This window comes from Micromonospora sp. NPDC005305 (genome assembly GCF_040607315.1).
GTDB lineage: Bacteria > Actinomycetota > Actinomycetes > Mycobacteriales > Micromonosporaceae > Micromonospora.
Genome location: NZ_JBEXGL010000002.1, coordinates 387,452 through 498,619, shown reverse-complemented (window position 1 = coordinate 498,619; position 111,168 = coordinate 387,452). Strand labels below are relative to the sequence as shown.

General features: G+C 72.9%; 107 protein-coding genes, 2 tRNA genes and 2 pseudogenes (2 of these 111 only partly in view). 61 read left to right on the top strand and 50 right to left on the bottom strand.

Annotated features, from left to right (window positions below; all coding sequences use genetic code 11):
• A protein-coding gene (gene pheA / locus ABZS80_RS05560) for a prephenate dehydratase (protein WP_355054580.1) crosses the window boundary here: on the top strand, window positions 1–266 show its final stretch. It extends 691 nt beyond the left edge of the window; only the last 266 of its 957 coding nucleotides appear in the window; its start codon lies off the left edge, out of view; the stop codon is at window positions 264–266.
• Window positions 267–309: 43 nt separating this feature from the next.
• On the opposite strand, the gene ABZS80_RS05555 is transcribed toward pheA, so the two are convergent.
• The 3 genes from ABZS80_RS05555 to ABZS80_RS05545 all read right to left on the bottom strand — a co-directional run bounded on the left by ABZS80_RS05555 (window position 310) and on the right by ABZS80_RS05545 (window position 1,983).
• On the bottom strand, window positions 310–1,029 hold the full coding sequence (locus ABZS80_RS05555; RefSeq protein ID WP_355054579.1) for an AIM24 family protein: 720 nt from the start codon (window positions 1,027–1,029) through the stop codon (window positions 310–312).
• Between the two features lie 94 nt (window positions 1,030–1,123).
• Window positions 1,124–1,468, bottom strand: coding sequence for a metallopeptidase family protein (locus ABZS80_RS05550; RefSeq protein WP_355054678.1), 345 nt, complete (start codon window positions 1,466–1,468; stop codon window positions 1,124–1,126).
• An 86-nt stretch (window positions 1,469–1,554) separates the two neighbouring features.
• Window positions 1,555–1,983 carry an OsmC family protein gene (locus ABZS80_RS05545; RefSeq protein WP_355054578.1) on the bottom strand — a complete coding sequence of 143 codons (429 nt, stop codon included), beginning with the start codon at window positions 1,981–1,983 and terminating at the stop codon, window positions 1,555–1,557.
• 118 nt (window positions 1,984–2,101) lie between these two features.
• On the opposite strand from ABZS80_RS05545, the gene ABZS80_RS05540 reads away from it, so the two are divergent.
• The 3 genes from ABZS80_RS05540 (at window position 2,102) to ABZS80_RS05530 (ending at window position 4,701) form a co-directional block, all read left to right on the top strand.
• The gene (locus tag ABZS80_RS05540; protein WP_355054577.1) at window positions 2,102–2,845 is read left to right on the top strand and encodes a hypothetical protein; all 744 of its coding nucleotides are present in this window, start codon (window positions 2,102–2,104) and stop codon (window positions 2,843–2,845) included.
• A 222-nt stretch (window positions 2,846–3,067) separates the two neighbouring features.
• The gene (locus ABZS80_RS05535; protein ID WP_151464389.1) at window positions 3,068–3,889 is read left to right on the top strand and encodes an HAD family hydrolase; all 822 of its coding nucleotides are present in this window, start codon (window positions 3,068–3,070) and stop codon (window positions 3,887–3,889) included.
• On the top strand, window positions 3,889–4,701 hold the full coding sequence (locus ABZS80_RS05530) for an HAD family hydrolase (protein ID WP_355054576.1): 813 nt from the start codon (window positions 3,889–3,891) through the stop codon (window positions 4,699–4,701). The genes ABZS80_RS05535 and ABZS80_RS05530 overlap by 1 nt, the downstream gene beginning before the upstream one ends.
• Window positions 4,702–4,731: 30 nt before the next feature.
• Here ABZS80_RS05530 and ABZS80_RS05525 read toward each other — a convergent pair whose 3' ends face one another.
• Window positions 4,732–5,325 (bottom strand): bacterial proteasome activator family protein, encoded by a 594-nt coding sequence (locus ABZS80_RS05525; protein WP_151464391.1) that lies wholly within the window; start codon window positions 5,323–5,325, stop codon window positions 4,732–4,734.
• A gap of 84 nt (window positions 5,326–5,409) precedes the next feature.
• On the opposite strand from ABZS80_RS05525, the gene ABZS80_RS05520 reads away from it, so the two are divergent.
• Window positions 5,410–6,237 (top strand): alpha/beta hydrolase, encoded by an 828-nt coding sequence (locus tag ABZS80_RS05520; RefSeq protein WP_355054575.1) that lies wholly within the window; start codon window positions 5,410–5,412, stop codon window positions 6,235–6,237.
• Window positions 6,238–6,286: 49 nt separating this feature from the next.
• A complete protein-coding gene (locus ABZS80_RS05515; protein WP_355054574.1) occupies window positions 6,287–7,516 on the top strand; it encodes an ABC transporter substrate-binding protein in 1,230 nt (409 codons plus the stop codon).
• Window positions 7,517–7,576: 60 nt separating this feature from the next.
• On the opposite strand, the gene ddaH is transcribed toward ABZS80_RS05515, so the two are convergent.
• Window positions 7,577–8,410 carry a dimethylargininase gene (ddaH, locus tag ABZS80_RS05510; protein ID WP_355054573.1) on the bottom strand — a complete coding sequence of 278 codons (834 nt, stop codon included), beginning with the start codon at window positions 8,408–8,410 and terminating at the stop codon, window positions 7,577–7,579.
• A 59-nt stretch (window positions 8,411–8,469) separates the two neighbouring features.
• Between ddaH and ABZS80_RS05505 the strand changes: the two genes are divergently transcribed.
• Both ABZS80_RS05505 and ABZS80_RS05500 read left to right on the top strand, forming a co-directional pair.
• A complete protein-coding gene (locus ABZS80_RS05505) occupies window positions 8,470–8,928 on the top strand; it encodes an Lrp/AsnC family transcriptional regulator (RefSeq protein WP_355054572.1) in 459 nt (152 codons plus the stop codon).
• 66 nt (window positions 8,929–8,994) lie between these two features.
• A complete protein-coding gene (locus tag ABZS80_RS05500) occupies window positions 8,995–9,951 on the top strand; it encodes a zinc-binding dehydrogenase (RefSeq protein WP_355054571.1) in 957 nt (318 codons plus the stop codon).
• Between the two features lie 30 nt (window positions 9,952–9,981).
• Here the strand turns inward: ABZS80_RS05500 and ABZS80_RS05495 are convergent, their stop codons facing one another.
• The 3 genes from ABZS80_RS05495 to ABZS80_RS05485 form a co-directional block, all read right to left on the bottom strand.
• A complete protein-coding gene (locus ABZS80_RS05495) occupies window positions 9,982–11,082 on the bottom strand; it encodes a hypothetical protein (protein ID WP_355054570.1) in 1,101 nt (366 codons plus the stop codon).
• 88 nt (window positions 11,083–11,170) lie between these two features.
• The gene (locus ABZS80_RS05490) at window positions 11,171–11,428 is read right to left on the bottom strand and encodes a DUF6457 domain-containing protein (protein ID WP_151464396.1); all 258 of its coding nucleotides are present in this window, start codon (window positions 11,426–11,428) and stop codon (window positions 11,171–11,173) included.
• Window positions 11,425–12,024, bottom strand: a complete 600-nt coding sequence (locus tag ABZS80_RS05485) for an NTP transferase domain-containing protein (protein ID WP_355054569.1) — start codon at window positions 12,022–12,024, stop codon at window positions 11,425–11,427. Before ABZS80_RS05485 ends, ABZS80_RS05490 begins: the two co-directional genes overlap by 4 nt.
• Window positions 12,025–12,090: 66 nt before the next feature.
• Between ABZS80_RS05485 and fdhD the strand changes: the two genes are divergently transcribed.
• The gene (gene fdhD / locus ABZS80_RS05480; protein ID WP_355054568.1) at window positions 12,091–12,945 is read left to right on the top strand and encodes a formate dehydrogenase accessory sulfurtransferase FdhD; all 855 of its coding nucleotides are present in this window, start codon (window positions 12,091–12,093) and stop codon (window positions 12,943–12,945) included.
• A gap of 74 nt (window positions 12,946–13,019) precedes the next feature.
• On the opposite strand, the gene ABZS80_RS05475 is transcribed toward fdhD, so the two are convergent.
• Window positions 13,020–14,189: a DUF4192 domain-containing protein gene (locus ABZS80_RS05475; protein WP_355054567.1), complete on the bottom strand. Its 1,170-nt coding sequence runs from the start codon at window positions 14,187–14,189 to the stop codon at window positions 13,020–13,022.
• Between the two features lie 162 nt (window positions 14,190–14,351).
• On the opposite strand from ABZS80_RS05475, the gene ABZS80_RS05470 reads away from it, so the two are divergent.
• The 6 genes and pseudogenes from ABZS80_RS05470 (at window position 14,352) to ABZS80_RS05445 (ending at window position 21,223) form a co-directional block, all read left to right on the top strand.
• Window positions 14,352–15,266, top strand: coding sequence for a fructosamine kinase family protein (locus ABZS80_RS05470; RefSeq protein ID WP_355054566.1), 915 nt, complete (start codon window positions 14,352–14,354; stop codon window positions 15,264–15,266).
• Window positions 15,263–16,279: a GTP 3',8-cyclase MoaA gene (moaA, locus tag ABZS80_RS05465; protein WP_355054565.1), complete on the top strand. Its 1,017-nt coding sequence runs from the start codon at window positions 15,263–15,265 to the stop codon at window positions 16,277–16,279. Before ABZS80_RS05470 ends, moaA begins: the two co-directional genes overlap by 4 nt.
• Window positions 16,280–16,282: 3 nt before the next feature.
• A complete protein-coding gene (locus tag ABZS80_RS05460; RefSeq protein ID WP_355054564.1) occupies window positions 16,283–16,528 on the top strand; it encodes a MoaD/ThiS family protein in 246 nt (81 codons plus the stop codon).
• Between the two features lie 20 nt (window positions 16,529–16,548).
• Window positions 16,549–16,896: pseudogene (locus ABZS80_RS05455) on the top strand (metallophosphoesterase); the annotation flags it as partial.
• A gap of 192 nt (window positions 16,897–17,088) precedes the next feature.
• Window positions 17,089–17,937, top strand: a pseudogene (locus tag ABZS80_RS05450) (metallophosphoesterase); the annotation flags it as partial.
• Window positions 17,938–18,031: 94 nt separating this feature from the next.
• The gene (locus tag ABZS80_RS05445) at window positions 18,032–21,223 is read left to right on the top strand and encodes a UvrD-helicase domain-containing protein (RefSeq protein WP_355054563.1); all 3,192 of its coding nucleotides are present in this window, start codon (window positions 18,032–18,034) and stop codon (window positions 21,221–21,223) included.
• A 95-nt stretch (window positions 21,224–21,318) separates the two neighbouring features.
• Here the strand turns inward: ABZS80_RS05445 and ABZS80_RS05440 are convergent, their stop codons facing one another.
• Both ABZS80_RS05440 and ABZS80_RS05435 read right to left on the bottom strand, forming a co-directional pair.
• Entirely contained in the window at window positions 21,319–21,951 is a 633-nt protein-coding gene (locus ABZS80_RS05440; RefSeq protein ID WP_355054562.1) for a prepilin peptidase, read from the bottom strand.
• Between the two features lie 11 nt (window positions 21,952–21,962).
• Complete coding sequence (locus tag ABZS80_RS05435; protein ID WP_355054561.1) at window positions 21,963–22,970, bottom strand: EamA family transporter; 1,008 nt, start codon at window positions 22,968–22,970, stop codon at window positions 21,963–21,965.
• A gap of 86 nt (window positions 22,971–23,056) precedes the next feature.
• Here ABZS80_RS05435 and ABZS80_RS05430 point away from each other — a divergent pair, with 86 nt between their 5' ends.
• Window positions 23,057–23,836, top strand: a complete 780-nt coding sequence (locus ABZS80_RS05430) for a flagellar basal body protein FliL (protein WP_355054560.1) — start codon at window positions 23,057–23,059, stop codon at window positions 23,834–23,836.
• Between the two features lie 138 nt (window positions 23,837–23,974).
• Window positions 23,975–25,210, top strand: coding sequence for an ATP-binding protein (locus ABZS80_RS05425; protein ID WP_151464463.1), 1,236 nt, complete (start codon window positions 23,975–23,977; stop codon window positions 25,208–25,210).
• 7 nt (window positions 25,211–25,217) lie between these two features.
• Here ABZS80_RS05425 and ABZS80_RS05420 read toward each other — a convergent pair whose 3' ends face one another.
• Window positions 25,218–25,763, bottom strand: coding sequence for an N-acetyltransferase (locus ABZS80_RS05420; protein WP_355054559.1), 546 nt, complete (start codon window positions 25,761–25,763; stop codon window positions 25,218–25,220).
• Window positions 25,764–25,898: 135 nt separating this feature from the next.
• Here ABZS80_RS05420 and ABZS80_RS05415 point away from each other — a divergent pair, with 135 nt between their 5' ends.
• Window positions 25,899–26,444, top strand: coding sequence for a DoxX family protein (locus ABZS80_RS05415; protein WP_355054558.1), 546 nt, complete (start codon window positions 25,899–25,901; stop codon window positions 26,442–26,444).
• Window positions 26,445–26,648: 204 nt separating this feature from the next.
• Entirely contained in the window at window positions 26,649–28,085 is a 1,437-nt protein-coding gene (locus ABZS80_RS05410; RefSeq protein WP_355054557.1) for a glycosyltransferase 87 family protein, read from the top strand.
• Between the two features lie 3 nt (window positions 28,086–28,088).
• Here the strand turns inward: ABZS80_RS05410 and ABZS80_RS05405 are convergent, their stop codons facing one another.
• Genes ABZS80_RS05405 through moaC form a run of 4 tightly spaced genes read right to left on the bottom strand, consistent with a single transcriptional unit; the run spans window position 28,089 to window position 30,769 of the window.
• Window positions 28,089–28,517 carry a molybdenum cofactor biosynthesis protein MoaE gene (locus tag ABZS80_RS05405; protein ID WP_355054677.1) on the bottom strand — a complete coding sequence of 143 codons (429 nt, stop codon included), beginning with the start codon at window positions 28,515–28,517 and terminating at the stop codon, window positions 28,089–28,091.
• Window positions 28,517–29,773 carry a molybdopterin molybdotransferase MoeA gene (locus ABZS80_RS05400; RefSeq protein WP_355054556.1) on the bottom strand — a complete coding sequence of 419 codons (1,257 nt, stop codon included), beginning with the start codon at window positions 29,771–29,773 and terminating at the stop codon, window positions 28,517–28,519. The genes ABZS80_RS05405 and ABZS80_RS05400 overlap by 1 nt, the downstream gene beginning before the upstream one ends.
• A 37-nt stretch (window positions 29,774–29,810) precedes the next feature.
• A complete protein-coding gene (locus ABZS80_RS05395; protein WP_355054555.1) occupies window positions 29,811–30,281 on the bottom strand; it encodes a MogA/MoaB family molybdenum cofactor biosynthesis protein in 471 nt (156 codons plus the stop codon).
• The gene (moaC, locus tag ABZS80_RS05390) at window positions 30,278–30,769 is read right to left on the bottom strand and encodes a cyclic pyranopterin monophosphate synthase MoaC (RefSeq protein ID WP_151464469.1); all 492 of its coding nucleotides are present in this window, start codon (window positions 30,767–30,769) and stop codon (window positions 30,278–30,280) included. Before moaC ends, ABZS80_RS05395 begins: the two co-directional genes overlap by 4 nt.
• A 578-nt stretch (window positions 30,770–31,347) precedes the next feature.
• On the opposite strand from moaC, the gene ABZS80_RS05385 reads away from it, so the two are divergent.
• The 5 genes from ABZS80_RS05385 (at window position 31,348) to ABZS80_RS05365 (ending at window position 37,078) form a co-directional block, all read left to right on the top strand.
• Window positions 31,348–33,864 carry a bifunctional diguanylate cyclase/phosphodiesterase gene (locus tag ABZS80_RS05385; protein ID WP_355054554.1) on the top strand — a complete coding sequence of 839 codons (2,517 nt, stop codon included), beginning with the start codon at window positions 31,348–31,350 and terminating at the stop codon, window positions 33,862–33,864.
• A 62-nt stretch (window positions 33,865–33,926) separates the two neighbouring features.
• Window positions 33,927–35,282, top strand: coding sequence for a glycosyltransferase 87 family protein (locus ABZS80_RS05380; RefSeq protein WP_355054553.1), 1,356 nt, complete (start codon window positions 33,927–33,929; stop codon window positions 35,280–35,282).
• A complete protein-coding gene (locus tag ABZS80_RS05375) occupies window positions 35,279–35,911 on the top strand; it encodes a phosphoribosyltransferase family protein (protein ID WP_355054552.1) in 633 nt (210 codons plus the stop codon). The genes ABZS80_RS05380 and ABZS80_RS05375 overlap by 4 nt, the downstream gene beginning before the upstream one ends.
• Window positions 35,912–35,934: 23 nt before the next feature.
• Window positions 35,935–36,312, top strand: a complete 378-nt coding sequence (locus tag ABZS80_RS05370) for a zf-TFIIB domain-containing protein (protein WP_355054551.1) — start codon at window positions 35,935–35,937, stop codon at window positions 36,310–36,312.
• Between the two features lie 82 nt (window positions 36,313–36,394).
• Window positions 36,395–37,078 (top strand): maleylpyruvate isomerase N-terminal domain-containing protein, encoded by a 684-nt coding sequence (locus tag ABZS80_RS05365; protein WP_355054550.1) that lies wholly within the window; start codon window positions 36,395–36,397, stop codon window positions 37,076–37,078.
• A gap of 18 nt (window positions 37,079–37,096) precedes the next feature.
• Here ABZS80_RS05365 and dnaB read toward each other — a convergent pair whose 3' ends face one another.
• Entirely contained in the window at window positions 37,097–38,500 is a 1,404-nt protein-coding gene (gene dnaB, locus ABZS80_RS05360) for a replicative DNA helicase (protein WP_355054549.1), read from the bottom strand.
• Window positions 38,501–38,895: 395 nt separating this feature from the next.
• On the opposite strand from dnaB, the gene ABZS80_RS05355 reads away from it, so the two are divergent.
• Entirely contained in the window at window positions 38,896–40,440 is a 1,545-nt protein-coding gene (locus ABZS80_RS05355; RefSeq protein WP_355054548.1) for a hypothetical protein, read from the top strand.
• Window positions 40,441–40,548: 108 nt separating this feature from the next.
• Here ABZS80_RS05355 and rplI read toward each other — a convergent pair whose 3' ends face one another.
• The 4 genes from rplI to rpsF form a co-directional block, all read right to left on the bottom strand.
• Window positions 40,549–40,995 (bottom strand): 50S ribosomal protein L9, encoded by a 447-nt coding sequence (gene rplI / locus ABZS80_RS05350; protein WP_151460617.1) that lies wholly within the window; start codon window positions 40,993–40,995, stop codon window positions 40,549–40,551.
• 14 nt (window positions 40,996–41,009) lie between these two features.
• Window positions 41,010–41,249, bottom strand: coding sequence for a 30S ribosomal protein S18 (gene rpsR, locus ABZS80_RS05345; RefSeq protein ID WP_007073789.1), 240 nt, complete (start codon window positions 41,247–41,249; stop codon window positions 41,010–41,012).
• Window positions 41,250–41,290: 41 nt separating this feature from the next.
• Window positions 41,291–41,821, bottom strand: a complete 531-nt coding sequence (locus ABZS80_RS05340; RefSeq protein WP_192579666.1) for a single-stranded DNA-binding protein — start codon at window positions 41,819–41,821, stop codon at window positions 41,291–41,293.
• 80 nt (window positions 41,822–41,901) lie between these two features.
• Complete coding sequence (gene rpsF, locus ABZS80_RS05335; RefSeq protein WP_046563719.1) at window positions 41,902–42,192, bottom strand: 30S ribosomal protein S6; 291 nt, start codon at window positions 42,190–42,192, stop codon at window positions 41,902–41,904.
• A 647-nt stretch (window positions 42,193–42,839) separates the two neighbouring features.
• Between rpsF and ABZS80_RS05330 the strand changes: the two genes are divergently transcribed.
• Complete coding sequence (locus ABZS80_RS05330; protein ID WP_355054547.1) at window positions 42,840–43,622, top strand: deoxyribonuclease IV; 783 nt, start codon at window positions 42,840–42,842, stop codon at window positions 43,620–43,622.
• Window positions 43,619–45,937: a hypothetical protein gene (locus ABZS80_RS05325; protein ID WP_355054546.1), complete on the top strand. Its 2,319-nt coding sequence runs from the start codon at window positions 43,619–43,621 to the stop codon at window positions 45,935–45,937. Before ABZS80_RS05330 ends, ABZS80_RS05325 begins: the two co-directional genes overlap by 4 nt.
• A 13-nt stretch (window positions 45,938–45,950) precedes the next feature.
• On the opposite strand, the gene ABZS80_RS05320 is transcribed toward ABZS80_RS05325, so the two are convergent.
• From ABZS80_RS05320 to ABZS80_RS05310, 3 genes are all read right to left on the bottom strand, one after another.
• Complete coding sequence (locus tag ABZS80_RS05320) at window positions 45,951–47,513, bottom strand: glycosyltransferase 87 family protein (protein WP_355054545.1); 1,563 nt, start codon at window positions 47,511–47,513, stop codon at window positions 45,951–45,953.
• 121 nt (window positions 47,514–47,634) lie between these two features.
• On the bottom strand, window positions 47,635–50,469 hold the full coding sequence (locus ABZS80_RS05315; protein ID WP_355054544.1) for a transglycosylase domain-containing protein: 2,835 nt from the start codon (window positions 50,467–50,469) through the stop codon (window positions 47,635–47,637).
• Window positions 50,470–50,663: 194 nt separating this feature from the next.
• A complete protein-coding gene (locus tag ABZS80_RS05310) occupies window positions 50,664–51,110 on the bottom strand; it encodes a DUF5318 domain-containing protein (RefSeq protein ID WP_355054543.1) in 447 nt (148 codons plus the stop codon).
• 174 nt (window positions 51,111–51,284) lie between these two features.
• Here ABZS80_RS05310 and ABZS80_RS05305 point away from each other — a divergent pair, with 174 nt between their 5' ends.
• Together ABZS80_RS05305 and ABZS80_RS05300 are read left to right on the top strand one after the other, a co-directional pair.
• Window positions 51,285–51,923: a PadR family transcriptional regulator gene (locus ABZS80_RS05305; RefSeq protein ID WP_355054542.1), complete on the top strand. Its 639-nt coding sequence runs from the start codon at window positions 51,285–51,287 to the stop codon at window positions 51,921–51,923.
• 23 nt (window positions 51,924–51,946) lie between these two features.
• Window positions 51,947–53,026, top strand: a complete 1,080-nt coding sequence (locus tag ABZS80_RS05300; RefSeq protein ID WP_355054541.1) for an inositol-3-phosphate synthase — start codon at window positions 51,947–51,949, stop codon at window positions 53,024–53,026.
• A 63-nt stretch (window positions 53,027–53,089) separates the two neighbouring features.
• Here the strand turns inward: ABZS80_RS05300 and ABZS80_RS05295 are convergent, their stop codons facing one another.
• The gene (locus tag ABZS80_RS05295; protein WP_355054540.1) at window positions 53,090–53,569 is read right to left on the bottom strand and encodes a methylated-DNA--[protein]-cysteine S-methyltransferase; all 480 of its coding nucleotides are present in this window, start codon (window positions 53,567–53,569) and stop codon (window positions 53,090–53,092) included.
• A gap of 70 nt (window positions 53,570–53,639) precedes the next feature.
• On the opposite strand from ABZS80_RS05295, the gene ABZS80_RS05290 reads away from it, so the two are divergent.
• From ABZS80_RS05290 to ABZS80_RS05275, 4 genes are read left to right on the top strand one after another with little or no spacing between them, the layout of a single operon-like run.
• Window positions 53,640–54,149: a SigE family RNA polymerase sigma factor gene (locus ABZS80_RS05290; RefSeq protein ID WP_355054539.1), complete on the top strand. Its 510-nt coding sequence runs from the start codon at window positions 53,640–53,642 to the stop codon at window positions 54,147–54,149.
• Window positions 54,146–55,231: a hypothetical protein gene (locus tag ABZS80_RS05285; protein WP_355054538.1), complete on the top strand. Its 1,086-nt coding sequence runs from the start codon at window positions 54,146–54,148 to the stop codon at window positions 55,229–55,231. The genes ABZS80_RS05290 and ABZS80_RS05285 overlap by 4 nt, the downstream gene beginning before the upstream one ends.
• 17 nt (window positions 55,232–55,248) lie before the next feature.
• Complete coding sequence (locus ABZS80_RS05280; protein ID WP_355054537.1) at window positions 55,249–55,791, top strand: hypothetical protein; 543 nt, start codon at window positions 55,249–55,251, stop codon at window positions 55,789–55,791.
• A 27-nt stretch (window positions 55,792–55,818) separates the two neighbouring features.
• Complete coding sequence (locus tag ABZS80_RS05275; protein WP_355054536.1) at window positions 55,819–57,324, top strand: SPFH domain-containing protein; 1,506 nt, start codon at window positions 55,819–55,821, stop codon at window positions 57,322–57,324.
• Between the two features lie 61 nt (window positions 57,325–57,385).
• Here the strand turns inward: ABZS80_RS05275 and ABZS80_RS05270 are convergent, their stop codons facing one another.
• Entirely contained in the window at window positions 57,386–59,431 is a 2,046-nt protein-coding gene (locus ABZS80_RS05270) for a S8 family serine peptidase (RefSeq protein WP_355054535.1), read from the bottom strand.
• Window positions 59,432–59,608: 177 nt separating this feature from the next.
• Window positions 59,609–61,069 (bottom strand): CCA tRNA nucleotidyltransferase, encoded by a 1,461-nt coding sequence (locus ABZS80_RS05265; RefSeq protein WP_355054534.1) that lies wholly within the window; start codon window positions 61,067–61,069, stop codon window positions 59,609–59,611.
• Between the two features lie 130 nt (window positions 61,070–61,199).
• On the opposite strand from ABZS80_RS05265, the gene murJ reads away from it, so the two are divergent.
• The 7 genes from murJ (at window position 61,200) to ABZS80_RS05230 (ending at window position 69,564) form a co-directional block, all read left to right on the top strand.
• On the top strand, window positions 61,200–62,939 hold the full coding sequence (gene murJ, locus ABZS80_RS05260) for a murein biosynthesis integral membrane protein MurJ (RefSeq protein WP_355054533.1): 1,740 nt from the start codon (window positions 61,200–61,202) through the stop codon (window positions 62,937–62,939).
• A gap of 430 nt (window positions 62,940–63,369) precedes the next feature.
• Window positions 63,370–64,980 (top strand): protein kinase family protein, encoded by a 1,611-nt coding sequence (locus ABZS80_RS05255; protein ID WP_355054532.1) that lies wholly within the window; start codon window positions 63,370–63,372, stop codon window positions 64,978–64,980.
• A gap of 103 nt (window positions 64,981–65,083) precedes the next feature.
• Window positions 65,084–65,755, top strand: a complete 672-nt coding sequence (gene sigM, locus ABZS80_RS05250; RefSeq protein WP_355054676.1) for an RNA polymerase sigma factor SigM — start codon at window positions 65,084–65,086, stop codon at window positions 65,753–65,755.
• The gene (locus tag ABZS80_RS05245) at window positions 65,752–66,720 is read left to right on the top strand and encodes a hypothetical protein (protein WP_355054531.1); all 969 of its coding nucleotides are present in this window, start codon (window positions 65,752–65,754) and stop codon (window positions 66,718–66,720) included. The genes sigM and ABZS80_RS05245 overlap by 4 nt, the downstream gene beginning before the upstream one ends.
• Before the next feature lie 179 nt (window positions 66,721–66,899).
• Window positions 66,900–67,853 (top strand): thioredoxin-disulfide reductase, encoded by a 954-nt coding sequence (gene trxB, locus ABZS80_RS05240; protein WP_355054530.1) that lies wholly within the window; start codon window positions 66,900–66,902, stop codon window positions 67,851–67,853.
• 38 nt (window positions 67,854–67,891) lie between these two features.
• A complete protein-coding gene (trxA, locus tag ABZS80_RS05235) occupies window positions 67,892–68,215 on the top strand; it encodes a thioredoxin (RefSeq protein ID WP_073836974.1) in 324 nt (107 codons plus the stop codon).
• Window positions 68,216–68,403: 188 nt separating this feature from the next.
• On the top strand, window positions 68,404–69,564 hold the full coding sequence (locus tag ABZS80_RS05230; protein ID WP_355054529.1) for an N-acetylmuramoyl-L-alanine amidase: 1,161 nt from the start codon (window positions 68,404–68,406) through the stop codon (window positions 69,562–69,564).
• 12 nt (window positions 69,565–69,576) lie between these two features.
• Here ABZS80_RS05230 and ABZS80_RS05225 read toward each other — a convergent pair whose 3' ends face one another.
• A complete protein-coding gene (locus ABZS80_RS05225; RefSeq protein WP_355054528.1) occupies window positions 69,577–70,242 on the bottom strand; it encodes a GNAT family N-acetyltransferase in 666 nt (221 codons plus the stop codon).
• A 297-nt stretch (window positions 70,243–70,539) separates the two neighbouring features.
• On the opposite strand from ABZS80_RS05225, the gene ABZS80_RS05220 reads away from it, so the two are divergent.
• On the top strand, window positions 70,540–71,853 hold the full coding sequence (locus ABZS80_RS05220; protein ID WP_355054527.1) for a PLP-dependent aminotransferase family protein: 1,314 nt from the start codon (window positions 70,540–70,542) through the stop codon (window positions 71,851–71,853).
• A gap of 7 nt (window positions 71,854–71,860) precedes the next feature.
• Window positions 71,861–72,859, top strand: coding sequence for a D-alanine--D-alanine ligase (locus ABZS80_RS05215; protein WP_355054526.1), 999 nt, complete (start codon window positions 71,861–71,863; stop codon window positions 72,857–72,859).
• A gap of 98 nt (window positions 72,860–72,957) precedes the next feature.
• Here the strand turns inward: ABZS80_RS05215 and ABZS80_RS05210 are convergent, their stop codons facing one another.
• The 10 genes from ABZS80_RS05210 to rpmH form a co-directional block, all read right to left on the bottom strand.
• Window positions 72,958–73,803, bottom strand: coding sequence for a hypothetical protein (locus tag ABZS80_RS05210; protein ID WP_355054525.1), 846 nt, complete (start codon window positions 73,801–73,803; stop codon window positions 72,958–72,960).
• 1,824 nt (window positions 73,804–75,627) lie between these two features.
• Complete coding sequence (locus ABZS80_RS05205; protein WP_355054524.1) at window positions 75,628–75,831, bottom strand: hypothetical protein; 204 nt, start codon at window positions 75,829–75,831, stop codon at window positions 75,628–75,630.
• A gap of 540 nt (window positions 75,832–76,371) precedes the next feature.
• A complete protein-coding gene (locus ABZS80_RS05200) occupies window positions 76,372–77,430 on the bottom strand; it encodes a ParB/RepB/Spo0J family partition protein (RefSeq protein ID WP_355054523.1) in 1,059 nt (352 codons plus the stop codon).
• A gap of 27 nt (window positions 77,431–77,457) precedes the next feature.
• Window positions 77,458–78,822, bottom strand: a complete 1,365-nt coding sequence (locus ABZS80_RS05195) for an AAA family ATPase (RefSeq protein ID WP_355054522.1) — start codon at window positions 78,820–78,822, stop codon at window positions 77,458–77,460.
• A gap of 248 nt (window positions 78,823–79,070) precedes the next feature.
• The gene (gene rsmG, locus ABZS80_RS05190) at window positions 79,071–79,850 is read right to left on the bottom strand and encodes a 16S rRNA (guanine(527)-N(7))-methyltransferase RsmG (protein ID WP_355054675.1); all 780 of its coding nucleotides are present in this window, start codon (window positions 79,848–79,850) and stop codon (window positions 79,071–79,073) included.
• 425 nt (window positions 79,851–80,275) lie between these two features.
• The gene (locus ABZS80_RS05185; RefSeq protein ID WP_355054521.1) at window positions 80,276–80,860 is read right to left on the bottom strand and encodes a R3H domain-containing nucleic acid-binding protein; all 585 of its coding nucleotides are present in this window, start codon (window positions 80,858–80,860) and stop codon (window positions 80,276–80,278) included.
• A 215-nt stretch (window positions 80,861–81,075) separates the two neighbouring features.
• Window positions 81,076–82,077, bottom strand: coding sequence for a membrane protein insertase YidC (gene yidC, locus ABZS80_RS05180; protein WP_355054520.1), 1,002 nt, complete (start codon window positions 82,075–82,077; stop codon window positions 81,076–81,078).
• On the bottom strand, window positions 82,078–82,317 hold the full coding sequence (gene yidD / locus ABZS80_RS05175; protein WP_151460588.1) for a membrane protein insertion efficiency factor YidD: 240 nt from the start codon (window positions 82,315–82,317) through the stop codon (window positions 82,078–82,080). It abuts the gene before it with no gap.
• A 41-nt stretch (window positions 82,318–82,358) separates the two neighbouring features.
• Window positions 82,359–82,772: a ribonuclease P protein component gene (gene rnpA / locus ABZS80_RS05170; protein ID WP_151460587.1), complete on the bottom strand. Its 414-nt coding sequence runs from the start codon at window positions 82,770–82,772 to the stop codon at window positions 82,359–82,361.
• A gap of 34 nt (window positions 82,773–82,806) precedes the next feature.
• A complete protein-coding gene (rpmH, locus tag ABZS80_RS05165; protein ID WP_132264196.1) occupies window positions 82,807–82,944 on the bottom strand; it encodes a 50S ribosomal protein L34 in 138 nt (45 codons plus the stop codon).
• 576 nt (window positions 82,945–83,520) lie between these two features.
• On the opposite strand from rpmH, the gene dnaA reads away from it, so the two are divergent.
• The 5 genes from dnaA (at window position 83,521) to ABZS80_RS05140 (ending at window position 89,914) form a co-directional block, all read left to right on the top strand.
• Window positions 83,521–85,353, top strand: a complete 1,833-nt coding sequence (gene dnaA, locus ABZS80_RS05160; RefSeq protein ID WP_355054519.1) for a chromosomal replication initiator protein DnaA — start codon at window positions 83,521–83,523, stop codon at window positions 85,351–85,353.
• Between the two features lie 760 nt (window positions 85,354–86,113).
• Window positions 86,114–87,247, top strand: a complete 1,134-nt coding sequence (gene dnaN / locus ABZS80_RS05155; RefSeq protein WP_355054518.1) for a DNA polymerase III subunit beta — start codon at window positions 86,114–86,116, stop codon at window positions 87,245–87,247.
• Window positions 87,248–87,287: 40 nt separating this feature from the next.
• Entirely contained in the window at window positions 87,288–88,160 is an 873-nt protein-coding gene (gnd, locus tag ABZS80_RS05150; protein WP_151460584.1) for a phosphogluconate dehydrogenase (NAD(+)-dependent, decarboxylating), read from the top strand.
• A gap of 16 nt (window positions 88,161–88,176) precedes the next feature.
• Window positions 88,177–89,310 (top strand): DNA replication/repair protein RecF, encoded by a 1,134-nt coding sequence (recF, locus tag ABZS80_RS05145; protein ID WP_355054517.1) that lies wholly within the window; start codon window positions 88,177–88,179, stop codon window positions 89,308–89,310.
• Complete coding sequence (locus tag ABZS80_RS05140; protein WP_355054516.1) at window positions 89,300–89,914, top strand: DciA family protein; 615 nt, start codon at window positions 89,300–89,302, stop codon at window positions 89,912–89,914. Before recF ends, ABZS80_RS05140 begins: the two co-directional genes overlap by 11 nt.
• Window positions 89,915–89,917: 3 nt before the next feature.
• Here ABZS80_RS05140 and ABZS80_RS05135 read toward each other — a convergent pair whose 3' ends face one another.
• On the bottom strand, window positions 89,918–90,148 hold the full coding sequence (locus ABZS80_RS05135; protein WP_355054515.1) for a hypothetical protein: 231 nt from the start codon (window positions 90,146–90,148) through the stop codon (window positions 89,918–89,920).
• A 99-nt stretch (window positions 90,149–90,247) separates the two neighbouring features.
• Here ABZS80_RS05135 and ABZS80_RS05130 point away from each other — a divergent pair, with 99 nt between their 5' ends.
• Window positions 90,248–90,742, top strand: coding sequence for a MarR family transcriptional regulator (locus tag ABZS80_RS05130; RefSeq protein ID WP_355054514.1), 495 nt, complete (start codon window positions 90,248–90,250; stop codon window positions 90,740–90,742).
• On the opposite strand, the gene ABZS80_RS05125 is transcribed toward ABZS80_RS05130, so the two are convergent.
• Window positions 90,727–91,281 (bottom strand): hypothetical protein, encoded by a 555-nt coding sequence (locus ABZS80_RS05125; RefSeq protein ID WP_355054513.1) that lies wholly within the window; start codon window positions 91,279–91,281, stop codon window positions 90,727–90,729. The two genes, ABZS80_RS05130 and ABZS80_RS05125, sit on opposite strands and share 16 nt — an antisense overlap.
• Before the next feature lie 528 nt (window positions 91,282–91,809).
• On the opposite strand from ABZS80_RS05125, the gene gyrB reads away from it, so the two are divergent.
• The 6 genes from gyrB to ABZS80_RS05095 all read left to right on the top strand — a co-directional run bounded on the left by gyrB (window position 91,810) and on the right by ABZS80_RS05095 (window position 97,838).
• Window positions 91,810–93,756: a DNA topoisomerase (ATP-hydrolyzing) subunit B gene (gene gyrB, locus ABZS80_RS05120; RefSeq protein WP_355054512.1), complete on the top strand. Its 1,947-nt coding sequence runs from the start codon at window positions 91,810–91,812 to the stop codon at window positions 93,754–93,756.
• A gap of 130 nt (window positions 93,757–93,886) precedes the next feature.
• Window positions 93,887–96,412 carry a DNA gyrase subunit A gene (gene gyrA, locus ABZS80_RS05115; RefSeq protein WP_355054511.1) on the top strand — a complete coding sequence of 842 codons (2,526 nt, stop codon included), beginning with the start codon at window positions 93,887–93,889 and terminating at the stop codon, window positions 96,410–96,412.
• A 3-nt stretch (window positions 96,413–96,415) separates the two neighbouring features.
• Complete coding sequence (locus ABZS80_RS05110) at window positions 96,416–97,327, top strand: DUF3566 domain-containing protein (protein WP_355054510.1); 912 nt, start codon at window positions 96,416–96,418, stop codon at window positions 97,325–97,327.
• Window positions 97,328–97,476: 149 nt separating this feature from the next.
• Window positions 97,477–97,550, top strand: a tRNA-Ile gene (locus tag ABZS80_RS05105).
• 43 nt (window positions 97,551–97,593) lie between these two features.
• Window positions 97,594–97,722 carry a DLW-39 family protein gene (locus ABZS80_RS05100; RefSeq protein ID WP_208818042.1) on the top strand — a complete coding sequence of 43 codons (129 nt, stop codon included), beginning with the start codon at window positions 97,594–97,596 and terminating at the stop codon, window positions 97,720–97,722.
• A gap of 40 nt (window positions 97,723–97,762) precedes the next feature.
• Window positions 97,763–97,838: transfer RNA gene (locus ABZS80_RS05095), tRNA-Ala, on the top strand.
• A 55-nt stretch (window positions 97,839–97,893) separates the two neighbouring features.
• Here ABZS80_RS05095 and ABZS80_RS05090 read toward each other — a convergent pair.
• Complete coding sequence (locus ABZS80_RS05090) at window positions 97,894–98,022, bottom strand: hypothetical protein (protein ID WP_355054509.1); 129 nt, start codon at window positions 98,020–98,022, stop codon at window positions 97,894–97,896.
• A gap of 922 nt (window positions 98,023–98,944) precedes the next feature.
• On the opposite strand from ABZS80_RS05090, the gene ABZS80_RS05085 reads away from it, so the two are divergent.
• Window positions 98,945–99,490 carry a GNAT family N-acetyltransferase gene (locus ABZS80_RS05085; protein WP_355054508.1) on the top strand — a complete coding sequence of 182 codons (546 nt, stop codon included), beginning with the start codon at window positions 98,945–98,947 and terminating at the stop codon, window positions 99,488–99,490.
• Window positions 99,491–99,721: 231 nt separating this feature from the next.
• Window positions 99,722–100,081 (top strand): hypothetical protein, encoded by a 360-nt coding sequence (locus tag ABZS80_RS05080; RefSeq protein ID WP_355054507.1) that lies wholly within the window; start codon window positions 99,722–99,724, stop codon window positions 100,079–100,081.
• A gap of 405 nt (window positions 100,082–100,486) precedes the next feature.
• Here the strand turns inward: ABZS80_RS05080 and ABZS80_RS05075 are convergent, their stop codons facing one another.
• The gene (locus tag ABZS80_RS05075; RefSeq protein WP_355054506.1) at window positions 100,487–101,638 is read right to left on the bottom strand and encodes an epoxide hydrolase family protein; all 1,152 of its coding nucleotides are present in this window, start codon (window positions 101,636–101,638) and stop codon (window positions 100,487–100,489) included.
• A gap of 279 nt (window positions 101,639–101,917) precedes the next feature.
• Window positions 101,918–102,214, bottom strand: a complete 297-nt coding sequence (locus ABZS80_RS05070; protein WP_355054505.1) for a hypothetical protein — start codon at window positions 102,212–102,214, stop codon at window positions 101,918–101,920.
• 46 nt (window positions 102,215–102,260) lie between these two features.
• On the opposite strand from ABZS80_RS05070, the gene ABZS80_RS05065 reads away from it, so the two are divergent.
• Window positions 102,261–102,566: a hypothetical protein gene (locus ABZS80_RS05065; protein WP_355054504.1), complete on the top strand. Its 306-nt coding sequence runs from the start codon at window positions 102,261–102,263 to the stop codon at window positions 102,564–102,566.
• Window positions 102,567–102,639: 73 nt separating this feature from the next.
• Here the strand turns inward: ABZS80_RS05065 and ABZS80_RS05060 are convergent, their stop codons facing one another.
• Window positions 102,640–103,344: a VOC family protein gene (locus ABZS80_RS05060; protein WP_355054674.1), complete on the bottom strand. Its 705-nt coding sequence runs from the start codon at window positions 103,342–103,344 to the stop codon at window positions 102,640–102,642.
• A 313-nt stretch (window positions 103,345–103,657) separates the two neighbouring features.
• On the opposite strand from ABZS80_RS05060, the gene ABZS80_RS05055 reads away from it, so the two are divergent.
• Window positions 103,658–104,011, top strand: coding sequence for a hypothetical protein (locus ABZS80_RS05055; protein ID WP_355054503.1), 354 nt, complete (start codon window positions 103,658–103,660; stop codon window positions 104,009–104,011).
• Window positions 104,012–104,015: 4 nt separating this feature from the next.
• Here ABZS80_RS05055 and ABZS80_RS05050 read toward each other — a convergent pair whose 3' ends face one another.
• Window positions 104,016–104,606, bottom strand: a complete 591-nt coding sequence (locus ABZS80_RS05050) for a dienelactone hydrolase family protein (protein WP_355054502.1) — start codon at window positions 104,604–104,606, stop codon at window positions 104,016–104,018.
• Window positions 104,607–104,669: 63 nt separating this feature from the next.
• Here ABZS80_RS05050 and ABZS80_RS05045 point away from each other — a divergent pair, with 63 nt between their 5' ends.
• Window positions 104,670–105,278: a helix-turn-helix domain-containing protein gene (locus tag ABZS80_RS05045; protein ID WP_355054501.1), complete on the top strand. Its 609-nt coding sequence runs from the start codon at window positions 104,670–104,672 to the stop codon at window positions 105,276–105,278.
• A gap of 34 nt (window positions 105,279–105,312) precedes the next feature.
• Here ABZS80_RS05045 and ABZS80_RS05040 read toward each other — a convergent pair whose 3' ends face one another.
• Together ABZS80_RS05040 and ABZS80_RS05035 are read right to left on the bottom strand one after the other, a co-directional pair.
• Window positions 105,313–106,203, bottom strand: a complete 891-nt coding sequence (locus ABZS80_RS05040; RefSeq protein ID WP_355054673.1) for an aminoglycoside phosphotransferase family protein — start codon at window positions 106,201–106,203, stop codon at window positions 105,313–105,315.
• A 51-nt stretch (window positions 106,204–106,254) separates the two neighbouring features.
• Entirely contained in the window at window positions 106,255–106,806 is a 552-nt protein-coding gene (locus ABZS80_RS05035; protein WP_355054500.1) for a hypothetical protein, read from the bottom strand.
• Window positions 106,807–106,881: 75 nt separating this feature from the next.
• Between ABZS80_RS05035 and ABZS80_RS05030 the strand changes: the two genes are divergently transcribed.
• Complete coding sequence (locus tag ABZS80_RS05030) at window positions 106,882–107,829, top strand: L-threonylcarbamoyladenylate synthase (protein WP_355054672.1); 948 nt, start codon at window positions 106,882–106,884, stop codon at window positions 107,827–107,829.
• A gap of 4 nt (window positions 107,830–107,833) precedes the next feature.
• On the opposite strand, the gene ABZS80_RS05025 is transcribed toward ABZS80_RS05030, so the two are convergent.
• On the bottom strand, window positions 107,834–108,295 hold the full coding sequence (locus ABZS80_RS05025; protein WP_355054499.1) for a GNAT family N-acetyltransferase: 462 nt from the start codon (window positions 108,293–108,295) through the stop codon (window positions 107,834–107,836).
• Window positions 108,296–108,413: 118 nt separating this feature from the next.
• Between ABZS80_RS05025 and ABZS80_RS05020 the strand changes: the two genes are divergently transcribed.
• Window positions 108,414–108,833 carry a CBS domain-containing protein gene (locus ABZS80_RS05020; protein ID WP_151460567.1) on the top strand — a complete coding sequence of 140 codons (420 nt, stop codon included), beginning with the start codon at window positions 108,414–108,416 and terminating at the stop codon, window positions 108,831–108,833.
• Window positions 108,834–108,888: 55 nt separating this feature from the next.
• Here ABZS80_RS05020 and ABZS80_RS05015 read toward each other — a convergent pair whose 3' ends face one another.
• Both ABZS80_RS05015 and ABZS80_RS05010 read right to left on the bottom strand, forming a co-directional pair.
• On the bottom strand, window positions 108,889–109,677 hold the full coding sequence (locus ABZS80_RS05015; protein ID WP_355054498.1) for an MBL fold metallo-hydrolase: 789 nt from the start codon (window positions 109,675–109,677) through the stop codon (window positions 108,889–108,891).
• Window positions 109,667–111,168, bottom strand: the 3' portion of a protein-coding gene (locus ABZS80_RS05010; protein WP_355054497.1) for an HAD-IC family P-type ATPase. It continues 3,061 nt past the right edge of the window; the window shows 1,502 of its 4,563 coding nt (coding positions 3,062–4,563); its start codon lies beyond the right edge, outside the window; it ends in the stop codon at window positions 109,667–109,669. The genes ABZS80_RS05015 and ABZS80_RS05010 overlap by 11 nt, the downstream gene beginning before the upstream one ends.

The following is a 111,168-nucleotide window of genomic DNA, read 5'->3' as shown; positions in this document are numbered from 1 at the left end:
AGTCCCGCCCCACCGGCGAGGCGCTCGGCCGGTACGTCTTCTTCCTCGACTGCACCGGCCACGTCGCCGACGTGCGCCTCGGCGAGGCGTTGCAGGGGCTGCGCCGGGTCTGCGCGGACGTGCGCTTCCTCGGGTCGTACCCCCGGCACCGCTGGAGCCCGGCGGCGGGCGACCGGCCGGTCCCCGCGCCGGCCGGCCTCTCCGACCGGGACTACGCGGACGCGGCGGCCTGGCTGGCCCGGCTGCGGGCCGGCGAGCTGAACTGACGGTGCCGGGGGGCCCGGAGCGGGCGCCCCGCACACCGGGCGGTCACTGGAGCAGGCCGCCGAGCAGGCCCTGCTGCTGCTGGGCGCCGCTGCCCTGCACCGGAGGCTCCTCCGAGGGCTGGACCACGACGAACCCCTGACCGGCGAAGCTCATCGTGAACGCCTCGCCGGTGCTCCGGCCGAGCAGCGTGCCCAGGCCGAGCTGCTCGGCCCGGTGGTAGCCGGTCTGGAGGTTGGCCGACCAGCAGACCGCGGCCTGCGGGTCGACGTAGGTGGGCTGGTCGACGTTGAGCACGACGGGGGTGCCCTTGGTGGTGATCGCGATCCGGCCGTGACCGCTGAAGACGCAGTTGAACAGGCCGGACGAGGACGCCATCCCGGCGCCGCCGACCATCTTGATGTCGTACTGGAGCGTGGAGTCGAAGGCCAGCACGCTGGAGCCGTTGATCGACAGCGCGTCCCCGGGCTCCAGGTCGATGATGTGCACGTCCTTGGCGAGCTCGGCGAGGAAGACGTCGCCGCGCCCGGAGAGCTTCATCAGCGGCACGCCCTCACCGGTGAGCCGCTGCTTGATGAACTTGCCGATGCCGCCGGAGCCGAGCGCCTGGAACTGCACCTGACCCTGGTACGCGACCATGGACCCGACGCGGGCCATCGCCTCGCCGTTCAGCTCGATCTTCAGCATCTTGGAGTTCTGCAGCCGCATGCCCGGCTGCTGGGACTCCTTCTCAAGGTTCTCCGCGGAGAACAGCGCGCTGCGCATGGGTTTCCTCCTGCATCGGGTTGTGCCTGCTCCGGAGGTTAGGGGACCCGCGCAACAGCGGGGATCGGCCGAGCGGGGCGCGACGCGGGCCCGGTCAGCCCCACCCGAGGGCGTGCAGGCGCTCGTCGTCGATGCCGAAGTGGTGGGCGATCTCGTGCACCACCGTCACGGCGACCTCCTCCACGACGTCGTCCTCGGTGTCGCAGATCGCCAGGATGGGGTTGCGGAAGATGAGGATGCGGTCCGGCAGCACGCCGGCGTAGTCCCAGCCCCGCTCGGTGAGCGCGTGTCCCTCGTAGAGCCCGAGCAGGTCCTCGCCCGGCGGCGGGTCGTCCTCGACCAGGATGACCACGTTGCTCATCAGCCCGAGCAGCTCCTCGGGCACCTCGTCGAGCGCCTCGCCGACAAGGTCCTCGAACCGCTCCCGGCTCATCTCCACGGCCACGCGGCCCGGTCACCCCTTCCGATCGGCACGCGGCACGGCAAGGGCACCCCGCCGGGGCACCCGTGCCGTGTCGGGCGTGGTCAGGCCAGGCGGGCGTTCAGCGTGATCTGCGCGCCCGGCGAAAGCAGCCGCGAGATCGGGCAGTTCTCCTTGGCCGCCTCGGCCAGCTTGGAGAACTCGGCCTCGTCGAGGCCCGGGACCTGGCCGACCGTCTCCAGGTCGATCCGGGTCACGGTCATGCCCGCGTCGGTCTTGTCGAAGTGCACCTTGGCGGTGGTCTCCACCGAGGTGTCGGTGGCGCCCGCGTCGGCGAGCTGCTTGGAGAGGGCCATCGAGAAGCAGCTGGCGTGCGCGGCGCCGATCAGCTCCTCGGGGTTGGTGCCCTCGCCCTCCTCGAAGCGGGACTTGAAGGAGTAGTTGCCGGTCAGGCCGCCCTTGCCGGTGCGGACGGTGCCGGAGCCCTCGGTGAGGTTGCCCTGCCAGCGAGCGGAAGCGGTACGGATAGGCATGGCACCGACGCTAACGGAAAGCGGCGGCCCCCGCACCGGCCTGTGCGCTTGCGCTCCCCGTCATCGCGTGCCGGCCGTGTCATGATGCGGGGCAGGCCGGCGTACGGGAAGGTGGCCGATGTCCCAGGATCTCCCCATCCCCAGGCAGGACAACCGGTCCGACGGCACGACCGTCGTGGAGTGGGGCGAGGCCGAACCAGCTCGGCCCGGCCGGGTCGGGCGCTCGCTCGCCGGCCTCGGCCGGGACCACCGCCTCCCGCCGGTGCTCGCCGGTCTCGGCGCGGTGGCCGCGGTCGCCTCGCTGATCGGCGAGTGGCTGGTCGTGACCGTGCCGAACGAGGGTCCGGAGGGGAACAGCACGGTTCGGCTCCCGAGCGGGGTCGGTCAGGTGAGCGGCTTCGGGGTGGCGTACCTGGTGGGTCTGCTCGGCCTGGCGGTCGCCGTGGCCCTGGCGCTGCGCGGCGCGCCGGCGGTCCGGCAGCACGCCCGGATCGCCGGCCTCGGCCTCGCGGCGGCTCTGCTGGCCGTGCTGGCCGCGACCGCCGCCTCCCTGGAGGAGCTGAGCCGCCGCGCCCTCTTCTTCCCCACCGACCAGCGGTTGCAGGTGGAGCACGGGCGCGGCCTGGTCACCGCCTTTCTCGCCGTCGTGCTGCTGGCCGCCGCGCTGCACCTGTCCGGCCGGGCCGGCGCGGAGCCCGGTGGCCGGGCGGACGAGCCGGCGGCGGAGCCGGCCGGCGGGGCGCCGGACGGCTGGTCCGGCCGGGGCCGGCGGCGGGCGGCCGAGGACGAGTTGCCCCCGGCCCCGGCCGACCTGAGCGTGCAGCCCACCACGCCCTTCGCCCGGCCCGAACCGCCGCGCTGACGGGGCGCGGCGGGGCCGTTCCGCCACCCCGAACCGCCCGCCCGCACCCTGCGGAGCGGGCCGCCGAGGGACACCGGACGGCCGCCGCGGGTTGGTGTCCGATTCGCCGAAAAGCCATGGTTGCGACCCGTTCGGCGAGATACGGTTGCTGCCCGCCGTCCGGTGGCCGCGGCACCGAGGACCTGGACGGCCGACGCGACGGCGGCGGGCGAAGGAGGAACCATGACCCGCCCGGGCCTGCCCAAGCTGATCGCCACGGACCTCGACGGCACGCTCGTCCGCAGCGACGAGACCGTCTCCGCCTACACCCACGAGGTGCTCGACCGGGTGCGGGCCGCGGGGATCCCGGTGGTCGGCGCCACCGGCCGGGGGCCCCGCCTGACCGAGCTGACCCGCAATGACATCCGCGCCGCCGACTTCCTCGTGATGGCCGGCGGTGGTCGCGTGGTCGACCAGAGCGACCCGGCGGGCCCGCTCGTGCTGCGCGACGAGCGCCTGTCGGGCGCCGTGCTGGCCCGGATCGTGGCCGACCTGGAGGCCGCCGTCGGCCCGCTCACCGTCATGGTGGAGGCGTCGGACGAGCCCGACGCGCCGCTCTGGGGTGACTACCACCCGAGCTGGCCCTACCCGGACCGGTTCGAGGCGCGCAGCCGCGCGGAGTGCCTCTCCTGCGACGTGCTCAAGGCGTTCGCCCGCACGGCCGACCACCACGTGGACGAGCTGCTGGCGGTGGCCCGCCGGATCGTCCCGGCCGAGCTGGCCACGCTCACCCAGGCCGGGCTCGGCTACGTCGAGATCTGCCCACCCGGGGTGGACAAGTCCACCGGGCTCAGCGTGGTCGCCGAGCGGCTCGGCGTCGACCCGGCCGAGGTGCTGGTCTTCGGCGACCAGCCGAACGACCTGCCGATGTTCGAGTGGGCCGGCTGGGGCCGCGTGGCGGTGGCCAACGCGCACCCGGAGGTGCGGGCCGCGGCCGACGAGATCACCCTGCGCAACGACGACGACGGCGTCGCGGTCTACCTGGACCGACTACTCTCCCGGTGATGGGAGAGGCACCTCGGCTCGTCGCGACCGACATCGACGGCACACTGCTCCGGGACGACCGGACGCTCAGCCCGCGCACCGCGGACGTGCTGGCCCGGATCTCCGCGGCGGGCACGCCGGTCGTGCTGGTCACCGGCCGTCCCATCCGCTGGCTCCAGCTGGTGTACGACCAGCTCGCCGAGCCGCTGCCGGCGATCTGCGCGAACGGCGCCGTGGTGTACGACCCGGCCACCGACGAGGTGCTCCGCGCCGACCCGCTCGCCCCCGAGCTGCTGGCCGAGGTGGCCCGGCGGCTCCGGGCCGAGGTGCCCGACGTGAGCTTCGCGGTCGAGATCGTGGACAGCCGGCAGATGCGGCACGAGGCGCACTACCCGCTGCGCTGGGACGCCGACGCCGACGCGATCCGGGCCATCGAGTCGCCCGAGGAGCTGCTCGCCGTCCCGGCGGTGAAGCTGCTGGCCCGGGCCGGTGAGCAGGACCCGGACGTGTTCGTGCGGGTGGTGGCCGGCGCCCTCCAGGGGCTGGCCGAGGCGACCCACTCGTCGTACAGCGGGCTGGTGGAGATCTCCGCCGCCGGGGTGACCAAGGCGGCCGGCCTCGCCTGGTACGCGGCGCGCCTCGGCATCGACGAGCGGGACGTGCTGGCCTTCGGCGACATGCCGAACGACCTGCCGATGCTGACCTGGGCCGGGCGGGCCGTGGCGGTCGCCAACGCCCACCCGGCCGTCCTGGCGGTCGCCGACGAGGTGACCGGGGCGAACACCGTCGACGGTGTGGCCGCGTATCTCGAACAGGTCTTCGGGGTGGCCTGAGCGGCCGGGGCGCCGGAGCGCCCCGGCCGGTCAGAGGTACTGGCCGGGCGCGTGGCCCTCGTTGCCCTGCGGCATGCCGGGCATGCCCGGCACCATCCCGCCGCCCGGGCCGCTGGGCAGCGCCTGCCGGCCGGAGCGCATCTGCTCCAGCTGGACGCGGGCGGCCATCTGCTGGGCGACCAGCGCGGCCTGGATGCCGTGGAACAGCCCCTCCAGCCAGCCGACCAGCTGGGCATGGGCGATCCGCAGCTCGCCCTCGCTGGGCGCCTGGTCCTCGGTGAAGGGCAGCGAGATCCGCTCCAGCTCCTCGCGCAGCTCGGGCGCGAGGCCCTCCTTCAGCTCGACGATCGAGCGCTCGTGGATCTCCCGCATCCGGTGCCGGCTGGCGTCGTCCAGGGGCGCCGCCTTGACCTCCTCCAGCAGCTGCTTGATCATGCTGCCGATCCGCATCACCTTGGCGGGCTGCTCGACCAGGCGGGTGGGATCCTCGCCCTGGCCCTCCTCGGTCTGCACCGTGCCGACCGGCCGGCCGTCCGGCCCGACCACCACCACGGTGCCGGGGATGCCATCGTTGCCCTGTTCGTCGTCCTGTCCGGCGAAGCGCGCTTCGGTCATGGGACCCATCTTTACCCACCTCCACCACGGGCACGCGCCCGGACCGGCTGCCGGCCCGGAACCACCCGGCCGGGGCGCGCTACCGTCGCCGTCATGCCCGCAGACCCGCGCGCCGTGCTGACCCGGCCGGCCCCGCCGCCGGACACCACCGTCGCCTACGGCGACCACCCGGACCAGTGCGCCGACCTGCGTCGGCCGGCTGGCGACGGGCCGCCCCGCCGGCTGGTGGTCGTGGTGCACGGCGGCTTCTGGCGGGCCGAGTACGACCGCACCCACACCGGCCCGATGGCGGCGGCCCTGGCCGCGCTCGGCCACCCGGTGGCCCAGGTCGAGTACCGGCGCACCGGCCAGCCGGGCGGGGGCTGGCCGCACACCCTCACCGACGTGCTGGCCGGGGTGGCGGCGCTGCCCGCGCTGGCCGCCGCCGCGCTGCCCGGCCTGGTGGCCTCCGCCCCACCGATCGTCGTCGGGCACTCGGCCGGCGGACACCTGGCGCTGTACGTCGCCGCGCACGCCCCGGCCACGGTCGGCGGCGTGCTGGCGCTGGCGCCGGTGGCGGACCTCGCCGAGGCGTACCGGCTGGACCTGGACTCCGGCGCGGTGGCCGCGCTGCTCGGCGGCGGCCCGGCCGACTTTCCGGATCGGTACGCGGTCGCGGATCCATCCTCGTTGGTGCCGATACAGACACGCACAGTAGTCATGCACGGGGCTCTGGACCAGCAGGTCCCGATCGCCATCAGCCGGTCCTGGGTGGCGGCCGCCCGGGCCGCCGGCGCTCCCGCCACGCTGATCGAGCTGCCCGAATGTGAGCATTTCGGGCTGATCGCACCCGACTCGGCGGCCTGGCCGCAGGTGGTCGGCACGTTGCGGTCGCTTCACGATGATCTTCCGGGCATTGACGCAGGGTCGCGGAGCAGGTAGAACGCCGAGGGGGCGTTGCACCCTGGCCGCTCCATCGGAAAGGAAATCGGTGTCGCAGATGAACCGCAGGCGGGCGCTACAACTGCTGGCCGCACTGGGTACCACCGGGCTGGCGGCGGGCTGTGGCTCCGGAACCGACACCGCCGACGAGGCGCAGCCCGGCAGCCCAATCAAGATCGGTCTGATCGTCCCGGGCAGCGGCCCGAACAAGGTCATCGGGGACGAGATCACCAACGGGTTCCAGATGTTCCTCACCCTCAACGACGGGCAGCTCGGGGGCCACCCCGTGACACTGGTGCCGGCCGAGGAGGGCGACACCGCCAAGACCGGCCAGGCCGCCGTCGACCGGCTGGTCAAGGAGGGCGTCCTGGCGCTCACCGGCGTTGTCAGCTCCGCCGTGATGCTGGGCATCCGGGACGCCGTCGAGCAGGCACGGATGCCCCTGATCGGCTCCAACGCCTCCCCCATCAGCCTGCAGAGCGTCGTCTACATCTGGCGGACCTCCTACGTGCTGAACGAGCCGGGCGAGGCGCTCGGGCAGTACCTGCGGCAGACGCTGGACGCGTCCAGCCGGATCGCCATCTTCGGCACCCAGGGCCAGAGCAGCCGGGACGTCATCGACGGCCTCCGGCGCGGCTACGAGCAGAACGGCCGCCGGCTGACCGACGAGCCGATCCTCACCGACGACTACGCCAACCCCGGCAAGGGCGTCTACACGGGCGCGATCCGCAAGGCCCTGGACCGGCGGCCCGGGCCCGACGCGGTCTTCTGCCACTACGCCGGGGCGCAGGCGGTGCAGTTCGTCAAGCAGCTCTACGCCGCGGGATACCGGGGCCCCATCTACGCGCCCGGCTTCCTCACCGAGGGCACCGTGCTCGGCCAGCTCGACGACGGCGAGAAGGGCGAGGAGCGGGGCCTGATCGAGAAGCACGGCATCGAGACCGCGCTGAACTACTCGGCCGACCTCAACAACACCGCCAACCGGGTGTTCGCCTCGGCGTACCGCAAGACGTACAACGTCTCGCCCAGCACCTACGCCATGGCCTCGTACGACGCCGCGCAGGTGCTGGACAAGGCGATCCGGCTGGTCGGTGGCAACCCGACCCCGCAGCAGGTCAACCTGGCGCTCGGCAAGATCGGCCAGGTCGACAGCCCCCGCGGCGCCTGGCAGTTCAACCAGTCACGCACCCCGCAGCAGAAGTGGTACCTGCGCCGGGTCCAGCTCGACGGCCGGATGCTCGCCAACGTCGTGATCAACGAGCTGGCCACGCTCGGCTGATCCACCCCGCATACGCGAAACGGGCGGCCTCCCCTCGGGGAGACCGCCCGTTTCCTGCGTTCAGTGGCGCAGCTCGGCGATGCAGCACTTCACGCTGCCGCCGCCCTTCTTCAGCTCGGCCAGCTCGACCGGGACCGGGTGGTAACCGGCCGTCTTGAGCTTGCCGGCCAGCCGGCTCGCCTCGCTGTTCAGCACCACGTTGAGCCCGTCGCTGACCAGGTTGAGGCCGAAGGCCAGGGCGTCCTCGTCGTCCGCGACCACCGCGTCGGGGAAGAGCTGGGTGAGCACCTTCTGGCTGGCCGCCGAGAAGGCGCCCGGGTAGTAGACGATGTTCTCGTCGTCGATCGAGGCGAGCGCCACGTCCAGGTGGTAGAAGCGCGGGTCGACCAGCCGCAGCGAGACCACCGGCCGGTGCAGCGCCTCCTGCGCCTCGGCGTGCGCGGCCAGCTCGGTGCGGAAGCCGTGGCCGGCGAGGATCAGCCCACCGTGCGCCTCCGGCAGGTAGGCGAAGTCACCCTCGCCCTCGTTGGTCTCGCTCGGCGCGATGAAATGCCAGCCGTTGTCCTCGTAGAACGCCCGGTGCACGGCGGCCTCGGCGGCGCGCTGCTCGTGCTTGAACTGGGCGCCGTAGACCGTGCCGTCCACCACGAACGCGCCGTTGGCGGCGAAGACCATGTCCGGCAGCCCGCGCCCGGGGGTGAGCAGGTGCACCTCATGGCCGAGCCCCACCAGGGTCTCGCGCAGGCGGTCCCACTGCTTGACCGCCAGCTCCGCGTCGACCGGGGCGGTCACGTCCATCCACGGGTTGATCGCGTACTCGACGGCGAAGTGCTCGGGCGAGCACATGAGATATGTCCGCTTTCGCGGGACTCGCTGCTGGTTCACGGTCACCAAGAGTAGGTACGGTACAACTTTGGTAACAGCCACAACCATTGCTTCCCAGAGGCGGAACGTTGCAGATAGACGCGGTCGACCAGCGAATCATTGCGTTGCTCGTGGCGGATGCCCGCGCCTCGTACGCGGACATCGGCACGCGGGTGTCACTCTCCGCCCCCGCCGTCAAGCGCCGGGTCGACCGGCTCCGATCGGCAGGCGTCATCCGGGGCTTCACCGCGGTCGTCGACCCGGCCGCCGTCGGGTGGACCACCGAGGCGTTCGTCGAGCTGTTCTGCGCCGGCCGGACCACCCCGGCGCAGATCGGCGCCGCCGCCCGGCGGCATCCCGAGGTGGTCGGCGCATACACCGTCTCCGGCGAGGCGGACGCCCTCGTGCACCTGCGGGCCGCCGACATTTCGCACCTGGAGGAGGCGCTGGAGAGGCTAAGGGCCGAGTCCTTCGTCACCTCGTCCCGCAGCACCATCGTCCTCTCCCGGCTGGTCGAGTCGCCCGGCGTCGGGCCCTCCTCGGCTTGACCTCAACCGCACTTCAGGTCGTCAACTGGACCCGGACGTGTGCGGGGGCGACAGCGGGGAGGCGACGTGCGGGCGGTGTGGCTACGGGAGTTCGGCGGGCCGGAGGTGCTGGTCCCCGGACCGGCGCCGGATCCGGTGCCCGGCCCCGGACAGGTGCTCGTCGAGGTGGCGCACGCGAACATCACCTTCGTCGAGACGATGTTCCGCGCGACCGGGTTCGGCCCGTTCACCGCGACCCTGCCGGTGATCCCCGGCAACGGCGTCGGCGGGACGGTCACCGGGGTCGGCCCCGGGGCGGACCCCGCGCTGCTCGGCCGGCGGGTGGTCAGCACCACCGGCGGCACCGGCGGGTACGCCGAGCGCGTGGCGGTGGACCAGGGCACGCCGATCCCCGTACCGGACGGGCTGCCGCTGGACGCGGCCGTGGCGCTGCTCGCCGACGGCCGGACGGCGCTCATGCTGGCCCGCGCGGCCGGGCTGCGGCCCGGCGAGCGGGTGCTCGTCGAGGCGGCGGCCGGCGGGGTGGGCGGCCTGCTCACCCAGCTCGCCACGGCGGCCGGCGCCCGGGTCGTCGCCGCGGCCGGCGGCCCCCGCAAGGTCGCCCTGCTCCGTGAGCGCGGCCTCGACATCGTGGTCGACTACCGGGAGCCGGACTGGACCGACCGGGTCCGGGCGGCCACCGGCGGGGTGGACGTGGTCTTCGACGGGGTGGGCGGACCGCTCGCCCGGGCGGCCTTCGACCTGCTCGACCGGGGCGGGCGGATGGTCAGCTTCGGGCTGGCCGGCGGCGCCTGGGCCGACGTGCCCGAGGCGGAGGCCGCCGCCCGAGGGGTGGCCCTGCTCCGCCCCGGCGGCACACCCGCCGAGCTGCGCGCGCTCACCGAACAGGCGCTCGCCGAGGGGGCCGCCGGCCGGCTCCGGCCGCTGATCGGTCAGCGTTTCCCGCTGGAACGGGCCGCCGATGCGCACGCCGCCATCGGGTCCCGGGCCACGGTCGGCAAGACCCTCCTCGACGTCCGCTGAACCCGCCGGGCCGTGCCCCCGCCGCCGGCGTCAGAGGTACATGCCGGTGCGGTGCTCCTGCGGGCGGGCCGGCTTGTCCCCCTCGCCGAAGAAGCGCTTGCCGCCGAACTCCCCGTGCAGCCGGTCGTCCAGCTCGTCGGCCAGCCCGGTCATCACCTGCACGGCGAGCATCAGGTGGGTGGCCTGGAAGTTGCGGCCGAAGACCGGGATCGAGGCCCACACCGTGTCGTCGGCGCAGTAGAGCCGGCCGATCGGCATGCGGTTGGTCAGCTCGGAGAGCTTCACATAGAGACGCTCCGTCGGCTCGACCTCGGTGAGCACCGGGGAGAAGACGTCGACCAGGGGCGGATTGTCGCGGACCCGCACGAAGACCATCGCCGAGCCGGCGCGGATGTTGATGTCGCCGTCCGAGTCGACCTGCACCTGGTCGGCCTTGGACTTCAGCATCGTGGAGACGACCGTGCGCACCCGCTCCTCCAGGGCCAGCACGTCGTTCTCGCCGGACTGGGCCGCGCCGGCGGCCGCCAGCGCCTCGTCGAGGTCGGCCTCCACGTCGCGGTCCGGGCCGAACTCGCTGCGCGCGGTGCCGAGCGGCTCCTCCGGCAGCGGCTCCCCCTCGGCGTCGTGCACCAGGTAGACCAGGAAGGCCGGGTGCGGGGCGCCGTAGACGTCGCGCAGGGTCCGGGACAGCACGGCCGACAACCGGGTGGCCTCGTCGGCGACACAGTCCAGGCCGAACTGCTCACCGGAGCCCGCCACCACACCCGGCGGGGACCAGCCGAGCGCGATCATGTCGGCCACCGCGGCCCGGTCCAGCCGGTAGCCCTGCGGCAGCGTCGCGTTGCCGACCGCCCGCGCCGAGAGGCGGCCCTCCTCGCCCGCGTCCACGCTCACCGAGTAGACGGCGTCCCCGGTGCCGGAGGCGGTCGGGTCGAGGGTGACCTCCAGGTGCGCGCCGGCGGGCAGCCTGCGCAGCCGGTCGGCCAGCGCGCGGGCGAACTCCCGCCAGGCCTCGGTCACCTTGGCCCGCAGGTCGGCCGTGGTCGGCTCGTCCAGCAGGATCGACTCGTGCTGCTCCGGCGTCGCGCCGGCGGGCTCACCAGCCGGCGCCGAGGGGTGGTCTGCCGTCATGATCGCCTCCGTCCGTCCTCGCCACCCTACCCACGGACGATGGGGGCCCAATCACCCCGACCGGCATCGGACAGCGGGCCGGCGGCGCTCAGTCGGCGGGGGCGGTCCCGTCCAGCTCGACGGGCCACGTGCCGGCCAGCGCGGCGAGCCGGGCGGCCGCCGCGGCCGGGTCCGCGCCGCGCCCGACGGCCACCCCCAGCAGGTACGCGGTGACCGGCGCCCCCGGCCGCAGCACCTGGTGGGCCACGTCCTTCGCCAGGTCGAGCACGGTCGGCACCGGCACCTCGGCCGGGTCCAGCCCCAGCTCGGCGCAGGCCGCCGTGACCCAGTCGTCCATCACCGTCATCGCGTCCACTCCTCGGCCCGGCGTACGTCCTCATCAGTGTCGCAGTCGAACCAGGGCGGCGGCCCGGACCCGGACCAGGACACCTCCCGCACGGTCGTGCCGGCCAGCAGCGCGCGCACCGGCGCCCCGTCGACCGTGCCGCCGCGCTCGGCGGCGAGCCGGTCCAGGGCCCCCCGGAGCGCGCCCACCCGCCACACCGCGCAGAGGTGCTGCCGGCGGCCGGCGCCGTCGACGTAGCAGGCCATCCCGGCGGCCGAGCCGTCGAGGGCGCCCCGCAGCGCGGCCACCGCAGCGGGTGTGAGCAGCGGCAGGTCGGCCGCGAGCAGGGCGACGGTGGTGGTGCCGGCGTCGAGCAGCGCCAGCCCCGCGGCGGTCCCGGCCACCGGGCCACCGCCGGGCGGCTCCTCGCGGGTCATCCGGACCCCCTCGGGCACCGGGCCGGCCGGGCCCACCACGATCCGCTCGCCCGCGTCGGCCACCGCCGCCAGCACCCGGTGCAGCATGGGCCGGCCGCCGACCGGCCGGGCCGGCTTGTCGACCCCGCCCATCCGGCGGGCCGCGCCGCCCGAGAGCACCACCGCCGCGTACGCCGTCACCGGCCCACGGTAACCGCGGCGGCGTCGCCGTGCGGGTGGCCCGGGGCGCGGGGCAGGATGGGCGGCATGGGACGGGCGACTGACCGGCGGGGCGTGCTCCGGATCGACCTCGACGCGGCGGCCGACGGCCGGTCGCGGATCCGCCGACAGGACAGCCTGGCGGTGGAGGAGCCACTGGAGATCCGGGTCGGCCCGGCGGGCCCCGGCCGGCGCAGGCCGCTCGCCGTGACCATGCGCACCCCCGGCGACGACCTGGACCTGGCGATCGGCTTCCTCCTCACCGAGGGGCTGATCCGGTCGACCGACGACGTGCGCACCGCGCAGCTCTGCGCCGGAGCGGAAACCCCGAACACCTACAACGTGGTCGACGTGGTGCTGGCCCCCGGCGTGCCGGAGCCCGCCACCGATGTGGCCCGGAACTTCTACACCACCAGCTCGTGCGGCGTCTGCGGCAAGGCGAGCATCGACTCCGTCCGGACCCGCTCGCAGTTCGTCGTGCGCGAGGATCCGCTGGCCGTGACCGCCGAGCTGCTCGCCGGGCTGCCCGACCGGCTGCGCGCCGCCCAGCGTGCCTTCGACCGCACCGGCGGCCTGCACGCGGCCGGGCTCTTCACCGCCGACGGTGAGCTGGTGGTGCTGCGCGAGGACGTCGGCCGCCACAACGCGGTGGACAAGGTCGTCGGCTGGGCCGTCCGGGAGCGCCGGCTGCCGCTGGCCGGGCACGTGCTGCTGGTCTCCGGCCGGGCAAGCTTCGAGCTGACGCAGAAGGCGTGGATGGCCGGGGTTCCGCTGCTCGCCGCGGTCTCCGCGCCCAGCACGCTCGCCGCCGACCTGGCCGAGGAGGCCGGGATGACGCTGGTCGGCTTCCTGCGCGGCGCGACCATGAACGTCTACACCGGGGCCCACCGCGTGCCCGGCTGACCCGGTCACCGCCGGGCCGCCCCGCGGGTTTCCCTGTGCAGCGGGTGGCCGCGCGGACGCAGCGCGAACCCCGGTCACCGGCGGGGCCGGCGCTTGCGGCGGCGCAGCACCGTGCCGGCGGTCGCCGGCCAGCCGTCGAGCTCGGACGGGGACAGCCCGCGGCGGAGCGCGTCGTCGAGCAGCAGGGCGAGCGAGTAGCCGGGGTGTGCGGCGAGCACCCGTTCCAGGGCGACGGCTGCCAGCGCGCCGTGCCCCGCGCGCCAGGCGGCGAAGGCCAGCAGGCAGCCCGGAGCGGCGATCAGCTCCGGCTCCGCCCGGCGCAGCACATCGGTCCAGAGACCGATGTCGGCGTCCCGGCCGTCGGTCCGGGACCAGGCGTGGTCGCGGACCGGAAGGTGGGTGAGGAGCACCGTCAACCAGGCCACCTCGTCGTCACCCAACCGCTCACCGCGTCGGTGCCGCCGGAACACCGTGCGCACCGCCGCCGCCCCCGCGGAACGCACCGCGCGACCGCCCACCGGCCCGACCGCTTCCCTGGCCGGCGCCGCCGACACCTCGGTCGGACCGGCCGGCTCCCCGGCACGCTCGCCCGGCTCCGCACGCTCGGCCGGCTCCGCACGCCCGGCCTTCTCGGCGACACCGGCCGTCTCCTCGATCGGGCCGACGGCCTCTCCGGTGAGCTCGGCGAGGCGGCGACGGGCCCGGGTCGTGGCCCGGCGCATGGCCAGCCGGACCGGCCCGTCGATCGGGCCCACCTGCGCGGCCAGCGCGGCCCGGTCGGGCAGGGCGACCTGACCGGCGAAGACGGCCGCCGCGCTGACCTGGCTGGCCGCCGGGTCGTAGGGGGTGCCCTCGGGCGGGCAGCAGGCCGGCTCGGCGCAGAGGTAGGACCACCAGCGCCCGCCGGTCACGCGGAGCGCGTCGAGGACGACCAGCCCCGCCCGGTCCAGGGCCTCGCCGGCCGCGTCGACCGCGCCGGTGACGAGGGCCGCTGGACCGTAGCCGATCACGGTGGCCGCGTCGGTGTCCTGCCGGGCCACCACCTCGGCCAGGTGCCGGGCGGCCCGGCGCGGGTCGCCGCCCGGCTCGGGCAGGTCAGCCCGCGCGGCGAAGACGACCCGCCGGCCGCGCATGGCCACCACCACGACGCTGTCGGCGGGATGGAAGCCGAGCAGGTACGGCACGGCGGCCACGAGGTCGGCGGGCGAGCGGACGGCGAGGCGGAGACGCTCCGTGGAGTTCATGCCGGGAGCGTGCGGCGCACGGGTGCCGCCGCGACAGGCCCTGTGGACGACACGCGGGTTGTCCACAGATACGGAGAGTATCGGGCCAGGTCGGCGACGAGCGGCACACCGGAGAGCCGGTCACGGCCCGCGCCGGCCCCGCGGACGGGCTAGGTTGCGCTCATGGACCTGGCGTACCTGCGGGCACACCCGGAGCACCTGCCGACCTTCCTGACCCACCAGCGGATCCGGGAGACGCCGGTCTCCGGCGGGGACATCTGCGCCGCGTCCCGGCTCACCCTGGACGACGGGCACTCGGTCTTCGCCAAGGCCTGGCCCGAGCACGCGGAACGCGCCGCACCCGAGGGCTTCTTCACTGCCGAGGCGGCCGGGCTGCGCTGGCTGCGCGAGGCCGGCACGGTAGCCGTACCGGAGGTGGTGGTGGCGCTGCCGGAGCTGCTGGCGCTCGACTGGGTCGAGCCCGGCGAGCCGACGCCGGAGGCGGCCGAGCAGTTCGGCCGCGAGCTGGCCGGGCTGCACCGGGCCGGGGCTCCCACCTTCGGCGCCGAGTGGCCCGGGTTCATCGGCGCGCTGCCGCAGGACAACACGCCCGACCCGGGCCCCTGGTCGGAGTGGTTCGCGCAGCGGCGGCTGCTGCCCTACCTGCGGATGTCCGTCGACAACGGCGCGCTCACCACCGCGGAGGCCGGCCCGGTCGAGGAGCTGATCGACCGGATGGCCGAGTTCGGCGGCGACGAGCCGCCGGCCCGGATCCACGGCGACCTCTGGCCCGGCAACCTGCTCTGGGGCCTCGACGACCGGGTCTGGCTGGTGGACCCCGCCGCGCACGGCGGCCACCGGGAGACCGACCTGGCCCAGCTCGCCCTCTTCGGCGGCCCGCCGCACCTCGACCGGATCACGGCCGCCTACCGGGAGGCGTGGCCGCTGGCCGACGGTTGGCGGGAGCGGGTGCCGCTGCACCAGCTCCACCTGCTGCTGGTGCACACCGCGCTGTTCGGGGCCGCGTACCGGGCGGCGGTGGACGCCGTCGCCCGCGCCGCGCTGCGTGGCACCGGACGCGCTACGGTCGACGGGTGACCGCCGCCCCGACGACGACCGACGGGGTCCTCGTCGACCGCTACGGCCGGGTCGCCCGGGACCTCCGGGTCTCGCTGACCGACAAGTGCAACCTGCGCTGCACCTACTGCATGCCCGCCGAAGGGCTGCCCTGGCTGGCCGGGCCGCAGCTGCTCGACGACGACGAGATCGTCCGGCTCATCCGGGTGGCCGTGCACCGGCTCGGCGTCACCGAGGTCCGCTTCACCGGCGGCGAGCCGCTGATCCGGCCCGGCCTGGCCCGCATCGTGTCGGCGGCGGCCGCGCTGGAGCCCCGCCCGCGCATCTCGCTGACCACCAACGGCATCGGCCTGGACCGCCTCGCGCCCACCCTGCGCGCCGCCGGGCTGGACCGGGTCAACGTCTCGCTGGACACCCTGGACCGCGCGCGGTTCGCCGGGCTGACCCGTCGGGACCGGCACGCCGACGTGCTGGCCGGGCTGGCCGGCGCGGCGGCGGCCGGGCTGACCCCCGTGAAGATCAACGCCGTGCTGATGCGCGGCGTCAACGACGACGAGGCCCCCGCGCTGCTCCGCTTCGCCCTGGCCCACGGCTACGAGCTGCGGTTCATCGAGCAGATGCCGCTGGACGCCCAGCACGGCTGGGACCGGTCGACCATGGTCGTCGCCGACGAGATCCTCGCCGCCCTGCGCGCCGAGTTCGCGTTGACCGCCGACCCGGGCGCGCGGGGCGCGGCCCCGGCCGAGACCTGGCTGGTGGACGGCGGCCCGGCCCGGGTCGGCGTGATCGCGAGCGTGACCCGGCCGTTCTGCGGCGACTGCGACCGGACCCGGCTCACCGCCGACGGTCAGGTCCGCAACTGTCTCTTCGCCACCGAGGAGTCCGACCTGCGCGCCGCGCTGCGCGCCGGGGCGGACGACGAGGAGCTGGCCCGGCGCTGGCGTGCCGCGATGTGGGGCAAGCGGGCCGGGCACGGCATCGACGACCCCACCTTCCTGCAACCCGCCCGCCCGATGTCGGCGATCGGAGGCTGACCGGTGCAGCTCACCGTCCGCTATTTCGCCGGCGCGCGGGCCGCGGCCGGCCGCGCCGAGGAGACCGCGCCCGCCGGCCGGTCGCTCGACGCGCTCCTCGACGAGCTGACCGAGCGGCACGGCGAGCGGCTGGCCGTGGTGTTGAAGGCGGCGAGCTTCCTGGTCGACGGAACGGCCTGCCATGATCGTCAGGCACCGCTGCGGGGCGGGGCGACGGTCGACGTGCTGCCGCCCTTCGCGGGCGGCTGAGGGAGGCTCCCGTGTTGGCGATGGCGTCGTTCGTGGGCTTCGCCGTGCTCGTCACGGCCCTGATCCACCTCTACCTGTGGAAGCGGCTGGTGCGGGACACCACCCGCCCGGGCCGCCTGCGGAAGGCCGGCGGGGTGGTGGCGCTGCTGCTGGCGCTGCTGGTGCCGGCGACCATGGCGGGCACCCGCAGCGGCGCGGAATGGCTGGCCTGGCCCGGCTACCTCTGGCTGGCCCTGATGTTCTACCTGCTGGTGCTGCTGCTGGTGCTGGAGGTGCCCACGGCGGTGGCGAAGCTGGTGCTGCGCCGCCGCGAGCGCGCCGCCACCGGCACCGGACCCGCGCCGGCACTGGTCCCGGCCGGATCCACCGCCGGTCGGGCGGACCTCGCCGGTGGGCCGGACCGGGTGTCGGGCGGCCTCGCGTCGGCGTCGCCCGTCGCGCTCGCGGACCCGCCGGCGGCGGAGCCGGCCGGCCGGTCGGCGGCGCCGGCCAGCGAGTCCGCCGCCTCGGCCGGCGCTCCGACCGACCCCCCGCCCGGCACCGACAGCCCGCCCGCCGCGCCGGATCACGACCCGTCCCGCCGGTTGCTGCTCGCCCGGGGGGCCGCCATCTTCGCCGGGCTCACCGCCGCGGGCGTCACCGGGTACGGCGTGCGCACCGCGATGGGACCGCCCCGGCTGGACCGGGTGCAGATCCCGCTGGCCAAGCTGCCCCGCGCCATGGACGGGCTGCGCATCGCCACCGTCTCGGACATCCACCTCGGGCCGCTGCGCGGCCGGTCGCACACCGAGCGGATCGTCGCGATGATCAACCGGCTCGACGCCGACCTGGTGGCGGTCGTCGGTGACCTGGTCGACGGCTCGGTGGCCGAGCTGGGCCCGGCCGCGGAACCGCTGCGCGACCTGCGCTCCCGCTACGGCAGCTTCTTCGTCACCGGCAACCACGAGTACTACTCCGGTGTGGAGGAATGGGTGCGCGAGGTGGACCGGCTCGGCCTGCGGGTGCTCCAGAACGAACGCCAGGAGATCCGGGCCCGGGGCGGCGTTCTCGACCTGGCCGGCGTCAACGACGTCACCGCCGCCGGCACCGGGCTGGCCGCCCCCGCCGACTACGCCGCCGCCCTCGGCGACCGCGACCCCGATCGCCCCGTCGTGCTGCTGGCCCACCAGCCGGTGGCCGCGCACGAGGCCGCGAAGTTCGGCGTGGACCTCCAGCTCTCCGGGCACACCCACGGCGGCCAGATGGTCCCGTTCAACCTGCTGGTGAAGCTCCAGCAGCCGGTGGTCTCCGGCCTGGGCGAGGTGGACGGCACCAAGGTCTATGTCACCAACGGCGCCGGCTTCTGGGGCCCGCCGGTCCGGGTGGGCGCGCCACCGCAGGTGACCCTGGTCGAGCTGCGCGCCCCATAGCGCGTCCGGGCCGCCCGGTCCAGCACCGCATTGCTCACGTCACGCGTACGCGTGGCGGCGGGCGGCCGGGGGACCGGGCGTGACAGGATGCGGCGTGCCTCCGTTCAGCGCCGTACCCTCCGGTGGCCTCCCGTCGTTCGTCGCGGATCTGCACATCCACTCCAGGTACTCGCGCGCGTGCAGCCGTGACCTGACCCTGCCGAACCTGGGCTGGTGGGCCCGACGCAAGGGCATCGGCGTGCTCGGCACCGGCGACTTCACCCACCCCGCGTGGTACGACCACCTGCGCGAGACCCTGCACCCGGCCGAGCCCGGCCTCTACCGGCTGAGCCCGGAGGCGGAGCGGGACATCGCCCGGCGGTTGCCGCCCCGGCTGGCCAGCGCGGCGGAGGCGGACCCGGTCCGGTTCATGCTCAGCGTGGAGATCTCCACGATCTACAAGCGGGACGACCGGACCCGGAAGGTGCACCACCTCATCTACCTGCCGGACCTGGGCGCGGTGGCCCGGTTCAACGCCGCCCTGGGGCGGATCGGCAACCTGGGCTCGGACGGCCGGCCGATCCTCGGGCTGGACTCGCGCGACCTGCTGGAGATCACCCTGGAGGCCAGCCCGGACGGCTACCTGGTCCCGGCGCACATCTGGACGCCCTGGTTCTCCGCGCTCGGCTCGAAGTCCGGCTTCGACGCCATCGCCGACTGCTACGCCGACCTGGCCGAGCACATCTTCGCCGTGGAGACCGGCCTCTCCTCCGACCCGGAGATGAACTGGCGGGTCGGCAGCCTGGACCGCTACCAGCTGGTGTCGAACTCGGACGCGCACTCGCCGCCGGCACTGGCCCGGGAGGCCACCGTCCTCGACTCGGCGCGGGACTATTTCGCCATCCGCGAGGCGCTGCGCACCGGCGACGGGCTCGCCGGCACCATCGAGTTCTTCCCCGAGGAGGGCAAGTACCACGCCGACGGGCACCGGCTCTGCGGGGTGAACTGGTCCCCGGAACGCACCCGGGAGGCCGGCGGGCGCTGCCCGGAGTGCGGGAAGCCGCTGACGGTCGGCGTCCTGAGCCGGGTCGAGGAGTTGGCCGACCGGCCCGAGGGGCACCGGCCGGCGCACGCCCGGGAGGTGACCCACCTCGTGCCGCTGGCCGAGATCCTCGGCGAGCTGAACCGGGTGGGCGCCCGCTCCAAGAGGGTCGAGGGGAAGCTCCACGAGCTGATCGCCGCGCTCGGCCCGGAGCTGGACATCCTCCTCCGTACCCCGCTGGACGAGATCGGCCGGGTCGGCGGTGAGCTGCTCGCCGAGGGCATCGGCCGGCTGCGCCGCGGCGAGGTGCGCCGGGTGCCCGGCTACGACGGCGAGTACGGCGTGATCACCCTGTTCGATCCGGCGGAGCTGGGGTCGTCAACCGGGGGCAGCGGCCAGGACACGCTCTTCGACGTACCCGTGCCCGCGCAGCGGAGGCCCGCGGAGCCGGCGGCGAAGGTCAGGGCGCGGCGCCCGGCGGCGGCCAAGGCGGAGCCGAAGCGCAAGCCCGCCCCGCCGCCCCCGCCACCGATCGCGCCGGCGCCCTCCCCGCACGAGCCGTTCGAGCCGATGCTCGCCGGCATGGAGGAGGTCGGCACCGGGCTGCTGGACCGGCTCGACGCGATGCAGCGGGTGGCCGCCTCGGCGCCGGGCGGCCCGCTGCTCATCGTGGCCGGTCCGGGCACCGGCAAGACGCGGACGCTCACCCACCGGATCGCGTACCTCTGCGCGGAGCTGAACGTCTTCCCGGAGCAGTGCCTGGCGATCACCTTCACCCGGCGGGCCGCGGAGGAGCTGCGGCACCGGCTGGACGGGCTGCTCGGCCCGGTGGCCGAGGACGTCACCGTGGGCACCTTCCACTCGCTGGGGCTGACCATCCTGCGGGAGAACGCGCCGGCCGCGGGGCTGCCGGCGGACTTCCGGATCGCCGACGACGCCGACCGGGCCGCGGCCCGCGCGGAGGCCGGCGAGGACGACGAGCGGTACGCCGCGCTGCTGCGCAAGCGGGACCTGGTCGACCTGGACGAGCTGCTCACCCTGCCGGTGGCGCTGCTGAAGGGCGACAGGAAGCTGGTCCGGGAGTACCGCGAGCGCTGGAAGTGGATCTTCGTTGACGAGTACCAGGACGTCGACGCCGTCCAGTACGACCTGCTCCGGCTGCTCAGCCCGGCCGACGGCAACCTCTGCGCGATCGGCGACCCCGACCAGGCGATCTACTCGTTCCGGGGCGCCGACGTCGGCTACTTCCTGCGGTTCTCCCAGGACTTCACCGACGCCCGGCTGGTCCGGCTGAACCGCAACTACCGGTCGTCGGCGCCGATCCTGGCTGCCGCCGTGCAGGCCATCGCGCCGTCGTCGCTGGTCCGCGGCCGCCGCCTCGACCCGGCCCGGCTCGATCCGGAGGCCCCGCTGGTCGGCCGCTACGCCGCGACCTCCGTCGCGGACGAGGCCGACTTCCTGGTACGCACCATCGATGACCTGGTTGGCGGCCTCTCCCACCGCTCGCTCGACTCGGGGCGGATCGACGGGCGGGCCACCTCGCTGTCCTTCTCCGACATCGCGGTGCTCTACCGCACCGACTCGCAGGCCGCGCCGATCGTGGACGCGCTGGCCCGGGCGAACATCCCCGTGCAGAAGCGCTCGCACGACCGCCTGCGCGACCGGCCGGGCGTCACCGCCATCGCCCGCGAGCTGCGGCACGCGGGGCTCGACGGTTCCCTGGCCGCCCGGGTGCGCCTGGCCGGCCAGATCCTGGCGGAGCGCTTCGCCGTGCCGACCCTCGACGGCTCCGGCGCGGTACGCCCCGAGGACGTCCGCACCGCGGTCGACCTGCTCACCCCGCTGGCCCGGCGCTGCGGCGACGACCTGGAGCTGTTCCTCGCCCAACTCGCCACCGGGGCGGAGGTGGACGCCCTCGACCCGCGCGCCGAGGCGGTCACCCTGCTCACCCTGCACGCGGCGAAGGGGCTGGAGTTCCCGGTGGTGTTCCTGGTCGGCGCCGAGGACGGGCTGCTGCCGCTGCGCTGGCCCGGGCAGGACCCGGACGACGACGCGGTGGCCGAGGAGCGGCGGCTCTTCTTCGTCGGGCTGACCCGGGCGCAGGACCGGCTCTACGTGAGCCACGCGGCCCGGCGTACGCGGCACGGGTCGGAGCGCGAGTGCCGGCCCACCCCGTTCCTGGATGTGATCGACCCGGGCCTGTTCGAGCGCTTCGGTGACACCGAGCCCCGCCGCCCCAAGGACCGCCAGCTCCGGTTGATCTGAAAGGAAGGGCCCCTTCTTAACGCCTGCGGTATAGCAGGGGGCCCCTTCTAACACGCACCGCTGGCGCGAGCGGTGTGCAGCGCCGGGCAGGACGATCACGCGAGCAGGGCCGCCAGCCAGGCGCCGGCGAGGAGCGCCGGACCGAACGGGAGCGGGGTGTCGCGGCGGACCCGGCGGGCGGCGAGCAGGGCGAGGACCACCACGCCGTTCAGCAGGTGCGGGAGGAGCAGGCCGAGGCCCAGGGTCGGCCAGCCGAGCCAGCCGAGCGGCAGGCCGAGCGCGGCGGCCAGCTTGACGTCGCCGAAGCCGAGGCGGGCACCGGGCAGCAGCGCGAGCAGCGCGTACCCGGCGAAGGAGACGGCCGCGCCGGCGAGGGCGGTGAGCAGGCGGCCCGGGGTGCCGGCGACCAGCGCGGCCCCGGCCAGGCCGAGCCCGCCACCGAGCGCCGCCGCGCCGACGAGCGGGTTCGGCAGCCGGAGACAGGCCAGGTCGGCCGTCGCGAGGGCCAGCCCGACGGCCGCGACCAGCAGGAGAGCGGGCAGGGCCGGGTCCGCGCCGCGCGCGGCGGCGAGCCCGCCGAACACCACGGCGCCGGCCGCCACCGCCGCGCCCCGGCCGACCCCGGACCGGGCGGTCGAACCCTCGACGAAGCGGTGGGCCAGCGGGACGGCGGCCCGGCCGGTCAGCGCGCCGAGGAGCGCGACACCCGTCACCAGCCCGGCCGACACGGGCCGGAACGTTACCGGCGGGCCGGCTCCGGGGCCGCCCCGTCGACCGGTCGTGCCGCCGACCGGCGCGGACGCTCGGTGCTCACCACCACGGCGACGCCGGCCACGATCACCGCGCCGCCGAGCAGCACCTGCGCGGTGACCGGCTCGGCGACGAACAGCGCGCCGAGCGCCACCGCGACCGCCGGGTTCACGTACGCGTAGGTGGAAGCCAGGGAGATCGGGGCGTGGGCCAGCAGCCAGACGTACGCGGTGAAGGCGACCAGTGACCCGGCCACCATGAGGTAGACCAGCGCTGCCCAGGAGCGGCCGGTCACCTCGGCGGGGGTGAAGCCCTGCAGTTCGCCCCGGACGACGGCGATCACGGCGAGCGCCGCCGCGCCGGCAACCATCTCGTAGACGGTGGCCACGAACGGGTCGTCCGGCATCCGGATCCGGCCGGAGAGGTAGGAGCCGACCGACCAGCTGATGGCGCCCGCCACGACGGTCAGCGCGCCGGCCAGCGGCACGCTCCCCGAGCCGCCGCTCGGCAGGACGAGCAGCACGAGGCCGGCGAACCCGAGGGCGACGCCGGCGAAGGTCCACGGCCGGGGCCGGTCGCCGCCGACCGTCCGCAGCAGCACCACGAGGAGCGGGACGGTGGCCACCAGCAGCGCGGCGATGCCGGAGGGCAGGGCCGTCCCCTCCGCGCCGGACTCGGCGAGCACCACGAGGCCGTTGCCGCCGGCCAGCAGCAGCACCCCGACCAGCGCGGCCGAGCCGAGCTGCCGCCGGTCGACGCGGAGCGCACCGGGCCCGCGGCGCAGCCGCAGCACCAGGGCGAGCACCGCGGCGGCCGCGGCGAAGCGCATCGCGGCGGAGGTGAGCGGCGGCAGGGACTCGACCGCGACCCGGATGCCCAGGTAGGTCGAGCCCCAGAGCACGTAGACCAGGACCAGCGCGGTCCAGATCAGGGCCGGGCGGGCCGGGGCGGCGTCGTGGTCGACGGCGGGCGTCGCACTCGTGGGGCGTGAGCTCATCGGTGGACCACGCTACGGTGACCACGGCGTCGGCGTCCCCTGTTGGTGGCCGGCCTCTCAGCACTGGCGTACGCAGGAGGGCGTTCATGTCGAACTTCGGACCACCGGGCGGCGGCTCCCCCGAGCCGTGGGGTGGGCGGCGCCCCGACGACGGCTACGCTCCGCCGGCCGATCCGCGCTACGACCCGGGCTACGGCGGGCAGCCGGGGGGCTGGGACGAGCCGCCGACCCGACACTACGAACCGGCAGCCCCGCACTACGAGCCGCCCGCCCAGCGCTACGACCAGTCGACCCCGCGCTACGAGCCGGGTCCCGCCTGGAACGCCGGCCCGCCGCCGGCCGCACCGCCCTACCAGGGCTACCCGGCCGGGCCCGGCTACGGCGACCAGCCGCCGTACGCCGAGCCGACGCCGCCGAAGCGCGGCAAGGGGCCCCTGCTGGTGGTCGTGGTCGTGCTGGCGGTACTGCTGCTGGGCGGCGCGGGTGCCTACTGGCTGCTCGGCCGGGACGACTCGGGCACGGGCGGGACGGCGGCGCCGTCCGCGCCGGCCGCGGGCCCGACCGGGGCCGCGAGCGAGCCGGCCGACGCGCCCACCACCCCGCCGGCGCCGGCCTCCTCGACCGACCCGCGCTTCGTGAAGGCGGGCCAGTGCGTCGCCAACGAGGGCGGCTCCGCCGCGCCGAAGCTGGTGATCACCGAGTGCGCCGCGAAGACCTATCAGGTGCTGCGCCGCATCGACGGGTCGACCAGCGGCAAGAAGGACGCCGAGTCGAAGTGCGCCAAGGTCGAGGGCTACACGGACTGGTACTTCTTCGACAGCCGGCTCGACACCCTCGACTTCGTGCTGTGCCTGAAGCGACGGTAGGACCCCGGTAGCCAAAACTAGGGCTGTCTAGCGTGGACGCTAGACAGCCCTAGTTTCGCCTCGACGGGTCCCGACACGCGGTAGTCGCCTCTACGCATGTCTAGCCCCGCCGCTAGACGGCCCGATACTGTGCGATTCGTGGATCCGGTCCGCAACCCGTACGCCCCCGGCGCCGGCCAGCGCCCGCCCGAACTCGCCGGGCGGGGGCGGGAGCTGGACGTCTTCGACGTGGTGCTGGAGCGGATCGCCCGCGGCCGGCCGGAACGCAGCCTCATGCTGACCGGGCTGCGCGGCGTCGGCAAGACCGTCCTGCTCAACACGCTGCGCTCGCAGGCCATCAACCACCTCTGGGGCACCGGCAAGATCGAGGCCCGGCCGGACCAGTCGCTGCGCCGGCCGGTCGCCGCCGCGCTGCACATGGCGGTCCGCGAACTGGCCCCGCGGCACCGTGCCCCCGACCGGATCGACGCCCTCCTCGGAGTGCTCAAGGCGTTCGCCCAGCGCGCCGCCCCGGCCGGGCGCGGCGGGGCCGCCCCGAAGCTGCGCGACCGCTGGCAGCCCGGCATCGACGTGCCGGCCAGCAGCGGCCGGGCCGACTCCGGCGACATCGAGATCGACCTGGTCGAGCTGCTCACCGACGCCGCCGCGGTGGCCACCGACGTGGGCACCGGCATCGCGATCTTCATCGACGAGATGCAGGACCTCGGCGCGGAGGACGTCTCCGCGCTCTGCGCCGCCTGCCACGAGCTGTCGCAGCTCGGCGCGCCGCTGATCGTCGTCGGCGCCGGGCTGCCGCACCTGCCGGCCGTGCTGAGCGCCGCGAAGTCGTACTCCGAGCGGCTCTTCCGCTACCAACGGATCGACCGGCTGGACCGCATCGCCGCCGACCAGGCGCTCTGCGCCCCGGCCGAGCGGGAGGAGGTCGAGTACGAGCAGAAGGCCCTCGACCTGCTCTACGAGAAGTCCGGCGGCTACCCGTACTTCGTCCAGGCGTACGGGAAGGCCACCTGGGACCACGCGCCACGGTCGCCGGTCACCGCCGCGGACGTCCGGGTCGCCGCGCCCGAGGCGGAGGCGGAGCTGGCGGTGGGCTTCTTCGGCTCGCGGTTCGAGCGGGCCACCCCGGCCGAGCGCGAGTACATGCGCGCCATGGCGACGCTCGCGCTGGTGGACGGGGAGGAGAGCGGCCGCGACGACATGGACGCGGCGGTGCCCACCGCGGAGATCGCGCGGGCGCTCGGGCGCAAGCCGGCCAGCCTCTCGCCGGCCCGCGACGCGCTGATCAAGAAGGGCCTGATCTATTCGGGCGAGCGGGGCACGGTCGCCTTCACCGTCCCGCACTTCGGCCGCTACCTGCGCACCCAGCCGGCCTGACCGCAGCTCACACCTTCGACCAGGGCGGCGGGAAGACCACCTCGCCGGTCGGGGGCGGTGGCTCGTCGCTGGTGGACGGCGGCAGCAGCAGCGCCTGCCACGGCTCGCCCAGGCCCGACCACGGGCTGGTCAACCCCAGCCGGTCCGCGCGGCCGAACCCGAACCGGCGGTAGTAGGCCGGGTCGCCCAGCACCACCACCAGCCGCTCGCCCAGCTCGGTCGCGGCGTCGAGGGCGGCCTGCACCACCGCCGCGCCGTGCCCGATCCGCTGCCGGTGCGGCGCGACCGCCACCGGGCCGAGCGCCAGCGCCGGCCAGGCGCCACCGTCGGTGCGCACCTGCACCCGGGTGAGCAGCGCGTAGCCCACCACCTCGCCGCCGTACTCGGCGACCATGGCCAGCTCGCGGATCCAGGCGTCGCTGCGCCGCAGGTCCTCGACCAGCCCCACCTCGGGCGGGGTGGCCACGTCGGGGCGAGCGAACGCGGCGGCCAGCACCCGGGCGACCGGCTCCTCGTCCGCCGGGTCCTCGGGTCGGAGTCGCAGGGTCGTCACCCGCGCGACCTTACCGCCCGGAGGCGGTCCATCCGCGACGGTCGCTGAAATCGGTACGCTCCGGACGTCCACGTCGGCCGATCCCTTTCGAGTGTTGCCGGGGTGGCGAGGCCCGGGACGGGGTATGACTGAGCAATGAAGCCCGTGCGCTCCCTCGCCCGCGTCATGTTGAGCGGCATCTTCGTGGTCAGCGGCGCCCGCAACCTGCGGAACCCGGGACGGCTGGTCCCGGCCGCGCAGCCGATCACCGACAAGGTCACGCCGCTGCTCCAGAACATCAACCCCCGCATCCCCACCGACACCGCGACGCTGGTCCGGGCCAACGCGGCCACCCAGCTGGTCGGCGGGCTCATGCTGGCGACCGGCAGGTTCACCCGGCCGGCCGCGCTCATCCTCGCCGGCACGCTGGTGCCGACCACCGCCGCCGGCCATCCCTTCTGGAACAACGACGACCCGGCGGCGCGGAACAACAACCAGGTCCACTTCCTGAAGAACCTCGGGCTCTTCGGCGGTCTCCTCCTCGCCGCCGCCGACACCGAGGGCAAGCCGGGGCTCCGCTGGCGCACCGGCCATCGGATCAACCACTCGCGCCGCTCCGTGAAGCGCGCGGTCCGGACCGCCCGCCGGGAGGCGAAGATCGCCGTACGCTCGGCGGCCACCGCCCGCCGAATCCCGGGCTGACCTGCATCAATACGGCCTCCACCCCCCGCAAGGCCACCAATCACCTGAACCGTCCGAGACCCGTTAACGCGGTGGAAATGTCAAAAACACGTGTGGGATCGGACACGGTCGCATAACGCGGGAGGCAGTAACGTGAGGCGCCGTTCTAGGCTCCGTGCTGGACCTGGACGGGCAGGACGACCTTGGTACGGGGGTGGCCACGCCATGCCGACGACAGTCGGTAGACGGATGGACCGCCTCGTTCCCCTCCAGCGCGCCACACGGGGGATCGACCGCCGGACCGTCGTGCGGACCGCCCTCGTGGCCGCCGTCGCCTACGCCGCATGGCTCGCCATCGGCGCCTTCGGCCGGCCGTACAACTTCTTCGACATGAAGATCTACCACGGTGCCGTGGTCTGGTGGGCGAGCGGCAACGAGCTGTACGACTTCATCGCCCCCTCCACCACCCTGGGCTTCACCTACCCGCCGTTCGCCGCCCTGGCCATGCTGCCGATGTCCTGGCTGCCCGTCGACGCCGCCGGCGGGCTCAACGCCCTGGCCAGCATCGCGGCGCTCGCCGTCGTGCTGGCCGCGCTGCTGCGCCCCATCGTCGACCGGCTGGGCTGGTCGCTCTGGTTCACCGTCGGCATCGCCACCCCGCTGGCGGTGGCCATCGAGCCGTCCCGGGAGACCCTCGGCTACGGCCAGGTCAACCTGCTGCTCTTCGCACTGATCATGGCGGACCTGGTCGGCCTGCGCTGGCGGGCCCGGCGCGGCACCCACCACGAGACCGCCGACTCGGCGCTGGCCCGGTTCGTCTACAGCGGCGCCTGGGCCGGGGTCGGCATCGGGCTGGCCACCGCGGTCAAGCTCACCCCGGCGCTGTTCCTGGCCTATCTCGTGATCACCCGGCAGTGGCGGGCGGCGCTGACCGCGGTCGGCACGACCATCGGGGTGACCATCGCGACGTTCGGGCTGGTCGGCGCGGAGTCCCGGACGTACTTCACCGACGTGCTCTGGCAGACCGAGCGGGTCGGCGCCGCGGACATGACCGCCAACCAGTCGCTCGCCGGCCTGCTGGCCCGGCTCTACGACTCGATCGAGACGCCCGGCCTGCTCTGGCTGGCCTTTGCGGTGCTGATGCTGGCGCTCGGGCTGTCCCGGGCGGTCAGTGCGCGCGCCGACGGCGACGAGTTGACCGCGTTCACCCTGGTCGGGCTCACCGCCAACGTGATCAGCCCGATCTCCTGGTCACACCACCTCGTCTGGGTCATCCCGGCGATCATCGTGCTGGCCGACGCCGCCGTACGCCGCCGCGAGGCGAGCCGCAGCCTGCTGCCCCGGGGCACCGGCACGCCGCCGGCCACCGGAGTGCCGGCGCTGCGCCCCCCGATCTGGTACCCGACCCTGACCGGGCTCCGGCACGGGGTCGGCGCGCTCGGCCTCTACCTGCTCTTCCTGATCTCGCCCATCTGGCCGTACGAGCACCAACTCCCCGAGGTGTCCCACTACCAGGACGGCCTGTTCGGCGCGCTCATGGAGAACTCGCTGGCCGTCGCCCTGATCGTGCTGGTCGCGGCCCTGCCCTGGCGCCCCGGCGCCGAGCCGGCCTTCTACCACGACCGGCTCACCCGGGCGGCCCAGCCGGCCGGGCGGCGCTGAGCGTCAGGGGCAGTTCACCCACTCCTCGGCGCCGTCGGCGAACACCTGCCGCTTCCAGATCGGCAGCCGCGCCTTCACCTCGTCGACCAGCCGCGCGCAGGCCGCGAAGGCCGCCGCCCGGTGCGCCGTGCTGACCGCCGCCACCAGGGCCACGTCACCGATCTCCAGCGGGCCGACCCGGTGCGACACGGCCACCGCGTACACCTCGGGGTCGGCGGCGATCTCGGCGGCCACCTCGCGCAGCACGGCCTCGGCGGTCGGGTGGCCCTCGTACTCCAGCAGCAGGACCGTCCGGCCGTGGTCGTGGTCGCGGACCACGCCCTGGAACGAGACCACCGCGCCGGCCCGGCGGTCGGCGACCGCCGCCTCGTGCGCGGCCAGGTCCAGCGGCCGGTCGCTCACCGCGCCGACCACCACGCCGCCCACACTCATCATGTCCGCTCTCCCGGGGTCAGCGGCAGCGGTACGAGCGGCACCCGGTCGCCCGCCGCGCCGCTCGTGCCCGGCCGGATCACGGCGAAGCCGTCCGCGCCCGCCAGGCCGCGCAGCATCGCCGAGCCGACGTGGCGGACCGGGTGTGCGGTGCCGGCCACCCGGTCCCACCGCACCAGGGCGAGGTGGGTGTGGTCGCCCCGCCCCGGGACCGGCTCGGCCAGGGTGACCTGCGGCAGCACCGGCATCGGCCGGCCCTGCAGGCCGGCGAGCAGCGGCGCGACCAGCGACACCAGCGCGACGATCGCGGACTGCGGGTTGCCCGGCAGGCCGGCGACGAAGCGGACCCGGCCGTCGCCGTCGGCCAGCCGGGCCAGCAGCATCGGGAAGCCCGGCCGGACCGCCACCGTGTTCACCACGTAGTCGGCGCCGAGCGTCTCCAGCGTCGGGTGCAGGTGGTCGACCGGGCCGTGCATGGTGCCGCCGGTGGTGCAGACCAGATCGGCGTCGGCGAGCGCGGCGCGCACCGCGGCCACGTGGGCGGGGAGGGTGTCGGCGACCGGACCGACCACGTCGGCGGGGCGCACCTGGCAGCCGTACCGGCGCAGCCAGGCGGGCACCGCGGGGCCGAGCGCGTCGCGGACCCGGCCGGCCCCCGGCGGGCCCGCGGTCAGCAGCTCGTCACCGAAGACCAGCAGCGCGGCGCGGGGCCGGCGGCGGACCCGCAGGGTGTCGTGGCCGCAGGAGGCGGCCAGGCCGATCACCGCCGGGTCGACGGGCGTGCCGGCGGGCAGCAACTCCTCCCCGGCGTACGCCTCCTCGCCCGGCTCCCGCCACTCCGGCGCGGGGCGGGGCGTGCCGGCCACCCGGCCGTCGGCGGTGCGGGTCGACTCCTCGATCCGCAGGACGGCCGTCGTGCCCTCGGGGACCATGGCACCGGTGGCGATCTCCACGGTGGTGCCGGCGGCCTCCAGCGGGGGCGGGGTCTGCCCGGCGAGCACCCGGCCGACGACCTGCCACGGGCCGTCCCCGCGCACCGCCCAGCCGTCCACGCTGGAGGTCGGGAACGCCGGCAGGTCGGTACGCGTCGTCAGCGGCTCGGCCAGGGTGTGCCCGTCGGCGTCGGCGAGCGGCCGGCCGACCGTGGGGAGCGCGGCGGCGAGACCCACCGCGTACACCCGGGAGCGGGCCTCCTCCCACCCGGCGGGCGGCGGCGCGGCGACCTCGGCCGCGGCGGCTGCGGTTTCCGTGCTCATCCGGCGAGCCTAGCGCCGGTGCGGCGGGGGTGTGTGGTCAGTGGTCTCCGCCGCGGAGCTGGTCGACGGTGTGCCCCAGGATCGCCCCGAGCACCGCCAACCCGTCCTTCGCCCCGCCCCGCGACCCGGGCAGGTTGACCACCAGCATGCGGCCGGCCACCCCGGCCAGCCCGCGCGACAGCGCGGCCGTCGGCACGGCGTCGCGGCTGTGCGCCCGGATCGCCTCGGCGATGCCGGGGATCTCGTAGTCGAGCAGGGGGCGGGTCACCTCGGGAGTGCGGTCGGTCGGGGTGACACCCGTGCCGCCGCTGGTCACCACCACGTCGACGCCCTCGTCGCGGGCCGCCCGCAGCGCCGCGCCGACCGGCTCGCCGTCGGGCACCACCACCGGCTCGTCGACCTCGCAGCCCAGCTCCCGCAGGCCGGCGACGAGCAGCGGACCGCTGGTGTCCGCGTAGACCCCGGCGGCCGCCCGGTTGGAGGCGACGATCACCCGGGCCCGGATCACGGCCGGTCCTCCGGCCGGACCCACTCGCCGGTCTTGCCGCCCTCCTTGCGCAGCACCCGGACCGCGTCCACCGAGGCCGCCGGGTCGACGGCCTTGACCATGTCGACCAGGGCGAGCCCGGCGACGGCCACCGCGGTGAGCGCCTCCATCTCGACCCCCGTCCGGTCGGCGGTCCGCGCCGTGGCGGTGATCTCGACCGTGTCGTCGGTGAGGCGCAGGTCGACGGTGACGCCGTGCAGGGCGATCGGGTGGCAGAGCGGGATCAGGTCGGGAGTCCGCTTGGCCCCCATGATGCCGGCGAGCCGGCCGACGGCCAGGGCGTCCCCCTTGGGCAGGCCGTCGCGGCGCAGCAGGTCCACCACCTCGGCGGTGGTGCGGAGGCGGCCGGCGGCGACCGCGAGCCGGCCGGAGACCGGCTTGGCGGAGACGTCGACCATCCGGGCCGCGCCGGCCGGGTCGACGTGGGTGAGCTGCGCGGGTTCGGTCACGGCCGCGAGCCTATCCGTCCGAGCGGGGCGCGGGTCGGCATCCGCCACGCCTCGGGCGCCTCCGTCAAACTGTCCTCCGCAAATGCCGAATTGAATAACCGCCGCATTTCCCGCCAATATATACGGAAGGCGTCCTAACGGAAGATAGTGCGCGATATACCGCACGACTTCAAAAGATATCAGAGAGCGACGACATTTCTCCGGTCCGTGGGCCTGCAGGGTGTGATGCAACCCAGTGCCCGAACGACTAGAGACATCGCGCACTGATGCACTCGATAATCCCATTGGAACGTCGTCTGAATATGCGTTCAGTCTTCAGGCAAAGACAGTGAGTGACAAGATGCGGCGGCATTAGCGCATTCTGCGCATATGGACATCTAATGTTACCAACTCGGCCTAAACGCCATAAGCTGTCCTGCGTCGGAGGGGGTCGACGACAACGGCTCCGCAGGATCGAGCGAAGGGCTGAGCAGATGCGCGGCAACGACTGGCTCTGAGGGATCTTTCCGGGCGCCTGAGCGCGCCGTACAGTACGGGTGCACGCACCGCTACGAGATGGGCGCGGTGGAGGCCAGGACGTGACTCGCACCCTTGCACGCGACAACGGGACCGATCGGCGGCTGCTGCTGCTAGTCGGTCTCGTCGTGTTTACCGCCGGGGTCTCCGCGCTGGTCAGCCTCCGACTGATTGACAGCCGCGGTCTGGTCACCGAACCCAACCTCACCCGGGCCGCCGCACTCACGTTTCTGGTCGCCGTCGCCGCAACCGTCAATGTCCGAATCCGTATCCGCGCCACCACCCACGGCATCTCCTGGACGGACGCCGCGACCGTCATCGGGCTGGCGGTCGCCCCCGTGCCGTGGGTGATCGTGGCCACCGGTCTGGGCGTCGCGATCGCCCGCACGATCACCCGGCTGCCCCCCATCAAGCTGGCGTTCGGCATCGCCAAGGAGATGACGCTGGCCGCCGCCGGCGGACTGGTGCTGGTCGCCGCCGGCTGGACCTGGCCGTGGTCCGGGTCGATCAGCCGCTCCCTGCCCGCCCTGGTCCTGGCCTACCTGACGGTCGTGGTGCTCGACGAGCTGCTCATGTTCCCGGTCCTCGCATTCGCCACCGGGACGCCGATCCTCAACCGCTTCCGGCAGCAGTTCGACCTCCGGTTGGCGAGCGTGCTCGCCCGCTTCTCGGTGGTCCTGTCCACCCTGCTCATCCTCCGGATCAACCCGACGTTCCTGGTGGTCGTCCCGCCCCTCGTCCTGAGCCTGCACCTGGCCAACTCCAGCCGGGTGCGCAGCCGGGCCGAGCGGGAGGCCTGGCAGCGCCTGGCCCGCACCACCGACGCGCTGAACGTGGTCGACCTCGACCAGGTGCTCACCACCGCGGTCACCCAGGCCACCGAACTCTTCTCCGCCGACGAGGTCGACATCGAGCTGCGCGAGGAAGGGCGGCTGGTCCGGGGGTCCGGCGGGACCATCACCCTCCGGGGACCGGCCGGCACGCCCAGCACGATCGACGGCTCCGTGCTCACCACCCGGCTCGAGGGGCACGACCAGACCGCCGACATCGGCGTGCTGCGGCTGCGGTTCGCCGGGCCGGTCGAGCTGTCCGAGCGCGAGCAGTACACCCTGCGCACCTTCGCCTCGGCGCTCTGCACGGCCGTCCGCAACGCCCAGGCGTACGCCGAGCTGGCCCGGATCGCCGACGAGCACGCGTACGCCGCCACCCACGACGCGCTCACCGGGCTCTCCAACCGGCGGCACCTGCTCGACGAGGGCACCGAACAGCTCACCAACCGGCACGCCGACGGCGTCACCGCCCTCGTGCTGATCGACCTCAACCACTTCAAGGAGGTCAACGACACCCTGGGGCACGGCGCCGGTGACCGGGTGCTGACCCAGGTCGCCGACCGGCTCCGGGGCGCCGCCCGCCCGGACGACCTGGTGGCCCGCCTCGGTGGCGACGAGTTTGCCGTGCTGCTGCGCGGCCTGCCCGCCCCGGCGGTCGCCGCGCACCGGGCCGAGGCGCTGCTGACCGCGCTGCACGAGCCGCTCGACCTGGACGGCATGCGGATCAGCGTGGAGGCCAGCGGCGGCATCGCGGTCGCCCCGGCCAGCGGCGGGATGGCCGAGCTGCTGCGCCGCGCCGACGTGGCGATGTACCAGGCCAAGCGGGCCGGCCAGCGGATCGCCACGTACGCACCGACCCGCGACACCGCCGACCTGGGCCGGCTCACCCTCGGCGGCGAACTGCCCCGGGCCGTCGCCGACCACGAGTTCACCGTCAACTTCCAGCCGATCGTCGACCTGGGCAGCGGCGAGGTGATCGGCGCGGAGGCGCTGGCCCGCTGGCACCACCCGACGCACGGCATGATCGACCCGCTGCGCTTCCTGGAGGCGGTCGAGCGCTCCGGGCTGCTGCCCGCCTTCGCCGAGGCGATCCTCGACCAGGCGCTGATCGCCGCCGGCTCCTGGCGGGACGCCGGATTCGACCTGCCGGTCTCGGTGAACGTGTCGCCGCGCAGCCTCCTCGACGCCCGCTTCCCCGGCGCGGTGCTGGCCCGGCTCCGGGCGCACGACCTGCCGCCGGACCGGCTGGTGCTGGAACTGACCGAGACCCTGACGCTCAGCCAGCTGGACGTGGTCGACCGGGTGCTCAGCCGGCTCCGCGACTCCGGCGTACGGCTGGCCCTGGACGACTTCGGCACCGGCTACTCCTCGCTCTCGCTGCTCTCCCGGATCCCCGTGCACGAGCTGAAGATCGACCGGAGCTTCGTCACCGCCATGGAGAGCGCCACCGAGGCCGCCGCGGTGATCCGCTCCACCCTGGACCTGGGCCGCAGCCTCGACCTGACCGTCGTGGCCGAGGGCGTGGAGAGCGAGCCGCAGCGGCGGGCGCTCTGGGAGCTCGGCTGCGCCGCCGGGCAGGGACACCTGTTCGCCCGGCCGCTGCCGGCCGGCGCGCTCCTCGCCGCCCTCCAGCGGGGAGCCGGCGGGCGACCGGGCGCGCTCGCGCCACCGCTGCACGACGCGGGCGCGGTGATCCGCCTGCCCGGGCGCCGCACCGGCGGCGGGCGCAACCGCACCGCCACTCCCTGACCACCGCCACCCGCCAAGATCCGCAGGCCGGGATGCCGTACCCGTCTGCCAGACTGGCCCGCGTGACCGCCGACGCCGACCGGACCGCCCCCGCCCTCCGCCGCTGGCAGGCCATCGACACCGCCGCCGGCGGCCTCGCCCTCGACGTGGGCCTCTACGCCGTCTCCGCCGCGTTCGCCGCGGTCACCGCCGCCACCTCCACGCTGCTGCCACACCGGGCCTGGGGCACCCTCGCCACCATCGGCTACGCCCTGGCGGCGCTCGCCGCGACCGCTCAGCTCCTAACCCGACGCCGGCATCCCGGCACCCCCCTCGCCGGGCTGCCCGCCCGCTGGGCGGTCACCGGCTTCGCCTGGGCCACCACCACCCTGCTGCCGGTCGTCGCCCAGAGCATCCAGCGGGCCGGCGGCCGGACCGACCGGGCGCAGGAGGAGGTGATCGTCGTCGAGCACGCCGGCGCGCGGCTCGCCGAGCACGGCACCCCCTACCTCGGGCACGACGCGATCGCCGCCCTGCCCGCCGGCGAGCAACTGCTCGGCTACACCCCCTACCAGCCCGGGATGGCGCTGTTCGGGCTGCCCCGGGCCGTCGCCGACACCTGGTGGACCGACGCGCGCGTCTGGTTCGCCCTGGCCACCGCGGTGGCGCTCGCCGCCGCCGTGCGCACCCTGCGGACCACCGCGGGCCCCACCGCACCCCGGCCCGGTGCCGCCGTGCTGCGCGCCGCGCAGGCTGCCACGGTCCTCCCGATCTGCGCGCTCACCCTGGCCACCGGCGGCGACGACCTCCCCGTACTCGCGCTCTGCCTGCTCGCCCTCGCCCTCGCCGCCGCCGGCCGGCCCGGCCGCGCGGGCCTCGCGGTCGGCGCGGCCGGCGCGCTGAAGCTCTTCGCCTGGCCGGTCGCCGTCGTGCTGGTCTGCTGGGCCGCCACCCGCCGCGCCGGCCTGCGCACCGCCCTGGGTGCCCTCGGCCTGCCGGTCCTCGCGCTGCTCCCCGTGCTGCTGGTCGACCGCGACGCCCTGGTGGAGAACGTGCTCCGCTTCCCGCTCGGGCACGGCCTCGTCACCAGCCCCGCGCAGTCCCCGTTCCCCGGCCACCTCATCGCGAGCGCGCTGCCCGGCGGCCGGCTGGTCGCCGCCGCGCTGCTGGCCGCCGTCGGGGTGGCGATCGCCGTCCGGCTGCTGCGCCGCCCGCCGCGCACCGCCGCCGCCACCGCCCTGATCTGCGGGTACGGGCTGCTCGCGGCCATCCTGCTCATGCCCTCGACCCGCTTCGGCTACCTGCTCTACCCGATCGTCCTGCTGGTCACGGCCCCCGCCCTCGCGCTCGCCGAACACCACACGGGGACCGCCCCCGGCGTGCCTTTCCCGGCAACTGGCCGGCACGGCCCGGCCGGAGGGCGTAGACCTGAGGCATGACCACCTACCGCGACCGGGCCGAGGCGGGACGCGTGCTCGCCGACCAGCTCGGCGACCTCGCCGGGCGACCCGACGTCATCGTCCTCGGGCTGGTCCGCGGCGGCGTACCCGTCGCCCAGGTGATCGCCGAACGGCTCGGCGCGCCGCTGGACGTCCTGGTGGTCCGCAAGCTCGGCATGCCGTGGGCCCCCGAGGTCGCGTACGGCGCGCTCGGCCCCGGCGGGGTGCAGGTGCTCAACGACATGGTCGCCGACCGGATCGACCCGGACGAACGCGCCGAGGTACGCCGGCGCGAGCAGGCCGAACTGGACCGCCGCGAGCAGCTCTACCGGGGCGGGCGCCCCCCACTCGACCTGGCCGGGCGCACCGCCGTCATCGTCGACGACGGGCTGGCCACCGGCGCCACCGCCCGCGCCGCCGTGCAGGTCGCCCGGCACCTCGACGCCGCCCGCGTGGTGGTGGCCGTCCCGGTCGGCTCCGACCAGGCGTACGAGATGCTCGCCGCCGAGGCCGACCAGGTGGTCTGCCCCCAGGTCCCACCCGACTTCGTCGCCGTCGGGGCCTACTACGACGACTTCCACGAGGTCGCCGACGGCGAGGTGACCCAGGCGCTCACCGCCACCGCGTGATGTCACCAGGTACCTTCGGTGTCATGCAGCTCACCTGTCCCAAATGCCATGGAGAGATGCGCCAGTACGAGCGCAGCGGAGTGATCATCGACCAGTGCGGCGAATGCCGCGGCATCTTCCTCGACCGCGGTGAACTCGAGAAGCTGTTCGAGGCCGAGGCGAACTGGAACCAGCAGCAGGGCCCGCGGCAGGCCGCGCCGGCCGGAGGCGGCTACAACCCGCCCCCGCCGCCACCGCCCGCCGCCGCACCCCACCAGCCCGGCTACGGCGCCGTCCCCCCGCCTCCGCCGCCCGGCCACGGCTACGGGCAGCCCGCGTACGGCGGCCAGCACCACGGCTACCACGGCCACTACCGCCGCAAGAAGAAGCACGGCGGCTTCCTCGGCGAACTGTTCGACTGACCCTCGCCACGCCGGGCCGGCGACCCACCGGCCCGGCGTCACCGTCGTGCCGACACGGCCCCGCCGTGGCAGGCTGCACGACATGACCGCGATCCGGCCGCACGAGGCGCTGGCGCAGGCGTACGACGGCATCACCGCCGTCGTCACCCCACTCGACGACGCCGGCATGCAACGCCCCACCCGCTGCCGGGGCTGGCTCGTCGCCGACCTGCTCTTCCACGTGCTCTGCGACGCGCAACGGGCGCTGGTCGCCCTCGCCAGCCCGGCACCCGGGCCGGCCGACGTCGACGACGTCAGCTACTGGCGCGCGTTCACCCCCGGCGGCGACGACGAGGCGAGCGCGAAGCACGCCTGGTGGGCGCGGCGCTCCGCCGCCGCCTTCGACCGGCCCAGCGGCGTGGTGCGCATCTGGTCCGACACGGCGCCCGCCGCCGTCCGGGCGGCCGCAGCCGCCGACCCCGACGGGCACGTGACCACGCAGGGGCACGTGCTGCGCGTACCCGATTTCCTCGCCACCCTGGCCACCGAGGCGGTCATCCACCACCTCGACCTGGTGGTGGACCTACCCGACGCCCCGCTCCCCGCGGAGGCGCCCACCCGGATGGCGGTGGCCACGGTGGACGGGCTGCTCAGCGACGACGCTGTCCGCCCGACCGGCTGGGACGACCGCGACTATCTGCTCAAGGCCACCGGCCGGGTGCCGCTCACCGACCGCGACCGGCTGGAGCTGGGCGAGGCCGCTGGCTGGTTCCCCCTGCTCGGCTGACCACCGCGCCGCTCCGGGTCAGACGATGGCCATGTCGACGAAGCGGGACAGGTGCAACTGGGCGGCAACCGTGATCGTGTCGGTCGGTCCATTTCGGTGCTTGGCGACGATCAGGTCCGCCTCCCCGGCGCGCGGCGACTCCTTGTCGTAGTAGTCGTCGCGGTGCAACAGGATGACGACGTCGGCATCCTGTTCGATCGATCCCGATTCCCGCAAGTCAGACAGTTGAGGTCGCTTGTCGGTGCGCTGCTCCGGGCCACGGTTCAGCTGGCTGACCGCGATCACCGGGCACTCGACCTCCTTGGCCAGCAGCTTCAGGCCACGGGACAGGTCCGCGACCTCCTGCTGCCGGCTCTCGGTGCGCTTTGGCGAGGTCATCAGCTGGAGGTAGTCGACCACGATCAGCTTGAGGTCGTGCTTCTGCTTGAGCCGGCGCGCCTTCGCCCGGATCTCCATGAGGTTCATGCTCGGCGTGTCGTCGACGAAGAGCGGCGCCTCGCTGATCTCACCCATGCACCGGGCCAGCTTGGTCCAGTCGTCGTCGGAGAGCTGGCCGCTGCGCAGCACGTGCAGCGGAACGCGCGCCTCGGCCGAGAGGAGTCGCATGACGATCTCGACCTTGCTCATTTCCAGCGAGAAGATCGCCGCGGCCTGGTTGGCGCGAATAGCAGCATTCCGGGCAAAGTCCATAGATGCCGTCGATTTACCCAAGCCAGGCCTGCCGGCCACGATCACAAGTTGACCCGGGTGGAGGCCGTTGAGCAGCCGGTCGAGGTCGCTGAACCCGGTCGGGACACCGGTCATCACCCCGCCCTGCGCGCCCACCGCCTCGATCTCGTCGAGGGTCGGCTGGAGCATGTCGGCCAGGACCGCGAAGTCCTCGCTGACCCGCTTCTCGGTGACCTCGTAGACGGCCTGCTGGGCGAGGTCGACGACGTCATCGACGTCGCGGCTGCCGCCCTGGCCGGTGCCGTAGCCGAGCTGGACGATCCGGGTGCCGGCCTCGACGAGCCGGCGCAGCACCGCCCGCTCGCCGACGATGCGGGCGTAGTAGGCGGCGTTGGCGGCGGTGGGGACGCTGGCGATCAGCGTGTGCAGGTAGGGCGCGCCGCCGATCCGCGCCAGGTCGCCGGAGTCGGCGAGCGCGGCGGCCACGGTGATCGGGTCGGCCGGCTCACCGCGGCCGTAGATGTCGAGGATCGCGTCGAAGACGGTGGCGTGCACCGGGCGGTAGAAGTCGTTCGACTTGAGGATCTCGACGACGTCGGCGATGGCGTCCTTGGAGAGCAGCATGCCGCCGAGGACGCACTGCTCGGCGGCCACGTCCTGGGGCGGGGTCTTCTCGAACTGGCCGTCCCGCTGCGCCGGGGCGGGCGGCGGCCCCCCGGCCCGTTCCGAGCGCGTCTCGTCGGTGACCGACACGGGTTCCCCCCTTGCTGCGTCGGATCGGATCCAGCTCTACCGCCAGGGTGTGACAAGTTCCGACGACCCTCCGGTCGATCGGGGGCCATCGCCCGGACGGTCGGGGGACCACGATACGGAACCCGAGGTCAGCCACTCAACAGCACCGGTGGACGAGCCTCGGGACAACCTGTGGACGCCGGTGGGCAGGCATGTGCGCAGGGTGTGCACAGGGTGTGGATAAGTGATGGGGAATTTCGGCCCACTCGACGCTGACCTGGGGTTTTGCGATCCCCACCCTGTGGACGGAAGATTTCGGGTCGAGCTTGGGCGCCGTTCGTCCCGTACTATCTCTGCGAACGGCTACACCTGGACTGCGGATTGCACTTTCGGTTGAGAAGGGTCACGCTCCCGCCGTGAGAAACCGGGACTGGGGAAGCGGGGAGGGCAGCCCGCGCGAGCGCCGGCCGAGCGCCTCCTGGGCCGCTCCCGCCGGTCCGCTCCCGGTCGGGTCGTCCGCCTCCGAGAGCTACCGCACGCCGAGTCGTCGGCGCGCCGTCGAGCGCGGCCAGGACGAGCCGGTCGACGCCTATCTTCCTCACTGGGCGCTGGAGTCCGGCATCCGTCGGGCCGACGGCGGGGGTCGGCACGCCGCTCGCGACGACGACGAGGACGTCGACCCGCCCTACTCGGGCGGGGGTTGGCAGGCGGACACCGGCTGGCGTCGCGAGGACGACCGCCGCGACCTGCGGGCCATCGGCGCGGGCCCGGTCTCCGACCACACCGCCGAGTGGACCATGGACACCCCGCAGGACCAGGGGTACGTGGGGAGCCGGCGGGCCGACGGGATCGAGGGCGAGCCGGTCTCCGGGGTGGCCCCGCGGAGCCGGCCGCGTCGCGCGGCGACCCGGCGGCCGCAGGTGACCTGGTCGGGGCTGGAGGAGGCGCCCGCGTCGGGCGACGAGGGTGACCGGTGGGATGCCGAGCGGCCGACGCGGCGGAGCCGGCGCACCACAACGGATTCGTGGTCGCGGCCGGCGGCCGATCCGTGGGAGCGCGGCCGGGCGGCCGAGCCGGACCCGGCGGAGCAGCCGGCGGTCGACCCGTGGGACGCGTCGGGCGTGCAGGCGTGGGGCCGTTCCGCCACCGCCGGCCGGTGGGACCAGGCGGAGAGCCGCTGGGACCGGACGGAGCACACCGGCCAGTGGGACCGGTTCACGGACACCGGCCAGTGGGACCGGCAGACCGGCACCGGCCAGTGGGACCGGGTCCGGGAGGCCGGTGCCGGGGAGCGGTACGCGGAGGTCGACCAGTGGGACCGGACGGCGCCGCAGGTGCCGGTCCGGGAGGGCTGGGCGTCGCCGGAGCGCGCCGAGGCGTTCTGGTCCGGGACCCGGCTGGCCGGTGACGATCCCCGCTGGACGGAGACGCCGCCGTCGGCCCCGCGGTCGCCGATGGTCGCCGCGCCCGCGCCGCGTCCGGCGCCCCGCCGTCGACCGGTGGAGCCGGTGGTCGCGGGGCGGGCCGGGGCGTCGACGGTGCGGCGGCGCGTGGAGACGGTGGGCGGCGGGTCGTGGGGCCGTCCGCTGGAGGACGACCTGCTCGACCCGGATCCGGGTGGGCCGCTGCGATCGCTGTTCTACACGGCTTCGTGTTACCTGGTGCCGGCGTTGCTGCTCATCGTCGGGTTGCTGTTCCTCGACGGGCAGCCCCCGCAGGGGTGCGTCACGGACATCACCGGGGGCGGTTGTGACTCGCCGCGGGCGCACGCCATCGCCTCGTTGGTGGCCGGGGCGCCGCGGTTCGGGCTGGCGCTGCTGAGCAGTCTCGTGGTGGCGGTGGTGCTGCGTCGGGTCGGCACGACCTGGCGGTCGGCGACGGTGGCGCTGGCGGCGGCCGTGGTCGGCGGCGGGCTCTCGACCGTGGTGATCAGCGCGGTGACTGGCCAGCCGATCGGGTAACGCCGCGACGGGCGGCGTACCGCCTCCGACATGCGGTGTAGCCCCTCCGACATGCGGAAGGGCCCGCACCGGATGCCGGTGCGGGCCCTTCCGTCGTGCTGTCGGGTGTCAGCCCTTGACCACGTTCAGGTCGAACTTGGCGCTCACCTCGGGGTGCAGCCGGATGCTGACCGGGTAGGCGCCGAGCGACTTGATGTGGCTGGGCAGCACCAGCCGCCGACGGTCCAGGGTCGGGCCGCCGGCCGCCTTGACGGCGTCGACGATCTCGGCCGGGGTGACCGAGCCGAAGAGCCGCCCGCCGTCGCCGGCGCGGGCCTTCAGGTTGACCTTCAGACCCTCGATCTGGGCCTTGACCTCGTTGGCGTGGTCGAGGTCGCGGATCTCGCGGGCCGCGCGGGCCCGCTGGATGACCGTGACCTGCTTCTCCGCGCCCTTGGTCCAGGCGATCGCGAAGCCCTGCGGCAGCAGGTAGTTACGGCCGTAGCCGTCCTTCACCTCGACGATGTCGCCCGGGGCACCGAGGCCGGACACCTCCTGAGTCAGGATGATCTTCATGTCGGTGCCTCCTCTCAGCGGGCCGTGGCCGTGTACGGCAGGAGCGCCATCTCGCGGGCGTTCTTGACGGCACGGGCGATCTGCCGCTGCTGCTGCGAGGTGACGCCGGTCACCCGCCGAGCGCGGATCTTGCCGCGGTCGGAGATGAACTTCCGCAGCAGCGCGGTGTCCTTGTAGTCGATGTAGGTGATCCCGTCCTTGTCGAGCGGGTTCACCTTCTTCTTCGGCTTGCGAAGTGCCGCAGCCTTGGCCATTGCTCTTGCTCCTGGTTTGCGATCGCGGGCGCTCGGCGCCATTAGAACGGGGGCTCCTCGTCGAAGTTTCCGCCGCCCGAACCACCGCGCGAGGGAGCCGGTGCAGCCGAAGCCCAGGGGTCGTCGAAGTTGCCTCCGCCGCCACCCTGGCCGCCACCACCACCGAAGCCGCCGCCACCGCCGCCGGAGCGGGACATCTTCTGCACCTTCGCCGTGGCGTAGCGCAGCGACGGGCCGATCTCGTCGACCTCCAGCTCGATGACGGTGCGCTTCTCACCCTCGCGCGTCTCGTACGACCGCTGACGCAGCCGGCCGGACACGATCACCCGGGCGCCGCGCTGCAGCGACTCGGCGACGTTCTCGGCGGCCTGCCGCCAGACCGTGCACGAGAGGAACAGCGGCTCGCCGTCCTTCCACTCGTTGGACGCCTTGTCCATGAAGCGGGGCGTCGAGGCGACCCGGAACTTGGCGACCGCCGCCCCGGAGGGGGTGAACCGCAACTCGGGGTCATCGGTCAGGTTGCCGATGACCGTGATGGTGGTGTCTCCTGCCATGACCATCTCCTCGCGCACTCATCTCTGTGCCCTACAGGCTCTCAGAGCCCTCCGACAGCGTCGATGAGGCTTGATCCGGACGTGCCGGGTCTAGATGCTCAGCGCATCTCCGGGCGGATGACCTTGGTGCGCAGCACCGACTCGTTGAGTCGGAGCTGACGGTCCAGCTCAGCCACGGCCTCCGGCGACGCCTGGAGGTCGATGACGGCGTAGATGCCCTCGGCCTTCTTGTTGATCTCGTACGCGAGGCGCCGGCGGCCCCACACGTCGGTCTTCTCCACCGAGCCACCCGCGGTCCGGATCACGTTCAGGTACGTGTCGAGCGACGGGGCGACGGTGCGTTCCTCGAGGCTGGGGTCGAGGATCACCATGACTTCGTAATGACGCAAGACGTGCTCACCTCCTGTGGGCTAAGCGGCCACGGTCCTTCCGTGGCAGGAGGTCGTGCGTCGTTGCCGTGACCGGTGCCGGGGGAACCCGGCCGGACGCAGACAACCGGACCAGGATACCCGGTCCCGACGATCATGGCCGGGCCGGTCGTCCCCGGAGTCCGGACGCGGTGACAGGGGCCCACCTCCGGCGTCGCGTGCCGGAAGGTGGACCCCTGTCCACGGGGCCGCGGGGCGTCCCGTCCGCATTCCTTGGGTGGGACCTGGGGAGGAACGACCACACCGATGAGGTTGGATCGAGGACGCCCCGCGGAGCTTTATCGTGTTGTTACCTGGTCTGACCATACAACGGCTCTCGTCACCTCTTGGGGGAAATGGAGGAATTCGCCGGACTGGTTCTGCGGCCAGCCTCCGGGTCTGACGAAGCCGGGATCCCGCCCCGTCGTGCCGGGCCGCACGGCGGGGCGTCCCGTTGCCGGGGGCCTCCGCTTCGCCGTCCGCGCTGTGGACCCGCGTCCGGTCGGAGCGTCGACCATCGATCCCACCTCGGACAACGACCACCGGGCCGGCTGGTGACGCGATCCGTACCGCGGAACCCCCGCGCGCGGGAGCCCCGCGCGTCGGGGGCGCGACGTAGGCTGCCCTGCATGCGAATCGGAGCCCACGTCGATCCGACCGACCCGCTGGCCGAGGCGGCCGCCCGGGACGCGGAGGCGGTGCAGTTCTTCCTCGCCGACCCCCAGGGCTGGAAGGCCCCGAAGCCGCGGGAGGACGCCGAGCGCCTGCGGGCCGCCGACGTCGACCTCTACGTGCACGCGCCGTACGTCATCAACGTGGCCACGCTGAACAACCGCATCCGCATCCCCAGCCGCAAGCTGCTGCTCGGCCACGCCGCCGCCGCGGCGGCGGTCGGCGCCAGAGGGCTGATCGTGCACGGCGGCCACGTCAACGCCGGTGACGACCTCGCCGTCGGCTTCGACAACTGGCGGAAGACGTTCGCGTACGCGGCGGACTCCGGTGGCTTCCCGCTCCCGATCCTCATCGAGAACACCGCCGGCGGCGACAACGCCTGTGCCCGGCACCTGGACGCGCTGGCCCGGCTCTGGGACGCGCTCGGCGACTACGAGGTGGGTTTCTGCCTCGACACCTGCCACGCGCACGCCGGGGGCGAGGAGCTGCTGGGGCTGGTCGACCGGGTGAAGGCGATCACCGGCCGGATCGACCTGATCCACGCGAACAACTCCAAGGGCACCTTCAACTCCGGCCAGGACCGGCACGACAACCTCACCGGCGGCACCATCGACCCCGAGCTGGTGGTCGCGGTGATCCGGGCGGCCGGTGCGCCGGTGATCGTGGAGACACCGGGCGGCACCGAGGGCCAGGCGGCCGACATCGCGTTCCTGCGCGGGCAGCTGGGCGCGACGGCATGACCACCGAGCAGTCCGACGCCACCGGCGGCCGGGCCGACAGCGACCCGCCACCGGCCACCAGCGACACCGCGTCCGACGCGAAGCCGAGGGCGAGCGCCCGTCGACGGGCCCGGAAGAAGGGCGCCACGGCGGGCGCCGCTTCGGACGGGACCGCGACCGAGCGGGCCCCGGGCGACGAGCCGGCGCCGACCGCCGAGGCAGGGCGGAACGGTGACCGCGCCGCCGCGGCGGGGACCGCCGCCACCGCAGGCAGTGGTGGCACGGCCGACAAGGGTGACGCGGAAGCCGCGGAGGCGGGCGGAACGGACGACGCGACCCGCGCCAACGACAAGGCCGGGACCGGCCGCAGGGCCAGGACCCGCCGCAAGGCCGGAAGCAGCGACAAGACCGAAACGGGGATGGCCGGGACCGACGACAAGGCCGGGACCGACAAGAGCGGGACCGACAAGAGCGGAGCCGAAGGCCCGGCCGATACCGGCAAGGCGGAGTCGGCCACGGCGGGGAGCGACGGCACGACCGGCGCCGAGGGCAAGGACGCCGACAAGCCGGCCGATCCATGGACGGCGTTCGGTCCCGCCCCCGACCCGGTGCTCACCCGGCCCCGCCGGATCGTCCGCGCGGTGGGCCGGTTCCTGGTGCACGAGTGGATGCTGGCCGCCGTCGCCTCGGTGGCGCTGGCCGTGCTGATGACCTGGCCCACGCTGCGCTACCCGCGCTACACGCTGCCGCAGGACTACTGGGACCCGAGCCTCCAGTCCTGGCAGCTGGCCTGGTCCGGCCACATCCTGCTGACCGACCCGGCGCAGCTGTGGAACTCGAACACGTTCTTCCCCGAGTCGTGGAGCTTCGCCTTCTCCGACACCCTGCTCGGGTACGCGCCGGCCGGCATGATCGGGGTCGGCCCCGAGGACGCCCTGCTGCGCTACAACATCATGTTCGTGCTGGCGCACGCCCTCGCCACGTTCGGGGCGTACGCGCTGGCTCGGCAGCTCGGGGCGGGCCGGATCGCCGGTGCGGTGGCCGGGGCGAGCTACGCCTACGCCCCGTGGCTGCTGGCCCAGGCCGGGCACCTGCACATCATCTCCAACGGCGGCATTCCGCTGGCGCTGGCCATGCTCGCCCGTGGTCACGGCTGGTCGCTGCGGCACGGTTACCGGCCGTCGCGCCGGCACGCCGGTTGGGCGTTCGCGGGCTGGCTGGTGGCCGCCTGGCAGCTCAGCCTCGGCTTCGGCATCGGGCTGCCGTTCGCGTATCTGCTGGCCGGCATCGTGCTGGTCTCGGCGGTCGTCTGGTTCGCGCGGCGGCGCCGGGTGAAGCGTCCGTTCGGCTGGCGGCTGTTCCTGGCCGACCTGCTCGGCGGGCTCGTCTTCGCCGCGGTGGGCGCGCTGCTGGCCGTGCCGTACTTCACGGTGTCGGAGCAGCACCCGAACGCGGCGCGGACGCTGGGCGAGATCCAGCTCTACTCGCCGCCGGCCAGCGGGTTCTTCACCGCCCCCGCGGAGTCGCGGATCTGGGGTGAGCTGCACGAGGGTGCCCGTGCCGTGCTGCCCTGGCACCCGGAGATGACCCTGCTGCCCGGCTTCGTGCTCTACGCGCTGGCCGCCGGCGGGCTCTTCTTCTCGGTCTGGCGGGTCCGCCAGCGGCTCTTCCTGCTGGCCGGGGTGCTCCTGACGATGGCGCTGGGCATGGGCACCCGGTTCTTCGGCGGCCGGTTCACCTACGTGCCGCTCTTCGAGCACCTGCCGGGCTGGAACGGGCTGCGGACCCCGGGCCGGATGATGCTCTGGACCACTCTTCTGCTCGGCCTGCTCGCGGCCGGCGCGGTCACCGCGTTCTGCGCCCGCGTACGCGAGCTCGCCGCCGAGCGGGTCCCGCCGTGGCCCGGCCCGTGGCTGCGACTGGCCACCCTGGTGCCGCTGCTGCTGGTCGTGGTGGAGGGGTTGAACGTCACCCCGCACCCGGTGGTGCCGCAGCAGCCGGCGGTGATGCGGACGGTGGACGGGCCCATGCTGGTGCTGCCCAGCAGCCAGAACCTGGACCAGCCGGTGATGCTCTGGTCGACCGACCGGTTCCAGCGGATGGTCAACGGCGGCAGTGGCTTCACCCCGAACTCGCAGGCCCAGGTCCGCGAGGTCACGGTCAGCTTCCCCGACTTCGGCAGCGTCGACTACCTGCGGCGGCTGGGCGTGAAGAACGTGGTGGTGCTCCGGGACCGGCTCGGCGGCACCCCCTGGGAGGGGATGCTCGACCGGCCGGTCGACGGGCTGGGCGTGACCCGGGAAGAGGTCGGCGACGCGGTGGTCTACCGCCTCTGACCGGGCCGGCCAGTCAGGCGGTGACCGCCTCGGCGGGGCGATCGACGCTGGCGGCGCCGTGCCGCCAGCGTTGGTACCAGGGCGCGTCCCGCGCGCCGTCGAGCACCCCGCCGTCCGGGTCGTCCGCGTAGGTGTCCCGGACCGCGTCCCGCTCGGGGCGCAGGATGTCCCGGATCACGAACCCGCAGAGCACCACGACGGTGATCAGGCGCAGGCTGGCGGCCAGCACGAAGACGCCTTCGGGGAAGACCGGCCGGGTGGTGGCCGCGCCGAGCAGCTCCCCGTAGAAGGCGGCGAAGTAGCAGACCTCGGCGAACTGCCAGGCCAGGAAGGCGCCCCAGCGGGGCCGGGCGAGCACCGCGAGCGGCAGCAGCCACAGCACGAACTGCTGGGACCAGACCTTGCTGAAGATCAGGAAGGCGGCGACCACCAGGAAGGCCAGCTGGGCGAGCCGCGGGCGGCGCGGTGCGAGCAGCGCCAGCGCGGCCACGCCGAGGCAGGCCAGCCCGAAGAGCAGGTACGACAGCCAGTTGAGCGTGGAGATGTGCGCGTTCAGCCACTCGAAGGGCCCGAGGTCGCCGGGCGCGGAGGGGCTGATCCTGCCGTCCAGGTAGCGGCCGATGTACCAGAGCGTGCCCCAGTCGATCGGCCGGGTGGTGTTCAAATCGAAGAAGCGTTCCCAGTTCTCCCGGTAGGGGATCGCCACCGGCAGGTTGACCGCGATCAGGGCCACCGCGCCGGTGGCCGTGGCGGTGAGCGCGGCCCGCAGCCGGCCGGCACGCAGGGCGAGCACGAGGATCGGGCCGAACAGGAACAGTGGCCACATCTTCGCCGCCCCGGCCAGGCCGAGCAGCACGCCGGCGGTGGCGGGGTGGCGCCGCGCCCAGGCCAGCAGCCCGAACGCGGCCAGCCCGACGGCGAGCAGATCCCAGTTGACGGTGGCGGTGAGCACGAGGGCCGGTGCGAGTGCGAACAGGGCCGCGTCCCATGGTCGTCGGCGGCGCAGGCTCAGGATGACCGCGACGGTGGCGACGGCGAGCGCGCTGAGCACCAGCGCGTTGAGGTTGTAGAACCACTGCCCCTGGTTGATGCCGGGGTTGTCCAGGCCGAGGGCGTGCACCGGCAGGCCGATCGCGCCCATGAAGTAGCCGGTCAGCACCGGGTACTCCACCGGGTGGTCGGCGTAGGGGACCTTGCCCTCGTTGAGCCCCTCCGCGTAGTAGAGGGCCAGCACGTCGGTGTAGCACATCCGGGTGTACTGGACGTTGTTCTGCCAGGCGCCGTCCTGGCAGGGGGACTTCTGCACCCAGTGCAGGGCCAGCGTCAGGCACACCAGGGCCAGCACGATCCGGGCCGCGGTCCAGAACCGGCCCTCCCGGCCGGGGGGCCGGTCCAGGGCGACGGCGTGGTCACCCAGCGGGCCGCCGATCAGCTCGGCGGCGCCGCGGACGAAGCCGTCCGAGCGGGACGGGTGGTCCACGACGGCTCCGGGTCGTGGGGCGGCCTCGGACGCGCCGGGCCGGAGGTGCCGGTCGGAGCCGTTCTCGTCGATGCCTGCCGTCGACTGGGTGCTCATGGAGAGGCATCCTGCCGTACGCCGGGCCCCGCCGTCCCGCCTCGCGCACACAAATTCCGCTCCGCGAAACGCCGGCGGCGGCCGGACCAGGTGGTCCGGCCGCCGTCATGGGCCCGTGGCGTCAGTAGGTCTGGCGGGTCGGTGGTGTGCTCGGTAGCAGGCCGCCACCGCGACCACCGGTGTCGCCCGGTCCCGGCGGGAGGCCGGGCCCGGTGTTACCGCCGCCGTTGTTACCGCCGCCGTTGTTGCCGCCGTTGTTGCCGCCGTTGTCGCAGAACAGGCCCAGGGGGTCACAGCCCGGCTGCTGCCCCGGCAGCGGCACCTCCGGCGGCGGCTGCTTGCCGTTGCCGGTGTCGTCCTTGCCGACGTGCGCGGCCGGTGGGAAGTCTTCCTTGTCCTTGCCCTTGAGCGCCTCGTTCATGAAGCGCTGGAAGATGGCGCCGGGCATCCTGGCGCCGCTGATGTCGTTGCCGTTCTTGTCCTTGATCGCCTTGCGGTCCTTGACGTTGCCGACCCACACGGCGGTGGCGAGCTGCGGCGTGTAGCCGATCATCCAGGCGTCACCGTTGCGCGTGCTGTCGTCGCCGAGTTCCCAGGTGCCGGTCTTCTCGGCGGCCTTGCGACCGTCGTCGAGCCGGCGGTTCACCTGGCCCGGGTACTGCTCCAGCACCGAGGTGACGTCGGCGACGATGTCCTTGTCGATCCGCTGCTGGCCCTTGAGCTTCTCCGAGCCGACCGTGTCCCACTTGCCGGTGTCCGGGTTCTGCTTCTGCACCAGCCTGACGAAGTGCGCCTTGTTGTAGACGCCCTGGTTGGCGAAGGTGGCCACGCCGTTGGCGTGGTCGAGCACGGTGATCGGGTACTGGCCGTAGCCGATCACGTGGAAGAACGGCGACGGGGCCAGGTCCTTGGGGTCGGCCCTGGTGAGATCGTGCGGCTTCGCCGGGTTGGTGTCGGTCTGCCACATCGTGGTGACGCCGGCCTGCTTGGCCATGTCGAGGACCTTGTCGGGGCCGATCTTCTCGGTGATGTAGTAGAACGGCACGTTCAGCGACTTGAGGGTCGACTGCTCGAGGGTGCAGGAGTCACCGCAGGAGACCTTGTCGGCACCGGCGTTGCTGACCTTGAACTTCGTGTCCTTCGGGGTGAACGCCGAACCCTTCCACCGCGACTTGACGGAGATGCCCTCCTTGAGGGCGGCCGCGAGGGTGTAGATCTTGAAGCTCGAACCCGGCGAGTGACCACCGCTGACCACGCCATTCTCGTTGTTCTTGCCGGCGTAGTCCGTGCCGGTGCCGTTGTCCCCGCCGTAGTAGGCGAGCACCCGACCGTTCGCCGGGTCGATCGACACCACGGCGGCCATCAGATTCTTCGGCTGCCCGTAGAGCTCGGAATCCTTCTTGGCCCGCTGGGCGGCCTCGAGCGCCGCCTCCTGCATCTTCGTGTCGATGGTAGTCGTGATCTTGTAGCCGCCGCGGCTCAGCGCCTTGGCGCAGAGCGGCTTCTTCTCGGTCACCTCGGCCTCGTTGTCGGTGCAGAGCTTCATCTCGCGCAGCTCCTGCGAGACGTAGTTGACGACGTTGCCGTACGGGGTGTCGATGCCGAAGCCGCCGGCCTTGGCCTTCGAGGGCGGCTGCAGCGTCTTGAGCGGGTACTCGGTGGGGTGCTGCGGCATGTTCGGCGCGTCGAGCCACTTCTCGGTGATCATGCCGTTGATGACGTAGTTCCACCGGTCCAACGCGGCTTCCTTGTTGATCGCCGGGTCGTAGCCCCGGTGCGTGGCGCTCGGCTCGGGCTGCTTGATGAGCGCGGCGAGCACGGCCGCCTCGGCCACGGTCAGCTTGGACACGTCGTGGTTGAAGTACGTCTGCGCCGCCGCCTGGATGCCGTACGCGCCCCGGCCGAAGTAGATCACGTTCAGGTAGTGCTGCATGATCACGCGCTTGTCGTACTTGTCGTTCAGCTTGGAGGCGAGGATCGCCTCCTTCACCTTGCGGCCGTACGTGTCCTGGTTCAGGTTGTCGAAGGCGTTGCGCGCGTACTGCTGGGTGATCGTCGAGGCGCCCTGCTTGTCGCCGCCGCTGACGTTGTTCCAGGCGGCCCGGGCGATGCCCTTGTAGTCCACGCCGGAGTGCCGGTAGAAGTTCCGGTCCTCGGCGGCGGCAACGGCGTGCTGCACCCACTCCGGGATCTGCTCGATGGTCACGAGCTGCCGGTTCTGGTCGCCGATCTTGGCGATGGCCGTCTTGCCGCTGCGGTCGTAGATGGTGGTCGACAGCGGCGGGATGGTGTCCTCGGGCAGCAGCACCTTCTGCGAGTACCAGGTGAAGCCGACCACGCCCATGCCGGCGAGCATGATGAAGACGGCGAACCCGGCAATCATCATGTTGATCCGCCGGCGCTTCTTCGCCCGGGCCCGCGACGCCGGGTCGTCACCGCGACCGCCGCGACCACCGCGACCGGGGCCGGTCGGGCCGCCCGGCCCACCGGGGCCGCCACCGGCCATGCCGGGCACCCCGGCACGGGCCACCGCGGCCCGGCCACCCACTGGCGCCGAACCGACGCTCGCTCGCCCGCCCGTGCCGACGCTCGCCGCGCCGACCGAGGCGCGCCCGGCGGGGCCGGCCGGGGACACCGGCACGGAGGCCCGCCCGGAGCCGGCCCGCCCCGACGCAACGCCGGGCGCCGGCGAGACCGGCACCGAGGCCCGTCCCGCACCGGCTCGGCCCACGGAGGCCGCGCCTGCGGCGCCACGGGCTGCCGGTGGCGCGCCGCCGACCGAGGCCCGACCACCGGACGCGGAGCCGCGCGGTGTCACGGAGGCCCGGGCCGAGGCAGCGCCCTCCGAACCGGAGGACCAGCCGTTCCCGTGCGGGCTCCCGGGAAGACCGGGCTCGCCGTTCGGGCCCGGGATCTGGGCCCGCCCACGCGAAGAACTGGGATCGCCGTAGTTCATTCCTCACACCCTGCCGGTCGCGGTGGGGCGCTGGCACGCCGCCACCGGGTTGCCGTGAGATGGAACACGAGACGCTACACCCCGGGGGTGCCCGGGCGCAGGCGTCAAATCCGAACTATTCGGATCAATCAGACCTAGTGGCTGTCGGTCGTCCCGCCCTGGGGTCGGGCCGGGATCGATCGGGACAGCCAGGTTCACCGTTGCGCCTCTCGCCTTCGCCGAGGGGTGGAGCCGGTCGCGGTCTCCTGCTCCACCGTGTCCTCCGTGCCGCCGGCCAGCCCGTCCCGGCCGAGCAGGAACTGCTCGACGAGATGGTTCCAGTCGCAGCCGGGGCACACCTCCACCACGAACACCTGGAACTCACGCAGCGTCATGGCCAGGACCGGCAACTCCGCCCGGGTGCGCGCCTGGCCGGCCGACTGCTTGAGTTCGTCGCCGTAAATGTAGTGGACGTGGATGAGGTTCTCACTGCGGCAGATCGGGCAGCGCTCGTCGGTGGGCTCGCCGTGGAAGCGAGCGGCGTTCTTCAGGTACGGCGAGGCGTCGCAGACGTCGTAGGTGCCGATCCGCCCGGTGAGGAGTTCGCGCAGCACCGCTCGCTTCTGGAGCGAGTAGTCGACGACCTGGCGCTGCGTACGCATGCGGGAAAGGGTACGCGGTCCGGCGGGGTGAGGCGACCACCGTCACGATCCGTGACGACAGAACCTCGTAATCGGGGGTTTGCCCTGATCATGCGTCTCCGCTAACGTGCGATGTATCGGTTCGATACATCGCGGCGGTTACCGCTCCGCGCCAGGGGTAAGAAGGGATGGCCCGTGCTCGAGTTCGCCATCCTGGGTCTCCTGCAGGAGGCTCCGATGCACGGCTACGAGCTGCGCAAGGAGTTGACCGCCAAGCTCGGCGCGATCCGGGCGGCGATCAGCTACGGCTCGCTCTACCCGACCCTGCGCCGGCTGCAGGCGGCGGGATGGATCACCGAAGCCGCCGAGACACCCGCCACCGCCGAGGAGGTTCCCGCGCTGACCAGCCGACGCGGTCGGGTGGTCTACACCATTACCGCCGAGGGCAAGGAACGCTTCGCCCAGCTCATAGCGCAGGCTGGACCCGAGACGTACGACGACACGGGCTTCGGCGTGCACTTCGCGTTCTTCGCCCGGACCGACCAGGCCACCCGGCTCCGCATCCTGGAAGGTCGTCGTCGAAAGATCGAGGAGCGTCGCGAAGGCCTTCGTGACGTGCTCGGCCGGGCGGCCGAGCGGCTCGACGCGTACACCCTGGAACTGCAACGCCACGGGCTCGACGCCTGTGAGCGCGAGGTCCGCTGGCTGGAGGAGCTCATCGCCAACGAGCGCTCCGGCCGGGCCCCGACGGTCCCCCAACCCGGGACGGCCGGCGGCCGAGGAGAAAACGACAGCCCGCCCCCGCCTGGAGAGTCCAGGAAAGAGCGGCCGTGATGAAGAAGAAGGAGGCAGACGTTATGGGCTCCGTCCGCGTCGCCATCGTCGGTGTGGGTAACTGCGCCTCGTCCCTCGTGCAGGGCGTGGAGTACTACCGGAACGCCGACCCGAACGACCGCGTCCCGGGTCTCATGCACGTCACCTTCGGCGACTACCACGTCTCCGACGTGAAGTTCGTCGCGGCGTTCGACGTGGACGCCAAGAAGGTGGGCATGGACCTCGCCGAGGCCATCGTGGCCAGCGAAAACAACACCATCAAGCTGTGCGACGTGCCGCCGACCGGCGTCACCGTGCAGCGCGGTCCGACCTTCGACGGTCTGGGCCAGTACTACCGCGAGATCATCGAGGAGTCGGACGCCGAGCCGGTCGACGTGGCGCAGGCGCTGCGCGACGCGCAGGTCGACGTGGTCGTCTCCTACCTGCCGGTGGGCTCCGAGCAGGCCGACAAGTTCTACGCCCAGGCCGCCATCGACGCGGGCTGCGCGTTCGTGAACGCCCTGCCGGTCTTCATCGCCTCCGACCCCGAGTGGGCCAAGAAGTTCGAGGACGCGGGCCTGCCGATCGTCGGTGACGACATCAAGAGCCAGGTCGGCGCCACCATCGTGCACCGCGCCCTGGCGAAGCTCTTCGAGGACCGCGGGGTCGAGCTGCTGCGCACGTACCAGCTCAACTTCGGCGGCAACATGGACTTCATGAACATGCTGGAGCGCAACCGCCTGGTCTCGAAGAAGATCTCGAAGACCCAGTCGGTGACCTCCCAGATCCCGCACGAGATGCAGAAGAGCGACGTGCACATCGGCCCGTCCGACCACGTGCCGTGGCTGGACGACCGCAAGTGGGCGTACATCCGCCTGGAGGGTCGCTCCTTCGGTGACACCCCGCTCAACGCCGAGCTCAAGCTCGAGGTGTGGGACTCGCCGAACTCGGCCGGTGTCATCATCGACGCCGTCCGGGCCGCGAAGATCGCGCTGGACCGGAAGACCGGTGGCCCGATCCTCTCCGCCTCCTCGTACTTCATGAAGTCCCCGCCCAAGCAGTACGCCGACCACGACGCGCACGCCGCCGTCGAGGCGTTCATCGCCGGCGAGGTCGAGCGCTGACGCGCTGAGCACACCGAAGGAAGGCCGGGTCCGCACGGACCCGGCCTTCCTTCTCGGCGTACGTCAGGACCAGGCGCGCCGCAGCGCCACGGCCGCTTCGAGCTCCAGCAGGGTCACCTTGCGCGGCAGCCCGCCGCCGAAGCCCACCAGCTTGCCGCCCGCCCCGACGATCCGGTGGCAGGGCACGATCACCGGGATCGGGTTGCGGTTGCAGGCCACCCCGACCGCCCGGGCCGCTCCCGGATCCCCGACCGCCTTCGCCACCTCGCCGTAGGTCTTCGTCTCCCCGTACGGGATGAGGGTCATCTCCCGCCAGACCGCGCGCTCGAACTCCGAGCCTCGCGGCGCCACCACCGGCACGGTGAACGCGGTCAGCTCACCGGCGAAGTACGCCCGCAGCTCGGCCACCGCCCGCCGGGCGACCTCGTCGCCGGGCTCGTCGGCGGCCGACGCCACCCGGCCGAAGTGCGCCCCGCGGACGGCGCCGGCGTCGGTGCCGACGGAGAACTCCCCGATCGGTGAGTCGAGCACGGTCCACAGCATGTCGCCCATTGTCCCGCGCCATGAGGCAAAGTTCCTCGCGCCCCGGGCGTCTGAGCTACGGAGGTGGGCGGTGGCAGAGGTCGACGGGGAGTTCACCGCGTTCGTCAACGAACGGGGAGCGTTCCTGCTGCGCGTCGCGTACGCGCTGGCCGGGAACCAGCACGCGGCGGAGGACCTGCTCCAGAACGCGCTCGCCAAGGCGTACGCCCGCTGGCCCCGGATCCGCGGCGACGCGGAACCGTACGTGAAGCGGATCCTCTACCACGACCAGGTCTCGGGCTGGCGGCGCCGGGCGCGGCGGCCGGAGGTGACGCTGGCGGAGCTGCCGGAGCGGGCGGCGGCCGGCGAGGACAGCGACCTGCGGCTGCTGCTGCGGGACGCGCTGCGGGCGCTGCCGCCCCGGCAGCGGGCCGTGCTGACCCTGCGCTACCTGGAGGACCTGAGCGTCGAACAGACCGCCGCGCTGCTCGGTTGCCGGACCGGCACGGTGGCCAGCCAGAGCGCCAAGGCCCTGGCCAAGCTGCGTCAGCTGGTGCCGGGCCTGGACGAACGGACCAGCCGAGCGGAGGTGATCCGATGAGCACGTCGCTGGACGAGACCCTCCGGACGGCCGTACGCGAACTCGCGGACGGCGCCGGTCCCGCCCCGGACCTGGCCGCCCGGTCGCTCGGCCGCGGTCGCCGGTTGCGCCGCCGGCGGCGCGTCACGGCGGCCGCCGCCGCCCTGGTCGCGGTGGCCGCCGTGACCCTGCCGTTCGTGCTGTTCCGCCCCCGGCCGACCCCGCCGCCACCGGTGACCACCACCCCGTCGCCGGCCGTGCGGCCCACGCCGGGCGCCGACTGGGCCCGGAAACCGCTGATGCTGCCAGGGGACTGGGTGGTGACCCGAGCGCAGGCGACCGACGGATCGGGCAAGGGGGTCCTGCTCGACCGGGGACGCGCCCGCTACTTCAGCACCAACCGCTACTACGGCATCGCCCCCGCCCCGACGGGTTCACTCGTCGCGGTGACGGACGCGACTCATCCCCGTCAGGTCGGGATCATCGACCTCACCAGCGGAAAGACCCGGTGGTACGAGGTCGGCCGGACGTTCACCGGCCCGACGTGGTCGCCGGACGGGCGACGGCTCCTGTTGACCGGACCGCTCGACCACTTCGGCTTCGTCGTGCTCGACCTGGACGGGACCAGGAAGACCCACCCGGTGGACATGAAGCGCTTCCTCTGCACCGACTACTGCTTCTTCGTCTGGACCCGCGACGGCCGGGAGGTGGCGCTCCAGCAGACCGACCCGAACCGGACCCGCTCCGAGTCGGCGAGGCACCCCCGCCGGGGTGTGCAACTCTTCTCTGCCGACGACGGCCGGCCGACCCGCTTCGAACCGGTGCCCGGGGACCCGGCCGGTCCCTGGGCCTGGTCACCGGACGGGAAGCACGTGGTCGTGCAGGGGCAGCAGGAACCGCTGCTGGTCGAGACGGCGACCGGCCGGGTGGTGAACCCGCTGCCCACCGCCGACGTCGTCTGGGTCACCGACGACCGCCTGCTCTACCGGCGGCCGAACGGGTCGCGGGACTTCGTGCTCGCCGACACCGCCGGCCGGGAACTGGTCCGCCAGCCACTGCCGAAGCAGCTGATCGATCTTGAGGTGAGTGTCGCTCCCCGCTGACCGTTCAGCGGTCGTTGATGTTGCACGACGTCGATACCGTGCAGGTCGTGGCCACGGGGACGCTCATCTTCCTGATCATCGGCGGGGTCGGGGTCGGGGTGCTGACGCTCGCCCTGCTCGGCTCGGGCGTGCTGCACCTGGGCCATCCGGACGTGGACGGGCCGGTGTCGCTGGAGGCGGTCGCCGGGTTCACCGGGGCGTTCGGCTTCGGCGCCGCGATCGTCAACGAACTGCTCGGTGGGCGTACCCCCGGGCTGATCGCGGCGGCGGCGGCCGGCGGCGTGCTCGCCGCCGTGCCCACCGGCTGGCTGGCGGCCCGGCTCAGCCGCGCGGCCCGGAACATGCGCACGGACGCCACGCCGACCCGGGATGACCTGGCCGGCGCGATCGGCCTGGTGGTGACCCCGGTCCCCGCCAACGGCTACGGCGAGGTCCGGGTACGCCTCGCCGGCCAGCCGGTCAAACTCAACGCCCGCGCCGACCATCCGATCCCGGTCGGCGCCCGCATCTTCGTGGTCGAAGCGCTCAGCGAGACCAGCGTGCACGTCGAGACCTACTGACACCCCCAAGCACAGACGGGAATCCCCATGCCCCTGCTCGTCGCCATCGGCGGCGCGGTCCTCCTCGCCGTCGTCCTCGTCCTCTTCGTGCTCTCCCGGATCAAGGTGGCCGGCCCCAACGAGGCGTTCATCGTCACCGGCCGCAAGGGCCGGACCACCCAGACCGCCGACGGCGGACGCTCCACCGACATGTCCGGCCAGAAGGTCGTGCTCGGCGCGTCCGTCTTCGTGCTGCCGGTGGTGCAGAAGCTCCAGTCGCTCGACCTCTCCAGCCGGCGGATCGACGTCGGCATCAAGGGCGCGGTCAGCAAGCAGGGCATCCGCGCCGACCTGCACGGCGTGGCGATCGTCAAGGTCGGCGGCACCGAGGACGCGATCCGCGCGGCCGCCCAGCGCTTCCTGCACCAGCAGGACGAGATCGAGGACTTCACCCGGGAAGTGCTCGCCGGCGCGCTGCGCTCGATCGTCGGCCGGCTCACCGTCGAGGAGGTCATCCGGGACCGGGCCGCCTTCGCCAGCGCGGTCGCCGAGGAGGCCGAGCACTCGATGACCAACCAGGGCCTGGTGCTGGACACCTTCCAGCTCCAGGACATCCTGGCCGAGGGTTCCTACCTGGCCGACCTGGGCCGGCCGGAGGCGGCCCGGGTGCTCAAGGACGCGGCCATCGCCGAGGCGCGGGCCCGGCAGCAGGCCGAGCAGGAGCGGCTGCTCGCCGAGGAGGCCATCGCCGAGGCGAACCGGAACCTGTCGCTCAAGCAGGCCGCCATCCAGGCCGAGATCGACGCGGCCAAGGCGAGGTCCGCGGCGGCCGGCCCGCTCGCCCAGGCCGAGCGGGACCAGGCGATCCTGTCCGAGCAGCAGAAGGTGGCCGAGCGCAACGCCGAGCTGAAGCAGCGGCAGCTCGACACCGAGGTGCGCAAGCCGGCCGACGCGGCCCGCTACAAGGTCGAGCAGGAGGCCGAGGCGGACCGCAACGCGGCCGTGCTGCGCGCCGACGCCGAGCGGCAGGCCACCATCGCCGCCGCCCAGGCCGCGGCCGAGCAGGCCCGGCTCACCGGTGAGGGCGAGCGCGCCCGCCGGGCCGCGCTGGCCGAGGCGAACGCGATCGAGGGCGCCAAGGAGGGTGAGGCAGAGCAGCGGCGGCGTTCCGCGATCGCCGAGGCGGTCGAGCGCGAGGGTCAGGCCGAGGCCGCGGCCATCCTGGCCAGGGGGCAGGCGGAGGCCGACGCGATGGCCCGCAAGGCCGAGGCGTTCGCCGCGTACGGCGAGGCCGCGGTGCTGGACCTGCTGGTCAAGGTGCTGCCGCAGGTGGTCGAGGCGGCCAGCGCCCCGATCGGCGCCATCGACAAGATGACCGTCATCTCCACCGACGGCGCGTCGTCGCTGACCAAGTCGGTCGCCGGCAACGTGGCGCAGGGCCTCCAGCTCGGCAGCGACCTCACCGGCATCGACCTGCCCGGGCTGCTCGCCAAGCTGGGCAGCGCGCACACGAACGGCAAGAACACCGTGGACGGCACCACGGTCACCCCGTGACACGACGGCGCCCGCCGGTCTCCCCTGCTGGGGATGCCGGCGGGCGCCGTTATGTGGACGGTCAGATGACCGCGACGACGAACTTCTCGCCGATGCCGAGACCCAGGGTCTCGCTCTCCCAGTCGATGGTGCGGCTGGAGATGAGCTGGCTGGTGCCGGTGCTGCCGGCGGTGACCGCCTGCCCGTCGATGTCCGCCCGCAGGTAGACCGAGCCGTCCGGGTTGTAGTCGAGGAAGTCGAACGTCTCCCACGGGCCGATCGCGGTGGACCGGGCGATCAGCGGCTTCGTGCCGGCGCTCTCCGCGGCGACGAACTTGCCGTTGATCAGCGCCTTGAGGCCGACGTAGCCGTCGCCGGCGCTGACGAGCTCGAACTTCTCCCAGGCCCCGACGGCGGCGGCCCGGGCGATCAGCGGCTGGCTCCCGCTGCTGTCCGCCGTGACGAACTTGTTGTTGGCCAGCGACTTGAGGCTGACCACCGGGGCCGACGCGTCGAAGTCGAACTTCTCGGCGGTGCCGATGGCGGTCTTGCTGGCGATCAGCGGGGTGGTGGTGCTCGGCGCGGTGACGTACCGGCCGTTGGTGGTCGCCTTCAGGCTGATCGAGCCGTCGGTGTTGTCGACGATCTGGAACGTCTCCCAGGCGCCGATCGAGGCGGACCGGGCGATCAGCGGCCGGTTGCCGCCGCTCTCCGCGGTCACGAACTTGTTGTTGGTCCGGGCGCGCAGACCGACCAGGCCGCTGCCGGCGTCGACCACGTCGTACGTCTCCCAGGCCCCGATGGTGGTCCCCCGGGCGATCAGCGGCCGGTTGCCGCCGCTCTCCGCGGTCACGTAGCGGCCGTTGACCCAGGCCTTCAGGCCGTACGAGGCGCGGGCCGTCGGGACCGTGCCGACGTGCAGGAGCCGGTCGACCGAACCCATGGTGTCGTGGACCGCGCCGCCGACACCGGTGGTGACGACCGCGTCCCGCACCTGCTGCGGCGTCCAGGTCGGGTGGGACTCCAGCAGCAGCGCGGCGGCGCCCGCCACGTGCGGGGAGGCCATCGAGGTGCCGTTCATCGCCACCGAGCCGTCGGGGGTGCCCATCCTGGCGGAGACGATGCCGGTGCCTGGCGCGAAGGTGTCCAGGCAGCGGCCGTAGTTGGAGAACCAGGCCCGGAAGTCCACCTGGTCGGTGGCGCCGACCGTGATGGCCGCCGGCACGTTGGCCGGGGAGACACCGCAGGCGTCCCGCCAACTGTTGCCGGCCGCGACGGCGTACGTGATGCCGGAGGTGATGGAACGGGCGACCGCGTCGTTGACCGCCTGGTCGGTGGCGCCGAAGCCGAGGCTCATGTTGGCCACGGCCGGCCCGGTGGCGTGCGCGGTGACCCAGTCGATGCCGGCGATCACCTGCTCGCTGTCGCCGCTGCCCTCGCAGTCGAGCACCCGGACCGCGACGAGCTTGACGTCCTTGGCCACGCCGTACTTCGTGCCGCCGATGGTGCCGGCCACGTGGGTGCCGTGGCCGTCGCAGTCCTGCGCCACGTCGTCCTGCTCGATGGCGTCGTAGCCGTAGCTGGCCCGCCCGCCGAAGTCCTGGTGGTCGATGTCGATGCCGGTGTCGATGACGTACGCGGTCACGCCGGCCCCGGTCGCCGGGTAGGTGTAGACGCCGTTGGCCTTCGCGGTGGTCTGGTCGATCCGGTCCAGGCCCCAGGACGGCGGGCTGGTCTGGCTGCCGGTGGCCGACCAGCGCTGCACCTGCTGGACGTACGCGACGTCCGGGTCCGCGGCGAGGCGCTCGGCCTGCCGGCGGTCCATGCTGGCGGAGTAGCCGTGCAGCGCCTTGCCGAAGACCCGGCGGACGGTGCCGCCGTGTTCACCGGCGAGGGCCGAGGCGGCGGACCGCACCTTGGCGGCGCCGGCTGCCCTGCCGTCCTTCAGGACGACGATGTAGCGGCCGGGGACCGCCTCGGCCGCGTCGGCGCCCCGGACCGGGGCACGCTTCGGGCCGGCCGGATCGGCAAGCGCGGGGCCGCTCGTGGCGGCGCACATGATGGAGGTTGCCGAGGTGAGGGCAAGCCCCACCAGGGCAGCGCGGCGCAACGCACCGTGGTTTCTCACTGAGGATTCTCCCCGTGTCCAGGGACCGTCCGAACCGGACGGGCGGATGCGATCAGAACCGCCTCACCCTCGAAGCGGGAGGTCGGTGATGACCAACATCATGCGGGACGCATCGACCCTCGCGCGTCAACCGTTCGGTCGACACGCCGGCGTATCGTCGTCAGCCCGCCCCCGGCGTCAGCCGCGGAGGCCCTGTTCGCGGGCCCATCGCAGCAGCTCCGCCTCGGCCTCGTCCCGCTCCAGCGGGCCGCGCTCCAGCCGCAGCTCCTTGAGGTACTGCCAGGCGCGCCCGACGACCGGTCCCGGCGGCACGCCCAGCAACTCCATGATCGCGTTGCCGTCGAGGTCGGGGCGGACCCGGGCCAGGTCCTCCTCGGCCGCGATCCGGGCCATCCGCTCCTCCAGCGCGTCGTAGTCGGCGGCGAGCTGGGCCGCCTTGCGCCGGTTGCGGGTGGTGCAGTCGGAGCGGGTCAGCTTGTGCAGGCGGGGCAGCAGGTCACCGGCGTCGGTGACGTACCGCCGGACCGCCGAGTCGGTCCACTCGCCCCGGCCGTACCCGTAGAAGCGCAGGTGCAGGCCGACCAGCTTGACCACCTGGGACGTCACGTCCTTGGGATAGCGCAGCGCCTTCATCCGGGCCTTGGTGAGCCGGGCGCCGACCACCTCGTGGTGGTGGAAGCTGACCCGGCCGTCCGGGCCGACCGCCTTGGTGGCCGGCTTGCCGACGTCGTGCATGAGCGCGGCCATCCGCAACACGAAGTCGCAGCCGCCCTCCTCCATCGACATGGCGTTGGCGACCACGGTCAGCGTGTGCTCGTAGACGTCCTTGTGCTGGGCGTGCTCGTCGATCTCCAGCTTGAGCCCGGTCAGCTCCGGCAGGAAGCGCTCGGCCAGCCCGGTGTCGACCAGCAGCCGCAGCCCGGTGATGGGGTCTGCACCGCAGAGCAGCTTCGTGAACTCGTCCCGGATCCGCTCGGCGGTGATCCGGTCCAGGTCGGCGGCCATCCGGGTCATCGCCGCGCGGACGTCCGGGTGGACCCCGAAGCGCAGCTGGGCGGCGAACCGGGCCGCGCGCAGCATCCGCAGCGGGTCGTCCCGGAACGACTCCTGAGGCGTGCCCGGGGTACGGATGATCTTCGCGGCCAGGTCGGCCAGGCCGCCGTACGGGTCGGTGAACCGGTGGTCGGGAACGCTGACCGCCATCGCGTTCACGGTGAAGTCCCGGCGCTTGAGGTCGTCGACCAGGTTGGTCCCGTACTCGACGACGGGGTTCCGGCTGACCTGGTCGTACGCCTCCGCGCGGAAGGTCGTGATCTCCAGCCGGAGCCCGTCGCGCTGGCAGCCGATGGTGCCGAACTCCCGCCCGGTCTCCCAGATCGACTCGGCCCAGCCGCGGATGACCCGGATGGTCTCGTCCGGGTGGGCGTCGGTGCAGAAGTCCAGATCGTCACCGAGGCGGCCGAGCAGGGCGTCCCGGACCGAACCGCCCACCAGGTGCAGCTCGTGACCGGCCTGGGCGAAACGCCGGCCCAGCTCGTCGGCGACCGGCGACACGCGGAGCAGTTCGGCGACGGCGCTGCGCTGCGCGGCGGTCAGGTCGCGGCGGTCGGCGGCGTGGGACGCGGAGAGTTCGGACATGGGATCGCCAGCCTATCGGGCCCGGGTCGCATCTCCTGCGCCGGGCGCGGGTAACGGGCCGAGGTTGACTAAGGTCTCGGTAGCGGGACCGGCGAGGCCCGGCTCTGACGTACCCCTTGGAGGCTGGGACATGAGCGGCGGGCTCTACCGCAGCGCGAACGCGCACGGCGACGGCCTGCCGCCGAACGACGACGCCACCTTCATCTCGGCGGAGCCGCTGAACCAGCCGGGGGTCGAGGCCACCGCGCCGCCCCAGGAGGTTGTCGCGGAGACCAGCGCCGCGGCGAACAGCGCGGTGATGGCGGTCGGCAGCCTGGTCAGCCGGGGCACCGGCTTCGTCCGCAACCTCATGGTGGGCGCGGCGCTCGGCAACCTGGTCGGCAACGTGTTCACCACCGCCCAGTTCCTGCCGAACCAGGTCTACGAGTTCCTGCTGGGCGGCGTGCTCACCAGCGTGCTGATCCCGGTGCTGGTCCGCCGCCGCAAGATCGACCCGGACCGGGGTGAGGCGTACGCGCAGCGGCTGCTGACCCTCGCGGTGCTCGCCCTGGCCGCCACCGCGCTGATCGCGATGGCCGGCGCGTCGGTGCTGACCGCGCTCTACGCCAGCGGCAAGGACGAGCACTACACCGACCTGGTCACCAACCTGTCGTACCTGATGCTCCCGATGCTGTTCTTCACCGGCCTGAGCGCGCTGATCGCCGCGGTGCTGAACACCCGGGGGCACTTCGCCGCCCCGATGTGGGCGCCGATCCTCAACAACCTGGTGGTGATCGGCGCCTTCGGCCTCTACATCCTGATCTACGGCGCGGAGGCGATCCGGCCGGAGGACATGGGCTGGGGGCAGATCCTGCTGGTCGGCGGCGGCGCCCTGCTCGGCGTGGCGGTCCAGGCGGCCGGCCTGCTGCCGGCCCTGCGCAAGGTCGGCTTCCGGTGGCGGCTGCGCTTCGACTTCCGGGAGCTGGGGCTGCGCGAGCTGGCCCAGCTCGGCGCCTGGATGTTCTGCTACGTCGCGGTCAACCAGCTCGGCCTCTTCGTGGTGGTCAACCTGCTCACCCGGGCGGCGGGCGAGGACAGCGCCGGCCTGCTGATCTACAACAACGTCTTCCTGCTGCTGATGATGGCCCACGGCATCATCGCGGTGTCGATCATCACCGCGCTCATGCCCCGGATGAGCGCGGCCGCCGCCGACGGCCGGTTCCGCGACGTCACCGCCGACCTGTCCCGGGGTACCCGGATGGTCACCGCGGTGCTGGCCCCCATCGCGGTCTGCTACGCCGTGCTGGCCGGCCCCATCTCGGTGGTGGTCTTCCGGTACGGCGCGTTCACCGGCGAGAACGCCGTGGCCACCTCGACCGTGCTGCTGGTGGCGGCCATCGGCCTGGTGCCGTTCGCGATCAGTCAGCTCTTCACCTTCGCCTTCTACGCGCTGCCGGACACCCGCACCCCGGCCCTGGTCAACATCCCGGTGGTGGCCCTGCGGGTGCTCCTCCAGGTCGGCCTCTACCTGGCCTTCTCGGCCACCTTCGCGGCGGCCGGCATGATGCTCGGCAACGCGATCTCGTACGTGGCGGCGGCGGTCGTCTCGGCGCTGCTGCTGCGACCCCGGGTGGGCCGGATCGGGCTCGGCGGGATCATGCGGACCATGGGCCGGGTGGTGCTCGCCGCGTTGGGCGCCGCGCTGGTCGGTCTGCTCGTGGTGAAGCTGCTCCCCGGCGACCCGGCCCACCTGAGCTGGCTCGCCGCGGTCGCCCAGCTGGTGATCGGCGGCGCGGTGATCGGCGTGACGTACCTCGGGCTCGCCATGGTGCTGCGCATCGGCGAGATCACCGAGGTGGTCGGGATGGTCCGCCGCCGCCTCGGGCGCTGACCTCGACCAGCACCTGTGACGGACGGTGAACGACGATCACCAGCCTGGGGATACGGCTGTGGATAACTCAGGGTTCCCCCGCCCAATGGGCCTCTCGGCCTGTGGACAACCAACCGTACGGCTGAGGGTGAAGGGCCGGAGCAGGGGAAACCCGTCCGGGTCACGGAGGCCGCCACACCGGTGTGCCCCTGCGCCGACTACTTGCCGTCAACATCTAGATTGGGCGTGCGTGTCCCAGCGACGTGGCCCGACCGGGCCGTTCACCCGGCCGATCCCCACCGTCACTGGCGTCCCACCAACTCCGGCGGGAAGATGACATGTCGGAGAACCGGGCATCCCGGGTAAGGTCACTCTCGACGGGCACGGCGGGTGCCGACGCGGGCGTCGACACCGGTCTGCCGGTTCCAGCCAAGGCAGAGCGGGAAGCCACATGCCCAGCAGCACGGGTCCATCGATCGACACGATCACCGAGGGAGGACGGGTGACCCAGGTCGGCGAGGGTCAGGAGGCGGAGGAGACCTCTCCGCCGGTCGCGACCTTCGGTGCTCCCGCGGTCGGTGAGGTCCTGGCCGAGCGGTACGAGCTGGTCGAGCACATCAACAACGACAGCGCGGGCCGGCTGGTCTGGCGCGGGGTCGACGTCGTGCTGCGCCGTCCGGTCGCGGTGGTCCTCCGCTACCCGGGTGGCGACTCCGCCACCGAGATGCTCCAGGCGGCCGTCGCGGCCAGCCGGGTGATCCACCCCAACCTGGTCGGCGTCTACGACGCGATCGACGAGGCCGACCGGGCCTACGTGGTCCGCGAATGGGTGGACGGGCAGTCGCTGCGCGAGCTGGTGACCGCCGACGGTCCACTGGACCCGGCCCGGGCCACCGCCATCGGCAGCGCCGTCGCCAGCGCCCTCGCCGCCGTGCACGCCACCGGCATGGTGCACGGCAACGTCCACCCCGGCACCGTCATGATCAGCGACGACGGCCGCGTGGTGCTGGCCGACGCGCGCACCGACGGGGCGGACAGCCAGGAGAACGACCTGCGGGCGGTCGGCGGGGTGCTCTACTTCGCCCTGACCGGGCACTGGCCGCACGGCGAGGCCCCGTTGCACGGCGCCACCGCCGGCCACGGCCGCGCCGCCCTCCCCGACGCCGTCCGGGACGCCGGCGGCGCCATCGCCGCGCCCCGCCAGGTGCGCGCCGGGGTGCCGGCATACCTCGACGACCTCACCATGGACCTGCTCGACCCGGAGATCGCCCCGCCCTCGTCCGACGTGCTGTCGGCCGAGCTGAACCGGCTCGACATCCCCGCCGACGAGCACTTCCTGGAGCAGGCCGGCCCGCTGCGCTTCACGGCCGACACCGAGGAGGAGCCCTCGCCGCTGGCCGCGGCCGGCGGCCGCAAGGTCGCCCTGGGCATCGCCGCGCTGCTGGCGGTCGCCCTGGTCGGGCTGCTCATCGGGATCAGCGCCCTCGGCGACGACAAGGACCCGGGCAAGGAGCCGGTGGCCCAGCCGTCCAGCAGCGCGCCCGCCGGCGGCACCAGCGCCCCGGCCGCCCCGGTTGGCAAGCTGAACATCCAGGACGTCCGGATCATCGACCCGGACAGCAAGGACCGCGCCGAGGTGCGGAACGCCGAGAAGGTGATCGACGGCGACCCGAACGAGGGCTGGGAGACCGCGAGCTACCGGAACAACGGCAAGTTCGGCGGTCTGAAGAAGGGCATGGGGATCTGGATCGACCTCGGCGCCCCGCACACGGTCAAGTCACTCCAGGCCACTCTCTCGTCCACTGGCGCCTCGGCCGAACTGCGCGCGGGCAGTCGCGAGTTCGATTCCAGCTCCTCAGAAGACAAGAAGCTCGTCGCCGCCTACACGGAGCGGATCGGGCAGCCGTTCGAGGAGTTCGACGGCACCACGATGGTCTTCGACGGGTTCAACCCGGAGGAGAAGTACCAGTACCTCCTCTTCTGGATCACCGAGCTGCCGGAGAAGGACAGCGGCGGCAGCTGGAAGCTCGGCGTACAGGAAATCACGGTCCAGGGCTCGTGAGCCGTTCGCCGCACCCGGTGCACCACCTCCGCCGGACGTGGTGATGGCGGGTCGCGGTGGGCGCACGCCCGAACCGGCGACCGGGGACGGCCCGCCGGCCGGGATGTCCGACCTCGACCTGCTGCGGGCGCACGTCGCCGGTGACCGGGACGCCTTCGCCGAGCTGTTCCACCGGCACCGGGACCGGCTCTGGGCGGTGGCCCTACGGACGCTCGGCGACCGCGAGGAGGCGGCCGACGCCCTCCAGGACGCGCTGCTGTCGGCGCACCGCGCCGCGGCCCGGTTCCGCGGCGACTCGGCGGTCACCACCTGGCTGCACCGGATCGTGGTCAACGCCTGCCTGGACCGGATCCGGCGGCGCCAGACGCACGCCACCGTCCCGCTGCCCGACGGCGTCCACACCGACGGGCAGCCCGGCCGGCACACCGGCGGGGTGGAGCCGGCGGCGCCGGCCCGGGACCACGACACCGCCCTGGTGGTCCGGCAGGCCCTGGCCGCGCTGCCGGTCGAGCAGCGGGCCGCGCTGGTCCTGGTGGACGTGCAGGGCTATCCGGTGGCGGAGGTCGCCCGGATGCTCGGGGTCGCCGAGGGCACGGTGAAGAGCCGGTGCGCCCGGGGCCGGGCCCGGCTGGCCGTGCTTCTCGGGCACCTGCGGACCGGTTCCGACGAGGTCCCGGACGTGCCGCGGGTCACCGGTGGGAACCCGCGGCCGCCCGAGGGCGTCGGATCCACGTCGGGACGGTCCCGGCGGGATGCCAGCCAGGAGGAGACGTGACTTCCCGGGAGTTCAGCGAGGTCGACCACGACCTGCTCGCCGACTACCTCGGCGGGGCGCTGGACGGCACCCCGGAGCAGGCGACCGTCGCCCGGCTGGTCGAGCGGGACCCGGCCTGGGGCGAGGCGCACGCGGCCCTGGCCCGGGCGGACGAGCTGGTCCGGGCGGACCTGGCCGGCTGGGCCGCCGAGCCCGGCCCGGAGCTTCCGCAGTCCGTGGCGGACCGGATCACCGCGGCGCTCGCCGGCGCCGGTCCGGCCCCGACCGGCGACCTGGCGTCCGACGCTCCCGAGCCGGGCTCGACGCCGGCCGCGGTGCCGGCACAGCCCGGCCGGGGCACCCACCCGTCCGGCGCGACCGGCCGGCCCGGCCGGAACACCGGGCCGGGGCGCCGCTCCCGGCGCTGGACCCGGCTCGCCGGTCCGGTCGCGCTGGCCGCCGCCTCGGTGACCGCGGTCGGGTTCGGGGTCAGCCACCTGGTCGACACGGGTGCCGGCCAGGTCACCGGGGCGTCCGACAGCGCGGGCAGCCGGGCCGGCGGCGAGGCCGCTCCGCTGGCCGCCGGGCCGATCCAGACCACCGGGCCGGCCCTGCACAGCGGCACCGACTACACCCCGGACGCCATCTCCCGCATCCCGGGTGGGGTTGCCGGGCCCTCGGTGATGGCGAGCGACAAGGCGAGCTCCGCCGGTGGACAGGACGAGCACCGGGTCTTCGAGTCCGCCGGGCTGGACCGGCTGGAACGCCCCGAGGCGCTGGCCTCCTGCCTGTCCGAGATCGGCACGGAACACCGTGCCGGGCCGCTCACCGTCCATTTGGTCGACTACGCCCGGTTCCGGGGCAGCCCGGCCCTGGTGGTCACCTTCACGGACGGCGGCGGCGCCCGGTGGGCCTGGGTGAGCGGACCCGAGTGCGCGGTCCCCGGGTCCGGAGCCGACACCCGCTTCACCGCGCGGGTAGGGTGAGGTCGCGGTCACCCGGGCGGGTTCCCCCACGTGACGTGACCCACCGGATGACCGGCTCGGGAATCCCCGCTTCGTACGATGACGTTCTGCAAGTCAGGTGTCGGCGCCGCTGAGCTGTCGGCACTCGGGATCGGACATCGGTGCGCGCCGGTGACGAACACACACATCGGGAGACGGCAGTGGACGAGGTCCGCAACCTGATCATCATCGGCTCCGGGCCGGCCGGTTACACGGCGGCGGTCTATGCCGCGCGCGCCAACCTCAAGCCGCTGGTCATCGAGGGCGTGCAGTCCGGCGGTGCGCTGATGACCACCACCGAGGTGGAGAACTTCCCCGGCTTCGCGGACGGCATCCTCGGCCCCGAGCTGATGGACAACATGCGCAAGCAGGCCGAGCGGTTCGGCGCCGAGTTCCTCACCGACGACGTGACCCGGGTCGAGCTGAAGGACACCGGCGAGGTCGGCTCCCACACGGTGAGCACCGCCTGGGTGGGCGAGACCGCCTACCGCGCCAAGGCGGTCATCCTCTCGACCGGCTCGGCCTGGCGTCCGCTGGGTGTTCCGGGCGAGCAGGAATACCTGGGCCACGGCGTGTCGTCCTGCGCCACCTGTGACGGCTTCTTCTTCCGCAACCAGCACATTGTGGTGGTCGGCGGCGGCGACTCCGCGATGGAGGAGGCCAGCTTCCTCACCCGGTTCGCCGAGTCGGTGACGATCATCCACCGCCGCGACTCGTTCCGCGCCAGCAAGATCATGGCCGCTCGCGCCCTCGGCAACGAGAAGATCAAGGTCGAGTGGAACAGCGTGATCGAGGAGATCCTCGGCGAGGACGGCAAGGTCAGCGGCGTACGGGTGCGCAACGTGCACAGCGGTGAGAGCAAGGTGCTCGACGTCACCGGCGTCTTCGTGGCGATCGGCCACGACCCGCGCAGCGAGCTCTTCCGTGACCAGGTGGAACTCGACGACGAGGGGTACGTGAAGGTGCAGGCGCCGAGCACCCGGACCAGCATTCCGGGTGTGTTCGCCGCCGGTGACGTGGTCGACCACATCTACCGGCAGGCCATCACGGCGGCCGGCACGGGCTGTGCGGCCGCCCTCGACGCCGAGCGCTTCATCGCCACCCTGCAAGGCTGAAAGATTTTCACGAACAGGTCCCGGAGGAGGGGTTCATAGTGGGAGCAACCAAGGCGGTCACGGACGCGAGCTTCGCGAGCGACGTGCTGAAGTCCGACAAGCCGGTTCTGGTCGACTTCTGGGCGGAGTGGTGCGGTCCGTGCCGCAAGGTCTCGCCGCTGCTGGAGGAGATCGCGGGCGAGATGGGTGACCAGGTCACCATCGTCAAGCTCAACATCGACGAGAACCCCGAGACGGCGCGCACCTACCGGGTGATGTCCGTGCCGACCCTGACCATCTTCAAGAACGGCGAGCCGGTGCAGTCCATCGCCGGCGCCAAGCCGAAGGGCGAGCTGGTCAAGCTCATCGAGTCGGCGCTCTGAGCCGACACCCGACACCACCGGAACCCCCGTCCGCCCGACCCCGGGTGACGGGGGTTCCGCGTTCCTGACCTGCGGCGAACCCGCAGTCGCCGGTGACCGGCCACGGTACGCTCCGTAAGGCGTCCCCAGCGGGGAAGCACCTCCGTCGGAGTCTCCGGCCAGCCAGCGTCCGTGCAGAGGGGGTCGTCGTGCGTCCCATCCGACCCGGTGACCGGGGACCCGCGGTGGCCGAGATCCGCACCGTCCTCACCGGCCTGGAGCTGCTCCCGGCCGGCCGCGGCGGCGAGGAGTTCGACGCGGAGACCGAGCGCGCCGTCCGGGCGTTCCAGCAGTCCCGCGGCCTGAGCGTGGACGGGCGGGTGGGCTCGGAGACCTGGCAGGCGCTGGACGCGGCCCGCTGGCGGTTCGGCGCGCGCACCCTCTACCACGCGGTCCCCGAGCCGCTGACCGGCGAGGACGTCCGGGCACTCCAGGAACGGCTCCTGGAGATGGGATACGACGCGGGGCGCGCCGACGCCATCTACGGCATCCGCACCTCCCGCGCCGTCGCCCAGTTCCAGCGGGAGATGGGGCTGAAGCCGGACGGGACGTGCGGCCCGCACACCATCAACGCGCTGCGTCGCCTCGGCCGGAAGGTGGTCGGCGGGCGGCCGCAGTGGCTCCGCGAGTCCGACGCCATCCGGCAGGCCGGGCCGACCCTGGTCGGACGGACCGTGGTCATCGACCCGGGGCACGGCGGCACCGACCCGGGCGTGGTCGTGCCCGACGGTCCGCTGCGCTGGACCGAGGCGGACCTCGTGCACGACCTGGCCAGCCGGCTGGAGGGGCGGCTCGCCGCGGCCGGCGTACGCGTGCAGCTCACCCGGGGCCCGTCCCCGCGGACCTGCCTGCCGGACGCGGACCGCGCCCAGCTGGCCAACTCCCTCGGCGCCGACGTCTTCATCTCCCTGCACACCGACGGGCACGCCAACCCGGCGGCCGAAGGGGTGGCCACCTACCACTACGGCACGAACAACGGCGTCACCTCCGCCACCGGGGAGCGGCTGGCCGGGCTGGTGCAGCGGGAGATCGTGGCCCGCACCGGGCTGCGGGACTGCCGCACCCACGCCAAGACCTGGGACCTGCTGCGGCTGACCCGGATGCCCGCGGTCCGCGTCGAGGTGGGCTACCTGACCTCACCGGCCGACCGCGACCGGCTGGTGGACCCCCGGTTCCGGGACCGGCTCGTCGAGGCGATCGTCGCCGCCGTGCAGCGGATGTACTACCCGATCGAGCGGGACGTGCCCACCGGCTCGATCGACGTGAGCGAGCTGCGGGCGGTGGTTGCCGCCGGCACGGTGGTCGACTGAGCGACCCGCGCCTCAGCTCATCGAGCGGGTGGCGGGCGCCGGGCGGACCGGGCGGAGCAGCGTCTCCGGGCTCATCGAGCCGAGGAGCTTCTCCAGCGCGTACTCGACGTCGGACTTCCAGCTCAACGCGGTGCGCAGTTCCAGCCGGAGCCGGGGGTAGCGCGGGTGCGGGCGGACCGTCTTGAAGCCCACCGAGAGGAAGAAGTCGGCCGGCGCGAGGCAGGCCCGGGTCGGGTCGTCCCCGTCGTCGCCGAACTTCGCGTCGCCGAACGCCTCGATCGCCTTGATCCCGCGCTTGGTGAGATCCCGGGCGACCCCCTGCACCAGCATCCGGCCCAGGCCGCCGCCGGCGAAGGCGGGCACCACGTGGGCCGTCATGAGCAGCGCGGCGTCCGCCGAGACCGGCGAGGTGGGGAAGGCCATCGAGCGCGGAACGTACGCGGGCGGGGCAAACATGACGAAACCGGCGGGCATGCCGTCCACGTACGCGAGCTTGCCGCAGGAACCCCACTCCAGGAGCGTCTGGGAGACCCAGGCCTCCTTCTCCAGCCCCGGATCGCCGGCGGCGCACGCGCGCTCGGCCGAGACCGGGTCGAGCTCCCAGTAGACGCACTGCCGGCAGGAGCGGGGCAGGTCCTCCAGCGTGTCCAGGGTCAGACTGACCAGACGTCGCGACATGAGCACCCCACCCATAGGCCCGGAGCGGAGACCACTGCGGTCTCCCACCGCCTTCCTGCCCCCGACGAGCGATCGTACGCCTCCGCCCGGCGCTACGGGAGAGGATGCGCGAACGCCCACCCGAGCCGGGGAGAGCGGGCCGGTCCGGGATGTGGACGTACCCACACGGTGGGCGCGGTGCCGGCCGGCGGCGACTACGATCGACCAACCGGCTTTTCCCGCGCGCCGCCATGGTTGCCGGCATCGCGGGTACCACACCGGGCGGTAGCCCCGCCGACACCCGATCGAGGTGATGTCATGACCGGCACGACACTCGACGACTACACCGACCGGTACGCCCGGCGGGTCCGGGGGATGACGGCCTCCGAGATCCGGGCCCTCTTCGCGGTGGCCAGCCGGCCGGAGGTGGTCTCGCTCGCCGGTGGGGCACCCTACATCGCGGCGCTGCCGCTCGACGCGGTCGGCGAGATGCTCGGCCGGCTCGGCGCCGAGCACGGCGCCACCACCCTCCAGTACGGCATCGGCCAGGGCACCCCGGAGCTGCGCGAGCGGATCTGCGAGGTGATGGCGCTGTCCGGGATCGACGCGTCGTGCGGCGCCTCGCCCGAGGACGTGGTCGTCACCGTCGGCGGGCAGCAGGCACTGGACCTGGTGGCCCGGCTCTTCCTGGACCCGGGTGACGTGGTGCTCGCCGAGGGCCCGACGTACGTCGGCGCACTCGGGGTGTTCCAGGCCGCCCAGGCCCAGGTGGCGCACGTGCCCATGGACGCCGAGGGGCTGATCCCGGAGGCGCTGGAGGCGGCCATCGCCGACCTGGCCCGGGCCGGCCGGCGGGTGAAGTTCCTCTACACCATCCCGACCTACCAGAACCCGACCGGCGTGACGCTGAGCGAGGAGCGGCGCGAACGGGTGCTCGACATCTGCGAGCGCGCCGGGCTGCTGGTGGTCGAGGACGACCCGTACGGTCAGCTCGGTTTCGAGGGCGAGGCGCCCGCGCCGCTGCGGGCCCGTCGGCGCGACGGGGTGTTCTACCTGAGCACCTTCTCCAAGACCTTCGCCCCCGGCCTGCGGGTGGGCTGGATCCTCGCCCCGCACGCGGTCCGCGACAAGCTGGTCATCGCCAGCGAGGCGCAGATCCTCTGCCCCAGCGGCTACGCGCAGGCCGCCGTCTCGACCTACCTGGGCACGATGCCCTGGCGGGAGCAGCTCAAGGTCTACCGCGAGGTCTACCGCGAGCGCCGGGACGCCCTGCTCGACGCGCTCGCGGACCTGATGCCGGAGGGCACCACCTGGACCACCCCGGCCGGCGGCCTCTTCGTCTGGGCGACCCTGCCGGACGGCCTCGACTCCAAGGCGATGATGCCGCGGGCGGTCGCCGCCCGGGTCGCCTACGTGCCCGGCACCGGCTTCTACGCCGACGGGACCGGCGCCGGCAACATGAGGCTCAACTTCTCCTTCCCGCCACCGGAGCGGATCCGTGAGGGCGTCCGCCGGCTGGCCGGCGTGATGGAGCAGGAGATCGCCATGCGCAAGGTCTTCGGCGCGGTCGGCGGGGCGGGTCCGCGGCGCCGGCAGGGCGGCTCGGACGCGCCCGGTCCCGACTTGGCATGATTCCCGCATGTCCGTCAGCCCTGCCGCACACACTCCCGTGACCGGACCCGCCGCCACCGACGAACTGCACGTGCTGGTGCTCGCCGGCGGGCTCTCCTACGAGCGGGACGTCTCACTCCGGTCCGGCCGGCGGGTGCTCGACGCGCTGCGCGCGGTCGGCGTGGAGGCCGAGCTACGCGACGCCGACGTGGCGCTGCTGCCCGCCCTGGCCGCCGACCCGCCGGACGCCGTGGTGATCGCCCTGCACGGCGCCACCGGCGAGGACGGCTCGCTGCGGGGTGTGCTCGACCTCTGCGACGTGCCCTACGTCGGCTGCGACGCCCGCGCGTCCCGGCTCGCCTGGGACAAGCCGTCCGCCAAGGCGGTGCTCCGCGAGGCCGGCATTCCGACGCCCGACTGGGTGGCGCTGCCGCACGACCGCTTCTCGGAACTGGGCGCGGTGGCCGTCCTGGACCGGATCGCCGACCGGCTGGGCCTGCCGCTCATGGTCAAGCCCGCCCAGGGCGGCTCCGGACTGGGCGCCGCCGTGGTCCGGGACGCCACGTCGCTGCCGGCCGCCATGGTCGGCTGTTTCGCGTACGACCAGACGGCGCTGGTGGAGCGCTACGTGCCCGGGATGGACGTGGCGGTCTCCGTGCTGGACCTGGGCGAGGGCCCGCAGGCCCTGCCCCCGGTCGAGATCGTGCCCCGCAACGGCGTCTACGACTACGCGGCCCGCTACACGGCCGGCCGCACCACCTGGCACGCGCCGGCCCGCCTCGACCCGGAGACGACCGGGCGCGTGACCCAGGTGGCGCTCGCCGCGCACGCCGCGCTCGGCCTCCGCGACCTCTCCCGCGTCGACCTGATCGTCGACGCGGACGGGCAGCCGCACGTGCTGGAGGTCAACGTCTCCCCGGGGATGACCGAGACCTCGCTGCTGCCGCTGGCCGTCCAGGCGGCCGGTCTGGACTTCGGGCGGGCGCTCGGCACCCTGGTGAGCCGCGCGGCCGCCCGCCGCCCCTGACGTCAGGCTGACTCGGTCGCCTGCTTCGGCGTCTCCGCCCGCTGCGGCTGCTGCCCGGCCTGTTCCGGCGCGGCCGCCTGCTGCGGCTGCTGCCCGGTCTATTGCGGCGCGGCCGCCTGCTGCGGCGCCTCGGGCTGTTGCGGCGTGCCCGCCTGCTCCGAGTGCCCGACCTGTTGTGGCGTGCGCGCGCGCTCCGGCGACCCGGCCTGTTCGGGCGCGGCCGGCTGCTCCTGCGCATCGGGCGAGGGTTCCTCCGCCGCCTCGGCCTCCGGAATCTCGTCCGCGGCCTCGATCACCGAGGCGGTCTCCTCCTCAGGCTCCTCGGTCGCCGCGCCCGTCGGCGCGGCGGTGAGGCTCGACGGCGCCTGCCACTGGATGCGGGGCGGTTCCGCGAGCGGCCGGCCACCGAACTCGGCCAACCACGCGGCGACCATCGCCAGGTTCTCCCGCCACTGCGCCTCGGAGATCGGCGGCAGGATCGAGTCCCACAGGGACAGGAACGTGCCCCGCAGTTGCAGCCGCCCGTACGGCCGGGCCAGGAACCACATGTGCAAGTGCGCCGAGCCGTCGCCCCAGCGGTTGACGTGCACCCGGGCCACACCGTCCAACGACCGGATGGCCCGCTCCAGGCGCACGGTCATGACGCCCAGCTCGGCGGCGAGCAGGTTCGGCAGGTCGCCGAGGTCGAGGTGCGACCGGGACTCCAGGATCAACACCATCGGCAGGCCGGTGGGCCGGTCCATCGCCCGGACCCGCCATCGTTCACCCACCCAGATGTACGCCTCGTCCGACGCATTGCAGGCGGTGCACTCCCGATTCCCCTCGCCGCGGCGGGGAGGCTCGACCGGCACCGGCTCGTCGAGCTGCTTGACATGGAGATCGCCCTCGAAGGGGAAGGAGGGCCACTGGGTGAAGTCCGGGACTGAGGGAGGGGTGTCCTGCACGACGCTGACCCTAACCGAGTTGGCGACGCCTGTCCTTACCTGAGTGCCGAGCCGCTGAGCGTTCCTCGTCGATCCACAACAGGTTGTCCACCGCGTTGTCCACAGGCAGCTGAGATCACCAGCACAGCGCGTCATCCACTGCTCAGCAAGGGTTTCGGCGTGGTGTTTCACGTGAAACGGGGAGGGCCTGTGGACAACAGCTGTGGATAACCGGGGGCGGTGGTTTTCCGGGCTCCGGGGTACCTCGATCCTTCCTTCCCAACGAGCGAGCCGGCGATCGGCACCGGCTGGTTCGGTGGTTTCCGGAGCGGGCTCCGAGGCGGTGCGCGAGGCCGGACGGGTGATCCGAGTGTGGTGGTGTTTCACGTGAAACGGCGGCGTCGGCGGGTGAGCGATCTGGCCGGCGCAGCGTCGTTGGGGTGCTTGACCGCGGCGGCTGTTGCAGGGGGTTGGCTCCGGTCGTGGCTGAGCCCCGTTTCACGTGAAACGGGCGTCGGCTGCGATCGCTGGGCGGACTGTTCCACGTGAAACAACGGGACGGGCTGCCGAGGTCGCGTGGCGCCTGGGCGTGAATCGACGGGCCCCCTGTAGCGCAGGCCGGCGGGCGTGACGACCGACGTGAACGTCCGTGCTCCCCGCTCCCTGCTCGCGCGGGGTCAGGATGACAACTCGTGCTAGCCGGCCCGCCGAGCCGACTCAGGCCGCCGGGCAGCGCACCTCCGTGGCTCTGCCAGCTCGTCGGCTCTGACCGTCCGTTGACGGCAACGCACCGGTCTTGTCCGTCCACGGCGTCTGACACCCAGCCCTGTCGAGCGACAGCCGGCGAACGCCCGGGCCTACCGGACGGGCGACTGGTGGATGCGGACCGGCGACGACTTGCAGCCCGGCGGGCCGCAGAGCAATCGCGCCCCAGTTGTAGCGGCACCGGCCCGCTCAGCGCCTCTGAGCCGCTCACGGGCAGCGGCCGGCGCCCTGGGTAGAGAAGGACGGGAAGAAGCGCCAGGAGGGCCCACAGGCCCCAGGACAAGCCACCTCCGCCTACGGGGGGGCAATGGGCCGCGGCTATCGGCTGTCGGCTGCGGGTCGGCCGTTGGCTATCACTGTCGGCTGCCTCTGCGGCTGTCGCTATCGGCTTGTCGCTGCGGCTGCGGCTGCCACTGCGGCTGTCCGCTGCGGCTGTCCGCTGTCGCTGTCGGCTGCGGCTGTCCGCTGTCCGCTGTCCGCTGTCGGCTGCGGCTGCGGCTGCGGGAGGACCGTCCACGCGAGCGGGATGACGGCCGCAGCGAGAAGCATCGGCATCGAGGCGGGCAGTCGCATGGCCGTCGACGAGACCAACAGTTCGCGCTGGACGCCGGCGCGCGGGAGGGCTCGCACGGGACAGGGGCCGAGCTCCGGTGCCGCTGCCGGCTCAGGAACCGTCGGGCACGCGTGACGGAACGGACGTGGTGCAAGCCGCGGACAGGAGCGGCCTCGACATGGGCGAGGGCAGCAGATGCGGAGAGACGCGGGCTGGCGAAGGGATCCGGGCACGAGGGTTGACCGATGAGCGCCCGCGCTGGACCCGGCATCACCCGACCGGACCGCTGGCGGGGGTGAGGGTTGAACGCCGGTGGGCACCGGGCACAGCGGATGGGCGTGACGATCCAGAGGGCTCGCTTGCGCTCGTCGTTTCACGTGAAACTCCCGTCGGAGCCTCTGGCCGGAGTGGCCCACCGCTGTCGGTTGTTGGGGGCCGGGGGCGCGTGCCGAGGGGATCTCGCTGACTTACTGACGGCGCCGTTTCACGTGAAACGGTCCGCGCAGGCACGACCGGCACCGCCACCATCAGCGGCCGCGGTTGGGGACCGACAGGCGTACCCGACGGATTCGCTCCGTGCCGACCGGCCGCGAGATCCGGCACAAGACCGCGGCGGCGGCCGCCCACCCGCCATGGCGACGCCCCCGGGCCCGGCCCCGGTCCCCGGCCATGACGACGACCACGGCCACCGCCACCGCGACCGCCACCGCGACCGCGACGGCGACCGCCACGGCGGCATCCATTGCGACCCACTAAGCCACTCCGGCGAGGCGCGACCGTTTCAGGACGCGGCCGGGCCGGCAACCACGGCGATGAGGCGATGGACCATCGCCCAGGCCACCACGCGCCCAATGGAGCAATTCGTAGCTCCTGCCAACCACGCGGTGATGGTGCGACGCCGAGGTGCTGGCGCGATGGGCGCCCGGAAGCCGTCAGCGTTGAGCACAGCAACTCGGATCTCCCCCACACCAACCCAAGAGCGCCCGGCCCGCCCTGGGGCGCCTCAGGCCGCCGCACGGACGCCCTATCGCGACATCCGAGAAGCGCGCGAGCGAGTCAGAGCGGGCCCTCGGTGTCCACCCCCGGCAACGGCCGTCAGGAGACCACCAGCACGCCCATCCGAAGCGGCAGGGCCGTCCGCACAACGACCAGAACCCACCGGCTCCCGAGCACCGAACCCAACAGGGCCCGGAAACGGCTCGGCCGCGTCGCCCCCGACACAGGGACCACGCGGCCGAGACCGACAGCGGGCGAGACCCGCAGCCGGCCAATCACTCCCCGGGCTGCTCCTCCTGCCCGACGCCGATGATCCCGACGATCCGCTCCAGGTCGTCGACCGTCGCGAACTCAATGGTGATCTTGCCCTTGCTCCGGCCGATGTCGACCTTCACCCGGGTGTCGAAACGATCGGAGAGCCGGTCGGCGAGGTCCGTGAGCGCGGGCGCGTGCGGCTTCGGCCGGCGCTTCGCGGCCGGGGTCTTCGCCGGGCCGTCGGCGAGTGCCAGGGCCACCAGTTCCTCGGTGGCGCGTACGGAGATGCCTTCGGCGACGATGCGCTTGGCGAGCTGTTCCTGCGCCTCGGAGTCGTCGAGGCTGAGCAGGGCGCGGGCGTGGCCGGCGGAGAGCACCCCGGCGGCGACCCGGCGCTGCACCTGGGCCGGCAGGTTCATGAGCCGGATGGTGTTGGAGATCTGCGGCCGGCTGCGGCCGATCCGGCGGGCCAGTTCCTCGTGGGTGGCGCCGAACTCCTCCAGCAGTTGCTGGTACGCGGCCGCCTCTTCCAGCGGGTTGAGGTTGGCGCGGTGGATGTTCTCCAGGAGCGCGTCGCGGAGCATCGCGTCGTCCTTGGTGTCCCGGACGATGGCGGGGATGCTCTCCCGGCCGACCGCCTGGGCTGCCCGCCACCGCCGCTCGCCCATGACGAGTTCGTACTTCTCACTGTCGAGCTGGCGGACGACGATCGGCTGGAGGAAGCCCACCTCCTGGATCGAGGTCTTCAGCTCCTCCAGCGCCTCCTCGTCGAAGACGTGCCGGGGCTGCTTCGGGTTCGGCACGATGCTGTCGACCGGGATCTCGGCGAAGCGGGCCCCGGGGACGGGGCTCAGTTGCGGCTCCGGCTCGGGGGCCGGGGCAGCCGGGGCGCCCGCGTCGCCGCCGTCGAGGGCTCCGGTCACGGCTGCCGCCGCACCACCGGCGACCGGGGTGGCCGGGACGGCCGGCGCCGTACCGTTCTCGGTGTCGGCGGTCGCCGGGGCGCTGCCCGGCACGGGCCCGGTGGGGATGAGGGCACCCAGCCCTCGGCCCAGGCCGCCGCGAGGACGGTTCTTCATGCGACGCCTCCCAGCGACTTCTCCGTACTACGCATTCCGGCTCACCGGCTCCTTGACGCCTCGCTCCGCGATCTCCTGGGCGGCCTCGAAGTAGCTCGTGGCTCCCCGCGAACCGGGATCGTAGGTCATCACCGACTGCCCGTAGCTGGGCGCCTCGGAGACCCGCACGTTCCGGGGGATCACGGCCTGGAGCACCTTGTCGCCGAAGTGGTTCCGGACGTCCTGCTCCACCGCGTCGGCCAGCCGGGTACGCCGGTCGTACATGGTGAGCAGGATCGTGGACACCTCGAGCTTCGGGTTGAGGTGCTGCCGGACGAGGTTGATGTTCTGGATCAGCTGGTTGAGGCCCTCCAGCGCGTAGTACTCGCACTGGATCGGGATCAGCACCTCCTGCGCGGCGACCAGCGCGTTGACGGTCAGCAGGCCGAGCGAGGGCGGGCAGTCGATGAACACGTAGTCGAAGTGCCCGGGGTACGCGGCGATCGCCCGGGCCAGCCGGGACTCCCGGGCGACGACCGAGACCAGTTCGATCTCGGCACCCGCCAGGTCGATGGTGGCCGGTACGCACCACAGGTTCGGGATGCCCTCGACGGCCTGGGCCACCTCCTCCAGCGGCACGCTGTCGATGAGGCAGTCGTAGACGTCGGGCACCCCGGTGTGGTGCGGCACGTTGAGCCCGGTGGAGGCGTTGCCCTGCGGGTCGAGGTCGACGACGAGCACCCGGTTGCCGTGCAGGGCGAGCGCCACTGCCAGGTTGACCGTGGTGGTGGTCTTGCCGACGCCGCCCTTCTGGTTGGCGACGCACATCACCCGGGTCCGTTCGGGGCGGGGCATGGTGACCTCACCACTGGGGTTCAGGATCTGCACGGCGCGCATAGCCTCCATAGCCAACGGTGGGTCATCCTCTTCGCGCGTCGGGGTTTCACGTGAAACGTACGTGCTGGCCGGGGGTTCGGCGCCGTAGCCGGCGTCCGGTGGCGTGTCGGAAGGCGGCGCGGCCGGAGCCACATCCGGCGCGGAGTCCGGGGTGGGCTGCTGCGGCACGACCACGACAGGCGGTTGCGGCTCGTAGCGGGCGGGGACCGCGGCGTTCCCGCGCACCGGGGCCGGACGCGAGGCGGGTGCGTTCGCCGGGCCGTCGCTCGGGTCGTGCGGGTCCCGCACCGGCGGGACGTTCGCCGGTACGGACGACGTTGGCCGCACGGCGCCGGCCGGAGGCCCGTCCCGACGCACCACCGGGTCACAGTCCGGCGGTCGCGTGGACGGGTCGTGGGGCTCGCCGTTCGGCGGCCAGCCCTCGAAGGTGGTTTCACGTGAAACGGGGCCGGCGGCAGAAGATCTCTCGCCTGGCCCGGTCACCCGTGAATCGTCGTACCTGCCGTCGTCATGCACCTGTCATCCCTGCCCGCTCCGGATGGTCGGTCCGCACCCGTCATTCAGGCCCCCGCGCTTGCCGCGCGGCGTCACCGGCCCGGTGGGAACGGTCGGGTTCGGGTGCCGCCCGACACCGCCGCTCCACACTATCGGCGCGCGGCCAGCCTACGGCCGACGGGCGCAGCGGGTCCACGTCGGGTTCTGATCGACCACCTCACGCCCACCCGGTCCAACGACCGGGTGGGCGTCCGGAAAGCCTTGCCGCGTCAGCGATCCCGGCCCTGCGCGCCCCGGCGACGGCCGCCCCGCGAGCGTTTCGGCCCCTTCTTCTTGGCCGGGCCGATCACCCGCTCACGAACCACTTCGATCACCGTCGCCGGTGGGTCGATCACGTCGACACCGCACCGGTGCAGTTCCGGCTCGCCGCCGCCGAGCTTCGCCACCGCCGCGGTGTGCTCGGCGATCTCTTCGGCGGCGGAGGCGCCCTTGAGCGCCACCAGCCGTCCGCCGGGCACCGCCAGCGGCAGGCACCAGCCGGCGAGCCGGTCCAGCGGGGCGACCGCGCGCGCGGTGACGATGTCGGCGGTCAGCGGCGCCCGGTCCCGGGAGCCGACGGCGGCCTCCTCGGCGCGCCCACGAAACACCCGTACCGACTTGGTCAGCCCGAGTTGCTGCACCGCCTCGATGAGGAAGGAGGTGCGCCGGGCGAGCGGCTCGACCAGGGTCACGGTGAGGTCGGGGCGCGCGATCGCCAGTACCAGGCCCGGCAGGCCGGCCCCGGAGCCGACGTCGATCAGGCTGGCGCCCTCCGGGATCCGCTCGGCCATCGCCGCGCAGTTGAGCAGGTGACGGTCCCAGAGCCGCGGCGTCTCGCGGGGGCCGATGAGGCCGCGCACCACGCCGTCCGTGGCCAGCAGTTCGGCGTACGCGGCGGCCAGGTCGAGCCGGTCGCCGAAGAGGGTACGGGCGGCCTCCGCCAACTCGGGCGGCAACGTCGCGTCCCCGGGGGCGGGCTGATCGCCGGAGGGCCGGTCCTCACTGTCCATGAGGGACGGTCCGGATTCGCTCCGATCGTCGGAGGAGCCGTCGTCCAGGTCGCCGCCGGCGGGGGCCGGTTCGGCAAACACCGGGCCGACGGTGGCCGGTGCGGCTGGCGCCTCCGCCGACCTCGGCGCCTCGGGCCGCTCCTCCGGTCCACCGGAGAAGGCCGGCGTCACTCCGGTGGCGGGGTCAGCACCGGCGATGGGCCGCGCCACCGCCGGAACCGGATCATCCGAGAGGGCCGGCTCGTTCGAGAAGGCCGGGTCGATCGGACCTGCCGGCGTGCCCGGCGTCGGCGGGTGGGCCGGGGCGTCGCCCGCGGAGAAGACCGGGTCGACGGCCGGGTCGGTGTGGACAGGCGACGGCCCGGGCGGGTTGCCGCCCGGGCCGGTCACGGCACCCGCCGTCGTCTCGTCGGAGGACACCTACGTCAGTCCGTCACCGGCCGGACGATGATCCGACGGTTCGGCTCGACGCCCTCGGACTCGCTCTCCACGCCGGTCATCGCGTTGACCACGTCGTGCACGCACTTGCGCTCGAACGCGGACATCGGCTCCAGGCGCACCGCCTCGCCGTGCTCCTTGACCTTCTCCACCGCGTTCTTGGCCACGGCGGCCAGCTCCTTGCGCCGGGCGGCGCGGTAGCCGCCGACGTCGAGCAGCAGGCGGCTCGGCGAACCGGTCTGCCGGAACACCGCCAGCCGGGCCAGCTCCTGGAGCGCCTCCAGGGTGGCGCCGCGCTGGCCGACCAGGTTCTGCAGGCGGCCGCCGACCACCTCGACGACCGGGCGGCCACCGGAGACCAGCTCGTCGATGTCGCCGTCGTAGTCGAGGATGTCGAGCAGGCCCTCGACGTAGTCGGCGGCGATCTCGCTCTGCCGGAACAGGTCGCTGTCGGCGGGGGCCTTCTTCTCCCGGCCCTCGGCCTGGGTCTCCTCGGCCTCCTCCGTGGTGGCGGCCGGCGCGGTCTCCTCGTCCAGGGACTGGTCCGCGCTGGGGATGCTGGTGTCGGTCACGGTGTCATCTCCGTACTCGCTCGGCCGGACCGTCGGGTCCGCTGGTCTCCCGCGGCCCGGCGGGAGGTTCGCCGGTGCCCTCGGGCACGTCTGTACGGGCCAGTTTCGCCCGTGACCGCGCTCGGCGCGGCGGTTCCGGTCCGGCGCCGACCCCTCGGGTGGCAGCTCGGGGACCGAACGGGCCGCCACCGGTGTCCGGCGGCGGCCCGGCGGGCTCAGCCCTGTCGCTTGGCGGGTCGGCCGCTGCCCTTCTTCGGGTTGACCGGCTTGGCGCCGGGCTTCGGGCCGGCCACCTTGGGGGCGGCGGCCGGAGCCTTGGCGACCGGCTGGGCGGTCTTGCGGCCGAGCAGGCCACCTGCCTTGGCGGGCTGGGCGGCGGCCTTGCCCGCGGTGGCCTTGCCGGCGGTGCTGTTCTTCGGCGGCACCAGCGGCGGGAACTTCCGCAGCACCCACTGCTGCTGGCCGAGGGTGAAGAGGTTGTTGGTGACCCAGTAGATGATCACGCCGATCGGGAAGATCGCGCCCGAGATGAGCAGCGAGACCGGGATGCCGTAGAGCATCAGCCGCTGCACCATGCGCTGTTGCGGGTCCTCCGCCCAACCGGTCTTGAGGATCATCTGCCGGCTGGTCAGGTAGGTCGTGGCGATCATGATGCAGACCAGCACGCCGGCGACGATCTTGACGGTGGTGAGGTTCGCGCCGAGCGCCGCCATCTCGCTGGCGGTGGAGCCGAACTTCCCGGAGATCGGAGCGGTGAAGAGCTTCGCGTTCGAGGCGCTGTTGAACTGCTCGACGGTCCAGCCGTACAGGGTCTTGCCCTGGTTGTCCGGGTTGAGTCGCTTGAGCGTGTGGAACAGGCCGAGGAAGACCGGGATCTGGAGGAACATCGGAAGGCAGCCCATCAGCGGGTTGGCCTTTTCCTTCCGGTAGAGCTCCATCATCTCCTTCTGGAGCGTCTCCCGGTCACCCTTGTGCTTCTCCTGCAGCTCCTTGACCTTGGGCTGGAGCGCCTGCATGGCCCGCTGCGACTTGATCTGCTTGACGAAGACCGGGAACAGGATCACCCGGACGGTGACCACCAGGAAGATGATGGAGAGGATCCACGCCCAGTTCGTGCCGATCACGGCCCCGACCGACACCCCGATGGCGTCCCAGGCCGAGTGCCAGGTCAGCAGGATCCACGAGATCGCGTAGTAGATCCAGTCGAGACTAAACACTCAGGCTCCAGTCACGTCGGAACGGCGGCGGTCGCCCGGCTCCGGGACCGGGTCGTGTCCACCAGGGTGGAAGGGGTGGCAGCGCGACAGCCGCCGGACCGTCAGCCAGGCTCCCCGCAGCGCACCGTGCCGGGACACCGCCTCGACGGCGTAGGCACTGCACGACGGGTAGAACCGGCAGCGGGCCGGCAGTGCCGGACTTATCCACCGACGGTACGCGATGATGGGCGCCATCAGCATGCGGGCACCGGCAGAGGGCCGCGGCGCGGCAGTGTGCTCGGTCACCGCGACCGCCGTCCCCGGGGGGACCGTGCGGCGGCGAGGGCGGCGTCCAGGTCGGCCCCGAGCCGGGCGTACGACGCCTGGGCGGCCGGCGGCAGCGCGCGTACCACCAGGGTGCTGCCGGCGGGCAGGTCGGCCAGCCGCTCGCGGACCAGGTGGCGGAGCCGGCGGCGGACCGTGTTGCGGACCACGGCGTTGCCGACGGCCTTGGACACGACGAAGCCGGCGCGGCTCGGTGCGGAGGTCTCCGCACCGCTGCTCCGCGCCGGCTCCGGCGAGGTGGTCGCGGTGGATCCGGTCTGCTCGGGGAGGGTCAGGTGCACCACGACGGCGCCACGGCCGACGCGTCGGCCACCGCGGACCGCTGCGGCGAAGTCGCTGCTACGCCGCAGTCGTTGTGCGGCGGCCAGCACGACTGCCCACGTCCCCGGACCGGACCGGTCGGCCTCAGGCCGACAGGCGGGCGCGGCCCTTGGTGCGACGGGTCGAGATGATGGCGCGGCCGGCACGGGTGCGCATGCGCAGCCGGAAGCCGTGGGTCTTCGCGCGCCGGCGGTTGTTCGGCTGGTAGGTGCGCTTGCTCACGTCAGGCTCTCCGTTGTCGTAGACCTCGCGCGGGGGATCGCCCGGGGTCGTGTCGTGGTCCAGGCCACCTCGGCGGTGGCCTCCGATCGGTGCTGCCCGGTGGCGGGGGGCCCCGGCGATGCGGGGCGGTGACCGCGGACAGCAAGCACCCATCACCCTAGCAGAGGGCGAGAGAGCAGCCGTTCCAGCCTACGCAGGGGGGCAGTGACCGTCAAACCTCACACCCCGGCCGCGACCAGCGCCGGGAGCGCGACCGAAGGGGCGGTTTTCACTGATGTTGACAAGGCTGCCCCGGTGTCGACGGTTGATGGCGCGGGGTCCGCGCTGTTAGCGTGCCCGATTGCGGTCAGCGTCGGGGGTGGGGGTTTGTCGCTGGCTGGCAAGACCGGACAAGGTAGTGAATCGTTCGGCACGGTGAACCCGCTTCAGTGCCTCCGCGAATCAGGGGGCAGGTCCGACCCGCGTCCGGTGGGCGGCCCCAATCGGTCGGTACACACAGGCTGTGGATAACTTGTGGATGACGACCGGTCAGCCGTCCGGGCGGGCGTGAGGAGAGGCGAGGGGGGTGGCACGACGGTGACCGGAGCGACCGACCTTGCCGCGGTGTGGACGGCGACGACCGACGAGCTCGCCGACGAGATCATCTCCGCGCAGCAGCGGGCGTACCTCCGGCTGACCCGGCTGCGGGCGATCGTCGAGGACACCGCACTGCTCTCCGTGCCCGACGCCTTCACCCGGGACGTGATCGAGTCCCGCCTCCGCCCGGCCATCACCGAGGCGTTGAGCCGCCGGCTCGGCCGGCCCATCCAGGTGGCGGTCACGGTCCGCGTCGCGGAGGACCCGGGCGGCCGCCCGGCCGGCACCGTCTACCGCAGCAACCCCGAGCCCGCCGCCGAGCCCGCCGGCCCACCGGATCTGCTCACCGGCTTCGACCAGCCCGGCCCGGCCGACGCCGCGCCCGGCTTCCGCGAGCTGGGCTTCCCCCCGGCCCGGCCGGACGCCCCGGCGTACGCCGATTCGCGCCCGGAGCCGCCCGCCGAGGAGCCGGCTCCCCGGCAGCGCACCGCCGACGGCGCCCGGCCGCAGCTCATCCCGGCCAGCCGGGACGGGCAGGACACGCTGTTCAGCGCCGCCTTCGCCGAGCCGCTGCGCACCGCACCCGAGCGCCGCGGCTTCGACGAGCGGTCCCCGGTCGAACCGCCCGCACCCGACGCCGGGGGTTACGAGCCCCGCTACCGGGAGGCGCCCGGCCCGGCCGACGCCCCGCCGCTGCGCGGCCTGCCCCGGGACGGCGCCTCCGACAGCGGCCCCGGCCGCGGCGCCCCGGACCGCCGCCCGGGCGGCCAGGCCGACCGACGGATGCCCGGCGGCGCGGAGAGCGGCAACCGGCTCAACCCGAAGTACATGTTCGAGACGTTCGTCATCGGCTCGTCCAACCGCTTCGCCCACGCGGCGAGCGTCGCGGTGGCCGAGTCGCCGGCGAAGGCGTACAACCCGCTCTTCATCTACGGCCACTCCGGGTTGGGCAAGACCCACCTGCTGCACGCCATCGGGCACTACGCCACGACGCTGGGCAACGCCCGCTCGGTCCGGTACGTCTCGACCGAGGAGTTCACCAACGACTTCATCAACTCGCTGCGGGACGACAAGACCAGCGCGTTCCAGCGCCGTTACCGGGACGTGGACATCCTCCTGATCGACGACATCCAGTTCCTGGAGAACCGGGAGCGAACGCAGGAGGAGTTCTTCCACACCTTCAACACCCTGCACAACGCCAACAAGCAGATCGTGATCACCTCCGACCGGTCCCCGCGCCAGCTCGCCACGCTGGAGGACCGGATGCGGACCCGGTTCGAGTGGGGTCTCCTGGCCGACATCCAGCCGCCGGACCTGGAGACCCGGATCGCGATCCTGCAGAAGAAGGCCGCACAGGAGCGGATGTACGCCCCACCGGACGTGCTGGAGTTCATCGCCTCCCGGGTGTCGAACTCGATCCGGGAGCTGGAGGGGGCGCTGATCCGGGTCACCGCATTCGCCAGCCTGACCCGCTCGTCGGTCGAGCTGTCGTTGGCCGAGGAGGTGCTGCGGGACTTCATGCCGGACGGCGCCGGACCGGAGATCAACGCCGACCAGATCATGGCGTCCACCGCGGACTACTTCGGGGTGAGCCTGGAGGACCTGCGCGGCCAGTCCCGGTCGCGGGTGCTGGTCAACGCCCGCCAAGTGGCCATGTACCTGTGTCGGGAGCTGACCGAGCTGTCGCTGCCCCGAATCGGGCAGGCCTTCGGCGGCCGGGACCACACCACCGTCATGCACGCCGACCGGAAGATCCGGCAGCAGATGGCGGAGCGGCGCTCGCTCTACAACCAGATCGCCGAGCTGACCAACCGGATCAAGCAGACCACCTGATCGGTACGCGGACGCGACGCCCGGCCGGGCCCACCGGCCGGGCTTTTTCGTGCCTGTGCAGATCCGCGCTTGACCCTCGACCCGGTACAGGGCCCACGATCGGTGTCGTGTTTCATCCACAACCCGGCCCGGTTGTCCACACCCCCTGTTCCACAGACGGTGGAAAACCACGCTCGGTCTCCGCCCGGTTACCCACAGACTGTGGACAACTCCTGGGGACGAGGCTGTGGACGCCTGGGGACGACCGTCCCGTTGTCCACCGACGACGGTCGGCCTGTGGGCGACCTGTTGAAGGTTCTGGGGATGACGCCGGTCGACGCCGCTGGCGCTGTCCACAGCACTGGGGAGAAACCCGGTGGATTAGCGGTGGACAACCGGTGGACAGCCGTGGATAACCCGGCGGCTGGCGACGGCTGTGGACTCAGACACGGGTTGTACCCCTGGTTCTCCACAGCGAAACCACCGGTGGATAACCTGTCTGACCTGGGCGGACGCCGGTTCTCCACAGTTTGCACAGGTGCGATGAAGACGATGAGTTATCTCTTCTAAACAACAAAAACCAATCATCACCGTTGGACTTCCTGTGGATCGGGCCGGAGCACTGCCGCCGGCAGTCACCCGGGCACCTGGATCCACGGGGTCGGGCGCACAGCCGATGCCCACGCGCCCTAAGGTGCGAGGGGTACCCGCACGGTCGGGCGGGACGGGTGGCAGCGGTCGGCATGAGAGAGTTGTCGCTGACGTCGACGCGGAGGCATTGATGAAGTTCCGAGTGGAGCGCGACGCGCTCGCCGAGGCGGTCGCGTGGACCGCCAAGAGCCTGCCCAACCGACCTTCCGTGCCGGTGCTGGCCGGGGTGATGCTCCGCGTCACCGACGGCAACCTCCAGGTCTCCGGCTTCGACTACGAGGTCTCCAGCCAGGTCACCGTCGAGGTGCAGGGTGACGCCGACGGGGCCGCCCTGGTCTCCGGCCGGCTGCTCGCCGAGATCACCAAGGCGCTCCCGGCCAAGCCGGTGGACATCGCCGCCGTCGGCGCGCACCTGGAACTGGTGTGCGGCAGCGCCCGGTTCACCCTGCCGACCATGCCGGTCGAGGACTACCCGACCCTGCCCGAGATGCCGGAGAGCGCCGGCACCGTCGACGCGGCCGCCTTCGCCTCCGCCGTGGCCCAGGTGGCCGTGGCCGCCGGTCGGGACGAGACGCTGCCGATGATGACCGGTGTCCGGATCGAGCTGTCCGGCAGCACGCTGGCGATGCTCGCCACCGACCGCTACCGGCTCGCCCTGCGCGAGATGGAGTGGAACCCGGACGACCCGGAGATCAGCCTCAACGCGCTGGTGCCCGCCCGGACGCTGCACGACACCGCCAAGGCTCTGGGCCCGCTCGGCGGCCACGTCACCATGGCGCTCTCCCAGGGCGGCGCCGGCGAGGGCATGATCGGCTTCTCCGGCGGCACCCGCCGGACCACCAGCCGGCTGCTCGACGGGGCCAACTACCCCCCGGTGCGCTCGCTCTTCCCGGCCAGCCACAACGCCGAGGCCCGCGTGCCGGTCGCCACGCTCATCGAGGTGGTCAAGCGGGTGGCGCTGGTCGCCGAGCGCACCACCCCGGTGCTGCTCAGCTTCAGCTCCGACGGCCTGGTGGTCGAGGCCGGCGGCACCGAGGAGGCCCGGGCCAGCGAGGCCATGGAGGCGACCTTCACCGGCGACGCGCTGACCATCGGCTTCAACCCGCAGTACCTGATCGACGGCCTGACCAACCTGGGCGCCCAGCACGCCCAGCTGGCGTTCGTGGACGCCTTCAAGCCCGCGGTGATTTCCCCCGCCGGCGAGGATGGCGAGGTCATCCCGGGGTACCGGTACCTCATCATGCCGATCCGCGTGTCCCGCTGATCGCCGGCAGCATGATCCAGACGTACGGAGGTAGGAGCAGATGCAGCTCGGCCTGGTAGGACTCGGCCGGATGGGCGGCAACATGCGCGAGCGGTTGCGCGCCGCCGGTCACGAGGTGGTCGGCTACGACCGCAACGCGGAGCTGAGCGACGTCGCGAGCCTCGCGGAGCTGGCCGAGAAGCTGGAATCGCCCCGCGCGGTCTGGGTGATGGTGCCGGCGGGCGTCACGGACGCCACCATCGACGAGCTCGCCGGTGTGCTCGGCGAGGGCGACATCATCATCGACGGCGGCAACTCCCGCTTCAGCGACGACGCCCCGCGCGCCGAGCGCCTCAACGAGCAGGGCATCGGCTACATCGACGTCGGCGTCTCGGGCGGCGTCTGGGGCAAGCAGAACGGGTACGCCCTGATGGTCGGCGGCGCCCAGGAGCACGTCGGGCGGCTGATGCCGATCTTCGAGGCGCTCAAGCCCGAGGGCGAGTTCGGCTTCGTGCACGCCGGTCCGGTCGGCGCCGGCCACTACGCCAAGATGGTGCACAACGGCATCGAGTACGGCCTCATGCACGCCTACGCCGAGGGCTACGAGCTGCTGGCCGCCTCGGAGCTGGTGACCAACGTGCCGGGCGTCTTCAAGTCCTGGCGCGAGGGCACCGTGGTCCGGTCCTGGCTGCTCGACCTGCTCGACCGGGCGCTCGACGAGGACCCGGAGCTGGCCGAGCTGAGCGGCTACACCGAGGACACCGGCGAGGGCCGCTGGACGGTCGACGAGGCGGTGCGGCTCGCCGTGCCGCTGAACGTCATCACCGCCTCGCTGTTCGCCCGGTTCGCCTCCCGGCAGGACGACTCGCCCGCCATGAAGGCCGTCGCCGCGCTGCGCCAGCAGTTCGGCGGCCACGCCGTCCGCAAGCGCTGACCGGCATCCACAGCCTGTGTACGTCCGCCGGCTCGAACTGGTCGACTTCCGCTCGTACGAGCGGGTCGGCGTCGACCTGGAGCCGGGCCCGAACGTGCTGGTCGGCGCGAACGGCGTCGGCAAGACCAACCTGGTCGAGGCATTGGGCTACGTGGCGACCCTGGACTCGCACCGGGTCGCCACGGACGCCCCGCTGGTCCGGATGGGCGCCACCTCGGCGGTGATCCGCTGCGCGGTCGTGCACGAGGGCCGGGAGCTCCTGATCGAGCTGGAGATCGTCCCGGGCAAGGCCAACCGGGCCCGGCTCGGCCGTTCCCCGGCCCGCCGCGCCCGGGACGTGCTGGGCGCGCTGCGGCTGGTGCTCTTCGCCCCGGAGGACCTGGAACTCGTCCGCGGGGATCCGGCCGAGCGCCGCCGCTACCTGGACGACCTGCTGGTCACCCGCCAACCCCGGTACGCCGGGGTGCGCGCCGACTACGAGCGGGTGGTCAAGCAGCGCAACGCGCTGCTGCGGACGGCGTACCTGGCCCGGAAGACGGGCGGCTCGCGGGGCGGGGACCTGTCCACCCTCGCCGTCTGGGACACGCACCTGGCGCACCACGGCGCGGAGCTGCTGGCCGGCCGGCTGGAGCTGGTGGCCGCGCTGACCCCGCACGTGGCGAAGGCGTACGACGCGGTGGCGGCGGGCCGGGGGGCGGCGGGGATCGCCTACCGGCCGTCGCTGGAGCTGCCCGAGTCGACCACCGACCGGGCGGCGCTGGTCGACGCCCTCGGCGCCGCGTTGACCGCGAGCCGGTCGGCGGAGATCGAGCGGGGCACCACGCTGGTCGGCCCGCACCGGGACGACCTGGCGCTGACCCTCGGCCCGCTGCCCGCCAAGGGCTACGCCAGCCACGGCGAGTCCTGGTCGTACGCGCTGGCGCTGCGGCTGGCCGGCTACGACCTGCTGCGCGCCGACGGGATCGAGCCGGTGCTGGTGCTGGACGACGTCTTCGCCGAGCTGGACGCCGGCCGGCGCGAACGGCTGGCCGAGCTGGTCGGCGGCGCGAGCCAGCTCCTGGTGACCTGCGCGGTCGACGACGATGTGCCGGCGACCCTGCGCGGCACCCGGTACACAGTGGGCGAGGGGACGGTACGCCGTGTCGGATGAGGTGGAGCTCCCGCCCGCGCGACTGGGGCCGGTGCGCGGTGGGCGTACCCCGGAGGGGCCGGAAGCGAAGCCGGGCGGCGAGGCCGGCGCGGACCTGCCCGAGGGGGCGTCCGGGCCGGAACTGGCTCGGGCCGTGCTGGACGCGGCGAAGGCCCGCCGGCAGGCGGCGGCCGGCACGCGGCGGCGCGGCGCGGTCCGTGGCGACGGCGAGAAGCGGCTGCGCGGCTACTCCGGCCCGGGGCCGGACCCGCGGGACCCGCAGCCGCTCGGCGCGGTGCTGGACAAGCTGGTCAAGGCGCGCGGCTGGCAGCAGCCGGCGGCCGAGGCGACGGTCTTCGGCGCCTGGGAGCGGGTGGTCGGTGCGGAGGTGGCGCAGCACAGCCGCCCCGTGAAGCTGGAGAACGGTGAGCTGACCGTGGAGGCCCGCTCGACGGCCTGGGCCACCCAGCTGCGGTTGCTCGCCGGCTCGCTGCTCAAGCAGATCGCCAGCGAGGTGGGCCACAACGTGGTGCGCAAGCTGCACATCCACGGCCCGGCGGCGCCGTCCTGGTCGCGTGGCCCGCGCCGGGTGCGGGGTCGGGGCCCGCGCGACACCTACGGCTGACCGTCACCGCTCGCCGCGGCGGGCCTCCCGCTGGGCGCGCTTGAGCTCCCGCTGCTCGCGGCTCCACTGCTTGCGCCGCTCCAGGTCCTGCTTCCATGCCTCGCGGGCCAGCCGGGAGCCACCCTGCACCGCGCCCTGCACCTGGGACGGGCCGGCGAGGTTCTGGAACACCCAGCCCAGCAGGCGACCGCCCCTGCCGGAAGCGTCGCCCACCTGCTGCTCGTCGCCGCTCATCCGCCGCCCTCTCCCTCGCCGGTCACCGTAGGATTGGTGCCCCAATAATTGGTACACCAATCGTTGCTACGATCGCAACGACGGACGAGGAGGACGAGGGTGGCCGACGAGCTGGAGGGCGATCCCCTGGCGCTGGAGCAGCAGGTGTGCTTCGCGCTCTCCGTCGCCGCACGTGGCGTCGTCGCGGTCTACCGTCCGCTGCTCGAACCGATGGGGCTGACCCACCCGCAGTACCTGGTCATGCTCGCGCTCTGGCAGCACGCGCCGCTCTCGGTGCGGGACCTGAGCCGGCTGCTCCAGCTCGACCCGGGCACCCTGTCACCGCTGCTCAAGCGGCTGGAAGCCGCCGGCTACGTGCGGCGGGAGCGCGACGCGTCGGACGAGCGCAGCCTGGCCGTCTCGCTCACCGAAAGCGGGCGGGCACTGCGGGCGGAGGCCGAGCGGATCCCGCCGGCGATCGTGCAGCGGCTCGGCCTGCCGCTGGCCGACCTGCGGCACCTGCACACGGTGCTCACCGAGGTGATCGCGGCGGCCAACCGGGCCGCGACGGCCGGACCCGGCGCGGCCGGGCAGCCGGGTCAGGCGTCGGCGTAGACCGCGAAGCCGCGCTCGGCGCAGCGCCGGTAGAAGGCGGCCAGCACGCTCAGCTCGGCGCAGGTGAAGTTCCACTGCGGCGGCTGGCCGCTCTCGTCGCGCAGCTTGTCCAGCCGGCTGTCCAGCCAGCGGAGCTGCTGCTCGGCCAGGCGCCCGTCACCGAGCAGCGAGCGCAGCACCTCGCTCACCGACTCGAAGGTGACCGCCTCGCCGAAGGGCCGGTGCCGGGCGACGAACTTCTCCACGCCCTCGGCGATCCAGGAGCAGCCGTCCGGGTCGATCACCGGGTCCTCGTCCTCGGCCGAGTTCTCCGTGGCGTAGAGCACATTTTCCAGGCCGAGGATGAGGTCGACAAGTTCGGTGTAGGCCGTCGCCCGCACCGTGCCGGTCTTCGCGATCAGCTCGGCGAGCGCGGCGGTCGGTGCCGAGATGCGTGGCATGTCCACGATCTCGCCGAAGTCGACGAACTCGGCCGGCGCGACCGGATCGTAGAAGCGGCCGGTCCGCGGCCAGTGCACCGCGACGTTGTCCAGCCCCATCTGGCGTCACCTCTCAGCAAGCACGTTGTCCGACCGATCGGGTCGATCGTCCCGGTTCCGGCCGCGAAAGATCAAGACCGCAGGTGGCGGCGCCGCAAAAGGTACGGCACGTCCGGTCCCGCCGCGACCCCCGGTCGGTCACCCGCCGGCACCGATCCGGTGCGGGGCCGCGCCCTCGATCAGGGCGAGGCGTGTAGGGGGAGTCGCGGATAGCACGGTTCGGGCTCCTACGGCATTCTCAGCCGCCTCGGAGGGGTGCCGAGTGGCGGTTTGGTCGGCTGCGCACAGTAAGATTGATGGCGAGACGAAAGACCCGACACGGAGCGACGGACACGGGCCCGCAGGGCCCTTGATCATTGTCCCGCATCGGGTCGAGCCGATCGCGATCCGCGGGCAACCGCGGCGACCGGCGTACGCGATCCGTGACCTGGAGATCCGGGGACCGGTTTGTGCGCGCCGACGTCGCGTCCTGTCCGCCGAACCCGCGCCCCGCGCCTTGGCGCGGCCGGTGCGAGAAAGTGGCCGAGGGTGGCAGCGGAGGACAACAAGAAGTACGGCGCCGAGTCGATCACCGTTCTCGAGGGCCTGGAGGCGGTCCGGAAGCGGCCCGGTATGTACATCGGGTCCACCGGTGAACGCGGTCTGCACCACCTCGTGTGGGAGGTCGTCGACAACGCCGTGGACGAGGCGCTGGCCGGCTACTGCGACACCATCGACGTGGTGCTGCTGGCCGACGGCGGCGTCCAGGTCACCGACAACGGTCGTGGCTTCCCGGTCGACCTCCACCCCAAGCTGAAGAAGCCGGGTGTCGAGGTCGCGCTGACCGTGCTGCACGCGGGCGGCAAGTTCGACGGCAAGGCGTACGCGGTCTCCGGCGGCCTGCACGGCGTCGGCGTCTCGGTGGTGAACGCGCTCTCCACCCGGATGGCCGTGGAGATCCACAAGGACGGCTTCGTCTGGCGGCAGCAGTACCACAACTCCACGCCCACCCCGCTGGAGAAGGGCGAGACGACCGACCGGAGCGGTTCGGCGGTCTCCTTCTGGCCCGACCCCGACGTGTTCGAGACGGTCGACTTCGACTTCCAGACCATCTACCGGCGCCTGCAGGAGATGGCCTTCCTCAACCGGAACCTCGCCATCCACCTGCTCGACGAGCGGGTCTCCGATGGCGAGGAGGGCAAGCAGCGCGAGGTGACCTTCCTCTACAAGGGCGGCATCGCCGACTTCGTCCGGCACCTCAACGCCTCGAAGAACCCGATCCACAAGACCGTGGTCGAGTTCGGCGCCGAGGAGGAGGGCATGTCGGTCGAGATCGCCATGCAGTGGAACGAGTCCTACGGGGAGTCGGTCTACACCTTCGCCAACACGATCAACACTCACGAGGGCGGCACCCACGAGGAGGGCTTCCGGGCCGCGCTGACCAGCGTGGTCAACCGCTACGGCGCGGACAAGAAGCTGCTCAAGGGCGACGAGAAGCTCTCCGGCGAGGACATCCGCGAGGGTCTGGCCGCGATCATCTCGGTCAAGCTGGCGAACCCGCAGTTCGAGGGTCAGACCAAGACCAAGCTCGGCAACACCCCGGTGAAGAGCTTCGTGCAGCGGGTCTGCAACGAGTGGCTGGTCGACTGGTTCGACCGGAACCCGGCCGAGGCCAAGACCATCATCCAGAAGGCGTCCCAGGCGGCGCGGGCCCGGATCGCCGCCCAGCAGGCGCGCAAGCTGGCCCGGCGCAAGTCGCTGCTGGAGTCGGGCTCGATGCCGGGCAAGCTGGCCGACTGCCAGTCGACCGACCCGCGCGAGTCCGAGGTGTTCATCGTCGAGGGTGACTCCGCCGGCGGCTCGGCCAAGCAGGGGCGCGACCCGCGTACCCAGGCGATCCTGCCGATCCGCGGAAAGATCCTCAACGTGGAGAAGGCCCGGATCGACCGGGTGCTCAAGAACAACGAGGTCCAGGCGCTCATCACCGCCCTGGGCACCGGCATCCACGACGACTTCGACATCGAGAAGCTGCGCTACCACAAGATCGTGCTGATGGCCGACGCCGACGTCGACGGCCAGCACATCCAGACGCTGCTGCTCACCCTGCTGTTCCGCTTCATGCGGCCGCTGGTCGAGCTGGGGCACGTCTACCTGGCCGCCCCGCCGCTCTACAAGATCAAGTGGAACAAGAAGGGCGACGACGCGCAGTACGCGTACTCGGACCGGGAGCGGGACGGGCTCATCGCGCTGCGCCAGCAGAAGAAGGCCAACGCCCGGCCGGACGACATCCAGCGGTTCAAGGGTCTCGGCGAGATGAACTATCCCGAGCTGTGGGAGACCACGATGAACCCGGCCACCCGCACCCTGCGCCAGGTGACCCTCGACGACGCCGCAACCGCCGACGAGCTGTTCAGCGTTCTCATGGGTGAGGACGTCGAGGCGCGCCGGTCGTTCATCCAGCGCAACGCCAAGGACGTGCGGTTCCTGGACATCTGACGGGCCGCGCCGGGCCGGCCGGAGATCCACCGGTCGGCCCGGCGGTCCACAGAGTTATCCACAATCTGGCCGGTATCCACAGACGTTATCCACAGCACGAAAACGACTCTGAGTCTGATAAGGGTTAACAGTGACCGATACTCCCGAGTCCACGCCGAACGAGCCGGAGACCCCGGAGACACTGGCCGCGGTCGTCGCGCACGACCGGATCGAGCCGGTCGGGCTCGAGGTCGAGATGCAGCGCTCCTACCTCGACTACGCGATGAGCGTGATCGTCGGGCGGGCCCTGCCGGACGTCCGGGACGGGCTCAAGCCGGTCCACCGCAAGATCCTCTACGCCATGTTCGACTCCGGCTACCGGCCGGACCGCGGCTACGTGAAGTGCTCCCGCGTCGTCGGTGACGTGATGGGTCAGTTCCACCCGCACGGCGACTCCGCCATCTACGACGCGCTGGTCCGGATGGCGCAGCCCTGGTCGCTGCGCTACCCGCTGGTCGACGGCAACGGCAACTTCGGCTCGCCGGGCAACGACCCGGCCGCGGCCATGCGGTACACCGAGTGCAAGCTCGACCCGCTGGCCATGGAGATGCTCCGGGACATCGACGAGGACACCGTCGACCTCCAGGACAACTACGACGGCCGGGCCAAGGAGCCCACCATCCTGCCGTCGCGGATCCCGAACCTGCTGGTCAACGGCTCCGAGGGCATCGCGGTCGGCATGGCCACCAAGATCCCGCCGCACAACCTGCGCGAGATCGGCGCGGCCGTGCAGTGGTGCCTGGAGAACCCGGAGGCCGACGAGGCCACCACCCTCGAGGCGCTGCTGGAGATCGTCAAGGGCCCGGACTTCCCGACCCACGGCCTGATCGTCGGCCAGGCCGCCATCCAGGACGCCTACCGGACCGGGCGCGGCTCGATCCGGATGCGCGCCGTGGTCGAGGTCGAGGAGGACAAGCGCGGCCGGCCGGCCCTGGTGGTCAGCGAGCTGCCCTACCAGGTCAACCCGGACAACCTGGCCGAGCGGATCGCCGAGCTGATCAAGGAGGGCAAGCTCGCCGGGATCGCCGACATCCGCGACGAGTCCTCCGGGCGCACCGGCATGCGGATCGTGCTCGTGCTCAAGCGCGACGCGGTCGCCAAGGTGGTGCTGAACAACCTCTACAAGCACACCCAGCTCCAGGAGACCTTCGGCGCCAACATGCTGGCGCTGGTCGACGGCGTGCCGCGCACGCTCAACCTGGCCCAGTTCATCCGCTACTACGTCGAGCACCAGATCGAGGTCATCCGCCGGCGGACCGCGTTCCGGCTGCGCAAGGCCGAAGAGCGGGCGCACATCCTGCGCGGTCTGGCCAAGGCGCTGGACGCGCTCGACGAGGTGATCGCCCTGATCCGGCGCTCGCCCACCGTCGAGGACGCCCGCCAGGGCCTCATCCGGCTGCTGGAGATCGACGAGGTTCAGGCGACCGCCATCCTCGACATGCAGCTGCGCCGGCTGGCCGCCCTGGAGCGGCAGCGGATCCTGGACGACCTGGCCAAGCTCGAGGTCGAGATCGCCGACCTCAAGGACATCCTGGCCAAGCCCGAGCGGCAGCGGCGGATCGTCTCCGAGGAGCTGGGCGAGATCGTCGCCAAGTGGGGCGACGACCGGCGCACCAAGATCGTGCCGTTCGACGGCGAGGTCTCGATGGAGGACCTCATCGCCCGCGAGGACGTGGTCGTCACGATCACCCGCACCGGGTACGCCAAGCGCACCAAGGCCGACCTCTACCGCTCGCAGCGGCGCGGCGGCAAGGGCGTCAGCGGGGCGACGCTGCGGCAGGACGACATCGTCAGCCACTTCTTCGTATGCTCCACCCACGACTGGATCCTGTTCTTCACGAACAAGGGTCGGGTCTACCGGGCCAAAGCCTACGAACTTCCCGAAGCCAGTAGGGTGGCCAAGGGCCAGCACGTGGCCAACCTGCTCGCCTTCCAAGCGGACGAGCAGATCGCGCAGATCATCGAAATCCCGAACTACCAGGTGGCGCCCTACCTGGTACTGGCCACGAAGAACGGCCTGGTGAAGAAGACGCGGCTCGAGGAGTTCGACTCCAACCGTTCCGGCGGAGTCATCGCGATCAACCTGCGCGATGAGGACGAGCTGGTCGGTGCTGCCCTGGTCGCCCCGACGGACGACCTGCTGCTGGTCAGCAAGAACGCCCAGGCCATCCGCTTCAACGCCAGTGACGAGGCGCTGCGCCCGATGGGCCGGGCCACCTCCGGGGTGATCGGCATGCGGTTCAGCGAGGAGGATGTCCTCCTGGCGATGGAGGTCGTCCGCGAGGGCATGGACATGGACGTGCTGGTCGCGACGAACGGGGGGTACGCGAAACGAACCCCGATCGAGGAATACCCGGTCCAGGGCCGGGGAGGTAAGGGCGTGCTGACTGCGAAGATCACCGAGCGACGCGGTGGTCTGGTCGGCGCGGTGGTGATCAGTCCGGACGACGAACTGTTCGCCATCACCAGCAACGGTGGCGTCATCCGGACTCCGGTGAAGCCTGTACGCCGTACGCGTGACCGGAACACAATGGGGGTCAAGCTGATGGACCTCCCGGACGGCGTGACTATCGTGGCGATTGCTCGCAATGCCGACGAGCCTGACGAACAGGACTAGTTGATGACGGAGACACAGGCGAAGTCGGGGAACACGGGGACCTCGGCCAACCCGGTCGACGAGGAGGCCGCACAGGGCGGTACACCAGCGACCGGCCGCGCGGCCGTGGGTCGGGCCACCGTCCCCGCCGACGCGCCTGCCCCGAAATTCACCCGGGCTCCCGGCATGACCCCGCCGCCGGAAACCGCCGGCGAGGAGTCGCGGCCGTCCGACCAGGCCGAGACAAAGGTCGACGCTCCGACGTCGGCCGACGGCCTGGCCGCACCGGCCGCGGCGAAGCCGGGCGAGACCCCCCAGCCGCCCAAGCCCGCGGCGGCCGCCCGGCCGTCCACCGGCACCACCGGCACCCAGCCGCGCGTCGGCGCCGGCCTGGGCACCGCACCGAAGCCGTCCCCGGACGGCGGCCGCCCCGCCGCCACGGCCCGCCCCGCCAACGGGGGCGGGCTGCCGCCGGGGATCGGCGGTGCGGCCGCCGTCGGGGCCGCGCGCGTGGGTGAGGCGGTACGCGCCGCCCGTACCTCGGTCAGCTCGGCCGCGTCGCGCGGACCGCGCCGGGCCCGGCTGAACCTCAAGCGGATCGATCCCTGGTCCGTGATGAAGTTCGCGTTCGCGGTCTCCGTGGTGCTCTTCATCGTGGTGGTCGTCGCCACCTCGGTGCTCTACCTGGCGCTGGACGCCATGGGCGTGTTCAAGAGCGTCAACGACAGCCTCACCGACCTGGTGAACGCCGGCGGCGGCCAGGGTGGCGGCGGCGGCTTCCGGATCACCGCCAAGGGCGTGATCCTCAGCTCCGCGCTGATCGGCCTGGTCAACGTCGTGCTCTTCACCGCGCTGGCCACGCTGGGCGCGTTCGTCTACAACGTCTGCGCCGATCTGGTCGGCGGGATCGAGCTGACGCTCGCCGAGCGGGACTGACCCGACGACGACGCCGGGGCACCGCGTAAAGCGGTCGCCCCGGCGTTGCATGTCCGGGTAGTTTCAGGGTGGCGCGGGTGAGCGCGCCGCCACGGCCCCCCGATTTGGGCGCCACGGCGGCGATGGGTTAACCTTGCTCGTCGCTACGCGGGGCTATAGCTCAGTCGGTTAGAGCGCAGAGCTGATAACTCTGAGGTCGCTGGTTCGATTCCAGCTAGCCCCACCGCACACCGTCCGACGGTCGTCGAGCGCGAGGGGTCAAGCCCATGTTCAAGAAGCTCCTGATCCTGGCCGGCGTCGTCGGCGTCGCCGCCGTCGTGGCCAAGAAGATCAAGGCCTCGAACGACGAGCGCGCGCTCTGGCACGAGGCGACCACCGCGCCCGACCTGCGCTGAGCGCGCCGGACCGGCAGCACCGGGCGAATCCGCCCGCCTCGGGGCCCTAGCTCAACTGGCAGAGCACTGCCTTTGCAAGGCAGGGGTTAGGGGTTCGAGTCCCCTGGGCTCCACCAGCACTTCCACCGGTTGATCTCGGTCCCGAGTACAGCCATCCGTACAGCCAAGCGGTCACGCCGTCCCCTCCTCGCCCAGCACCCGATCGATGGCCGAGGCAGCCTGACGAGCGCGCGCCGGCAGGACGTGCCCGTAGGTGTCGGCCGTCATCCGGATCGTGGAGTGCCCAAGCAGCTCCATCACCGTGCGCAGCTCTTCGCCCTGGTCAAGGCGGCCCGCAAGCGGGCCGCGCCGGCCCGGCCCCGGCCTGCTGGCGACCTCCGGCCGGCATCAGCCGGGCCGGCCGGCCACGCTTCGGGATTGCCAAACCATGAAGACGTCGGGGCTCCGCCCCGAACCCCGACCCTCCTCAGAGATGCCGCCGCGGCTCACCTCGCCGGGCACCACAAGGGCTGGACGGTCTGGCGACTGCCCGACGAGGAGATCCGCTAAAGCCAGCATGCCGTCGACCCCGTCGTCCCTCAGGGAGGAAGAATGCTAGGGGTCCGGTTGGCAACGCCAGTCTCGCCGCGCAGTCGGGGTAGCCACTGGAATTCAGGCGTGTGAAGATCACGCCGTGCTCACCTCGTCAGCATCCCCCCTGTCGCCGTCCTGTTGGTCTTTGAGCTTTTCGGCATCGCTGCCATAGCTCTAGGCATCGGAATAATCGTCACGCGGCGTGTTCCGTGGCCACTTCAGGGTCTCGCACCGCTGCCGTTGCGCAGAGGCAGTTCCGTCGCTCTGATAGGTGTCACTATCGCCCTGGGAGCGTCAGCGGAGTTTCCATCGACTCCGCATCCGGTCGCAGTAGCGCTGAGCGCAGCGGCTTTTATCACCATCACGGCCTCTGTGGCCTGCCTGATCTTTGTGCGGCGCTAGCAGCCAAGGTCGCAGGCCGTAGGCCAGCATGATCGTGACCAAGGCTTCCTTCCGCTCACCCCGGACCGCGGCTAACAGGGTCCGTGCCTGCTCTGGCGTCAGGGTCCGCCCGTCCTTGGCGACCACCCGAGGAGCCCCCGACAGCGCCGCCGCAGTCCTTGGCACCTATCCAGGAGATGGGGGCAGCATCGGGGCCCGGCTCGGATAATGCCTTGCCGAGCTCCGGCGGGCTGCATAGGTTCGCCCGATGGTGGAGATCGAGACTGAGCGGCTCATCCTGCGGGACTGGCGGGACTCCGACCTGTCGCCGTGGACGGCCATGAACGCCGACCCGGAGGTCCGCGAGCATCTCGGGCCGCTACTCACTCCGGAGCAGGCCGCAGCCTCGATGCGCAGCTTCCAGGAAGACCTAGACCGGAATGGGTTCGGCTTCTGGGCTGTGGAGGTCCGCGACACAAGGCAATTCGTCGGGTTCGCCGGCCTGGACGTGGTGGACGAGGGCATGCCGTTTACCGGCGTGGAGGCTGGCTGGCGACTGTCCCGGTCAGCTTGGGGGCACGGGTACGCCACGGAGGCGGCGCTGGCGGTGTTGCGATACGGCTTTGACAAGGTCGGGTTGACCGAAATTTTGGCGGTGACCACAAAGGCGAACCTGCGTTCGCAGGCGGTGATGCGCCGGATTGGCATGACCACAGACCCGGGTGAGGACTTTGACGACCCCGACGTGGACGAGGGTCCCTTGCGCCGTTGCGTGCTGTACCGCAAGCGTGCGGATGCGGTTTCACAGACGTAGGCGCGTAGTTCCGCTACAGGCCCTTTGGATCTTCTTCTAATCCGAAGGCCGGCATGGGCCATCCGTGGGCCAGTAACCGTGGCGTGCAGCGGGCACGGGCGGGCACGAGAGGCAACCGGGTCGGCCGCCGCCCGCAGGCATTTCGGGCATCACGACCGGTTGAGCACGCTCTTCCAAACTGAGGTTCCCGACCAGCCCGGTTGACCTGTCACTAGCGGTCATACTTACCGGGTGGCGACCCCGGACCTGACGTATGGCGGCGTCGTACCGGCGCTGATCGAGGTCGTCCCAGAGCTGCGCGACGCCTTGAACGAGCACATCCGGGACAATGACGAGATCCTCCAGCATGTCTTCTTCGGCTGTGACGTGGTGCCCTTCGTCTTGGACGCATGGAAGCACAGGCGAGCAGACATTCTCGCTCGATGCCTCGCGTTCCTGGATGCCGCTATGGCCAGCCCGGACCCCCGCACGCGGGAGCTCGTGGCGGTGTCCTTCGTTGAATCCGTCGGGCCCTGGGATTCGACGATGGCGGACTTCGTCGCGATCTGGCCGCAGGCCCTCGCCGAGGAAGCCGCCGCACAGGTTGGATAACGGCAGTACAGCCATCCGTACAGCCAAGCCCGCCGACGGACACGGTCCGGCGTCGACGGTAGGCGACCCGGCGAGCAGGTCAGCGGCAGTGACCGACGCCGACCGACAGAAGTCTTGATCTTTGCAAGGCAGGGGTTAGGGGTTCGAGTCCCCTGGGCTCCACCAACACTTTCTTCGGCTGATCTCGGTCGCCAGTACAGACGAGCGGTCACGCCGTCCCCTCCTCGCCCAGCACCCGATCGATGGCGGAGGCAGCCTGACGAGCCCGGCCGCCGTACGCAGCTGCTCGAAGCGCCGGTTAACGTTCCGCGGCTCCATCGGATGGCGTCACGGGTAGCTTCTCGATCGATGCATGCGGAACCTGGCAGCGGGAGCCGGGCCGGTGTGACCCGGCTCCCTTGCTGATCAGTACCGGCGGAGCGACGTGAAGAACTGCCGCAGTTCGCCGGCGAGCAGGTCCGGCTCCTCCAGCGGCATGAAGTGTCCGCCCCTACCTGGTTCGCTCCAGTGCCGGATGTCGGTGCAGGCGCGTTCGGCGATCTCGCGCGGGAAGTTGACCATCGACGGTTCGGTGCTCACCGTGAACGCCGACGGCACCGTGATGTCAGGTCGTGGACTGTTGTGATGAAAGTCGAAGTACTGCCGGAACGAGGAGCCGATGGTGCCGCTCGCCCAGTACAGGGTGATGATCGTGAGCAGGGTGTCCCGGTCGAACCGGCTTTCCAGGTCCCCGTGGTTGTCGCTCCAGTCTCGGTACTTGTCGACGAGCCAGGCGGCCAGTCCGGCCGGCGAGTCGACCAGCGCCGCGGCGATGGTGTCCGGGCGGGTGCCCATGATGGCGCTGTAGCCGCCGTCAGTCTCGTCGTACGCCGCTTCGGCGTCGAGAAACGCCTGCTCGGCCGGCGACAACGGGTGGGAATCGAAGCTGGCCGGGAACGGTGGGTGGATCATGTGAATGCCGGCCACCTGCTCGGGGTACAGAGCGCCCAGCCAACCGGTGACCACGCCGCCGACATCGCCACCGAAGGCGCCGTAACGCTGGTAGCCAAGGACGTCGGTCATCAACAGGTGCAGCGTCTGAGCCATCGCAGCGCGGGTGAGCGGACCCTTCGGCAGCTCCGAGTACAGAAAGCCTGGCAGCGAGGGGACCACCACGTCGAACGCGTCGTCGGGGTCGCCCCCGTGGCGAGCGGGGTTGGTCAGACGGTCGACCAGCGGCAGCATCTCCACGAAGCTGCTGGGCCAGCCGTGACTCAGGATCAGCGGCAGCGGTGCGGGTGCGCCTTCCGGACGCGTCCCGGGTACGCGAAGGAAGTGCATGCGCCGGCCGCCGATCTGGGCCTGGTAATGCGGCAGTGCGTTGAGTTCGACTTCCCGGGCGCGCCAGTCGAACCCGTCGAGCCAGTAGGACAGCAGGTGCCGCAGGTAGTCGGGGTCCGCGCCGGCCTGCCACGGCTGGTCGCCGCTGCGGTCCGTGAAGCGGCTACGGGCCAGGCGGGCCCGAAGGTCGTCGAGTACCTCGTCGGATACATCGATACGGAACGGGGAGAAGGTCATTGTTCCTCCGGCTAGGAGGGCGCTCCCCGACGCAAGGTCAGCGGACAGGGACAGCCGGTTGGAGCGCCCAGACGTGACATTGAGTGTTCACCGGGCTCGCCTCCCCTCATCGCTGACGCGGGTCACCCTACACATCCTCTTCTGCCGCGATCAGCGCGCCGAGGTGTCGCAGATCAGTTGACGGACGACTGCCGCACATCAGCGACGGAGGACCCAGCGGTGACGGCGTGCACTGCCGAATTGGCCTCTTGGCAGTAGGCCAAGCCGCCCCGGCACGGGCTACCAGTATTTGCCGCAGGTCGCTTCGAGCTTGTTGACCGCGCTCTCCAGGGCCGCGGTGTCGCTTGCCACGTTCCGGACCCCTTCCACATTGGCGGGTTTGACCGAGCGGATCTTGGTGTATTTCAGGCCTGCGGCCACGGCGAGGGCCCTGAAGTTGCTCCGCAGCGTGCGGTCGGTCTGCTCGGCGGCAACCTTGTTCGCCGCCGCCTCGAGGTTGACCAGCCGGGTGATCGTCTCCCCCATCGCGGAGCGGATCTCGTTCTCCGTCGTGGCACTGGACGCGATCGCGTCCAACGCGATCAGACCGGCGATGCCCTTTTCCAGCGGAACCTTGACGGCCGTGCAGGCCGCCTTGTTGCTCGTGGTGGCCGCTTGCGTGGCCTTCCTGGTCGTGGGCGCCGCCGAGGACCGTGGGCTCCCCGAGGACCGTGGGGTCGGGGAGGGCTTGGCCACCCGGGTCGGCGTGGCCGCCGGGGACGCCGTGGGCGTGGGGGTGGCGGACCCCGTGGAGGCACTGGCCTCCGCGGCGGCGGCCGTGCCCGGCACCTCGGAGGTGCCGTCACACGCCGACGCGGCCAGCAGCGTCGCCGCGACCACCACGCAGAGCCCGAACCGTCGCCCCATCAACGCGCATCCCATCTCATGATCTTCGTGGAGCGGTGACGATACCTGGCCGACCCCACGTCAACCATCAGCCGGCAGGACAGGCAGCTGGCTGGTTAGTTGCTCTTGACGGAGAACTCGTTGCCGTCGGGATCGGCCAGCATGACGGTGCCATCTGCACCGATCTCAAGCCGGGTGGCCCCGAGGGAGACCAGCCGGTCGACCTCCGCGTCCTGATCGCCACCGGTCGGGGCGAGGCCGAAGCGCTGTCGGTTCCTCGCCTCTTTCGGGGCCACGGGCGGGCCTCCCCATGCGACCTTCGTGCCGCCGTGCGGTGACTGGATCGCGGTCTCGTCGTCCTGGTCCCACACCAGCGGCCAGCCCAGCGCCTCGCTCCAGAAACGGCCGACCTCCCGCGTGCCGTCGCAGGCGAGTTCCCCGAGCAGGCCGCATCCGGCGAGGAAGGAGTTGCCCGGCTCGATCACGCAGAACTCGTTGCCCTCGGGGTCGGCCAGGACGATGTGCCCCTCCTCGGGGCGCTGCCCGACGTCGAGGTGGCCGCCGCCGAGCCCCAGTGCCGTCGCCACCTTGTGCTGCTGGTTCGCGAGGCTGGTGCTGGTCAGGTGAAGGTGGATGCGGTTCGGCCCCAGCTTCTTCGCGTCGCTCGGGACGAACTGGAGGCTGACCTGGGTGTCATCGCCCGGCAGGAGCGCAGCACCGGCGTCCTCGACGACCTCCCGGCCCAGCATTCCGGCCCAGAACTGCGCGAGACGGGCGGGATCGTGCGCATCGACGGTCAGCGTCAGCGTTCGCAAGAGCATCACTGCACCGTAGAGACGGGCCAGCACGACAACAAGGCGGTTTCGCGCGCCACGCGCTCGGACCGCACGCCCACACCTCGCCTAGGCGCCCTGCAGGAACGTGTTCCACATCCGAGCCTGCTGCGACGACCGTGGCGTCGGCGCGAAGCATCTCGGGAAGGTGGTGCCGCTGCCCTTCGCGCGCGAGCAAGGGTGGAGCGGTCGGGTGCGAGCACAACGGCATCGGCGAGCCCGATGAACCGGACGAGCATGGCGAGGACGATGCATGGTCGCCGGGGCCCCGGCTGAACCGGCACGTCTCTAGGCTGAGTCGATGATCGAAAACCGGAAGTCGCCGTCCCGTCTCAGCGGCTTCTGGGTCTGTCTCGTCGGCGGCGCCTTCTTCGTGGCCCTGCTGGCGGTCCTCCAGCCGATCACCCGTTACGAGGACTGCCCCAACTACGGCGGGAACGGCAACGCGAGCGCGTTCGGGAACCCCGCCTGGGACTTCTATCTCACGCTCCTGCTGTTCGGCTGGGTGTTCCTGGTCGTCCTGGAGCAGACGTTGTCGGTCACCCGGCGCGGTCGTGGTGGTGTCGACGTCGCGCTGCGGGCGGCCGGCGCGATCGTGTTGACGACGGTCGCCTCGTGCGGCCTCTTCGTCAACGTGGCGGCGGTGTGCCGCTGACCGGTCACCCCAGCCGGTCGAGGAACTCCCGCGAGCGCCGCACCGCGAGCGCCGTCGCGTCCGCGTCGTAGGAGGGCAGCGAGCTGTCGGTGAACAGGTGTGCGTCGCCCGGGTAGACGAACAGCTCGCCTCGCTCGGGCCCGACGATCCCGACCAGCTCGCGGGCGGAGTCGATGTCGCCCTCCAGCGCGAAGAACGGGTCCTTGTCCATGCCGTGGATCTGCACGGGGACGTCGTCCGGCCACGGGCCGACGGCCCACTCGCCGGTGACCGGCAGGCAGGACTCGTAGAGCAGGGCGCCGCGGGCGCCGGGCCGGGTCTGGGCGAGCCGCTGGGCGGTGGCGGCGCCCCAGGAGATGCCGGCGTAGACGAGATCCTTCGGGAGGTCGGCCACGGCCCGGTCGGCGCGCTCGTCGAGCGTCGCGCCGCCGATGCGCTTCGTCAGCGCGGCGCCGTCCTCGATGGTCGCCGGGCGCTCGCCGTCGAAGAGGTCGGGGGTGTGCACGGTGTGCCCGCCGGCGCGCAGCTGGTCGGCGAAGGCGTGGACGCCGTCGGTGAGCCCTTGGATGTGGTGGAAGAGGACGATGTCGGCCATCTCTAGACTCCTGTCATCGAACCAGAGCGATCGAATGATCCAGAATTCTAGAACGGTCGAGAAATGTCGGTCAATCAGCAGATCCCGGATTACGACCTCGACGAGCTGCTCGTGGTCACCGCGCCCGAGCAGTTGCGCGCGCTGGCCGACCCGCTGCGCTCCACCCTGCTGGAGCTGGTCCTGGAGCGGGCCGCCACGGTCAACGAGATGGCCCGGGCGGTCGACCGACCGAAGAGCAGCGTGGCCTACCACGTGAACCTGCTGGTCGAGGCCGGCCTGCTCCGGGTGGTGCGGACGCGACGGGTCCGGGCCATCGAGGAGCGCTTCTACGGCCGGGTCGCCCGCACGTTCTATGTCGGCGTGCTCAACCGGCCCGAGGACAAGCAGGTCGTCGCGCGCATCAACGGCCTCGCCGAGGCGGCCGCCGAATCCGCCGCGGCCCACGCCGCCGACGACCTGCGGTGCACGCTCGTCCACGCGCGCATCCCGATCGAGGAGGTGCGGACGTTCTGGGCGGAGGTCCAGGCGCTCGCCCGCCGCTTCGCCCAGATCCCCCGCTCCGGCGACCAGGTGTACGGGTTCGTCGCCGGCCTCTATCCGACCGACGCGCCCACCCTCCCGGACACTGACCGGAGCCCGGCCGACCGGCCCGACGGCGACGCCGCCCGGTAGGGGTGGGCCCCGGCCCGCCGGATCGCCGCGCGGGTCAGCGGTCGGCGTCGGCGAGCACCTCGCGCAGCGCGTGGGAGGTCTGCCGGACCATCCCCGGGTTGGTTTCCCAGTAGTAGGGCAGCGCGATCACCGCCTGGAGCAGCGCCCAGCCCCGGCCGCGCAGCCAGGAGGCGTCGTCCACGGCCAGTTCGGCGCGGAACCGGTCGCGGCTGCCGCCGGTGAACAGGTTCCACGCCGGTTGCAGGTCGCAGGCCGGGTCGCCGACGTTGAGCCCGCCGAAATCGATGACCGCGGAGAGCCGGCCATCGACCACCAGGAGGTTGCCGGGCAGCAGGTCGCCGTGCAGCCAGAGCCCCGGCCCGCTCCAGGCCGGTGCGTCCAGGGACTCCTGCCAGGCGCGCAGCACCGCGGCGCCGTCGACCCGGTCGCCGAGCCGGCGCACCGCGTCGCGGACCCCCTCGTCCAGTTCCGCGAGGTCCGCGCCCCGGGCGCGAGGTGGCCGGGGATACGCGTCGGCCGTGTCGATCTCCCGCATCGCGGCGATGAAGGCGGCCAGGTCGACCGCTGCCGCGTCCCGGTCGTACCGGGCGGTGCTGGCGCTCTCACCCGGCAGCCATTCGTAGACCGACCAGTCGAAGGGGTAGCCCTCGGCGGGGCGGCCCATGGCCACCGGCACGGGCAGGGCGAGCGGCAGGTGCGGGGCAAGCCGGGGCAGCCACTCGGCCTCGCGGGCCGCCTGTTCCGTGGCCCAGCCGACCCGGGGCATCCGCACCGCGAGGTCGTCGCCGAGCCGGTAGACGTCGTGGTCCGTCCCGTGCGAGGGAACGAGGCGGAGCGGCCGCCCGGCCCACTGCGGAAACTGGGCGGCGAGCAGCCGGCGGACCAGGTCGGCGTCGGTCAGCACCTCGTCGGCGTGCATCTTCATCCGGGTCACGGCGACCATCCTGATTCGGCCCGGCGTGGGCCGCAAACGGATTCAGTCCGCCCGGCGGCGCCAGGTCAGCGTCATGCCGAGGATCACCAGGCCGGCCGGCAGGGCCGCCACCAGCAGTCCGCGCCAGAGTTCCAGCCGCAGACGCAGGGCGAGCCGGCGGTCCGGTTCCCGGGTGACCGCGTACTGCTGGCCGGGGGCGTCGGGGTCGAGCCGGCAGGTGAGGCGGTAGCCGCCGGCGGTCGGGGCGGCGAAGGTGGCCGTCCAGGTCCAGATCGTGTCGTCCGTGGCCGCCTCGGCCCACTCGATCACGGGCCCGGGTTCGGCCACCGGCACCGGCCGCCCGTCCGGGCCGGTCACCCGGCAGCGGTCGCGGTCCGGCGAGGTGGTCGGCCGGGTGGCCCAGACGGCGTACCGGCCGGGGTGGAGGTCGACCGTGAGGTCGTCGTAGCGCTGGCCGGTGAGGTGGACTGGGAGGGGCGTGGGCTCGGCGTGCGGCGAGACGGCCCGCTGGACGGCCGGCAGCGCGGTCAGCAGGCCGAGACCGCCGACCAGCACGAGGACGGCGGCCACCGCCAGCGCCACCCGCCTGCCCATGGGGGCAGGGTAGTGCCGGGCGGGCCGCCCCGGCAGGCTAGCGTCGGGTGCGTGAGCACCGGATCCCCGCGCGTCCTGCCGGCCGAGAGCGGCATCGCCGAGGCCGCCGCCGTCCTGCGCTCCGGCGGGCTGGTCGCCTTCCCCACCGAGACGGTCTACGGGCTGGGGGCGAACGCGCTGGACGCCAGGGCGGCGGCCCGGATCTTCGAGGCGAAGGCCCGGCCCAGCTTCGACCCCCTGATCAGCCACCTGGCCGACGCCGCCGACCTGCCCGGTCTGGTCGGTGCGGTACCGCCCGCGGTGGCCGCGCTGGTGGAGCGCTTCTGGCCGGGCCCGCTCACCCTGATCGTGGACCGGCCGGCGGCGATCCCGCCGATCGTCACGTCCGGCCTGGACACCATGGCCGTGCGGGTGCCCGACGAGCCGTCCGCGCGGGCGTTGATCGCCGCCGCCGGTGTGCCGGTGGCCGCGCCCAGCGCCAACCGGTTCGGGCAGCTCAGCCCCACCCGGGCCGAGCACGTGGTGGCCGGGCTGGGCGCCGCCGTGGACGTGGTGCTCGACGGCGGGCCGACCCGGTGCGGGATCGAGTCGACCATCGTGGACGCGCGGGGCGGGCGGCCGGTGGTGCTCCGGCTGGGCGCACTGCCGGTGGAGGCGCTGGTCGAGGCGGTCGGGCCGGTCGAGGTACGCCAGGGCAGCTCGGGCCAGCCGGTGGCGCCCGGGACGCTGGCCGCACACTACGCCCCGCGTACCCCGTTGCGGTTGGGCGCGGCGGCCGAGGGGGACGGCGGCCGGCGCGGGTTCCTGGCCTTCCGGGAGCCGCCGGCGGAGGGTGACTGGGCGGCGGTGGAGGTGCTGTCGCCCGACGGTGACCTGACGGCGGCGGCCGCGCGGCTCTTCGACGCCCTGCACCGGCTCGACGCCACCGGGGTCACCGAGATCGTCGCCGAGCCGGTCCCCGAGGTCGGGGTGGGCCGGGCCATCAACGACCGGCTGCGGCGGGCCGCCGCCACCTGGCACTGACCGGTCAGAGGGCCAGCACGCCGACCACCTGGTCGCCGCTCGTCTCACCGGTGAGCTGGAAGCCGAGGCGCTGGTAGAAGCGCTCCGGGCCGTGGGGGCCGGGCGCCCAGGTGACGAACATCCGGTCCGTGCCCCGGCGGCGCAACTCGTCGGCGAGCGCCCCCACGGCGAACCGCCCGTAGCCCCGGCCCTGCTGGTCCGCGGCGATGTTCAGCCGCCACAGGCCGGAGCGGACGTCGGCCGGGCCGTCCGCACGCCACCGGACGTCGAGGAAGGCCATCAGGAAGCCCACCGGCCGGTCGTCGTCGACGATCAGCCGCGGCCAGGCGACCGCCGGCTGGGCGTACGCCTCGGCCAGCGACCGGGCGACGGGCGCGACGAGCCCCTCCTGGTCGGGACGGACGGCGATCGCGCAGGCGGCCAGGACGTTGTCCGGGGTGATCTGCTCCAGGCGGGGTGACGGCACGCCGGCACCCTAGCCGCCGGGCCGACGCGCGATCGAACCCATTTCCACCGCCGCATGGCTGCCGCGGGTGGGGGTAGGAGTACGGACAACAACCCCCCGAAAGTGAGGTGTCATGCCAATGCCGACCGCACGCGAGATCATGACCAGCGACGTGAGCTGTGTCCGGGAGCAGGACGACCTCCGGACCGCCGCCCGGCGGATGGCCGAGCTCGGGGTGGGCTCGCTGCCGATCTGCGGCGACGACAACCGCCTCAAGGGCATGGTGACCGACCGGGACATCGTGGTGAAGGTGCTGGCCCAGGGGAAGGACCCGGCCGACGTGACGGCCGGTGAGCTGGCCCAGGGCGAGGCCGTGACCATCGGCGCGGACGACGACGCGGCCGAGATCCTGCGGACCATGGGCGAGCACAAGGTACGCCGGCTGCCGGTGATCGACGGGCACGAACTCGTCGGCATCGTGGCCGTCGCCGACGTGGCCCGCTCGCTGCCGGAACGCCCGGTGGGTGACCTCATCGAGGCGATCTCCGAGCGCGCCTGACCGGATCCGTCCCGCCGCCCCTCCGGCCTCGCGCCGGGTGGGGCGGCGAGCCGCGTCAGGGGGTCAGCGGCACGGTCTCGCCCCGGTGGACGGTGCGGACCTGCCCGACGAAGCCGCGCCGGCGGGCCTCCTCGACGAAGTGCCGCAGCGGGGAGCGGAACACCGGGTAGTCGTCGTAGTGGATCGGCACGGTGAGCCGGGGACGGATCAGCTCCACCACGTCCGCGCCCTGCCGCGCGTCCATGGTGAGCAGGATGCCGGCGACCCTGGTGCCGCCGAGGTGGATGAGCATGGCGTCGATGCCCGGGAACCGTTCGGGGATCTGCGCGAGCTGGGGTCGGCGCAGCGTGTCCCCGGTGACGTAGAGCCGGAACCGGCGCTCGCCGGCGTGTTCCAGGTCGATCAGGGTGCCCATCACGTCGGGCATCAGCCGGTCCAGCGCGCCGGGCCCGTGCTGCCCGGGCAGCGCGGTCAGCCGCAGCGTCTCGTCCCCGCGGTGCAGCTCGTGCGAGCGCCAGGTGGGCAGCCCTTCCGCCGCCTGGAACCCCCAGCGGCGCAGCTTCCGCTCCGCCTGGGGTGTGGTGAGGATCGGCAGGGCGTGGTCCAGCCCGCGCCGGGCCACCCGGTCGAAGTGGTCGCCGTGCAGGTGGGACAGGACCACGGCGTCCAGTCTGGGCAGCTCGGGAATGGTCAGCGCCGGGTCGGTGCTCCGCTTCGACCACAGCCCCCTGCCCAGGTAGGCCCGCTGGCCCCGGTGCAGGAAGTTCGGGTCGGTGAGCAGGGTGAACCCGCCGATCCGCAACACCGTCGTCGCCGTACCGACGAAGGTCACCTCAGGCGTCATGCTCTTCGCCGTACCCCTGATCGGCCTCGCCATGCGGGCGCGGGCCGCGTTGGGGCAGGCGGTCGACCAGCCGGGTCAGCGCGCCGTTGGCGAAGGTGGCCCCGAGCGCGGAGCCGGCGGCGATGCTCCAGCCCACCGGGCCGAGCGGGGTGCAGCCGAAGAACTGGCTGACCCCGGGGGTCTGCACCACGACGACCAGGGCGCCGATCGAGGCGGCGGTGGAGGCCAGCACGGCGGGGCTGGTGCCGCCGGCCAGCACGGTCTGGCCGAGCTGGGTGCCGACCAGCGAGGCGAGCGCGACCGTGCCGGCCCGGCGCTCCCGGCCGGTCCACCGGGCGAGCGTCCAGCCCGCGGTCGCGCCCAGCGTGGTGGCGCCGGCTCGCAGCGCGATCTCCCGGGTCAGCGTCTCGCCGAGCGATGTGTCGGGTCCCTCCCGCAGCAGGTGGTCGGCCCCGTCGGAGGCGGGGGGACGGACCGCGATGGCCAGCGCCGGCGCCAGGTCGGTGAGCAGGTTGACCAGGAGCAGTTGCCGGCCGGTGAGCGCCGACCGGCCGGTGCTGGCGGCGGTCAGCACGCTGAACGCGATCTCGCCGAGGTTGCCGCCGACCAGGATGCTCAGCGCGTGGCGGACCGACGACCACATGGCCCGCCCCTCCACGAGCGTGGCGATGATCGTCTCCAGCCGGTCGTCGGTGACCACCAGGTCGGCGGCGGCGCGGGCCGCCGGGGTGCCGCGCTGGCCGAGCGCGATGCCCACGTCGGCGAGGCGGATGGCCGGGGCGTCGTTGGCGCCGTCGCCGGTCATCGCGACCGTCCGGCCCTGGTGTTGCAACGCCTGGATGATCCGCACCTTGTGCGCCGGGGTGCAGCGGGCCACCACGTCGGTGGCCATGAGCCGCTCCGCGAGGGCCTCGTCGTCGAGCCGGTCCAGCTCGGTGGCGGTGACCACCCGCTGTTCCCCGTGGTCGGGGCTGATGGTGGCGGCGATCGCCTCGGCGGTGGCCGGATGGTCCCCGGTGATCATGACGGTGTGCACGCCGGCCTGCCGGATCCGCCGCACCGCGGGCGCCGCGCTGTCGCGCACCCCGTCGGCGAGGGCCAGGAAACCGACGAAGACCAGCCCGTCGACCTGCTCGTCGGTCACCGACTCGGCCCCCACCCGGCACTCGGCGACGGCCAGGATGCGGTGCCCGGCCCCGGCCCGCTCGGCGAGCATCGCGTGCAGCGCGTCCCGGCCGGCCGCGTCGAGCGGCGTGTCGCCCCCGGCCGTCCGCCGGGCCGCGCAGCGCGGCAGCACCGACTCGGGCGCACCCTTCACGCTGAGCAGCAGCCCGTCGGCGGTGCGGCCGACGGTGGCGTGGTAACCCCGGGACGGCTCGAACGGCAGCCCGCCCACCGCGGTCCAGTCCGGCACGCCGGTCTGCTCCACGACGTCGGCGGTGCCCGCGCCGCGGCGTACCGCGCGGTCGGTCTGCTGGGGCAGCTCGTCCG

What these genes read in the sequence shown, in the direction of transcription:
- ABZS80_RS05495 (WP_355054570.1), bottom strand. Translation starts at nt 11,082, where the DNA reads ATGACGGCAGACCACCCCTCGGCGCCGGCTGGTGAGCCCGCCGGCGCG.
- rplI (WP_151460617.1), bottom strand. Translation starts at nt 40,995, where the DNA reads ATGAAGATCATCCTGACTCAGGAGGTGTCCGGCCTCGGTGCCCCGGGC.
- ABZS80_RS05530 (WP_355054576.1), top strand. Translation starts at nt 3,889, where the DNA reads ATGGGAGAGGCACCTCGGCTCGTCGCGACCGACATCGACGGCACACTG.
- ABZS80_RS05300 (WP_355054541.1), top strand. Translation starts at nt 51,947, where the DNA reads ATGGGCTCCGTCCGCGTCGCCATCGTCGGTGTGGGTAACTGCGCCTCG.
- ABZS80_RS05265 (WP_355054534.1), bottom strand. Translation starts at nt 61,069, where the DNA reads ATGTCCGAACTCTCCGCGTCCCACGCCGCCGACCGCCGCGACCTGACC.
- ABZS80_RS05540 (WP_355054577.1), top strand. Translation starts at nt 2,102, where the DNA reads ATGTCCCAGGATCTCCCCATCCCCAGGCAGGACAACCGGTCCGACGGC.
- ABZS80_RS05285 (WP_355054538.1), top strand. Translation starts at nt 54,146, where the DNA reads ATGAGCACGTCGCTGGACGAGACCCTCCGGACGGCCGTACGCGAACTC.
- ABZS80_RS05325 (WP_355054546.1), top strand. Translation starts at nt 43,619, where the DNA reads ATGACCACCGAGCAGTCCGACGCCACCGGCGGCCGGGCCGACAGCGAC.
- ABZS80_RS05255 (WP_355054532.1), top strand. Translation starts at nt 63,370, where the DNA reads ATGCCCAGCAGCACGGGTCCATCGATCGACACGATCACCGAGGGAGGA.
- ABZS80_RS05020 (WP_151460567.1), top strand. Translation starts at nt 108,414, where the DNA reads ATGCCGACCGCACGCGAGATCATGACCAGCGACGTGAGCTGTGTCCGG.
- ABZS80_RS05125 (WP_355054513.1), bottom strand. Translation starts at nt 91,281, where the DNA reads ATGGGGCTGGACAACGTCGCGGTGCACTGGCCGCGGACCGGCCGCTTC.
- fdhD (WP_355054568.1), top strand. Translation starts at nt 12,091, where the DNA reads ATGGGACGGGCGACTGACCGGCGGGGCGTGCTCCGGATCGACCTCGAC.
- ABZS80_RS05310 (WP_355054543.1), bottom strand. Translation starts at nt 51,110, where the DNA reads ATGCGTACGCAGCGCCAGGTCGTCGACTACTCGCTCCAGAAGCGAGCG.
- ABZS80_RS05135 (WP_355054515.1), bottom strand. Translation starts at nt 90,148, where the DNA reads ATGAGCGGCGACGAGCAGCAGGTGGGCGACGCTTCCGGCAGGGGCGGT.
- ABZS80_RS05370 (WP_355054551.1), top strand. Translation starts at nt 35,935, where the DNA reads ATGCAGCTCACCTGTCCCAAATGCCATGGAGAGATGCGCCAGTACGAG.
- ABZS80_RS05215 (WP_355054526.1), top strand. Translation starts at nt 71,861, where the DNA reads ATGTCCGTCAGCCCTGCCGCACACACTCCCGTGACCGGACCCGCCGCC.
- ABZS80_RS05320 (WP_355054545.1), bottom strand. Translation starts at nt 47,513, where the DNA reads ATGAGCACCCAGTCGACGGCAGGCATCGACGAGAACGGCTCCGACCGG.
- ABZS80_RS05040 (WP_355054673.1), bottom strand. Translation starts at nt 106,203, where the DNA reads ATGAAGATGCACGCCGACGAGGTGCTGACCGACGCCGACCTGGTCCGC.
- rsmG (WP_355054675.1), bottom strand. Translation starts at nt 79,850, where the DNA reads ATGGACAGTGAGGACCGGCCCTCCGGCGATCAGCCCGCCCCCGGGGAC.
- ABZS80_RS05055 (WP_355054503.1), top strand. Translation starts at nt 103,658, where the DNA reads ATGATCGAAAACCGGAAGTCGCCGTCCCGTCTCAGCGGCTTCTGGGTC.
- ABZS80_RS05415 (WP_355054558.1), top strand. Translation starts at nt 25,899, where the DNA reads ATGAAGCCCGTGCGCTCCCTCGCCCGCGTCATGTTGAGCGGCATCTTC.
- ABZS80_RS05280 (WP_355054537.1), top strand. Translation starts at nt 55,249, where the DNA reads ATGTTGCACGACGTCGATACCGTGCAGGTCGTGGCCACGGGGACGCTC.
- ABZS80_RS05075 (WP_355054506.1), bottom strand. Translation starts at nt 101,638, where the DNA reads ATGACCTTCTCCCCGTTCCGTATCGATGTATCCGACGAGGTACTCGAC.
- ABZS80_RS05220 (WP_355054527.1), top strand. Translation starts at nt 70,540, where the DNA reads ATGACCGGCACGACACTCGACGACTACACCGACCGGTACGCCCGGCGG.
- ABZS80_RS05555 (WP_355054579.1), bottom strand. Translation starts at nt 1,029, where the DNA reads ATGCGCAGCGCGCTGTTCTCCGCGGAGAACCTTGAGAAGGAGTCCCAG.
- yidD (WP_151460588.1), bottom strand. Translation starts at nt 82,317, where the DNA reads ATGCTGATGGCGCCCATCATCGCGTACCGTCGGTGGATAAGTCCGGCA.
- ABZS80_RS05520 (WP_355054575.1), top strand. Translation starts at nt 5,410, where the DNA reads ATGCCCGCAGACCCGCGCGCCGTGCTGACCCGGCCGGCCCCGCCGCCG.
- dnaN (WP_355054518.1), top strand. Translation starts at nt 86,114, where the DNA reads ATGAAGTTCCGAGTGGAGCGCGACGCGCTCGCCGAGGCGGTCGCGTGG.
- ABZS80_RS05400 (WP_355054556.1), bottom strand. Translation starts at nt 29,773, where the DNA reads ATGAGCACGGAAACCGCAGCCGCCGCGGCCGAGGTCGCCGCGCCGCCG.
- rpsR (WP_007073789.1), bottom strand. Translation starts at nt 41,249, where the DNA reads ATGGCCAAGGCTGCGGCACTTCGCAAGCCGAAGAAGAAGGTGAACCCG.
- ABZS80_RS05470 (WP_355054566.1), top strand. Translation starts at nt 14,352, where the DNA reads ATGGACCTGGCGTACCTGCGGGCACACCCGGAGCACCTGCCGACCTTC.
- ABZS80_RS05365 (WP_355054550.1), top strand. Translation starts at nt 36,395, where the DNA reads ATGACCGCGATCCGGCCGCACGAGGCGCTGGCGCAGGCGTACGACGGC.
- ABZS80_RS05410 (WP_355054557.1), top strand. Translation starts at nt 26,649, where the DNA reads ATGCCGACGACAGTCGGTAGACGGATGGACCGCCTCGTTCCCCTCCAG.
- ABZS80_RS05015 (WP_355054498.1), bottom strand. Translation starts at nt 109,677, where the DNA reads ATGACGCCTGAGGTGACCTTCGTCGGTACGGCGACGACGGTGTTGCGG.
- ABZS80_RS05545 (WP_355054578.1), bottom strand. Translation starts at nt 1,983, where the DNA reads ATGCCTATCCGTACCGCTTCCGCTCGCTGGCAGGGCAACCTCACCGAG.
- ABZS80_RS05430 (WP_355054560.1), top strand. Translation starts at nt 23,057, where the DNA reads ATGTCGAACTTCGGACCACCGGGCGGCGGCTCCCCCGAGCCGTGGGGT.
- ABZS80_RS05110 (WP_355054510.1), top strand. Translation starts at nt 96,416, where the DNA reads ATGACGGAGACACAGGCGAAGTCGGGGAACACGGGGACCTCGGCCAAC.
- ABZS80_RS05475 (WP_355054567.1), bottom strand. Translation starts at nt 14,189, where the DNA reads ATGAACTCCACGGAGCGTCTCCGCCTCGCCGTCCGCTCGCCCGCCGAC.
- ABZS80_RS05330 (WP_355054547.1), top strand. Translation starts at nt 42,840, where the DNA reads ATGCGAATCGGAGCCCACGTCGATCCGACCGACCCGCTGGCCGAGGCG.
- ABZS80_RS05375 (WP_355054552.1), top strand. Translation starts at nt 35,279, where the DNA reads ATGACCACCTACCGCGACCGGGCCGAGGCGGGACGCGTGCTCGCCGAC.
- ABZS80_RS05295 (WP_355054540.1), bottom strand. Translation starts at nt 53,569, where the DNA reads ATGCTGTGGACCGTGCTCGACTCACCGATCGGGGAGTTCTCCGTCGGC.
- ABZS80_RS05535 (WP_151464389.1), top strand. Translation starts at nt 3,068, where the DNA reads ATGACCCGCCCGGGCCTGCCCAAGCTGATCGCCACGGACCTCGACGGC.
- ABZS80_RS05490 (WP_151464396.1), bottom strand. Translation starts at nt 11,428, where the DNA reads ATGACGGTGATGGACGACTGGGTCACGGCGGCCTGCGCCGAGCTGGGG.
- ABZS80_RS05225 (WP_355054528.1), bottom strand. Translation starts at nt 70,242, where the DNA reads ATGTCGCGACGTCTGGTCAGTCTGACCCTGGACACGCTGGAGGACCTG.
- ABZS80_RS05085 (WP_355054508.1), top strand. Translation starts at nt 98,945, where the DNA reads ATGGTGGAGATCGAGACTGAGCGGCTCATCCTGCGGGACTGGCGGGAC.
- ABZS80_RS05050 (WP_355054502.1), bottom strand. Translation starts at nt 104,606, where the DNA reads ATGGCCGACATCGTCCTCTTCCACCACATCCAAGGGCTCACCGACGGC.
- ABZS80_RS05275 (WP_355054536.1), top strand. Translation starts at nt 55,819, where the DNA reads ATGCCCCTGCTCGTCGCCATCGGCGGCGCGGTCCTCCTCGCCGTCGTC.
- gnd (WP_151460584.1), top strand. Translation starts at nt 87,288, where the DNA reads ATGCAGCTCGGCCTGGTAGGACTCGGCCGGATGGGCGGCAACATGCGC.
- ABZS80_RS05045 (WP_355054501.1), top strand. Translation starts at nt 104,670, where the DNA reads ATGTCGGTCAATCAGCAGATCCCGGATTACGACCTCGACGAGCTGCTC.
- sigM (WP_355054676.1), top strand. Translation starts at nt 65,084, where the DNA reads ATGTCCGACCTCGACCTGCTGCGGGCGCACGTCGCCGGTGACCGGGAC.
- ABZS80_RS05200 (WP_355054523.1), bottom strand. Translation starts at nt 77,430, where the DNA reads ATGAAGAACCGTCCTCGCGGCGGCCTGGGCCGAGGGCTGGGTGCCCTC.
- ABZS80_RS05035 (WP_355054500.1), bottom strand. Translation starts at nt 106,806, where the DNA reads ATGGGCAGGCGGGTGGCGCTGGCGGTGGCCGCCGTCCTCGTGCTGGTC.
- ABZS80_RS05405 (WP_355054677.1), bottom strand. Translation starts at nt 28,517, where the DNA reads ATGAGTGTGGGCGGCGTGGTGGTCGGCGCGGTGAGCGACCGGCCGCTG.
- ABZS80_RS05435 (WP_355054561.1), bottom strand. Translation starts at nt 22,970, where the DNA reads ATGAGCTCACGCCCCACGAGTGCGACGCCCGCCGTCGACCACGACGCC.
- ABZS80_RS05060 (WP_355054674.1), bottom strand. Translation starts at nt 103,344, where the DNA reads ATGCTCTTGCGAACGCTGACGCTGACCGTCGATGCGCACGATCCCGCC.
- ABZS80_RS05100 (WP_208818042.1), top strand. Translation starts at nt 97,594, where the DNA reads ATGTTCAAGAAGCTCCTGATCCTGGCCGGCGTCGTCGGCGTCGCCGCC.
- ABZS80_RS05525 (WP_151464391.1), bottom strand. Translation starts at nt 5,325, where the DNA reads ATGGGTCCCATGACCGAAGCGCGCTTCGCCGGACAGGACGACGAACAG.
- ABZS80_RS05315 (WP_355054544.1), bottom strand. Translation starts at nt 50,469, where the DNA reads ATGAACTACGGCGATCCCAGTTCTTCGCGTGGGCGGGCCCAGATCCCG.
- murJ (WP_355054533.1), top strand. Translation starts at nt 61,200, where the DNA reads ATGAGCGGCGGGCTCTACCGCAGCGCGAACGCGCACGGCGACGGCCTG.